The organism is Arthrospiribacter ruber (assembly GCF_019343195.1).
Lineage (GTDB): Bacteria > Bacteroidota > Bacteroidia > Cytophagales > Cyclobacteriaceae > Arthrospiribacter > Arthrospiribacter ruber.
Genome location: NZ_RPHB01000003.1, coordinates 115343 through 230685 on the forward strand (window position 1 = coordinate 115343; position 115343 = coordinate 230685).

Genomic DNA, 115343 nt, shown 5'->3' on the forward strand with positions numbered 1-115343 from the left:
CAGACAATTGCTTCCCAAATTGCACCTGTTTGGAATACTCTTTCAGGACATCTCTTTTGAGTTTTTTGCGGATTTTCTCAAAATGCAGGAAGAAACCTGTGCAGACTTTGGAACGGCTATTCCGACCTACGGCCAAGAACCTGTTACATTGGGTTCTGTAATGTATGATAATGGCCATTTCTGGCATTACGTGTGGAGTAGAGATCCGGATTGGCAAAAACCGATCGGGCCCAATGAAGTCAATGGGCATGGACCAATGTCGGAGATTTATGATAACGGAGGTGAGGGTGACAGTCCTTCCTATTTTTACCTCTTGAGTTCAGTCTTTGGATTGAATGATCCGCTAGACCCCACTCAGGGAAGCTGGGGATCTAGGTTTGAGCAAATGGGTGATGGTTTTCCCGAAAATTACTATTCTACCTGTGGCATCCCTCAGACCGAACTCAGCCGTTGGGATAAAGCCGTCAACAACAGTTTTAAAAACCGCCTGCTGTGGTCAGTAAAAGAGCCCGGCGAAGTCAACCGGGAGCCTCATGCGGTCATCACTGGCCATCCCTCGGGACAGGTCATACACATGTCAGTAAGGCCCGGCGAAGTAATTACCTTAGATGCCAGTGCATCCGCTGACCCTGATGGAGATACGCTTTCCTTTAACTGGTTCAGGTACGACATGGCAGATGGCTATACAGGCAACTTTGAAATCCAGTATCCTTCCCAGGCGAAACAAGAATTCATCATACCCAAGGATATTGGAGAGGACAGTATCCACTTGATATTGGAGGTAAAGGACCATGGAACTCCTTCCCTCACTGCTTACAGAAGAATAATAATCAAATCAATGAAACAAACCCAAAAGCTATGAAAAACCATTTCTTTTTTACACTTATCTGTGCAATTCTGCTTTTCTCCTGCAAAGCGGAGAAGACGGAGTCAGAAGTCGTAGCAGATAAGGAGAAAGCCAAAATCCGGTTGATCTACGATACTGATGCCAATAATGAATTGGATGACCAGTTTGCCCTGATGTACATTTTGGTCAATGGGCCAACATTTGACCTGGAAGGTGTGACAGTAAATGCCACTTGGAGTGGTGGCAATATCGATGAACATTATGAAGAGGCCAAACGAATTCTTCAGCTGGGTAAGCGCTATGGGAAAATACCGCTTTTGAAAGGTGCAGATGGTTCATTTGATGCTATCAGGGATCAAGTTGGCGCGATTGATTTTGACGGAAAGGCAGGTGTTGATTTCATTATTGAGCAGGCAAACCGGGATACCGGGGAGGAATTGATACTGCTTGCAGTAGGCAAACTGACCAATGTGGCACTGGCTTTGGAAAAAGATCCTTCCATCGCTGAAAAGATGCGGGTGGTTTGGCTGGGTTCCAATTATCCAAAGCCCGGAGAATACAATCAGGACAATGACACAGTTTCTATGAATTATGTGCTCAACACCAAGGTGCCATTTGAAATGGTTACAGTTCGGTACGGAGAGCCTAGCGGAACGGATGCAGTGAAGGTAACACAAGCCGAAATCAATGAACGAATTCCCGGCATGGGGCCCAAAATACAGCAGCCCATTACAGGTAGGCATGGAGGTGAGTTTCACACTTTTGGTGATTATGCAGTGAGTCTGTTTGAACATATAGATTATCATGGTGATCCTCCTTCCAGGGCCTTGTTTGACATGGTTGCAGCGGCAATATTAAAGAACCCAAACTGGGGTGAGAAATCTGAGGTTCCAGCCCCGATTTTAATTGACAATCAATGGGAGGAAAGGCCTGAAAACCCAAGAAAGATATGGGTTTGGGAAAACTTTGATAGGGATGGCGTGATGGCCGACTTTTATCAAACGCTGGAAGATTATGAGCTCGTTCAACCCAAAAATCCATAGCCATGTACATTATCGAATCATATTCCTTAGCGGTGATCTTCTGCATTATCACCATGCTTTGCTGGGGCTCTTGGGCCAATACCCAAAAACTGGCCGGTTCAAAATGGCGCTTTGAACTTTTCTACTGGGATTATGTATTCGGAATTGTGATCCTAGCATTGGTCTTTGGGCTGACACTAGGCAGCACAGGGGATGCAGGAAGGAGTTTTTCGGAGGATCTGTTCCAGGCTGATTCCAAAAGCTATACTTTGGCCTTTTTAGGTGGAGTAATTTTTAATTTGGCCAATATACTGATTGTTGCAGCGATTGCATATGCGGGGATGTCTGTGGCTTTTCCTGTCGGCATTGGATTGGCCTTGGTCTTGGGAGTCATCGTCAATTATGTATCCGCTCAAAAAGGAGATCCTTTGCTGTTGTTTTTGGGAGTAGCATTGGTGGTTATGGCCATTGTGATGGATGCTTTTGCGTATAAGAAGCTTGCACAGACCAAGCAAAAAAGTCCAAGAACGGGTTTGATGTTGGCATTGGCAGGAGGATTTTTGATGTCTTTCTTTTATTTCTTTGTGGCACAGTCCATGTCACTGGATTTCAGCAATCCCGAGGGCGGCAAGTTCACCCCTTACGGAGCGGTATTTGTATTTTCCATAGGGATCTTAATGAGCAATTTTGTGTTCAATACTATTCTGATGAGAAAGCCTATAGAAGGTCGGCCTCTAAATGCCACAGATTATTTCAAAGGAAGTCCTTGGGTTCACTTTGTGGGGATTTTGGGAGGAATTATCTGGTGTATTGGAATGTCCTTTAGCATCATTGCAGCGGAAAAGGCAGGTCCTGCGATTTCTTACGGATTGGGTCAGGGGGCGACCATGGTTGCGGCATTTTGGGGAGTGGTTATTTGGAGAGAATTTAAGGAAGCACCCAAGAGCACCAACACCCTACTTGGTGGGATGTTTTTGCTTTTCCTTATTGGATTGACGCTGATTGTCTATGCGGGGAGTTAAAGGAATTGAGTGAAAGTACCAAGTACCAAGTACCAAGTACGAAGTACTAAGAAGGGTTGGAGTGGATATGAGACGGTAGACATGAGATTTGAGATTTGAGAAAGGTACCAGGTACAAAGTACGAAGAAGGGTTTGAGAATGAAAAAGGCTTCTCCTTGTCACCCCGACGAAGGAGGGGTCTATTTATCACAATTAATCATAGATTTTTCACTTCGTTCAAAATGACAAGGTGAAGCCTTCTTGGTGTCTTAGCGCCTCCCGATCTTTGGGACAGGTTCGTGGCTATTAAAAATGGGTTCCCGCCAAGACGCAAAGGCGCGAAGTAGCGCAGAGACAATAAAGGCAGTGCCGGAGTTACAAACTCCTTTACCAACAGTCCGAAGGCACAGCCTCCGGACAACTTGTGAGTATTTGAAACCTTCAAATTAGAATAACCTTGCCATGGAAATTAGGAGGGGAGGAAGGAAAATGGACCGGGCCAGCGTAAGCCTTGCGCGCTGATAGAGCCTGTCCCGATTTTTTCGGGAATTCCATTTTCTTGATCTTTTTGGTTACTTTTTGTATCAAAGCCTGTCCCGAACGTCGGGAACAAAAAGTGACTAAAGAAACTGATCTTAAATTTAGCGTTATGCTGAAGAATCCTTTAATTAATGGATAAATCACCATTAAACATTTTGCTTTTAGCATTTGCGTAGTAGCGAGAAATCAGATGTCTCATTGCATTCGACATGACAAGGTGAAGCATTCTTGGTGTCTTAGCGCCTTAGTGGCAATAAAGGTTCACGCGGAGACACAAAGGCGCTAGACATGAGGTTGGAGAATGAAAAAGGCCTCGTAACTCGTAAATCGAATCTCGTAAATAAAAGATATGAGATTTGCGAAAGGTACCAGGTACAAAGTACGAAGAAGGGTTTGAGAATGAAAAAGGCTTCTCCTTGTCACCCCGACGAAGGAGGGGTCTATTTATCACAATTAATCATAGATTTTTCACTTCGTTCAAAATGACAAGGCGAAGCCTTCTTGGTGCCTTGATGTCTCATTCGTGGCAATAAAGGTTCACGCGAAGGTCCAAAGGCGCTAAACATAAGGTTGGAGAATGAAAAAGGCCTCGTAACTCGTATTTCGTAAATCATTTTAAGACTTAAGATGCTAGACATAAGACACAAGATGGGTTGGAGTGAGTAGAGGGCCTCGTAACTCGTAAATCGTATCTCGTAAATAAAAGATATGAAATTTGAGACATGAGAAAGGTACCAAGTACCAAGTACAATGTACTAAGAAGGGTTGAGGTGAGTAGAGGGCCCCGTAATTCGTCAATCGTACTTCGTAAATTGAAACTAGAGACAGGCCTGTGGCAGTGGACGGTCGACTGTGGACCAATCACCCAATCACCGTCGAATCCAAACTCAAAAAGCTTCCTCCACATCATACTTCCAAAGGTAAAAAAATGCCCTTTCCACCCCTTCAAATGACCTTCCCGGATTGGTTCGGATGGTGACCCTTTTACCTTCATCATCCGCCAATTTTACCATCTGATGGCTTCCAAAATAGGAGATTTTGACGATTTTTCCTGTGAGTTGCTGCCCGTCCCGCTGTACTACTTCCCCGTGTTCGGGGCGGAACATCAGCTTCACTTTGTTTTTGTATTTTTTGGCCTCTGGATCTGAGATGAATCCAAAAGAAGTATGCCATCCCTCCTGAAGTGGAGTAGCCATGATTTCGTTTCTTTTTCCAAAGAAGTTGGCCACATAGGGATTCACCGGGGTTTCATATAGGTGTTTAGGGATATCGATCTGCTGCAAATATCCTTTATGCAAAATTGCTATCCTATCAGCTGTTGACAAAGCATCTTTGGTATCATGGGTCACAAAAATGGCTGTAATCCCTGTTTTTTTGATGATCTGCCGGATTTCTTCCCTTACCTGATCCTTGAGCATGGCGTCAAGGTTGCTGAAAGGCTCATCCATCAATAAGATCTTTGGATTTGGCGCAATAGCCCTGGCCAAAGCTACACGCTGCTGCTGCCCACCGGAAAGCTGATGGGGGTATTTTTGGTAATCTTCATGAAGTCCCACGAGCTTTAAGGTATCCCGTGCAATTTTATCCACATCACCCATACTCTTTTTCAACCCAAACTTGATGTTTTCTAAAATGGTCAAATGGGGGAAAAGTGCATAATCCTGGAAAACCATTCCCACTTTTCTTTCATGGGCAGGAACGGATTTTTTTCCGGACACGATTACCTGCCCTGAGAGGGAGATACTTCCGGAATCAGGATGCTCAAGACCGGCAATCAGACGGAGTACGGTAGTTTTTCCGGATCCGCTTTCTCCCACCAAGGCAAGGATCTCTCCTTCCTCCACTTCAAAGGAAACGTCGCTGACAGCGAAATCCTTGGCATCTTGGTACTTTTTATGAATGTTTTGGAGTGATAAAATCCTCATCCTGTTTCCACCTAGGGTTCTCTTTTTTTGATCAGTTTATTGAGGAATATGATAGGGATGATACCGGTAAGGATAATGATCAGTGCAGCGTTGGCTGATTCTGCAATCATCTCGTTGGTAGCCATATCAAATGCCTTAGTGGCCAATGTCTGGTAGTTGAACGGGCGCAGGATCAAAGTTAAGGGTAATTCTTTCAATACATCCACAAAAACCAACAATATGCCCGAAATGAGGCTGGTTTTGATCAATGGTAGATCGATTTTCCAGAGCGTCTTTGTGCTTCTTGCTCCCAAGAGCCTGCTTGCCTCATTGACATGTATTCCTATTTTTTGGAAACCTGCTTCCACCGGATTGTAGCCTACCGCCATAAACCTGACTATATAAGCAAATACTAGGGCAAATAAAGTTCCCGAGAAGAACAATCCTGCGGCTTTGGCAGAAATAAATGTACTGTAGATCCATTTGTCCAAAGAAAGCAATGGAATCATGATGCCGACAGCAATGACTGCCCCCGGAATGGCATAGCCTAGGGTGGCTACTTTGGTGATGTTTTTTACCCACCTGAATGGACTCAAGCGAAGGGTGTAGAGTAAAATCACTGAAAGCGCTACTATCAATGCCCCGCTCACTGCCGCCAGCCCAAAGCTCCTATAGACCAAAAGCCAAAAGTCAGTATTGATCACTTTATGGTAGGTAAGGCTTACCCAATGGAGCAATTGCAGGAAAGGAAAAAGAAAACTCAAAAAGAATACTGTCCCGCAGATCAGGGTATATAAAACCTGCTTACCTATGATAGGCTTGATCCTTACCAAGGGCTTGTGAATGTCCTTGCCAGAGGCATATTGCCTGTTGCCGCGCTGCAAAGATTCCAGGTATAGGATCACAAACACAAAAACCATCAGGATGGCTGCCAGATATATGGCTGTACCAGCGTCTCCGAGCGAAAACCAAGCCCTGAAAATTCCTGTCGTAAAGGTATTGACCCCAAAATACTTTACCGTTCCATAATCGTTGAGCACTTCCATAGAGGCCAATGCGATACCGGCCACTATTGCCGGTCTAGCCATAGGTAAGGCTACTTTGAAAAAGGTCTGAAACCTGTTTTTTCCCAAAAGAAAAGAGGCTTCCTGTAAGGTCTTGGACTGCTGTACAAATGAAGACCGTGTAATAAGAAAAACATAGGGAAACAAGGTGATCGAAAGAATGAAAATGGCACCGGGCAGGTTCATCAGGTCCAGCAGGCTTCCTTTGACATGAATGTCAAATGTATTTCTTAAAAAAACCTGGATGGGACCTGTATAATCGAGCATTCCCACATAGGTATAAGCCATGATGTAGCCCGGAAATCCCAAAGGAAGAATCAAGAGCCACTCGAAATATTTTCTTCCTGGAAACTCATAATTGGAAACTAGCCAGGCTGTACTTACTCCCAACAAAAAAGTCATAACTGCCACGCCGAGGAGCAGCAAAATGGTATTCTGGAAATAACCGAAAAGGAGATTGTTGGCAATGTGCTGCCAACTATCTCCGGGTCGGTCAAATAGCTTGAAGAATATGGTAAACAGTGGGGTAGCTATCAAAAGCAAGATCAGCAATGAATAGCCTGTCCACTTGTTCCACCAATAATAATTGCTTTTTACTATGCTCAAAACAGCCTTATTTCCACCCTACTTTATCAAAGATGACTACTGCATCACTGTTGTTGTCTCCCAAAACGGATAGATTGAGTTCATCAGACTTAAAGTCTCCCCAACTCTTCAGCAAGTCGGAGAAGTCTACATTTGGGTTTACAGGATACTCAAAGTTGATATTTGCCAAGAACTCCTGAGACTCCTGATTGGACAAAAACTCAAGCAGTTTTACGGCATTGTCTTTATTGGGGGCATATTTGGTTACTCCTGCTCCTGAGATATTGATGTGCGTGCCTCTGTCTCCTTGATTGGGAAAGAAAATGCCTACTTTCTCAGCAGCTTTCCTTTCTTCTTCATTGGAATCATTGAGCATGATGCCGATGTAGTAAGTGTTGACGATAGCCACATCTCCTTCACCTGAGGCAACTGCTTTGACCTGGTCTCTGTCCGATCCTTTTGGATCCCTTGCCATATTGGCCAATAGACCAGCAGCCCACTGTTCTGCTCCTTCTTTGCCATGGTGTGCAATGATAGACGCCAAAAGCGATTGATTATAGATATTTTCGGATGACCTGGTCAAAACCCTTCCTTTCCACTCTTCTTCTGTCAAAGCTTCATAAGTGCTGAGGTCCTCTGGGTTGACGCGGTCTTTGCTGTAGGCAAAAATCCTAGCTCTATAAGTCAGTCCAAACCAATTTCCCTCAGGATCACGATATTTGGAAGGGATGTTGGAATTGAGGGTTTCTGAGCTGACACCCTGCAAAAGATCTTTGGTCTTGGCCCTGTGCAACCTTCCGGCATCCACAGTGATCAATACGTCAGCAGGAGAACTGGCGCCTTCAAGCTCCAGTTTTTGGATAAGTTCGTCAGCAGATGCTGAAACCACATTTACCTTGATCCCGGTCTCTTCGGTAAATTTATCGAAAAGCTGCTGATCTGCTTCGTAGTGTCGATGGGTATAGACGTTGACGACGTCATCCTGAGAGCTTCCTCCGCAAGACAACAGGATGCTTCCGGTCAGGACCAATAATGCTGATTGTAGGATATTCTTGATCATAGTTCACATTAATTTGGTGGCGAAATTAATCATTATTTAAATCAAATCTAAATAAAAAGAAAAAGATTTTTATATTTGCTCCGAATCCAAAAAATGGGTTTTGACATCAGTTTGGGCGTTTTTTTATAATTATTATGACCATTCAGCAATTGGAATATATCATAGCGGTGGACAAGCACCGGCATTTTGGGCATGCTGCGGAATCTTGTTTTGTGACGCAGCCGACCTTGAGTGCACAAGTCAGCAAGTTGGAAAGAGAGTTGGATGTCATCCTTTTTGACCGGTCCAAAATGCCTGTGATTCCTACAGAAATCGGTATTCAGGTCATAGACCAGGCGAAAAGGGTAGTGTCGGAAAGCAAAGGCATCTATGAACTGCTTGCCCAGCTGAAGGGTGATGTAAGTGGAGTCATAAAGCTGGGAATCATTCCCACCCTTGCTCCCTATTTGCTACACAGGTTTATCAAATCTTTTTTGGAAAAATATCCCAACGTAAAGCTTCAGGTAGAAGAAAATATCACAGAGGAAATTCTCAGAAAACTGAAAAATGATGAGCTGGATCTGGGAATTGTGGTCACGCCGCTTTCCGAACCTGGAATTGTGGAAAAGCCTATTTTTTACGAAAAATTCTATGCCTACCTTTCAAAGGACCATGGGTTGCTTCAACAAGAAAAGATTTCCCTTCCGGACTTGGAAAAGGAAGACATGTGGGTATTGCAGCAAGGGCATTGTTTTAGGGATCAAGTACTCAACTTATGCAAGCAAAACAAGTTTGAAAGAATGAATTTCCACTACGAAAGTGGTTCTCTGGAAGGGCTTAAGAACATGGTCAATCAATACACTGGGGTCACCCTGTTACCTGAACTGGCCACGTTTTCCCTGAATGAAGAGGAAAAGAAGCGCTTGAGGAAATTTTATCCTGAAGAACCTACAAGGGAGGTGAGCATAGTCCTGACCAGGAGTTTTCTGAAGAAAAAACTGGTAGAGCTGCTTTACAAAGAAATCTCTGAGACCATTCCACAGGAAATGACTTCCAAAGCACATGGGAAAGTGGTGAAGTTCAAGTAAAGAAAATGAGGTGAATTTTAGCCTAATCCCAACTTTGGAACTACATTTCATGTTTGTAGCATGATATGATCAGATCTCTATGTTTTTCTTTGATTTTTCTAATGGGAAGCGCCGGCTTTCTACAAGGGCAGGATTTTTTTACCCGCTATGTCAATAGCCTGCTCAATGACACCTCCGATATCAGCAGACCGCAGTTTTTGATTTACCCCACTTTGGCCTATGCTCCTGAGACAAGCTGGGAAATTGGGCTTTCTTCCCTATATGTGTATTATGCCAATAGGGACTCAAGCAATAGGCTCAGCGAGGTAAACGGCTTCACCTTTGTCACCTTGGAAAACCAATATGGGCTGTGGTTTGACCATGCGGTATATACGGACAAGGACAAGTGGTTCTTTTTGGGCAGGATCAGGATTCAGAGTTTTCCGCTCAAGTATCACGGTATTGGTATGGACAGTCCAAAAGAATACCTTTCTCTGGTGGATGCCAATCAGATATTGATCAAGGAAAGGGTGCTAAGGGAGCTGAGAAAGAATCTGTACTTTGGATTGGAGGCTGATTTTCAGAGGATGTCCTCAGTGAGTTTCAACGATTCGCCCGAAGCACCTGCATTTGAAATGCCCTTGGGTAATGAAGGTTCCAATAATCTTGGCTTGGGCTTGGGTTTGGTTTATGACGATCGGCACAATGTGCTGAATGTCCGCAAGGGGAATTTTTCTGAATTGGCTTTTCTAAAGTATGCAGGAGCCTTGAGCACCTTTGATTTTTCCACGGTGATATCTGATACGAGGATCTTTCGACCGATAGGACAGTCCAATGTGCTGGCGTTTCAATTTCTTGGACAGTTCAATTTTGGGGATGTTCCTTTCAATCAGATGGCTTTGATGGGGGGAGACAGCATGATGAGGGGATATTATCTGGGTAGATTCAGGGACAGGCATCAGTTGGCCAGTCAGGTGGAATACAGGATGCTTCCCCTTCCTTTGGGGTTTACGGACAGGATCGGTGCGGCAGCATTTGCCGGTGCGGCGACGGTATTTCCTGATTTCTCTTTGGCCTCAATCCATAAGGTGGTGTGGTCTGCGGGAGGAGGCTTGCGTTTTTTGCTTTTTCCGAAAAAGGACATTTATACGAGGTTTGATGTTGCATTTACCCAAGAGGGAACAGGGTTTTATTTGTTTATTGGAGAAGCGTTTTAGAGTGTGGATACTATTGTTTCTCGCAAGGACGCTAAGGGGTTTTGGGTAAGAAGTTAGCTGTGATTTAAGAGGTACGATCTACGATTTACGAGGCCTAATTCATACTCCAACCTTATGCCTAGCGCCTTTGCGTCTCCCGATTCTCGGGACAGGTTAGGCGCGAACCTTTATTCCCCCTAAGAGACCAAGTTGACTTCGCCTTGTCATTTTGAACGAAGTGAAAAATCCATGTTTGTATTTAATAAACAGACCTCTCCTTTGTACCAATGACAGATATGTGGGGATCGTCATTCTGAGATTTTAAAATTTTGCATTTACAGAAAGGCAATGACAGTTGGTGTACGTCATCCTGAATCGGAGCTTGCGGAGATGAAGGATCTCCTCTATTTTGGGAGACTCTTCCTTCGTCAGAGTGACGTACGTTTCTGTCATTGGTGACGTAGTGAAGAATCTCCTACCATGTGGGAGATGCCCCGCAATGCTGCGGGACAGGCTTTCGACTCCGCAAGCTCCGCTCAGCATGACGCGTAATTTTGTCATTTCCTTTCTGTAAATGCCAATTTTAATAACTCTGGGGTGACAAGGAGAAGCCTCTTCCATACTCCAACTCATCTTCGTACTTTATACCCTCTCCTGCCTCTTGTCCTCTTCGCGTGAACCCTTTTAATCTTTATCCCCTTCCCCTGTTATCACCCCAAGCTCTGCAAAAGCTGCCGGCCCCCCGTCTACCGTCTGCATAGCTCTCAACCTGATGTACTTTGCCTTTGTAGTACTGAAACTGACGCGCTGCTCCACAGGGTTGTTTTTGATATTGGAAAATTCTCCCAATGCTACCTCTCTCCATTTTTTCCCATCACTACTTACCGCAAATCCATACCTTGAAATGATCCCTTTCATGTACCTGTTTTGTGGAGGGAGATAAGTAAAGCCTTCCAATGTCAATTCCTCACCCAAATCCACGATGAGTTCATCATTATCGCTTTGCCAAAAGGTGTCTGGGTTCTCGTCTATGGCTTTTTCCGCATCTTGGTTTTCATGGAGAACAAGCCATTCTGCCTTAGGTCTCTCGATTTGAAATCTTAATACCTCACTTTTTCTGCCACTGCTTTGATCTATGGCCAATACCTGAAGGGTCAATGGAGCATCTAAAACCAATGCCTCTTCATACCTTAAGGAAGTGCCATCAGGAGTGGTGTCATCAATGGTATAAAATATATCCACACCGTCTTCGGGAACCTCTAGTGTTATTTCCCCGGATTTTTTCCTTTTGAGAACCGGCTCGGTTACAAGTTTGGGTGCATCAAAGATTCCAACCTCCATGATTAAGGGTTCTGATTTGGCATCCAAAATATTTAGCCTCAGTTTTTTGACCTCTATGTCTTCAAATCTCAGGATTCTTTTGGCCCCGATAGTGGTGCCTTCTGCTATCAGGTTCCAGCCATTGCCGGAATCTCCTTCCAAACTGAATTTTCTGACCCTTTGACCCAGTGGGAAATATTCCCGCACCATAAACCTGTTGATCCAGGTAGGCTGGTCAAATTCAAATGTAAGGTGGCCTTGAATCACTCCCTCTCCAGCTGCCCAATAAGTTTCAGGATTCTTATCTAGGACATTTTTGGCAGCATATTGACCTCCTCTTTCTTTATTGGCTTTTACTTTGGTACCCTTCGCAAGGTCATCACGGAAATCCTCCTTGATTTTTTCTGCCAACTTTAAGATTTGCTGCTCGTCTTTTTCATGGATCAACCCTCTGCGATCTACCGGAAAATTGATCAGCAGGGAGGCATTTCTACCAATGGATTTGTAATAAATGTCTAAAAGTTGCGCCAGGGTTTTGACCTTGTGGTCTTCATACTCATGATAATACCATCCGGGACGGATAGATACATCCGCCTCTGCCGGCACCCAATGAGTACCGTTTTCCTGTCCTGACGCATATACATCAGCATATTCAGGCATTCCGGCATAAACAGAATCCCGCAAAAGGTTTGACCAGGTAGTTTCGTATGCGTACCCATTTTCATTGCCTACCCACCTTACATCCGGTCCTGCATCACCGAAGATTACCGCATTGGGCTGTAACTCCCGAACAAGTGCAAAAGTATTTTCCCAATCGTAATAGGTTTTTTTGTCCACCCTTCTTGTTTCATTTGCCCCTCCGTAATAACCGTCTCCTCCATTTGCTCCATCAAACCACACCTCAAAAATATCCCCGTAATTGCTCAGTAATTCAGTAAGTTGATTACGCATGTATGTGATGTACTCGGGCTTACCATAGTCAGCGTGATTTCTGTCCCATGGTGAATAGTAAATGCCCATTTTCAAGCCATATTCATCACAGGCTTCCTTAAGTTCCTGAATCAGGTCTCCCTTTCCGTCCCTCCAAGGTGAATTTTTTACAGAATGCTCTGTATAAGCCGATGGCCATAGGCAAAAACCATCATGATGCTTCGCGGTAATGATGATTCCCTTCATCCCTGCATCCTTGACTATTCTGGCCCATTGTCGTGTATCCAGTTCACTTGGATCAAACTGGGAGGGTTTTTCGTCTCCCATGCCCCATTCCATATCCGAAAAAGTATTCATATTGAAATGGACAAAGCCATAATACTCCAGCTCATGCCAGGCCAGTTGCCGCTCAGAAGGAATGGGCAAAACAGGCTCAGGGGCTGATGATTCCTTTGCTTGACAGGCAAGCAAGAGAAAAATGGGAAGCAGGTATTTTTTCATAGGAAGGGATTTTATGTGAGTATAAAGATTTTCCTTTTGGCAGAAAACACAAATAGTGCAGAACGGCAATAATGGCACATAATTTTTCAGTGAAAGCAAAAAATGTATACCAAATCATGATGACATTTTTCCAATTCCGCAATGCTGAGGTGTAAAAAGACCAAAACCCTTACCGATATGAAACCATCCTTTTTGAAACTTACACTTTTGCTGCTCAGCTTTTGTATTTGTTTTACTTCCTGTGCCAGCCCAAATGAAAAAGCGTCAAACAGCCATGATCCTAAACCATCAATGACTGAAAATGAAGGGGTCCAAAAGGCTGATTCAGAAGCCAAGGAACTCCCAAAATCATCCAGCATGAAAAAAGTGGAGGTAAAAGACCAGGCCCTGAACATGACCATGATGACCCTTAAGGTACCAGCAGGCTGGGTGCTCCATCAGGATGTGGCTTCCAACCCAAATGGGTCAGGGTACCTGAAATTCCTTTTGGCTATGGAAAGTCCCGAAGGCGAAATCCACGGATTTCTCCCCTTGATGATGAACTACAACGCTTATGTCATGTATGGGCAGCAAAGCGGAGTGTACTTTGATGATTTGGTGAATTATTTGATGCACTACTGCTCAAGACCATTTTTGGAAAAATTCATCATCGGTAGCAGGCAATCGGATAGGGAAGCTTTGGCTTCTGACGAGGGTAGACAATACAGGGAATTCGCCCAAAATTATACCAATATGGTCGGACAGGCAGGAGCTTATGCTACAATGGACTTTGATATTATAAAAATGGATTTTACTGCTTCAAGAAAGAATGTTCCTTATAAAGGTGTTCTGAAAGCAGCCAAAATCGGGGTAATAGACCAAAACCCATACCTCACAAGCAAATATGGGATTGTCCTAGGTGGATTTACTCTTGCTCCGGAAAATCTTTTTGCCCAGGCAGAGAAAAGAGAGATGGACATGGACTTGCAGGTAAACCCTCAGTGGGATGCCAAAAGGTCTCAGATCATCGATATGGAAACCCAGCGCATGTCTCAAGATCATCAGGCAAGAATGGCCCAACAAAGGCAGCAATTCAATGCCCATCAGCAAAACATGGCATCCATGAGACAGACTTTTGACCAGCAAAACCAAGCCTGGTATGAAAGAAATTTTGGAAGTGGAGGTTCCAGCTCTTATTCCGGAAATGCTTCCGTAACAGATGCAATAACGGGATATAGCAGCTTTAGCGATCCATACACAGGACAACAGATCAAAAAAGAAGGCCACTACAATTACTGGTACACTAATGAGTTTGGGGAATACCACGGCACAGATGATCCCAATTTTCAGCCCGGCAATCATTACAGTGGCAATTGGACTCCGGTTCAGCCTCTGAAACCCGATCATTAAAGTAAAAGACCATCAAACAAAAAGCTCCTAATCATGAAAACTATCAGGTATCCATTCATCCTATTTTTTTTGATCGGGCTGATGACATCGAACAATTTTTCCAATGTATAAACAAATCTTCGGTTTAAGTAAAATTTTAATGCTATGAAAAAATCACATTACTTCTCCTTATTCAGTTTAGCCTTGGCCTTGTTGCTCTATAGCTGCCAGGAAACAGAAGAGCCTGACAGGATTGATGACCTTCAATTTTTAGTCGACTACAAATTGGTCCAGCCTGCTGAACTAAGATCAGATGGCTGGTATGTGTCCAATCCGTATTATGAAGCTGCTTTTCAGCATAGGGAAAATGTACAGCAATACGAGTTTCGAAATGTACGAGAGGACGGAAGTAAATCCGATGTATTTGTCAGAAGACCCAATCAACTCACCATACAAGACAACACCGTTCAGCATAGAATCATCATAGGCTCCCCCTATTTGGGCCTTGGAATTTCCGAGGCTGCCAAAAACCAGATGCTCGCAGAATTTCAGCAGATCATTGATCAAAGAGCAGGGCAATACCATAAGCTGGAGGTGACTGTAATTCCGACTCCGGCTCCATAATTTTTTTTGAACCTAAAACTAACAGTTATGAAAAATATCAAATACCTAATTTATCTATTTCTAGGGTTAGTAATCTTCTCCTGCTCGGAAAAGGAAGACGAAAATCCCATCAACCGTCCAGAGCAAGAGGATATTCTCGCCATAGACAATAGGGTTCAGGACATCATGAATGAATTCTTGTTCCCGGGACTTTCAATTGCCATTGCTGAAAACGGCAGATTGGTTTACACCAAAGCTTATGGGCTGTCAGATGTCAACACAGGTTCCAGGGTAAACATCAATAGCGAGTTTCGTTATTCCAGCTTCGCAAAGACCATTACAGGCATTGCCATCATGCAGTTGGTGGAAGAAGGCAAGCTTGCTTTGGATGACCCTGTTTTTGGGGAAGGGGCAATTCTCGGGACAGAATATGGAAGCAAAGCATACTCCAACCGAATCAGAAATATCACAGTCAATCACCTGCTACATCATCTTTCCGGTGGATGGAGAAACTTTGTAGATGACCCAGTTTTTGACTCGCCTTTTAACCTTTCCCAAAATGAAATGATTTCTTGGGGATTGGATAATGTCGCTCAAGCTACCAACCCAGGAACCACCTACCATTATTCCAATTTTGGATATGTCTTATTGGGCAGAGTAATCGAAAAGGCATCAGGGATGTCCTATGAGGCCTATGTCAAATCGGAAATATTAGACCCTGTAGGAGCAAAAAATACGTACCTGGCAAATACATCTGCCAATGATAAAGGGCCTAATGAAGTATCCTATCTTGCTGATGACAGTTTGGATCCTTACACAACATATAATATCGGTAGAGCTGATGCCACAGCCGGTTGGGTAAGTACACCTAGTGATGTGGTAAGAATTCTCAGCGCTGTAGACCAGCAACCTAACCGTCCTACCTTGCTCAGCACTCAGTCCAATCAATTAAGGCGGACGCCTTTGAACAATTCAGGTAACTACGGTAAAGGTGTTTATCGGTTGGCACACCCTGATCTTGGCAATGTCTATTGGCATGACGGATCTTGGCCAGGAACTCAGACATTGTCAGTTTCCATACCTGGGAATATTTCAATCAGTGTTGCAATGAATTCAAGTAATTATGCAGAATACCAACGTTCATTGAATTTCATTGCCGGAAAGCTGTTTGAAATTGTGCAGGATGAATCCATCACTTTCCAGGATATAGACCAATTTTGACAAAATGATTTCAGAAAAGCTGTAAGACAAGGGGATTTTTTTAGTAAGTGAACACACTTCGGTAGACGGAGAAGATCAAGTTGAATCACTGGGTAATCAGGGGTATAATTTGCTTTTCTCCATTTTTTTTGATGACAAAAAGCAGCTTATCCGATGTTTTAAAAAAGACATTTTATTAACATGAGAAAATTAGCATGAATTATTGCCCTTACAATCTTCGCCCTCGCAGGGCATGTATAGGTAGAGAACCTAAATCTGGAGAAAGTGGATGTAATCTCCGAAACCTTGCCATTTCAATTGGTCTAACTTATTTATTTAAAATGTAAAAGTTTGGTGGTAAAAAACACCATTAAATTGGTCTGAAATTCAATAGATTGTATATTTCTGTATTATTTATCGAAATGCAGCAATATACTTTTGAAAAATATAGTCAGGAAGAAATAATAGAAGGAATCAAAAATAATGATTCCAGGATGATTCAGGTATTCTATCAAAGCCAGTACAAAAAGATCGAACAATACATATTGGCAAACAATGGAGATCCTGAAGACGCCAAAGATATCTACCAAGAAGCATTTGTGGTCCTTTGGAGAAACATCAAGCTGGAGAAATTTCATCCTGAAAACGGAACCGCGATAGCGGGATACCTTTATCAGATTGCCAAAAACAAGTGGCTGGATAAGTTGAGAAATGCCAAAAACAAAATTACCGTGGAACTGCAACCAAACCTTCACGAGGCTGAGGAAGAAAATGAACCTGAAACAGAAGCCTACCATCAGTGGGTCGTCAAAGAGTTTGAAAATCTTGGCGAAACCTGCAAGGAAGTTCTGAAAAGGTTTTACTTCCAGAAAGAAAGCATGGAGCAAATAGCCTCAGCCTTTGACTGGACTTCTGCAACTGCACGCAACAACAAGTACCGCTGCATTCAACAGCTGAAAGAAAAGTGGAAAACTAAAACCAAATAAGACTTTGAATAACCCAAATCATATATCACAAGAAGAGTTTGAAAGGATAGAGCAGTATATTCTAGGAAGTATGTCTGCTTCTGAAGCTGATTTATTCCGGGAGGAACTGGAGCAAAGTGAGGACTTGAGAAAAAAGCACGCAGAAGTCAAGGCTTTGATTTCGGCCGTGGAAGAAGGGGCTTTACGAAATAGCTTGGATAAATTCCATCAGGACATGGAAAGCGAATCATCTGGACCAGCTCCTGTCAAAAAACTCACACCTTGGTTTTGGTCTGCTGCAGCGGCCATAGCATTGGTAATAGCAGCGGCTGTATGGACACTTTATCCTCAGCCAACTAGCCATGAAAGGTTGTTTGCCCAATACTTTCAGGAAGACCCAGGTTTGATCACTGCCATGAGCTCAGAGGGACAATATGACTTTGATAGGGCAATGGTGGATTATAAGTCCGGGAATTACAGGGATGCAATACGTAGATGGGAAACAATTCTATTGGAGAAACCTGAAAATGACACCCTGCTTTATTTTATAGGCTCCTCACACCTTGCCCTGAAAGAGACGGAGGCTGCCATCTCCTATTTCGAAAAAGTGCTCTTACTGCCGGAAGGCAGGTTTACTGAAGACAATTATTGGTATCTGGGTTTGGCACACCTGAGAGAGGGAAGAATGGAGGAAGCGAAAGTCAATCTGGCAAATTCCACACATCCCCTCAAAGATCAACTGCTCAAAACTTTAGAGGAAAAATGAAAGCCTTGCTGCTGATCGTGTTGGCCTTGCTTTTGGCAGGCATGCAATCTGACAATCCCGTGGATGCACAATTGGCGGCAATTCAGGCATATTTATCAGATGGACAAACTCAGCAAGCTGAGAAGCTTTTTGAAAAATATACCCAAGAATATCTTGAGCAATCCGACTACCTAAATCTTGCTTATTTTATTCCCTATGCCGGATACATTGCACAACAAAAAGAATCCACCACTGCGGGGATAGAAGCTGCAGAAAACTGGTTGAACCTTATTAGGGAAAAAACCAATGAAGCCAGATCCTTAAGACAGGCATATCTGGAAATACACACCTATTACCTGGAAGCAGGGAAAACGCAGATGGCTTACGATGCCAATCTTAAAGCACTGGAATTTACCTATCAGATGCCGGATTATAGGGGAGAAGAATGGGGCATAATCGAAAAAAACCTTGGCGTCATAGCTTCCTTGTTGGGTTCACCAGAGCTCGCCAAATCACATTCTTTGAAAGCCCATAAGGGTTTTGAGGAAGATCCTCTGACCTCTGCTGTCAGTAAATTCAACTCACTCAATGACCTCGGAGTAAGGTATTGGTATGAAGCCAAATGGGATTCAGCGGAATATTTTTGGCTGGAGGGGATCAAAATGCTAGATCAGATGGAGGCCAATCCTACCAACCAATACTACCGAAAAGCCATGATCGATGGCAACCTGGCTGCAGTTTATGATGTCAAAGGCAATCCTCAGGAAAGTATCAAAAGGGTCAAATCTTCTATTGACCTGATCCAACATTTTTTGGAAAATGCCAAAGATGATCCAAAATGGAACCGTGCACATATTTCCCTCTTTTACAGCACTGCCAATCTCGCAGCTGTTTATAAAAGTGTAGGTAATTATCAAAAGGCACTTCAGCTGCATGAGTACACCCTTAGAGAAAAAGAAAAGCGCTTTGATCCCTTGCACCCTGAGGTAATAGAGACTAAAATCCACCTGGGCCAGGCACATAATTCTCTCAAAAATTTCTCTCAGGCAGAGGGGTTGCTATTGGAGGCTTTGGAGGGAATCAGCCAAAATGAAGGTGAGTTTTTCATTCAGGCAGGAGATGCCCACTATACCCTTGGGATGCTTTATGAATCCACTCAGCACATTGAAAAAGCCAAGTCACATTACCACAAAGCCAATGAATACTTTCTGAAAGGACTCAAAGACAAAGCTGACTATGTATATCTGGGTTTTTTGGGGAATGCCTCCCGTTTTTTTTCATTGCAGGAAGAGTCCAAGACAGCATTGGAAATGGCTCAAAAAGGAGTTGATTATGTCCTCAAAACCGACGGGAAAAATACGGTCACCGGTTTCAACCAGATATTAAATTTGGGAGAAGTACATTTCAATTTAAAAGCATACCAAAGGGCCAAAGTTTTAGCCGATGAAAGTCTGGAAATCTTGGAAAGCCTGATCCGAAATACCAAGGGAAGCTTAGATTCAGTAAGGGTAGAATTTGACAAACCTCAGGCAGTTTTGCTTCAGGTAAAATCCGAATATTACCTCAACCAGGACCCCTCGCAGTATTTTTTGGAATCCAGCTTGGAAAAACTGATGGATGCACAACAGGTTTTGGAAAGGAGAAAAAATACACTCAACAACTCTGAAGACATCTCTGTACTTCAAAGCCAAAGTCAGGAACTCCTCTCTTTTATCAAAAAGATACAGTTGGAACTTTACCAAAAATCAAAAGATGAGGCCTACTTGAAGTCTTTGTTGGCAGTACAGGAATCAGAAGTCTATGCAAAAATCCGTGCTCAGGTCAATCAGGCCGGTCTGGTATCTTTCAAGGATATTCCACAAAAAGTGCTGGACAGAGAGGCGCAAATAAAAGCAAATTTGAGAGATGAACTTGAAGAGGCGAGTTCTTTGTCAGATTTCATAAAGCTCTCAAATGAATGGGATGATTTTCTCCAGATGCTCAGAACTGAATACCCAGACTATTATCAAACCCGCTATGCCAACATCAGCCGGCAGGAAATCCGTCTTCCAATATCCCTTCAGGCTGTAAGGTACATTTTTGTAGAAGACCACCTGTATGCCATTGTCATCAGACAGGGCAAGATGAAGCTTTATCCTCTGGATTTTCAGGCAGACTTGATCTCTAAGTTATCTGAAAACTGGCATGAGACAAAAGTAATCTGTGCCTTTAGCCATGAGTTGTACAAGCAGCTTTGGGAGCCATTTGCGAATGATTTGACAGAAGAAAGGGTGCTGATCATTCCGGATGGCATTTTGTATAACCTGAGCTTTGACATGTTGCTGACCGAAAGTACAGACAGTTTTCGGGATTTTTCCAAAAAAAGTCTCTTGGCCAGGCATGACATTTACTATCATTTTAGCCTCAGCATGACCCAAAAGAAGCCTACTTCAAAAATTTCCTCCAATTACGTTGTTTTTGCTCCCGGATTCATCGACAATATGAAAGAAAAATATATGGCTTTTGTCCAAGACAGTACTTTGGTAGACAAAGCCTATCTCTCATTATTGCCACAACCCTTTACTTTGAGCTTGGCGGAGAATGCGAGCAGGTCTTTTGAAGGAGAACGGTATGTCCTTGAGGAATCCACTCCAGCTGCATTTCGGCAAAAGGCCGGCAACCACAAGATCATCCATATTGGCACCCATGCCGAGTCCGATAATATAAGCCCGGCATTTTCCCGCTTGATTTTTGCCAAATCCAATGGAGGGGGTTTGACAGATGAAGACAACTCACTTTATGCTTACGAAATTTACAATACAGACCTGCGGGCTGAATTGGCAATATTGACTGCATGCGAAACCGGTAAACCCATCTATCAACCAGGTGAAGGAATGATTTCCCTAAGCCATGCTTTTACTTATTCAGGCAGTGAGAGCCTATTGACCAGCCTTTGGAAAATTGATGAAAAGGCCAGCAACCAGATCACAGAATTTTTCCTCCAATATATCAAAGATGGCCAGCCAAAAGACAGGGCACTCCGTCTGGCCAAATTACAATACCTTGAAACGGCACAGGGCAGAACACTCTCTCCTCAGTATTGGGCAGGGCTGATACTGATCGGTGATCCTGGACCTATTTCTGACCTTGGGGCTAAAGATTATAGGTTGTATTGGATAATTGCATTATTTCTGCTTTTTGCCCTTATCATTTTTTTCAAAAGGAAGAGAGCAGAAGCTTAATTTTTTTTGATGATGTTTTCAAGGTTTTACGATGTAAGGATATACCAACCTTAATCATCATGAAACCGAAGATTTACCTCCTCCTGTTTTTTGCCTTTTTTCTGGCAGTAAACTCCTGTAAAGACGTGGAAGAACCTGATCTGCCACCTATCATTGACAACCCGGATCCAGATCCTGACCCAGACCCTGATCCACAACCCACCGATTATCCCACCATGGATATCAATGTGGTATTTCCCGAGAATGTCAGTCCCGACCTGGAAGGTGCCAAGGTGATCGGGGCATTCAAGGAGCATCCGCTACAGGGCAACAGTTCCAAAGTATTCGTGCCACAGGGAAAAAGCCAGCTGGCCTTTCTTCAGGACAAGGATGATAATATACTTTTACTCGGCTTTATCAATGACAAAAACAAAACCCTCAGCATTCAGTCTTCGGCTGAAGCTTTGGCTTTCTTGGGCCTTGGCGGATTTATCCTGCCTTCATCTGTGCAGCAGAAATACCCCGATGAAGCTGCAAGCCTGCCGGGAATGGATGAGTTCAAAAAGAAACTGGCCGAACTATATGTAAGCGACAATAAGCTCTTTGAAACCGAAAAGTACATCCCTGCTCTGGAAGACTTTGCAAGGCCGATTTATGAAAAAGGGGAGGAAATAGACATCCGGGCCAGACAGATCAATGTTGGTCCCACCGGGTACAAAAGCGGTATACAGGTATTTGACAATGACTTTCAGTCCATACTCATCAGGAACCAATACCTGCGTGTGGCCTATGCTTATTTGTACAAACTTTCCTTTAAGGACAAAGAAGGCACAAAAACAGAATTGATCAAATCCAACAGTTTCAATCCCTCCCAGAGTCCTGCCATATTCAGTGAAAAGGCCATAGATGCAGCGAATAAATCCGGAGGTATCATGGGAGTGCTGACAGATCATCTGGCGGGAAATGGGATGGAAGTCTTTATGAAGGAGACCGGTCCTGTTTCCATACCATTAGGAGCCAATGAATCCGAAGCTGAGTATGCAGTAAGGGTAGTAGGTCCTACCTTCAACAACTTTGACCAAAGCAGGATGACCACGACTGAACTGGAAAAGTACAAGGAGCTCGCCCTGGAGACCTTTTTCAAAGAAGCTTTGCTGCCCGCAGTCACATTCATCATCAATAAAAACCTGAAGGTAGAAGGAGATGATGCCTGGCCTATGGATCTTATGAATTCAATAACGACCACATTTTTAAAAGAATACCCTGAAATCCTGGCCAAAGTAGAAGAGGGAAAGTATAGGGATGCCCTGAAGCAGACATTGGAAGAGCTGTTTTTCAATCCGACAAAAGATGCGGTTGCCGGCCAGCTCAGTGGAAAATTGATGGATATGATTTATTCGAAATATGCCAAAGAACCGGAGTTTGGGAATTTCTATGATGATAGGGAGCTGCAGACCAAGAGGAACATTGCCAGGTTTCAGAAAGCCTTTGAACTGATAGAGGCAGCGCTGACAGCGTGGGATGCGGGAAGAATGATAGCCCATCTTACCAATGCCTTGCCCATAGAGCAGTTTTTGGTAACGGCCCGGGAACATGATATCAAACTCTTGCCAGAGGAGACCTCGGTCACGGTCTTCACCAACAAGGACTTTACTGTAGAGACCAGGACAGAGCTGAGTGATGGACAGGCATTCCTTTACAAATGGTCCACCTCAGGTACTTACGGCACGATCCGGGACAATATTGGCAATGATGGGAAGTCATTTGAAAATGGTCAGAAGACGGTTACCTACCGGGCCACGGCATCCAATATTCCGGATGATGCCAAAGAAACGATTACAGTGGTTGCCTATGTCAAACAGGGTCAGAATGAATCGAAAATCGGTGAAGCCACCGCTACGGTTTCGGTCAAGCCGGCAAGGCTGGAAATCAAACCTGATGGAATCACTTTGGTTGGAAAAGAAAAACAGAGCCTTGCCCTATATGTGGAATGGGCCAATGGGGATGCATTTGAAAGCACCAATAGTTTTGAGTACAAGTACGAGTGGTCCACACCGGGCCTATATGGTAAATTTGATGGTAGGATGACTCATGCCACCACTTCTAGGCCAAGGATTATCTATCAGGCCTTGGACGAGGATGTGGAAAAAGGAGAGGAAAATTTAAAAGTGGATATTTACATGAAGGATAAAGACGGGGGCGATTGGTTCAAATACCACACTGCCGAAGGTAAAGTAAAAGTTGAAAATGACGATAATTATTTGATTTATCATGAAGCATTTACTGTGGCAACTTTTAACCACGTTGTAAGAGACAGGATAGGAGGTTTGTCTAATTTTATAAAAGTTGATATACCCAAAAAAGAAGAATATGAAGAATATACCGTACGATTGTATGGCTTTAGAACTAGATTTACTGCTAGAAATGAGGGAGTGGTTTTGAAATGGAAAAGAGATGGAAGTGTTCCAACATTATATGACCTTGCTGGAGCTTTAACCCACCGTGTTTATGACATTGAATACCCGGATGATGTCTTTGCAATCGGTATTAGAATAAATTCAAGAAGTTGCTTTATCGATGATGGTTGTCCTAATGATATTATTGATGCAGCATTAAGCGCTGGAGGAATGGCAGAAATAAAAATCAAGTTGAAATAGTTGGAATACCCTCGTTGAACAGATAATATCCCGGAGAAATTTCTTCGGGATTTTTTAAATAATTGATGACAATTGCCTTCGCTTTCGATGTAAGGTCATATACCCTTAACCTTTACTGTTATGAAAGTCAGATTTAACCTTTTGCTTCTGTTTTCGGTTCTGTTGTTTTTCAATTCCTGCAAAGACGTGGAAGAACCTGATCTGCCACCTATCATTGACAACCCGGATCCAGATCCTGACCCAGACCCGGATCCACAACCCACCGATTATCCCACCATGGATATCAATGTGGTTTTTCCCGAGAATGTCAGTCCCGACCTAGAAGGTGCCAAGGTGATCGGGGCATTCAAGGAGCATCCGCTACAGGGCAACAGTTCCAAAGTATTCGTGCCACAGGGAAAAAGCCAGCTGGCCTTTCTTCAGGACAAGGATGATAATATACTTTTACTCGGCTTTATCAATGACAAAAACAAAACCCTCAGCATTCAGTCTTCGGCTGAAGCTTTGGCTTTCTTGGGCCTTGGCGGATTTATCCTGCCTTCATCTGTGCAGGAAAAATACCCCGATGAAGCAGCAAGCCTGCCAGGAATGGATGAGTTCAAAAAAAAACTGGCCGAACTATATGTAAGCGACAATAAGCTCTTTGAAACCGAAAAGTACATCCCTGCTCTGGAAGACTTTTCAAGGCCTATTTATGAAAAAGGAGAGGAGATAGACATCCGGGCAAGGCAGATCAACGTCGGTCCCACCGGGTACAAGAGCGGTATACAGGTTTTTGACAATGACTTTCAGTCCATACTCATCAGGAACCAATACCTGCGTGTGGCTTATGCTTATTTGTACAAACTTTCCTTTAAGGACAAAGAAGGCACAAAAACAGAATTGATCAAATCCAACAGTTTCAATCCTTCCCAGAGTCCTGCCATATTCAGTGAAAAGGCCATAGATGCAGCGAATAAATCCGGAGGTATCATGGGAGTGCTGACAGATCATCTGGCGGGAAATGGGATGGAAGTGTTTATGAAGGAGACCGGTCCTGTGTCCATACCATTGGGAGCCAATGAATCCGAAGCTGAGTATGCAGTAAGGGTAGTAGGTCCTACCTTCAACAACTTTGACCAAAGCAGGATGACCACGACTGAACTGGAAAAGTACAAGGAGCTCGCCCTGGAGACCTTTTTCAAAGAAGCTTTGCTGCCCGCAGTCACATTCATCATCAATAAAAACCTGAAGGTAGAAGGAGATGATGCCTGGCCTATGGATCTTATGAATTCAATAACGACCACATTTATAAAAGAATACCCTGAAATCCTGGCCAAAGTAGAAGAGGGAAAGTATAGGGATGCCCTGAAGCAGACATTGGAAGAGCTGTTTTTCAATCCGACAAAAGATGCGGTTGCCGGCCAGCTCAGTGGAAAATTGATGGATATGATTTATTCGAAATATGCCAAAGAACCGGAGTTTGGGAATTTCTATGATGATAGGGAGCTGCAGACCAAGAGGAACATTGCCAGGTTTCAGAAAGCCTTTGAACTGATAGAGGCGGCGCTGACAGCGTGGGATGCGGGAAGAATGATAGCCCATCTTACCAATGCCTTGCCCATAGAGCAGTTTTTGGTAACGGCCCGGGAACATGACATCAAACTCTTGCCAGAGGAGACCTCGGTCACGGTCTTCACCAACAAGGACTTTACTGTAGAGACCAAAACAGAGCTGAGCGACGGACAGGCATTCCTTTACAAATGGTCCACTTCAGGTACTTACGGCACGATCCGGGACAATATTGGCAATGATGGGAAGTCATTTGAAAATGGTCAGAAGACGGTTACCTACCGGGCCACGGCATCCAATATTCCGGATGATGCCAAAGAAACGATTACAGTGGTTGCCTATGTCAAACAGGGTCAGAATGAATCGAAAATCGGTGAAGCCACCGCTACGGTTTCGGTCAAGCCGGCAAGGCTGGAAATCAAACCTGATGGAGTGACCCTTCAGGGCAAAGAGAAACAGAGCCTTGCCCTATATGTGGAGTGGGCCAATGGAGATGCTTTTGAGAACGCCAGTACTTTTGATTACAAGTATGAATGGTCTACCCCTGGTAAATATGGAAAATTTGATGGAAGTATGATCAATGCTACGACCAGAAATCCCAGGATCATCTACCAGGCCTTGGATGAGGATGTGGAGGAAGCGGAGGAAGATTTGAAAGTAGACATCTATATGAGGAGAAAAGATGGAGGCGACTGGTTCAAATACCATACAGCTGAAGGCAAAGTCAAAATCGAGAATGATGAAAAACTGAAAATTCTTCACCTTCCGCTTACTGTATTTACCTCTTACCATACAAATAGTCAGCATGGAGGAGGAACAAATTTCCTGCATGCCTCTTTTCCAAGAAGTGATGACTATGAAAGGATTAGCGTGCGATTTTATGGGTATAAGAGAACTACAATACCATCTTCAGAAGGTAGGGCCTTTTCTTGGGATACAGAAGTTGGAGCCCCAATAAGAATTAATTTGAACAACCAAGTCTCAGCTGATCGATATATCGACAAAGTGCCTGATAACCTGATTGCAATTTATTACTTGACTAATAGTGCAGCAAGTGGAACAAGGGTTCCTGAATTAGCAGCAGGCCTTCAGACTTTTGGTGGTCAGGTAGAGGTGAAAATCAGATTGAAATAGACGCTGACTTCATTAATAAGGTTGTGTTTCCCGGAGCTTGATGAGTTCCGGGTTTTTTTTTCAATAATTCAGATGACAAAGCCATGATGGTTACGATGTAAGGATATACCAACCTTAATCATCATGAAACCGAAGATTTACCTCCTCCTGTTTTTTGCCTTTTTTCTGGCAGTAAACTCCTGCAAAGACGTGGAAGAACCTGATCTGCCACCAATCATTGATAATCCGGATCCCGATCCTGACCCAGACCCTGATCCACAACCCACCGATTATCCCACCATGGATATCAATGTGGTTTTTCCCGAGAATGTCAGTCCCGACCTGGAAGGTGCCAAGGTGATCGGAGCATTCAAGGAGCATCCGCTACAGGGCAGCAGTTCCAAAGTATTCGTGCCACAGGGAAAAAGCCAGCTGGCCTTTCTTCAGGACAAGGATGACAATATACTTTTACTCGGCTTTATCAATGACAAAAACAAAACCCTCAGCATTCAGTCTTCGGCAGAAGCTTTAGCTTTCATAGGGCTCGGCGGATTTACCCTGCCTTCTTCTGTGCAGGAAAAATACCCCGATGAAGCTGCAAGTCTTTCGGGAATGGATGAGTTCAAAAAGAAACTGGCCGAACTATATGTAAGCGACAATAAGCTTTTTCAAACTGAAAAATTCATGTCTGCTTTGGGTGAATTTGTTAAACCCTACTATGAAAAAGGGGAGGAAATAGACATCCGGGCCAGACAGGTCAACGTGGATCCCACCGGGTATAAAAGTGGGATCCAGGTTTTCGAGAATGACTTCCAGTCGGTATTGATCAGAAACCAATATCTCCGCGCTGCCCATGCATTTATGTACAAGCTTTCCTTCAAGGATAAAGAAGGGAAAAAGACAGAGCTGTTCAAGTCTGAGAATTTCAACCAGTCCAGCAGTCCTGAAATAATCAGCGAAACCCCCATAGATGCAGCCAACAAGTCCGGAGGAATTATCGGCGTAATTGCCGATCACCTCGCAGGAAACGGGCTTGAGGTATTTATGAAAGAGACAGGCCCTATTTCCATCCCCTTAGGGGCAAATGAATCAGAAGCTGAATATGCGGTTCGATTGGTTGGCCCCACATTTGGGAACAGCGCACAGAACAGGATGACTACCAAAGAACTGGAAAAGTATACCGAGATGGCTATACAGACATTTCTAGTGGAAGCACTGATCCCGGCTATAGGATATTTTATTAACAATAATATCAAAATAGATGGAGACGAGGGATGGCCTTTGGAAATGATGAATTCCGCAACCACTTCGTTTATAAACGGATACCCTGAGATCGCCAAAAAGGTGGAAGAAGGACAGTATAGGGAAGCCCTGAAGGAATCATTGGAGAAGCTTTTTATTGATCCTTTGCAGGATGCAGTAGCTGACAAGGCCAAAAATCAATTACTGGACATGATTTTTTCTAGATATGCCAAAGATCCTGAGTTCGGTAATTTATATGACACCAAAGACCTGCAGACCAAAAGTCGGACTGCTAAATTCTTAAAGGCTTTTGATCTGATTGAGAAAGCATTGGGATTTTGGGATGCTGGCAGATTGATGGCACACCTGACCAATGCAAGGCCCGTAGAGCAGTTTCTGGTGACAGCAAGGGAGCATGATATCAAACTTCTTCCAAAAACCCAGTCAATCACTGCACTTTCCAATCAAGAATTTACTGTGGAGACTAAAACGGAACTCAGCGATGGACAGGCATTTCTATACAAGTGGTCGACTTCAGGCACCTACGGTAATATAAGAGATAATCTGGGCAATACCGGCAAAGAAATCGAAAATGGGCAGAAGACTATAACTTATCGGTCCGACAAGGCAGCTGTACCAAATGATGCCAAGGAAACCATATCAGTGCAGGTATTTGTGAAGCAAGGACCTAATGAAACCAAAATTGGAGAGGCATCCTCTACCTTGACAATCAAACCGGCAAGATTAGTACTTAAACCTGATGGAATCACCTTATCCGGAAAAGAAAAGCAATCGCTAGCATTATATGTGGAATGGTTAAGTGGAACCCCTTTTGAACAGGAAGAGTTTTTTGAATATAGATATGAATGGTCAACACCCGGTCAATACGGTATGTTTGAGGGCAAAACTACCGCAATCACCACCCAAAGACCAAGACTTACTTATCAGGCACTTGATGAGGATGTGGAAAAAGCAGAGGAAAGTTTAAAAGTGGACATCTACATGAGAAGAAAAGATGGAGGTGATTGGTTCAAATACCATACAGCCGAAGGCAAGGTCAACATCGAAAATGATGAAAAACTGAAAATACTTCACCTTCCTATTCAGATATCCACTTACCGCCATGCTTTAGCAAATACTAATGGTTATACCAGTATCATGAATGTTTCTTTCCCAAAAAGTGATGAATATGAAGAATACTCAGTAAGGCTTTATGGTTTTAGGCGGCAATTGAGCCCATCTTTAGAAGGTGTCTCCGGTTCTTGGCAAGAGGGAAAAGACATGCCAAGTAGATTCAACATGGCAGCATTTTTAGGACAAAATCTATTCGGTGTCAGTTATCCATCTGACCGGGTAGGCATCATGGTCTATACTGGAAGCAAAAGCTGTCCATTAAGTCATGGTTGTCCTTCTGATGATACTATTGCCTTTTTGAGTTCACTTGGAGGCATGGTGGAAGTCAAAATCAAGTTGAAATAAAAGCTGCGATACTGTATTTCTCCAAACCCGAAGGAACAATCCTTCGGGTTTTTACCTTTTTATATGTCAGAGAGCAAAATTTTATAATTTTAAAGCATGCAGCATACCTCATATATCGAAATCAGTAAATCTGCTTACGCCAAAAACATAGATTTTTTAAGATCTGAAGTCGGTAAAAAAACAGAAATCTCAATAGTCGTCAAAGGCAATGCCTACGGACATGGCATTGAAAATATTGTGCCCTTGGCAGAGGAAAACGGGATACGGCACTTTAGCACCTTCAGTTCGGATGAAGCCTTTAGGGTGTACAATTCCAGCCTTCACAATTCTCAGGTGATGATCATGGGAATGCTGGAAAATGCTGACCTCGAAGAAATTACCCTTAAAGGAATCAGTTTTTTTGTATTTGAATTTGATAGGCTTGAGGCTGCGATCAGCACCGCTAAAAAGCTAAAGAAAAAAGCCAAGGTCCATATAGAAGTAGAAACAGGGTTTCACCGTACTGGATTTGAATGGGAAGACAGGGAAAAGCTTGCAAAGATCCTCCAGGAAAATCAGGACTGTCTGGACCTAAAGGGCCTCTGTACCCATTACGCCGGGGCAGAAAGCATCAGCAATTACGTGAGGGTAAGAAGGCAGATCAAGGAATACAAAAGGTTTAAAAAATGGTTTTCGGCCCAAAGACTTATATTTGAAAAATACCACACGGCCTGTTCAGCTGCCACGCTTAGTTATCCTGAAACCGTTATGGATATGGTAAGGATAGGAATAGCCTCTTATGGGCTTTGGCCTACCATGGAAACCTATATGTACCGTTTTCAATCACTTCCTGAAAACAACAAAAATCCGCTCAAAAGACTGATATCCTGGAAAAGCTCTGTCATGAACACCAAAAAGGTGGACATGGGTGAATTTATTGGCTATGGTTCCAGCTACATGGCACCTCGTAATATGAGCATTGCCTTGGTTCCCATAGGATATGGCCATGGATATAGCCGCTTGTTGAGCAATCAGGGAAAGGTGTTGGTCAGAGGAAAAATGGTAACGGTGGTAGGAACAGTTACCATGAACAGTATCGCAGTGGATGTAACAGATGTAGAGGATGTGAGCAAAGGAGATGAAGTGGTGATCATTGGCTGTCAGCAGGATAAGGAAATTACAGTGGCCTCCTTTGGGGAATCCACCCAGCAGGTCAATTACGAACTGCTTACTAGACTGCCGCTAGATATACCCAGAAAAGTAGTGGATTGATTTTTCTTATACTGCAACCCTTTCTACCTCATGCTTTGAAAGTGAAATATGAAATGTACTGCCCTCACCCGGAGTACTCTCGGCCCAGATGTCTCCCGCATGTTTTTTGACGAATTCTTTGCACAAGAGCAGTCCTAAACCTGTTCCAAAGTCGCTTTTTTTCCCTTGGCTTTGATCTTCTGATAGATCAAAAAGTCCTTTTAATACCTCTTCTGCCATGCCTCTTCCATAGTCCCTAACAGAAATGACCACATTTCCGGACATTTCCGTAGCAGATATTTCTATTTTAGATCCCTGCCTGGAAAATTTAATGGCATTTGACATCAGGTTCCTGAGAACGGTTAAGATCATATTTTTGTCTGCACAAATGTGAATGTCTTTGGGGCATGATTTTTCCAGCTTGATCTTTTTGTAAAGTGCTTGGGGAGAGGCCATGGACAGTGCCGTATCCAATAGCTTATCCAATTGCACCGGTTCAGCCTTTAGTTCATACATTTTTATTTTTTGGCTGGCCCACAGCAATAAGTTCTCGAGTAAGTTGTGGGTGTTTCTGGACACATTCAGCAAATGCTTGATATACGTGAGTTGTTCGGAATTCTGACTGTTTTCAAACTCTTCCTCCAATATTTCCAAATAGCCGATGATGGAGATGAAAGGATTTCTGAGGTCGTGTCCAATGATAGAAAATAGTTTATCCTTTTCCTGAATATGCTTCTTAAGCTCACTGTTGGTATGCTTAAGCAAAGTGGTCCTTTCCTCCACCTTTTTTTCCAGCTGTTTATTCTGTTTTTTGATAGATTGAACGCGAAGCCTGAACAACCCTAGGATAAGCGCAATAGAGAAGAGGGTGGCCAAAGCTATAAACCAAAGCGTTTTCCAAAATGGCGGAGCGATCTTAATGATCAACGAGGATCCTGTTTCATTCCAAATCCCATCATTATTGGCTGCTTTGACTTTGAAAATATAGGTGCCGGGATCCAAGTTGGTGTAAGTGGCATTTCTCTGGTTTCCCACATAGTTCCATTCCTTTTCAAATCCTTCCAAAATATAGGCATACTGGTTCTGTTCGGGATGGGTAAAATTCAAAGCAATGAAATCGAAACTCAGCACATTTTCTTTGTAACTCAAACTCAATGTGTCTGTCATACCTATGTGCTTTTGCAAGAATGATCCCTGATCTCTAAAGTTGACGGACTTGTTGAAAATTTTCAGGTCGCTCAGATAGACAGGAGGGGCGTATGGGTTGTATTGAAGACTGGATGGATCAAAAAGATTGAAGCCATTCAGCCCTCCAAATAGCAACTCTCCTTTTTTTGTCTTTAATACGGCATACCGGGAAAATTCATTTCCCGAAAGCCCGTCATTTTTGTCAAAATTAACGAACAACTCCCTTTCAGCGTCAAACCTCGAAATTCCTTTGATGGTGCCGATCCAAAGATAGCCTTCATTGTCCTCAACGATGGAATTTATTTCATTGATTGGAAGCCCATCCTTTTCACGGTAAGTCTTAAAATCGTCAGTTCGGGAGTTGTAGCGTGAAAGGCCTCTATCTGTAGCTATCCAAACCCTCTTTTTACTGTCTTCAACAATGTGTCTGATGGTATTTCCAGGAAGACTGTAGGGATGCTGCTCTGAGGCGAAATAGTTTATGAACTTGATATTTCCTTTTTGGCCTTTGTTGATTTTGCTCAAACCTGCCTGAGTACCTACCCAAATGTGGCCCTTGGAATCCTCCATGATCCTAACGGGCATATTGGAGGAGATACTTTCAGGATCGTTTTCATCATGGGAAAAGAGTTCCAGACGTGCATTTTTTCGGTCATAGCGGTACAGTCCCTCATTCAAAGCTGCTATCCAGATGAATTCTGCATCAAAATGTACATCGAAGACATTTTTGATTGGATGGCTTGAGTTTTGAATATATTCGTTGAAGAGCTGGAATTCGCCTTTTTGTTGGTCTTTCAGCACATGAAGTCCTCCTGCCCAAGTGCCGACCCATAACCTTCCCTCTTCATCTTCTTTGAGACAGATCACAGCGTCTGAACCTAGGGATTTGGGGTTTTTGGAATCGTGTCTAAATGCTGTAAATGTACCTTCTTCTCTATTGAAGTAATTGAGACCGCCACCATCCGTAGCAACCCACACATTGCCCTCCTTGGTTTCCAAAAAATCCCTGATGATGTCATTGTTGAGGCTGTTGGGATGAAGTGGGTTTTTGAAATAATGGGCAAATTTAGAGGCATAAGGGTCCGCAAGGTTGATTCCCGAATGTGCCGTACCCACCCAATACCTGCCTTGGGCATCCTGAAAAATATTCCAGACGGAATTGTGGGTGAGGCTATGGGGGTTTTTTGGATCATGGAGATAGCGGACAAAAGAGTCACTTTCTTTTTGGTATAGGTGAAGGCCCCCATTTTCATTGCATGACCAAAAGTTTCCAAGGTTGTCTGGGTAAAGCCTGTAAATGTTATTGTTATAAAGACTTCCCGGATCTTCCTGGCTATGGGTATAGCGGACAAAAACAGTTTTTCCCTCTGCTTTTTGCATCCTGTTGAGTCCGGCATTTCTGGTACCGGCCCATAGTCGACCATCTTGATCAAACGCTACTGTACGTACATCATCCGAACTGATTGACCCTATATCATCCTTAAGGTATCTGTGGAAGTTGATTTCATTCTTTTCAGGATCTAGCTCCACCAATCCTTGATTTGAAGTGGCCAGCCAAAGGGAGCCCTCCGGGCCAAAAGCCATGGACTGTATGTTTGTGATTTTATCGGTGTATTGAGGAACAAAAGTCTGTGTCTTTTCATCCAGCAAAAACAGTCCAGAGCCTATGCTTGAAGCCCAGATCTTTCCTTCACGGTCTTCCAAAATGGTATTGGTCAGGTTGCTTTCTCCAAATTTGATCTTAAAGTCAGAATTCAGCTTATACCTTACAAAATCATCTGTTTCCCTAACATACCTCCCTACTCCATCTCCTGTACCTACCCATAGCCGCTTTTTTTTGTCTTCCATCAAAGCGCCGATAAAGTTGTCATTGATGCTATTGGGGTCTTCGGAAGTGGTATATACCTTGAAATCCAACCCATCATACCTGTGTAAGCCACTGTACGTCGCAATCCACATGTAGCCAAAGCTGTCCTGATAAATGCCTGAAATGCGGTTATTGACCAGACCTTCTGAAATCCTTTGGAACTTCAATTCCGGAATGTTTTTTGGTGATTGGCAAAAAGCAGGGTTTACCAAAATGTGCAGGCATATAGCCAGCAGGAAAATTGCGGGGGAGGTATCTAAGCACAATTTATGGAACAGCTTTCTTTCCATCTTATCACTGGGTTATTTTGGGGTTGTCAGGCGCTTTATTATCCAATTTACTTTAGGGAATTGGCTTGTCTGCCTTATTATTTGGAGGCAATGTATATAATAATTTTTATACTACCTATACCTCTGGATTCGCATTATATACCGCTTTAATTCTTGTTTTTCAGGAATTTATAAAGATTGACACGATAAACTAAATATTGGAAAAATACTATTTTTCAAATTTAACTTTAGGATCAACTTAAAGTTATTTACATGAAGCATTTTTGTATATACCAAGTGAAGCAGGCGTTTTTTTTGCCACTGTTTATTTTTCAAAAATTTCACTTGGATTAGGGATTGAATTAACCCGGTTCCATCAAAAAAAATTAAATAATTTTTTCAATTTTTTAAGCTTTCCTCTATTTCGAATAAATGTTTATGAGTATCCGCTAATTTGAAAAAGTAGGACTAATAACGTGTTGAATTCATCTAACTGCGCTGTGGACAGTCACCATAGACTTTCCATTGGATCATGCTTGATTTTTTCCTCAACAAATACATCCCATTTTTCAACATCGCCCGGAAAAGTCAAAGCATCACTTATAGTGAATCTCCTGGGCAATCTCCCAAAACATGTTTACTCCTGTAGGTATCAACTCATCCGGAAAATCAAAATTTGGTTCATGCAGTTGAGGCTGCTTTTTTCCAGACCCCAATCCAAACAACAGGGTCTTGGTATTAGCTGAAAACAAACCGAAATCCTCTGACCAGCGGAAGGGAATTCTGATATGCTTCACTTTTAGCTTAAGTTTCTTTGCAGCTTCATTGCCATATTCCCAAGCGTCCGGATCATTGTGGGTGGCAGCAAATCTTTCTGTGTATTCAAAGCTTATTTCCAGTCCGTATTCTTTGGCAATCTGGGTGCAGAGTTTTTCTGCATAAGCCACCAAAAGATCTCTTGTTTCATCTTCAAAAGCCCGTAATGTAGCGCAGACAATTGCATCGCCCGGAGTAGTCCCGAATGCCATTTCCCCAAGCTGGGCATGGATCACCGTCACTAGTGTAAATTTTTTCATGGCATCAGGTAGCTTCTCTAGCCCTACGATGCACTTTGACATGGCTTCGGCCGGGGAATTACCGGCCTCTGGATGGGCCGAGTGTGCGTTCCTTCCTTTCAGCTTGATTTTCATCCCCACTGAGGCTGCTGCAAAAGCTCCCTTTTTGATCACAATCTGATGCTTGTCATATCCTGGAAGGTTGTGCAGGGCAAATGCTACATCAGGATGGATCTTGTGAAACTTCTTGTCAGCAAGGACCGCCTGCGCACCTTCCCCCGTTTCTTCTGCTGGCTGAAAAAGCAGCACTACTTTCCCCTTATGTGGCCTTTCTTGTGACAATTTCATCCCCAATCCGCTTATAATGGCCATGTGGCCGTCATGTCCACAGGTGTGGGACTTTCCCTGATTCTTGCTGATATGCTCTATATCGTTGTCTTCCAGGATGGGCAAGCCGTCCAGTTCACAGCGGAACAAGCTGGTAGGCCCCTCTTCTTTTCCTTCAAAAATAAATGCAAGACCAGTCCCCCCCAATCCCTCTAGGACTGTATCAGGTTGAAGTTCACTGAAAAAATCCAGTACCCGTTTGGCCGTCTCCTTTTCTTTGCCGGAGACTTCTGGATACTGATGAAGTGTTTTTCTAAATGCAGTGACTTGCTTAATTTCGGACTTGTTCATGATCTGTAGGTTTTGATTAAAAAGAGGATATGAATCCAAAAACAGTTAAAAATCACCGCAATGATTGTTCCTGAATTCATTTTTTTCATGTTGCTCTATTCTATTTCGGTTGTTTTTTTTAGCCTGAACTTCAGAATACTTACAATTTTGACAGAACTTTTTTATATTCAAAACTGCTAACCTTTAAATCCATTTGAAAATGACAACAGAACAAAAATCAGCGATCGAAAAAGAAATAGAGGGACTCAAAGCTATCCTTACAGGTGACATGTTTCAGGACATGGAGACCCGAGACAAAATACACAACCTTGAAATGCAGCTCAAGGGTGTAAAACCAATGGACAGTCACTTTGATTGTATCGGCTGCGGAAGCTGACCATTCTCCGAATCATGCCTACACCCTGCTTTGTCAAGTCAGGGTTTTTTTATTTTTGCTAATTTGCAGGCCCAACCTATACTGCCCATGAACAGATACTTTGTCATTTACAAGCCATTCGGAATCCTCAGCCAGTTTAGTGGGGAAAAAGATACCCTGAAGGAGCTGTCAGATTTCCCCAAAGAAGTCTATCCTGTAGGTCGGCTTGACAAAGACAGTGAAGGCTTACTTTTGTTGACCGATGACAAGGCCCTCAACCATTATCTTCTCAACCCTCACTTTGCACATAGCCGGACTTATTTGGCACAGGTAGAAGGGCTACCGGACAAAGATGCCCTGAGGCTATTGGAAAAGGGAGTGACTATCAATGTGGAGGGAAAAATGTATCAGACCAAGCCGGCATTGGCCAGGTCATTGGAAAGTGCTCCGGTACTGCCAGAAAGAAATCCCCCCATCAGATACCGAAAGTCCGTGCCTGATTCATGGATCAAGCTGAGTCTGATCGAAGGCAAAAACAGGCAGGTGAGAAAAATGACCGCGGCAGTGGGCTTCCCTACCTTGAGATTGGTAAGGTGGTCCATGGAGTCTCTAAGCATTGAAGGGTATGAAGTGGGAGAAGTGAGGGAGTTTGCTGAAGAAGAAATCTACCGCCTTTTGAATATCAATAAAGAAAAGGTCCAAAAACAAAATTTAACATCTCAGAGGAAATCTTTCCAAAGACCTTCCGTTAAGAGAAGGAAATAATCCAGCCAGCTAAAAAACCATTTATCAATTACAAAAATCAGAAATTGGGATAGAGGGTATTTTGTTTTAATTTAGCCCGCGGGTGAGAAGAGAGACGTGAGATGTGAGACGCTAGACATAAGATGGGTTGGAGTATGGAAAAGACTTTACCTTGTCACCCCGACGAAGGAGGGGTCTGTTTATTACAGGCAAAAATGGATTTTTCACTTCGTTCAAAATGACAAGGGGAAGCATTCTTGGTGTCTTCGTGGCTATTAAAAATGGGTTCACGCCTAACCTGTCCCGAGAATCGGGAGACGCAAAGGCGCGAAGTAGTGCAGAGAAATCAGATGTCTCATTGCATTCGACATGCCGTAGGTGGCCGGTTGAAGATCTTTATAGGTTTTCAGGCCGATCGGGTATAATCCCGTGGGACTATTCATTCAAAATCTTTGCGTCCTTGCGGGAAAAAAAGTGGTTCATGCGAAGACGCTAGACAAAAGACATAAGATGGGTTGGAGTGAGTAATAGGCCTCGTAATTCGTAAATCGTATTTCAACTATATTTCAATTATATATCATTAAAAAGAACATTCCATGCATCAGGAAAAAATCCAGCAGGTCATAGAGGAGGTAAAAAAGATAGTAGTCGGACAGGACAAGATGGTCAACAGACTCTTGATCGGGCTATTTACCAATGGACACATTCTGTTGGAAGGTGTTCCGGGTCTGGCTAAGACCCTAACAGTAAATACCCTGGCCAAGGTCCTGCACCTTGATTTCAAAAGGATTCAGTTTACGCCGGATCTTTTGCCTTCAGATCTGGTAGGTACCATGATTTACAATCAGCAGGAAGCCAGCTTTGAAGTAAAGAAAGGACCTATTTTCGCCAATATCATTTTGGCTGATGAGGTCAACAGGTCCCCGGCCAAAGTACAGTCAGCACTTTTGGAAGCCATGCAGGAAAAGCAGGTCACAATTGGAGAAACCACCTTCCTTTTGGACCGACCGTTTTTGGTGTTGGCAACCCAAAACCCCGTGGATCAGGAAGGAACCTATCCTCTGCCGGAAGCGCAGGTGGACAGGTTTATGATGAAAGTGCATATCGACTACCCGAGCAAGGCAGATGAAATGGAAGTCATGAGAAGAATGGCCAACATGCAGTTTAATTCTGAAGTGAATGCCATCCTTTCCAAAGAGGATATCTTTGCCATCAGGAGCATGATCAACGAGGTGAAGATTGCCGAACCTTTGGAAAACTACATCATCGAATTGGTATTCGCTACCAGGTTCCCTGAAAAATACGGACTTACTGAAGAAGCCAAATACATACAGTTCGGCGTGTCTCCGAGGGCCAGCATCAACCTCAACCTTGCCTCAAGGGCGGCGGCATTTATGCAGGGAAGGGATTTTGTGCTTCCGGAAGATATCAAATCTGTGGCCGAAGATGTGCTTAATCACAGAATTATCCTCAATTATGAAGCAGAGGCGGACAATGTGTCCACCAGAGACCTGATCCGGATATTTTTGGATAAAATCCCCATTAACAAAACGGTAACATTAAAATAACCCGAATTTTAAAACCTAAACAGGAAATCGCCCATAGCGGTAAGATAGGGGCAGTCACAATGTTAAAAAATTGTGACTGCCCCTTTTGCTTTTTGGTACTTCATTTAATGAATTGATAATTTTTCATACCCACTCAATTAATATTAAGTGTGGACTTTTGTGCTGTTCAAAGCTGTACAAAAACCAACACTATGAAAAAACACATTTACCTCACGCTATTGGGGCTTTTTGTAGCGGGATTCTCATTTGCCCAATCCGGTACCATCAGAGGAGTAGTCTCTGATGCAGTCACAGGAGAAACCATCATCGGAGCAAATGTTAGAATCGAAGGCACCATGATGGGTGTCGCTACAGGCCTGGATGGGGATTTTGAAATCTCCAGAGTAGAGCCGGGAATTTACAACATCGTCGTATCATTTATTTCATATAAAAGCCTCAGGTTTGAGGACGTACAAGTGGTCGCAGAAAAGGCTACTGTACTCAATGTAGAACTTGATGAAGACCTTGGAGACTTGGGAGAAGTGGTCGTGGTAGCTTCCAGAGAAACCGGCAACAACATCGCCATCGTCTCTGAAATCAGAAAATCACTGCAAGTAGTCAGTGGAATATCCTCTGAGCAAATCCGCCTTTCCCAAGATGGCAATGCTGCCCAGGTCATGAAAAGGGTTTCCGGTGTCAGTATTGTGGACAACAAATTCGTAAGAGTAAGGGGAGTAGACGACCGCTACAATGTGGTCATGATCAACAATTCCCTCGCGCCTACCACGCAGGTGGACAAAAGGACTTTTTCATTTGACTTGATCCCAAGCGAAAACCTGGACAGGATGCTGATTTACAAGTCTGCTTCTCCTGAAGTGCCTGGCGACTTTGCCGGTGGAATGATCAAGGTATTCACCAAAAATGCTCCTGATGAAGATTTTTTCAGTGTAGGGATGGGAATGGGATTCAGGCAGAATACCACTTTTCAGCCTTACCTTCAGACAGAAGGATCCAAGACCGATTGGTTGGGATTTGACAGCAACAGGGGCTTGCCGGCCAATTTCCCCACCACTACTGAACTGAACAGTTCCGGTACCGGCAACCCTCTTAGGGCAGAAGCCGGAAGAATGCTCCGTGACAACTACAACATGGAAGAAAGTACAGCTTTGCCCAATGGAAGTTTGGGGTTTGCTGTTGGTAAAAACTGGAATATTTGGGGAAAAAGACTTTCCACACTTACCAGTGCTTCTATTGCACAGGATCAGCAATACTTTTTAGCTGAGAGAAACAGATATTTCTTCCCCGTACCAGGTCAGCCTACTGAAAAAAGAGACGAGTATTTTGACAATACTTACATGAAATTCAATGAAGTAGGTATCATGTCCAACTGGATGCTGAGGCTGAATGCAGATAATAAAATTGAATTCAGAAACCTTTTCAACCAAAGCGGTGAAAATGAAACGGTATTCAGGGAAGGAAGGGACTTTATACAACGCCCCAATGGTGCCAGGGACTATTCTTTCAGGTATGAATCCAGAAGGCTGTATTCAGGCCAGCTGGAAGGGACCCACTTATTCAATCAGGAATCAGGTAAAGTCAATTGGGTAGTTGGTTACAATTCCCTTTCTCACGAAGAGCCGGATTTCAGAAGGTTAAGAACTGTTCGCGCTGATGTCGCAGGAGAAGATCAATTTGAAATCATCGCTCCTCCGAGCTCAAGCCCACAGGATTTGGGTAGGTATTATGGTTACATGAATGAACAGGGATTGATCAATGGGGTCAATTTTGAGAAGAAATTCAAAGGTGTAGAAAAAGACAGGCCAAGGATATTGCGTGCTGGATATTTGGTGGATTACAAGTGGAGAGACTTTGATGCAAGGTATATTACTACCTTCTTCCCGGGATTCCATGATCAGGAAAGAGGTCAGGAATTGGTAAGACTGCCGATTTCCGAGGCTTTTGCACCAGAAAATTACAGCCAAGGAAATGGTTGGTTGATCCAGGAAGGTACCCGACCAAATGACCAATACGATGCCTCTACCTTGGTAGGCGCAGGATATGTGGGAGGTGTATATCCAATAGGTAAATTCAACCTTTCCGGTGGGGTAAGGACCGAATACAGCATTCAGTCTCTCAACTCAGCTAATGATGCCGGACCTGTTAATGTGGAAAATATCGAATTGGCCGTGCTTCCTTCAGCCAATGTGGATTACAATTTTTCGGACAGGTCTCTATTGAGATTGGGATATGGAAAGACAGTAAACAGACCCGAATTCAGAGAGCTTGCACCGTTTCTTTACTACAGCTTTGAATTTATCGCTGGCTTCTTCGGTAACCCGGACCTGCAAATGGCCAGGATAGACAACATAGACCTGAGGTACGAATTTTACCCTAATGAAGGAGAGACGATCAGCGTGGGAGCCTTCTACAAGTTTTTCAAAGACCCCATAGAAAGGATTCAGAGAAACATCACAGAAACACTATCCTTTTCTTACGACAATGCAGATGACGCTACAGTATATGGAGTAGAGGTAGAAGCGAGAAAATCATTGAGCACCGTGACTTCTGTCAGGTATTTAAGAAATCTTTCTGTCAACGTCAATGCCTCTCTGATCTATTCAGAGGTATTCTTGGGTGATAATGTATCCTTTGAAGCCAACAGAAGGGCCCTACAGGGACAATCCCCTTATGTGGTAAACGCAGCTTTGTATTACATTGATCCTATTTCTGACTTCCAGGCAAGCTTAGCTTACAACGTACAGGGGCCTAGGATTTTTGTAGCGGGCAATGTCAATAACCCCTCAATCTATGAACTTGAAAGACATGCGGTAGACCTGACTGTATCCAAGACTTTTAGAGAAAGAACCACAGTCAAATTTGGTATCCAGGATCTGCTCAACTTCCAGTACAGGTTTTACCAAGATTCCAATTTTGATAAAAAAATCGATACCAGTATCGATGATCCTATGTACCTGTGGAGAAAGGGAACACTTTTCAGCTTAAGCCTGGGCTACAGAATCAAATAATCACAATTACTAAACTTTATAATTTATCAATCCAAAAATCATGAAACAAATCAATTTCCTTACCAAGCTGAGCTTTATGATGGCCCTTGCTTTGGTTCTCTTCTCTTGTGGAGAAGACACACCTGAACCTAATGTGACATACACTTTGTCCACAGTAGCGCTTCCAAATGCAGGGGGTAGTGTTTCCCCAACCACTACCACTCACGCAGCCAATGCAAGCGTTGAGGTAACCGCTACAGCCAATGAAGGCTGGACATTTGTAAGATGGGAAGGTGACCTTAGCGGATCGACAAACCCTACTACCATTACCATGAATGGAGACAAAGCCATCGTGGCGGTTTTTGAGGAAGGTTCCAACATTGTAGAATTGGAAGGCAACCTGACTACCAGAACCCTTACCAATGATAACCAATATCTGATCAAAGGCCAGGTGTTCGTACCGGACGGAGTTACTGTTACCATTGAAGAGGGAACCATCCTTTACGGACAAAAGAGCTCAAGAGGAACACTTATCGTAGATAGAGGCGGTAGATTGATCGCCAGAGGTACCAAAGAAAACCCAATTGTGATGACTTCTGCGCAAGAGCCAGGAGAAAGAGACAGAGGTGACTGGGGTGGATTGGTGATTTTGGGCAGAGCCAGAACCAACCAAGTTGAACCTGCTATTGAAGGTATTGATCCAGTCAGAATCTTCGGTGGTGACAATGACGATGACGATTCAGGTGTATACGAGTATTTGAGAGTAGAGTATGCCGGTATTGAATTGACTCCTAATAATGAGACCAACTCCATCACCATGGGTGGTGTAGGAAGAGGAACCGTAATGGAAAACCTAGTGGTATCTTACGGTGGTGATGATGGATTCGAGTGGTTTGGCGGTAGCGTAGATGGCAAAAACCTGGTTTCTATTTCCACTTGGGATGATGACCTTGACGTAGATTATGGTTACTCTGGAAATGTTCAGTTTGCTTTGGTAGTAAGAAACCCATTCTTCGCTGACCAGTCCCAATCCAATGCTTTTGAGTGTGACAATGGTCCTAACGACAATGACGTTCAGCCTTATACTACTGGTACATTCTCTAATGTGACTGTATATGGTCCAAGAGACAGAGTGGGCAGATCTATTTCAGGTAACAACGTACAGATGATTGACCTGAGAAGAAGAACTGCGGTTTCCATTTTCAACTCTGTATTTACAGGATTCCCTACAGGCCTAAGGTTCAATACCGCGTCTGTTACTGAGCAATACAAAGCCGAAAGAGGTGTTTTGGCCAACAACATCATGATTTATCCAAACACTGCTTTTGCTGCCGGTGGTGGTGCTGATGTGGCTGATGTAGAGCAAATCTGGAGAGCTTCCAATGAAACGGTACAGCTTCCTGCTGCTGATCAGGATTGGGAAGGTTTCTATAGAGGTTATGGTCTTAACCCTGATAACTTCTTCGCGAGATACACCGTTCAGACTTACCCTAACAACCCTGATTTTACCTTGCTTCCTAACGGTTCATTGGCCAGCGGAGCGGATTTCTCCCACTCCAAATTGGGCAGCTTCTTTGAATCTGTTGAATTCATAGGTGCTTTCGGTGACGAAGACTGGACTGACGGATGGGTAGAATTCAACCCATTGAACATCGACTACAGAAACAAATAATCAATACAATTAAAAGTCTTGTCGGGTCAATTTGCCCGACAGGATTTTTCTTCACTCTTAAAGCAAGGAAATGAGAGTTTATATTACAACGCTGTTATTACTATTGGTGATTTTGGGTGCATGCAAGCCATCCGAAAGTACCTATGCTCCTGAAGAACATCTTTCTGAAAGAGAACAAAAAGAAATTCTGTACACTACCATACGCTACTTGGGTCATTTGCCCAAAAAAGGATCCCACGAAAACAAGTTTGAGGAAAGGTTTGATGAGTATTACAGCAAATTGGCCCTGGATTACACTTTAGAAGCCTACCATCAGGCAGATGGATATGAATATTTTTTGGTCAGCCGGATAGCCCCTTCTTTCAAAGTGAAAAAAGTAGCCACGGGTGTCAAAATGAAAAGAGACTCCAATGGAGAGGTAGTTTTTTACCAGGAAGTGTTCAGAACCTGGAAGTTTGAAGTGCCCGAAATGCTTGAAAAAGGTTTGATGCTGTTTGATAAAATGGTGAAAGGTGAAGACCTGAGCCCTTATTACATTGCCAACTCCGGAGAGGAGGAATACATTGAATTCCCAGATGGAAAAATCCAGTATGATACCATTCAGAGGAGATGGATAGTGAAAAGTGCCCAAGATGCCATTTCACTGAATTAAAAACATTGGCCTGATCCACACACAGGCAAAAAAACTCGGTGGAGGAACATTCATAGTTGAAAATGGGTAATTGTACAGCAAACTTTACCTTCAATGTGCCAACCTCCACCGTTGATTTTTTAATCTTAAATCTTAAATCTTAAATCTTAAATCTACAATCTACAATCTTAAATCTTAAATCCTAAACCTACCCCTAATACCGCATCCCCACTTTTACTCCTCCATAGAAATTCCTGCCAGGAGCAGGTTGATAGAACCTATTGGCAAAGGCATTCAGGTCATTGCCAAGGCTGTAGGTTTCGTCCAGAAGGTTATCCACACCTCCGTATACTTCCACATCCCACCTGCTTCCCAGGGTATTTCTCCAGCCCAGTCTTGACCCCAACAGGTTATAAGATTCCTGGAAAACCGTATTGGCATCATTCAAGGGGATTTCATCCACATATTGATGGGTGACGTTGAGGTAAAGGCCTGTTCTGCTCCTCAAATCCAAGAGGTTGACAAGTGAATTGGGCGCCACTCCGGTAAGCTGGTTTCCTGAAAAATCATTGCCTCCGCTCTGAAATTCCGCAAAAGAAAAATAATGTCCGGTAAAGGCATGGTTCAGCTTCACCTCCTCCAAAAAGCTTCCCTGCCTCCTGTATGGCGCATAGTCTATGCTTATTTCAAGACCTTTTTGATCCGTAGCTCCTGCATTTCTGAAAAGAACCACGCCCTGCTCGTTGGTAAAAGTGGTAATGGTCTCGCTTAATTTGAAGTAAAAGGCCGTAAAGTCCAAGTTGAATATTCCAAACTGACCCCGGTATCCGGCCTCATAGTTGATTCCGCGTTCTGCTTCCAGGTCTAAGTTGATGCTGCCCTCATTGGTCCGGACTTCGGCGATGCTTGGAGGAGAGAATCCCGAGCTTATGCTTCCGTGAATACCTGATTTCTCGTTGACCTTATAGACCAAGGCGATCCTGGGGATGAATATGGGGTCAAACCTTCTTTCATTGTTGGAAGGATCATTGGGGCCTGCATCTATGCTTCTTTTGATATCATACCTGGAAAAATTCTCCGAAAATCCCAAGGTCATAAGCAGTTTGGGTGTCCATTCCAGCTCCAGTTGCTGAAAGAGAAATGCCTGGGTAGTGGCCAGTTCATCCGAAAACCTCACCGTATCTGCCCTTCCGTCTCTGTTGCCGAAGTTTTGGGCAAGGGTCTTTCCATACTGATATTCTCCCCCCAGGACAAGCCGTACAGGCAGGTTCCACCAAGTGTCATTTAGCACAAACTTTGTCCTTCCCCCATAGCTAAAGGCCGTTTCGGTTTTGTAATCCAGGATAAATGGGTTTTCAAAATCTTTGGTATTGGCATAGAGGGAGCTGGTATTTTCCCATTTATCTGTGAGCTGCATCTGATGGCTCAAAGTGGCAATCAATGTTTTTTGGGCGATGGAGCTGTTTTGCTCCACAGAACCAGGCCTTGCCTGCCTTCGGTCTTCCTCAAGCTGTGCAGGGGTAAGGGCTCCGGGGATCTGGTAGTGAAGGTCAGAATAAAGTACCTGGGCTGATAGGGATTGTTTTTCGTTGATATCGGTGTTGAAAGCCAGTTGAAATACCTTTCTGTCCACTGCGCTGTGTTCACGGTAGCCATCAGACTGTTGGCTTACAAAGGATGCACTGACGCTGCCATTTTCCAGTACCTGGTCTACGCCTATCCTGTAACGGAGAAGGCCAAAATCCCCAAACCCCACATCTGAAGAAAGGTAGCTTTCGGTGATTTGTTTTTTACTTTCAAAGCTGATCACGCCTCCGTTTCCAGCTCCGAAAATACTTCCCGCAGGACCTTTGATCACTTCTGAATTTTGGATATTGGAAAGGTCCAGGATATTCAGGTCAGTAGTACCGTCCGGAAAGGTAAATGGAATGTCGTTCCAGTAGATTTTTACATTTCTGACACCAAAGGGAGAGCGCAGCGAACTGCCCCGGATAGAAATCCGGTAGCTGGCAGGGGCCCGTTGCTCTATGCGTATTCCCGGCTTGGTATTGAAGGCACTCAGTATGGAGTTTTCATTGAAGCGGTAGAGTTCATTTTCCAAAACCTTGGAAATGGCACCCGCCTGGTGTACCAGAGGCCGTTCTGATTCAAATCCCGTTACGACCACCTCACCAAGCGAACCGATGGACGGACTGAGGTAGACGATCGTTTCCTGACCGGCTTGGATTTGCATGCTTTGGGTTTCAAAGGCAATATGGGTAAAGACCACCAGGCTGTTTTTGTCCAAATCGGCCACGGCTTTTCCGGCCTCATCTGTGACTTTGTTTTCCTGACCCTGTATTTTGATCAGCACACCTGGAACAGGTTCTTTTGAAGTGTTGTCCAGTACCAAAAAGGTAGTCTGCGCTTGGGTATTGTTCCATATCAGACAGAGGGAAATAAAAAATAAGATTCTGTTCATGTTCGGTTTTTTGTGGAAAGTTAATGTAATCGCATTTAGGATAAAACCTCTTGACCAGATAAGGGTTCAGTTTTTAGTTAGATATTTGAAAAAAGGGTTATTTTGGGTCCGCAGCCCCCCAGCCTATTCTCATGTCTGTCATTTACGATTTACGAAGCCCACTACTCACTCCAACCCATCTTATGTCTTTTGTCTAGCGTCTTAAGTCTTAAAAGATTTACGAAATACGATTTACGATTGACGAGGCTTTGACCATACTCCAACCTTATGTCTAGCGCCTTTGCGTCTTGGCGTGAACCACTTTTTTCCCGCAAGGACGCAAAGATTTTGAATGAATAGTCCCACGGGATTATACCCGATTGGCCTGAAAACCTATAAAGATCTTCAACCGGCCACCTACGTCATGCTGAGTCATTAAAATTGACATTTACAGAAAGGAAATGACATCTGCAGACCCGTCATTCTGAGTTATTAAAATTGACATTTACAGATAATCAAATGACAAAATTACGCGTCATGCTGAGCGGAGCTTGCGGAGTCGAAAGCCTGTCCCGCAGCATTGCGGGGCATCTCCCACATGGTAAGAGATTCTTCACTACGTTCAGAATGACGATCCCTCCATATCTGTCATTGGTAGTGAGGAACGAGCGAAGAATCTCCTGCACTCAAGTCCAAAAGACCCCCCGAAAAAATCGGGGCAGGCTTTCGTTTCACTCAGGGTGACGCGTAATTTTGTCATTAGCCTTTCTGAACATTCCCCTAAATGTTAATTTCTCGGGGTGACAAGGAGAGGCCTTTTCCATACTCAAACCCATCTTATGTCTTTTGTCTAGCGTCTTATGTCTTAAAAGATTTACGAGGCTTTGACCATACTCTAACCTTATGTCTAGCGCCTTAGCGTCTTCCCGTGAACCTTTATTGCCACTAAGGCACTAAGACACCAAGAAGGCTTCGCCTTGTCATTTTGAACGAAGTGAAAAATCCATTTTTGCCTGTAATAAACAGACCCCTCCTTCGTCGGGGTGACAAGGAGAAGCCTTTTCCATACTCCAACCCATCTTGGTTCTTCGTACTTGGTACTTAGTACCTTTCTCATATCTCAAGTCTGTTATTAACGATGTACGAAGTACGATTTACGAATTACGAGGCTTTGACCATACTCCAACCTTATGTCTAGCGCCTTTGCGTCTTGGCGTGAACCTTTATTGCCACTAAGGCACTAAGACACCAAGATGACTTATCCTTGTCATTTTGAACGAAGTGAAAAATCCATTTTTGCCTGTAATAAACAGACCCCTCCTTCGTCGGGGTGACAAGATGAAGCCTTGACCATACTCCAACCCATCTTATGTCTTTTGTCTAGCGTCTTATGTCTTAAAAGATTTACGAGGCTTTGACCATACTCCAACCTTATGTCTAGCGCCTTTGCGTCTTGGCGTGAACCACTTTTTTCCCGCAAGGACGCAAAGATTTTGAATGAATAGTCCCACGGGATTATACCCGATTAGCCTGAAAACCTATAAAGGTCTTCAATCGGCCACCTACGTAATGCTGAGTCATTAAAATTGACATTTACAGAAAGGAAATGACATCTGCAGACCCGTCATTCTGAGATTTTAAAATTTTGCATTTACAGAAAGGGAATGACAGTTGGTGTACGTCATCCTGAGATTTTAACATTCCCCTAAATGTTAATTTCTCGGGGTGACAAGGAGAGGCCTTTTCCATACTCCAACCCATCTTGTGTCTTTTGTCTTGCGTCTTAAGTCTTAAAAGATTTACGAGGCTTTGACCATACTCCAACCCATCTTGGTTCATCGTACTTTGTACTTGGTACCTTTCTCACATCTCAAGCCAATGAGTCCTTTTCCCTTACCAACACTTCCTTGCTTATTCGGCTATTTGCTGCATTCATTTGCTTTTTTCCCTGACTCATTGGAATCCTGGAGGAGATGGAAAACATCAGGCATAATTTTATCCAAGAATTAAAAACAAAAAGGCAAAAATTATGAACAGAGAATTAGTAGTACTCAGAAGTTTTTCGACCGCAATGGCCCTAGGGCTGGTTTTACTCGCTACCCTGGCATTCAAGAACAACGGCAACCACCATTTCGAAGAGATCGATGTGCAGCGCATCAATATCGTAGAAGCCGACGGTACGGTCAAAATGATCATCACCAATGTGGACAAATTTCCTACAGGCGATACGCAGATCAATGACAGACCTACCAACGCGGAAAGAAAAAAGCGCTCCGGTATGATTTTCTTCAATGAAGAAGGGATTGAATGTGGAGGCTTTATATATGATGGTGCCTTGACGGAAAACGGGCACAGCTCAGGTCTTTCTCTGACTTTTGACCAATTTGATGGGGATCAGGTGATGCAATTGCTGACAACTGATTCCAAGCAAGGGGATCGTAGAAGGGTGAGCAGTAGCTTGGTATTTATGGATAGACCGGAAAAGGAATCCCAGCTTAGAACTATGGAAATCATGGCCGAAATACAGGAGTTGAGAAAAACCGATCCTTCTGCCGCCCGTGCCAAAATGATGGAATATCAAGAAGAAGGACTGATAGGAGGAGCCCCCAGGGTGATGCTGGGCAAGTCAGGCAGTCAAAACAATGGCTTGTTCCTTTTTGATGATCAGGGAATGCCAAGAGCCATGTTTTATGTAGATCAGGAGAATCAGGCCAAGCTGGACTTTTTCAGCGAAACAGGTGAGGTTCTGTACTCCTTTCCTCCGACAGAGGAAAACTAATTGCCCTACTTTTAGCCCATTTCCAGGAATGGGCTATTTTTACACATTCAATTCCTGCTATGAAAAAGTTTTTTGCGTCGCTTTACCTCAACAAATACTTTTTGGCATTTATCATTGTCTTCGCCTATCTGGAGTCTGTTCAGATCAGGTACTTGTTTTTGCGTGAGGTCAAATGGTTTCTTTTTACTCCAGAAGCGGCCATTGGTCAGCTGATCAATGCCCTGATTTTATTTGTGATCATCGGCTTTGTCATTCATCGCTTTGACAGCAAAACCTCCCTATCCAGGGCGGTTTCCGTATTCTTGATCTCCCTTGTCATCTATGTATTGGTCAATAACCTGCTTTCTTACCTGGTGGCGCTGGCATTTGGCACAGTGGAGCGGAATTTCAAGGCCGGACCCTTAACCAGCTCCAACATCAAATATACCATGGATGTATTTGTGTACGGGGGCTTCTTTTTGGCGCATTACTATTTTCAGAAAAATCAGGAAGACAAGACCAAATTGGCCAAACTGGAGAAAAGCCAGATGCAAAGCCAATTGAGCCAGCTCAAAGCACAGCTTGACCCACACTTTCTATTCAACAACCTGAATGTGCTTGACCAGCTGATCGAGGAGGATCAAGTTCAGGCTTCGGCCTTTTTGCACGATTTTTCGGATATTTACCGGTACGTATTGCTGTCTTCGGACAAGCCTCTGGTGGAGCTCAGGGATGAACTTGCTTTTGCCAATCGATACTTTAGTCTGATGCAACATAAATATGGGGAAGCTTATCTTTTCTCGATCAAAGGGAATACTCCTGAAAATGCCCTATTGCCTGCCCTGAGCATTCAGTTGCTTTTGGAAAATGCCATCGAACACAACCTGGGCACAGCTCAGGCCCCTGTGGAGATCAGCTTGAGAATAGAAGAAAATTCCCTAATTATGACCAATACCCTAAAACCCAAGAAGCAGGGCAAGAATGGTGGTGGTAGGGCTTTGCAGAATTTAAAGACACAGTTTGAATTGTTGGGTAAGTCAACTGTAGTCATACAGCAGAGTGCAGGTACATTTGAAGTTAGCTTACCTTTAATATTCAAAGATGGACATTGAGATTTTGATCATTGAAGACGAGTTGCCGGCGCGAAGGAAATTGAAGCGCTACCTGGACCAATTGGATGAGAGTACCCGGGTGCTTGCAGAATGTGCTACCGTGGAGGAAGCCATAGTCTTTTTTGAAAAGGGAGGCAAAGCAGATCTGATCTTGTCTGATATTGCCTTGCAGGACGGAAACGCCTTTGAGATTTATGAGGAGATAGCCTTAAAGTCCCCTGTAATTTTCACTACTGCCTACGAAGCACATATGATGCAGGCTTTTGAGAGTTATGGCATAGACTACCTTTTGAAGCCCTTTACCTTTGAGCGCTTCCAAAAGGCCTGGAAAAAATTCATGCTGTTGCATAAGGGACCTGTATCCAATTCGGAAAAACCGGCTTACAGAAGCAGGATAGTGGTACATACCGCTAGGGACAGTTATTTTCTTCCTGTGGAATCTATCTCTTACTTTCTGGCAGAAGGGGGAATTGTGAAAGCCATTGACCGGGAAGGGAAAAGCCATCTTTTGGGACTTGGCAGCTTGAAGGACCTTGCAGCCGATTTGGATCCTGATGTTTTTTTCCGCCTCAACCGCTCAGAACTGGTCTCCAAGGCTGCGATTCTGCGCATGGAGCGATACGGAAAAAACAGTCTTGCGATACAGGTGGTAGGCTCTGAGAAAAAGTTGATAAGTAGTCAGGGAAATACTTCTGACTTTAGGGAATGGGTAGAAAGGTAGGGTTATTGGGAGATGGATCCACTGCCACGGCCCTGCCTCTGATTTCAATTTACGAAGTACGATTTACGATTTACGAGGCCTAATTCATACTCCAACCTTATGTCTAGCGCCTTAGCGCCTCCGCGTGAACTTTTAATGCCACGAAGACACCAAGGCACCAAGAAGGCTTTACCTTGTCATGTCGAATGCAATGAGACATCTGATTTCTTTGCGGCCCTTAGCGCCTTTGTGTCTTCGCGTGAACCTTTAATGCCACCAAGGCACTAAGACAACAAGAAGGCTTCACCTTGTCATGTCGAATGCAATGAGACATCTATTTCCTCCGCGACCCTTAGCGCCTCCGCGTGAACCATTTTTACTTCGTTGTGAGCACTGCGTTACCGTCGCGAGCGCCGCGAGAAACTATTATTTTCTTGGTTCATCGTACTTTGTACTTGGTACCTCTTTCCCCTCCGCGTGAACTTTTAATGCCACGAAGACACCAAGGCACCAAGAAGGCTTCACCTTGTCATTTTGAACGAAGTGAAAAATCTATGTTTAATTGTGATAAATAGACCCCTCCTTCGTCGGGGTGACAAGGAGAGGCCTTTTCCATACTCCAACCTTATGTCTAGCGCCTTTGCGTCTTGGCGTGAACCACTTTTTTCCCGCAAGGACGCAAAGATTTTGAATGAATAGTCCCACGGGATTATACCCGATTAGCCTGAAAACCTATAAAGGTCTTCAATCGGCCACCTACGTAATGCTGAGTCATTAAAATTGACATTTACAGAAAGGAAATGACATCTGCAGACCCGTCATTCTGAGTTATTAAAATTGACATTTACAGATAATCAAATGACAAAATTACGCGTCATGCTGAGCGGAGCTTGCGGAGTCGAAGCATCTCCCACATGGTAAGAGATTCTTCACTACGTTCAGAATGACGATCCCTCCATATCTGTCATTGGTATCGGAGCTTGCGGAGATGAAAGCCTGTCCCGCAGCATTGCGGGAGATCTCCTCTATTTTGGGAGACTCTTCCTTCGTCAGAGTGACGTACGTTTCTGTCAATGGTAGAGAGGAACGAACGAAGAATCTCCTGCACTCAAGTCCAAAAGACCCCCCGAAAAAATCGGGGCAGGCTTTCTTTTCACTCAGGATGACGTGCCGCTCCGATTTATGTCAATGGTAATCGGAGCTTACGGAGATGAAAGCCTGTCCCGCAGGATTGCGGGAGATATCCTCTCTTTAAAAGTTGGAGATTCTTCAGAATGACGATCCCTCCATACCTTGTTGTCCGGAGGCTGTGCCTTCGGACTGCTGGTAAAGGAGTTTGTAACTCCGATCCTGCCTTTATTGTCTCTGCGCTACTTCGCGCCTTTGCGTCTTGGCGCGAACGCTCTCTCCCCTCCGCATGAACCCCCACCCTCAAAAAAAAAGCTACTCCAAAAGAAGCAGCTTTTCCATCAGTAGTAATTAACATTCAATCGCAATTGGTGCCTGCACGGGTTCAGGAGAACAGGATAACCACTATTTAATTGCAGGACTTAAAAGTAGAATTTTACCATATTATGGATATAAACTGGAAGGAGAACATGGAAGTTGTCGGTAATTAAAGGTTTAATTATAAAATGATTTTATGGGATAGATAAGTGGATTTTAAACCTCCCCCAAATACACCGAATCGGACAGTATTACTTTTCCTTTATACTTTTCCTGGCTGAATGCCAGATAGACATGCCAGGACTTGGCATGCGCCTGTTCGGAAAGTGGGATAAGGTGCTGTTTGGCTGAGCGAATGCTTCCCTGGAAATCCCAGACCACTTGCTTAGTGCCGGGATGATGAAGTACCAGAAAAGACCTGTCTGATGGTTTGGCGCTGGATTGCCAGGAATTATCCTCCCAGGATATCAAAATACCCTCGGATGTTCTTTCTGCTTTGGGCTCAATGGCCGGCATGAGTGAACCCCTGCTCATTTTGACCAAGGCTGGATCTATGAAATAGCCTTCACCTTCATAACTGAAGCAATGGGTTTTGGTGTAGGATACACAGGCATGGTAGGGCCTTTTGGCTCCTTCGGCGAATTCCTGGTACCCAAATGCGATGACCTTGGTCAGGCCTTTGAGGTATTGCTGGGTCAGGCCCATTTTGTCCTGAGACATTTTTTTCAGGGGGCTGACTTTCCGCTTTTTGGCTTTGGACTGTTTGCCCGGTGCGGAGCGGACATAGGTCACTCCGTCCACTTTATAAAAAATCAGGTTGCCAACCCTGCCTTCAATGGCTGATGCAAGTGTGCCTCTTACTCTTCCCATATCAGTGTTTGCTTAAAGTGAACTATGAAGATAAGGATAAATTCCGAAATATCAATTGTATATGTAGTTGATTTTAAAAGCAATCTAAGAGCATTATAATAATCAATAAAAAATGCTGTAGAGATGCATTTGGATTGGTAAAGGAATAGTGATACTGCTGAGAATGGGTAAGAAAAAGTGAAAGCTTTGTTTGTTATGTATCGGGAGAGAGGGAGGGATTTACGAAGTACGAAGTACGATTTACGAAGCCTAATTCAAACTCCAACCCTTATTAAGCCTAGCGTATTGGCATGAACCAATTTTTTCCCGCAAGGACGCAAAGATTTTGAATGAATAGTCCCACGGGATTATACCCGATTGGCCTGAAAACCTATAAAGATCTTCAACCGGCCACCTACGTCATGCTGAGTCATTAAAATTGACATTTACAGAAAGGAAATGACAAAATTACGCGTCATGCTGAGCGGAGCTTGCGGAGTCGAAAGCCTGTCCCGCAGCATTGCGGGGCATCTCCCACATGGTAAGAGATCCTTCACTACATTCAGAATGACGGTCCCTTTAATCTGTCAATGGTAATCGGAGCTTGCGGAGATGAAAGCCTGTCCCGCAGCATTGCGGGGCATCTCCCACATGGTAAGAGATTCTTCACTACGTTCAGAATGACGATCCCTCCATATCTGTCATTGGTAGTGAGGAACGAGCGAAGAATCTCCTGCGCTCAAGTCCAAAAGACCCCCCGAAAAAATCGGGGCAGGCTTTCGTTTCACTCAGGGTGACGAGCCGCCCCGATTTATGTCAATGGTAATGCAGTGAGACATCTGATTTCTTTGCGGCCCTTAGCGCCTTAGCGCCTCCGCGTGAACCATTTTTCCTCGCCCGCGAGCGCTGCGTTACCGTCCCGACCGCCGCGAGAAACTATTATTACCAATTTTTATAGCAAAATTAAGGTTAAAGTAAAGCTGAAAATCTGGGTTGGGCCACAAATTTTCCGTATTGAAAGCCTTAGCGTCTGGGTTGGACGAATTTTTTTTGAATAGAGTGTCAAAGTCCTTTGTTTAGTATTACAATCTAAAGACTTGATAAAGTGATGACCACAGATTCAAACACATGTATAAAAATTGTTATTTCCAAGTGAAAAACATTAATTAGTATTAACTGATATAAAAAAGGTTCTAAATGGGACTTTTTTTCTGGAAAACAGTAAAATGTACATTTTTGGACATTGGATTAATTTTAATATTGTTAAATTTATTTTAACAAAATGAAATATGGACACAAAATACAGATTTCAAAACAATTCCTTGGCTGAAATACATCTTGTATGAGCAGGTTTAAGTTACGCTTTTCATAGAAAAAGAAAGGAAAAAATAACACAGAAAGTAAGTTCACCAGGTGACAGGCTTTCACCAGCAGGGGTAAGTAAAACCGGCCATTCCTCTCAGAAGATCGTTAGGCATGACATCAGATCGAAACAGCCGGCATTCATTAACTTTAATAAAATTAATTATGTCAAAGTTAGTAAAAAATCTGCTACGGGCGAGCGTTTTCGCAGTAGCAGTGGTATTTGCTTTCGCATTTACCCAACCTATGGACTCATCAACCGTCAGATTCGCTCCGATTCTTGATGGGTCAGGTCAAATTGTGGGCGGCACTCCGGTTCAGCCAGGTTATAGTTGTGACACTGCTCCAACTCAAATCTGTACTGCGCTTTTCTTGAATGATGATCCCAAAGAGGAAAATCTAATTCAAGAAAGTATTGAACCAGGTGTTTATCAGCCACCAATGTAAAGTTAGAACCCCGGTCCACCCGGGGTTCTTTTTTTTCATCCTTATCTTGGATTCTGTATCATGTCACTTCTATCGATCTCGTGAGGTGGAATCTGAAATACATAGGACTGGCTATTTGGGCTCAGCGTATGTGTGATTTCACCAAAATCCCTCACCAAGGTTGTTTCAAGCCCCTCATAATTCAGCCTTTTTAAGTCCATCCATCTTAATCCACGGAACAACAGTTCTTTTCTTCTTTCCGATAAAACCAATTCCAATGCCTGCTGCTGACCAGTGAAACTGATTCCATCAAAATCTCTGATCCTCAATTCAAGGAATGAATTCATAAGCTCTTCAGCGGTATTCAGGTCTCCTGATCGTATGAGACATTCTATATACATCAGAAGGACTTCATTGGTGCCTATTCCTCCAAACCAGAATTGCCTCCCGGTATGGAAGGCTTTGAAATTCAATCCCCCGTTACCCCGATCTATAAAAAACACTTCCTTTCTGGTATCATTGTCACCATATAAGGATAGAAGGTTAAGGTCAACAAAGGTCAATGGAGAGCTGTAAAATTCATAAAGCATCAACTGACTGTGAAATATCACTTCATCATTGAATATTCCAAATGGGTTGGCTGTAGTAAGAGGCAACTGGGTATAATCAATAAGTGATAAACCATTTGCGTGGATTACCTGTCCAAGTTCTAATGCGGCATTGTAATTTCCTTCCATAAAATGAACGCGCATGAGGAGTGCCCGGGCGGATTGTTTTGAAGGCAAAGTTTTTAATGGCTCGATTTCAGGAAGTAGTTCAACGGCACTTGAAAGATCTGATTTTATAAATGCTTTAACTTCTGAAACTTTCGCTCTATCAGAATTTGGGGTAACATTGGAGCTTCTTCGTAATGGCAAACCAAAATCTGAATCTTCTCCATCAAACCTTGTATAGGGAGTAAACAGCTCCAACAATTGATGATAGGCAAATGCACGGAAAAACAATGCTGTGCCTTTCAATTTATCCGCACGCTCCTGCTCACTTGAAGAGATTTCCAGATCAGACAAGCCATCCAGGACTATATTGGCATAAAACACCTGTTCAAATGGCCTGGACCAATCAGGAAGTTCCCCGTTTTGGTTTACATCTTCTGCCCAGATATAAGCCTGCCTCTCCCATTCAAGCCTTAAACTCTGCCAGTGCTGCAGTGGAATGAAATAGTCACCTGATGCAATTTCTCCAATGGCCGGAGTATGGTTGAAAATCTGGTGGTCATTGTTGAGTATTGCCTCAAAATCATTCAGGTTGGAAGGTACAACCAGCCCTAAACTGGGTTTTTCTGACAGGAAGTCCTGACAGGAAACAAGTACAAACCCTATCAGGAAAAGTAAGTAGATTGTATTTTTCATTTCTGTTTCATTTTGGTTTGGAAAGATTTTACAGTGTTATGTTCAGGCCTGTGGAGAAATTTCTCAGTTGTCTGGTAGTTCTGAAGTCAGGATCCAATGGGTCACTGGTGGCTTTCCATAACAATCCCAGATTGTCACCATAAAGGAAAATCTCAGCATCGCGGAAAGGTAATTTTCTCTTACTTGCGGTATTGATCCTGTAGCTCAATCTGATATCTCTTAGGCGGATGTTATCCCCTCTTTCAACCAGAATTTCTGAAAACCTGTAAATGTTGTCCCTGTTGGCACTTCCCACTTCTGGGACTGAAGGCACTTGGGTCGAAAGCTCATCCCCGGGCTGTTGCCACCTGTCTATGTAATCCAGATGTCCTCCTAGCCCCCTGTTGGTACCGTACAAAATCGACTCTCTTCTGAAATAGTAACCTCCGCTGTAAGAAATATTAAAAGAAAGGTTAAAACCTTTATATCCGAAATCATTTCTTATTGCTCCAAAAAATGTAGGCCTTGAAGAACCCATGAACAAAAGATCTTCAGGATTGGCAGAGGACAAAATAGCATTGTAGTTTTCGCTTGGTTCACCATCGAGAATTCCCATTGGATTGCCGTTATCCGGATTCAGACCTCCCCAAGGGAGCGCATACACTGCAAAAAGCGGATTGCCTTCCAGAGGAAGTGTCATTGTGCCGACGGCTGAGAAGTTCAGGTATTGTTGTGCTGTCGCTTTTAATTCGTAAGAAGTGACTTTCTCATTGATGGTACTTAAGAAAAAGTTTGTGTTCCAGCTGAATTTCCCCCTGATATTTTCAGTAGTCAGCACCAGATCCATTCCTGAAGCCCTGGTTTCGGCAATGTTCCCTTTAAAAAGGGTAATCCCTGTTGATGGAGGGTAAGGCTCTTCTCCTATAAGGTCGGTTCCGTTTTTGATAAAATATTCCACGGAGCCATATACCCTGCCATTCTTTCCTTCAAAGTCAAGAGCCAGGTTTGATATGGAAATCCTTTCCCATCTAAGGTTTGGGTTTGGAGGGTTTTGAACTCTGGCAAAAGGCCTTCCGGTCAAGAAACTGTTTCCGAAAATTTCTGCTGTTGTAAATGCAGATAAACTTCTGTCCACATTACCGTTATACCCTTGGGTAAACCTCAGTTTTAAATGGGGCAGATAATCAAACCCATAAAAATCCTCGTTGGAAATGATCCAACCCAGACCTGCTGACCAAAGCGGAACCCCTCTTTGGTTGGTTTCTACGCCAAAAATATTGGAAGCATCTTTTCTGGCGCTGAAAGAAAGCAGGTATTTGTTATTGAAAGTATAACCTGCATTGGCAAATACCGAGGTAAACCTTTCTGCATTTCCGCTAAATCCCTGCATAAAAGGGATTCTGGTAACAGAAAGCGGGAAGTGGAATGTACTGAAAAAAGAGGTATAATCCACAGCAGAAGTTCTTCCGATTTCAGAATCAAATCCATAGAACCTATTGTTGTTGTTCAGTCCCTGAAGATCCTTGACTTCTGCTCCGGCTATTACCGACAAATCATGCTTGTCCTTCCAGGTATTGTTATAGCTCAACATTCCCCTCAGTTGATGGCTGAATGAACTGGAGTTGTTGATATCGAGAATATCACCATGAGGAATAGGAAAGCTCAGGGAGCCGTCAGGGCCCACCTGAGTAAGCCTGTTGATCAAGTTACGTGTAAAATAAGTGCTTTCCGGATTGAGCTGGTTTCTGCTGCTCTTATTCTGCCAAAACTGATAGGCAGCACTTACCCTGAAGTTTTTATGGATATCGTAGTCCAGACCCAGATTCAATCTCAGATCAATGGCACTGGTGCGGTAATCTCTGGCCTGTATTTCTTCCAGAGGCCTGTATTGCCAGTCCAGCAGACCCTGGTTCTCTGCGTCCAAAACAAAACCTTTTCTGTATTCATGGGTTATGGGAAGCGGATTACCTTCCCGATCAGCCAACTGGGCGTAGGGATACAGCCTTTCATTTCCAGCGGATTGCATAGATAAAACGATCGGATTGATACCGTTATTAGTGCCTTCAGACTTGACCGCATAGAGTCCTGTACTGAGGTTAAGTTTCCCGTCCAGAAACCTGTTGTCATTCTGAAATGAAACAGTAAACCTTTCCCCTTCATTTCCTACCAGCTCAGCTGCTGTCCTGTCATAACCTGCGGAAATACCATATCTTGAGGCTTTCCCACCTCCCTGAATGTTGACGGCCTGTTGGATCAGAGTGCTGGGCCTGTAGATGTAATCATTTATATCATTTCTTACATCCATCATAGAAAAGCCTTCAATGATATTGTCAGCTTGCTGTTGAGTGATCCTGCCATCACGGGCATCTATGAGGGTTTCTATCACAGGGCTCAAAGGTGCTCTTACAATGGAGTTTTCAGTTCCTGCATAGAATCCCCTGTTGAACAGGTCCCTCTCAATACCAATATAGTCTTGGGTGCCCATCAGAGGCCTGTAAAATGCATCCTGTCTGTCTGTGGTACTTATATTTGAGGTAATGGAAACGGTGACCGGAGTGTTGAATCCTCCACGCTTGGTATTGATCACAATTACACCATTACCTGCTCTGGCACCCCATATGGAAGCTGCCGCAGCATCCCTCAGAACGGTAATGCTTTCCACATCATTGGGATTGATGTTTTCAAGTGGACCGTCATAAGGAAAGTTATCGATAATCACCAAAGGCCTGTTGTTGGCAAACAAGGTGCCCCGACCCCTGATATTTATAGGGTCGGTTCCGGTCCGGTTAAACCTCAATCCCGGAGTGACATCTTCTAGCCTGTCAATCAGGTTGGTGGTAATCCTTCTGGAAATCAATTCATTGTCCACTTGGACAAATGATCCTGTTGCCCTTTCCTTTGGTAGCTGTTGGTATCCTGTAGATACTATTTCCACCTCTGAAAGTGAGAGATCCTCAGCTCGTAACTTGATCAAAAGAGGCTCTCCTTCGGGAGCGCTCACCGTTATTTTTTCAGTTTCATATCCAATAAAAGAGCAGGACAACTCATACTCCCCTTCTGTCAGTCTGATGACAAACTCCCCTGAAGCATTTGCCACTACGGCCTGCTGGGAGTCCGAAACTTTAATCAGGGTGCCAGGCAATACTTCATCTGTTGCGATATCCAGTACTTTTCCTCTGATAGGGAAAAGCTGTTGGCCTATTGCCTGACTTCCCATCAGGCAAAGCAGCATGATCATTATGGTAAACTTTTTTTTCATAGTATATTGATTATGGGTTGGTGTCGGTTGCGTCAATTATTCTCAGGATTGTGATTTCATCCATTTCTTCCTTCAGTTCAAGGTCATATGGAGCCAATGCCTCGTTGATTGCATCTAGACTGGTCAAATCTGCAATGATTGAAAGTGTCACAAAATCGGAGATGCCGGTTTTATTTTGGATGGGTCCATCCAGGTGCTGAAGGTATTTAATGCTTAGGTGGGCTATAATGTGGCCGATAGAGGCATTTTTGACTGAAAAACCGGTAAAGTCAAATTCAGAAAATGAATCTCCACCATCTCCAAGAAATGAAGGTTCATCTCCTTTGAAATAAAGATTGTAAACCTTTCCCGGTACTTTGTCATACACCGCCTTGGCGTATGGAAACATCTTTAGTACTTCTTGTTGGAAGATGTCATGCTCTTTTCCCTTTAGATAAGGAGGGAAGTCTATTTGTAGACATTTCCCATATTGCATCTCCCACTTTACAGCATCACTACCTACGCTTTCAGTAGTGAAAACTTCAGGGTCGGAAAGCTCCACTTTTATTTGGCTATTGGGTAAAATCCTATTTGTCTGAGGATCTTTAAAAGCTATGCGGAAATACATGTATGGAGCCATGTTCGAAACAATAATCCTTGATCCCCCATTTTCTGTTTCAGGGAAAAAATTATAGATCCCTTTTCTGCCTGGCTGATAATCTGTCATCAGGGATTTGTAGAAAGCCTGATCAGGATCCAGGGGTGTTTCCACTGGGATAGTCACCAAATCGACTTCCCTCTGATTGGGTAAGCTGCCTTTATTAAGGAAATCCAAAATCTTCTCTTCAGAGATTTCCTCGCTGCCTGTCACGGTAAGGAATTCGCCTTTAGGGCTGATCCAGACATAATGTGGAAGTTGTTGGTGGGGGAACAAATGCCTAAGGGTATTGTCCTTGTACAGCATGGGCATTTCTATGTCCTTCAGCCTTGGGAGTCTTCCAAAGAGTTTTTCTACTTCTTCTTTGGACTGATAGGTGACCGGGAGTATGGTGAGGTTTTCCAGTTCTTTGCTGAGCCGGTTGTTTTTGGGAAAGGCGGCTATACAGGGAGAGCACCAGGTAGCCCAAAAGTCCAGGATCAGCAACTGGCCCTTATACTTGGATAATGATATTTCATTTCCGGCATTGAACAGGGAGTTTTCAAAGCTGAGTCCGGGTATTACATCTCCCTGTTTAAGGGGAATAATTCCCGTAGCTGTTTCATCAAGGGAGTCATTCAGGGGCAGCCCCTGCCCGAATGCCAAATGAATGCTGCACAGAAAGACTGCTGTGATCAACTTTTTTGGCTTTATGTATGAGGGTACACAAACATGTCGGCTTCCATCTTTTAGGGAGAGCTTCTTGTAAGCAAGACCATGGACCTGAATATCGGCAGAACGAAGAGAAACTAAAGAGAACCGCTCCTGGGCCTTTTCCAAGGCAACTTTAGTGGTAATTGCCAGAGTGGCCAGCCACAGTAAATTATTCAAGGTTTTGGGATAATTGGCCCCCAGATAGCTTAAGCCCTGTAATCGTACAAATGCAGGGCAGCTGCCTTTGGGGTAGAGGTATCTATGAAGTATGTTGGAACACAGGTTCCGCAAACCCAGATATGGAGCGGGAGGAGTGTTTCCTGCCCGTCTCCACTGAGGGTGATCCACAACTTCATTTCTGATATTTTGATATTTGCTTCGGTACAGGCATAGGAATGCCAGGAAGCATGAGTATATAAATTTTTTCATGCTGTCAGGTTTAGGACCGAGGCGGTGAGTGGTGTCTGATAGCTTAAATGGCCCTGGGACAGTTCACAGCGCTTGGGTCAGTGGAAAACTGAAATGGAATTTCTGATTAAGAAGATGAAAGAAGAGGGAGGCCGGAAGATATCAACTACACCCAATCCGGCCCGGAAGCGGGGCTTCCCTCCCGGGGTAGTACCGTCACCTTCTGTGAATCCGCTAGCTACATTTGGGTCTTTAAATCAAATCACCTTATGAGGAGTGAAAACCGGGAGCCTTTATCATTAGATAGGACCTTTAAGGAGGAATACCATGAATATGGATTTGGAGGTAAAGTGCCATGGTAGATTGAAGATTGAAGATTGGACCTTTGATACCGTAGGTACGGTATCGAAGGTCTTTACAAATACATTTTGATTGTAGATTTAAGATTGAGAGACAAAGCCTGCCCCGATTACGGGGAGACAAGAGCCGAGATGCGAGAGCCGAGAAGGTCCACGGTAGGAGAGTAGACATTGGAATGCCCCTACAACAGGCCAATCCTTTATGGTCTAAGAGCTATTGTCCATTATCTAAAATATAGACTACAGCATCTCAAACCTGTCTCAAATCTCATGTTCCCGATATTCGGGACAGGCTTCACGACTTACTCCAAGACTTCTGTAAATCGCCTATCAACTAGTACAATAGACTCACAGACCAGTCTTTTGTCTTGTGTCTATTGTCTTTTATAAAGTTGCTTCCGGTACCTTCCGACTGGATCAAACCCATACAACAGGTCAATCCATTATGGTTTAAGTGCTATCGCCTCGTATTTAGAATATAGACTTCAGTATCTCATACCTGTCTTGTTTCTTGTCTCTTGATTCTTGTATCTCATACGTGGGCCTAAAAGAGTATCTATAGCTTGTGGAGGTTTCGTATGCCCACCTGGAAGGAAAATAGGTTCAAATAGGGTTTTTGGGCTTGAGGGGGAAGAGCCTGTCAAATGCAGTCAGTGTCCAAGCCAAGCTCAAGCCAAGTACAGTAAGGTCATTGTTTACAGACCCGATCACTGCTTTTCTGGCCAGGAAAGGCAATACAAATCTGCTTCTTCCGGAAAGAAGCTTTCCGGTATCTAGAATATAAAGCTGTATGGTTTTGCTCGTTTCCATGGTTTTGAAAAGTTGTATAACGAGTCTTTAGGTTAAAAAGGAGTTATGGAGGGCTCCTTACAACCAAGCTGCTGGCTTCTGACGGCCTACGGATTGGAATTACGATAAGGAACCCATAACATAACTATACAAATATAGTTAGCTATGGGTATTTCCCTATCGTCTCGTCCGTTGAAAGTGTCAGAATTTGCAGCCGAGACTCTTTAGAAATACCTTTTGTTTATTCTTTATTTAGAACAAGTAACTCAACTCATAGAGGTTAAATTTTTCAGTTATAATTAAGATTAACAGCCACTAATATATTAATGTATCTTTACTTATCAAAATATAAATTCCTATTATAATAGGTTTTTCTCAATTTTTTTTGTTTATTCATTTGGGGATGTCCAAAAAAGTCATTCCAAACCTTGAAAATGAAAAAGAAAGAAACCTTGAAAAGCTTAAAAAAGAACTAGGCGATTTTTTTAAAGCGACTAGGGAGGAGCTAGGTTATAAGACCAAGGATGATTTTTCAGATGCTAAAAATCTTACCAGATCGCAGTATGCCCTATATGAAAGCGGTAAGGCTAACCCAACAATAGAAACTATTTTTAACCTTTTATGGGAATTTGGTTTAGACTACCAAGAATTGTTTAATCTACCTCATAGTAATAATAAATACGGGAGTGTAATTATTAAAGAAGTTGCTCCCATGAGAAAAATAGAACAAGTAAAAGAACAAGTATATTTATTAAAAGAGGAGGGTTTAGACAAAAGACTTTCAGATTTAATGGTTCTTAGAATATTAAGGACTTTGGCATTTTGTATCAAACCAAAATCGAAAGGTGAAATTCTTGAAAATCTTGGATTAAAAAATACCACAAATAATTTTCAAAGGTCTATTGGACTGGCCTTAGAGTTAGAGTGGCTTGTAATGACAGATCCCTTTACTCCAAATAGTCCTCAACAAAAGTATTTTACAAGTGAGGAGGGTAGGAAGTTTATTTGATTTATGAATACTGGATATAGGTTTATATTCAAATGATTCATTAGTTGAATTAATAAGAAAATTGGAGTTTTTAGGTAAAATTACCCTGTACAGGGTAATTTTGGGAGTGAGGAAATGGGTAGGTTTGGTAATTGGGAAATATCAACAATCTTGTTGATAGCATTCCATTTAGGGATGCTTTTCGCTATTGCGAAAAGTAATTGTTGTAATGCACTAAAAAAAACTTGAAATGAACATATACGAGATAGATTTTGATGAAGTGATTAACGCTGTTGTCATTAGTGGCTCAATAACCTATAGAGAAGCAGTTGAAAAGCTGGTTCCTCTGATTAGTAAAACCGAATTTCAAAGAAAACTTCAAGACAAAAAGTTCTATGAAAAACTAGAACGTGACATTGTAGACGGTTGTATAATGCCTTCATTGACCATTGCCTTTGTGGATAAGACAATTTCTAAAGGTTCAAAAAAAGATGAAATCACCGAATACTTCGAAAAATATCATAAAAAATCATTTGTACTTGACGGAATTCAACGGTTAAATACTTTGTCGAGAGTGAGCGCCTCTAAGGAAATAGATCTAGAGAGAAAATTGTATCTAAACATTGTTTTCAGTGATTCAGTAGACAAACTGCTTTATCGAATGATAACTTTAAATAACGGTCAAAAACCAATGACACCTCGACATCAAGTTGAAGTGATGATGGCAAATGCTTTCGATTTTAAAAAGCTAGGGATTGAAGTTCAAACTGAAAAAGAAAGGGCTGTTAAAATAAAAATGAATTCATTCAATAAATCAGACTTGGTTCAAGCATACCTCGCATACATGGCTGACAGCCCCATGGTTGATAACAAGAAGATTATACAAGACAAGATGGACGAACTTATTGTCAGTAAGATCGTTTCTGCTGAAAAAGTCGATAGGGATTCTACATTTGAAAATGTAATAAAAGCAATAGCCAGATTTCAAGAAAGTCCGACTTCTTTAAAATGGCTGAAGCAAGCCAACAACTTAGTCGGATTTGCTGTAGGGATGAAGACTTCTTTTAAAATTATACAAGAATTGTCAGTAGAGGAATTTGAGAATTCAATTAAAACATTCGACCAGGCCTTTTCAGATTTTAATCCGTCAAAAATTAAATTAGGAAAACTAAGAAGAGAACTTTCATATGATTACTTCAAGAACTACTCTAAACTGAGAGAGTTGGATAGTTTAGAGTTATTGGAATATTTCAGCGAGTTGACCAATGATTAATCGCTATACATATGAAGACCCAATTTTTAAATCAACGACTAAAAATCAGCATTTAAGAATTGAAAGTGCCAATAAGATATTAAATATCTTCCGTTTAATTTCAGGCACAATTAATTGCACAGACTCCTATGATAATAGGGTGTATAAGTTTAGAGTGAACTACTCTAACTTTCCATTCTCAACTAACGACAAGATAAACCAGTCGGTGGCGCTAAATAACTTTCCAGATGAGGTTAAATTAAGAGATTTGAACGAGTACTTTAAGCGTTCTCGATTCAACTCAAAATTCTATGGCTCAATTGAGCCAGAAATCATTAAATGTCTCATTGCTGTTGAAAAAAACAATCACTTGGAGGCATTTTTTTACCTCTACAGAGTGATTGAGGGGATTTCATACTCTATTCCCTTAATATATGTATCAAAGAATAAAAATTATGATAAAACATACAAACAACTGCAATCATTCTTTAACAATGAACAAGATGGAGAATTAGCTTTTTTTAAACGGTTTTTATCTGAAACGTTTAAAGAAGAAGATTTTTTTAAGTCAACTATTGATATTGATTTTAATACGATTGATAAGATAGACCTGAGAGAAGCTTACTATAAAATTTATATCGATAAAATCAGCGGAAAACCTATGTCTGGAAAAGGACTCAAAGGTCACACTTTGAATCAAGAAATAAAGTTGTCTTTTATCGGATTCTATGATTTTATGATTTTGATAAGAAATCGATTTTTCCACCTCACAAAAGGAACTTGGCAAGAAAATCTTAGTTCGACTGAAATTCTATATCCCGATTACTTTTTTAAGCCGATTATCAATCATGGTCTAAACTGGATTGCAATAGTAATATTTGAAATAATTAAAGTTGACTTTGAGAAAGGAATAAAATAAAAACGCATTACAAAAAAGCCTATAAGTAATAGCGCCCTGCGGGACGCTACTGCTCATAGCCAAACCGTTGGGATAAAGCTATAAAATGAACCAAATACTAAAATACGGACGGATTACAATTTCAATTTTGATAATTGGGATATTTGTTTCATATGGAATTTTTGTAAATAATTTTGACATGTTCGGAGAACCTGAGAAAGAGATTTTGAATACAAAATATGACAATCTAGGCGTAAGACAGGCGACAACTTTCGAATACGGTGGAAATGCAGTGACCAATGCAGCAATATTAGTTTCAATTGACCTAGGATGCTCTGACAATCCAGACGATTCGAAAAAGAAAATAGTCTTTTCTGCTGAGAACAAAGGAGGAACGGCACTGCAAACGGAATGGAAATCGTTTGAAACTCTTAAAATAATCTTTTCGGATAGGCTTGAACCAGTTTCCCAAATTGACTTATATTGATTCGACTTTAAACGTTACAATTATTTATGAAATAACACCTGAAAAGGATATTCAAAACTCAACCGACCGAACCGACTATAATAGTCAAGATTTGAGTTATGAATTCAAAAACGCAACCATATTTAAACTGACGGACACAATAACCGCAGACTTTAATTGAGACGGTGTTTTCGGTAAATAGAACTACACCAATTTCGGTAAATAAGAATGTACCATATTTGGCAACAAGAATGCACCACCAATAATCCTAAGGGGCATGCTGCGGAATATCAAGATGGTCGTATTGATATGGTTTTCTTAGGTTTTTTTCGCGGCAGATGCTTTCGAGAGTTTACTTTAGCTTTCCAGTACCATTCTAGACTTTTACTTTTTCTGGATTTAAAATGCCCCCAACGAGTGTCTAAAGCTCCGGATTCCGGGGCTATTTTTGGTTTTTATTGGTGAAATTACCCTGTACAGGGTATTTTATGGGAGTGGGGAAATGGGTAGGTTTGGTAATTGGTGAGTTTAGATAATATTATTCAAAAGCATGCCAACTTGTAATGCTATCCGGTATTGAAGAAAGTGATTGTTGGGCACAATACAACCAAAATGGAAATAGGGGACTTAAAAAACTTTTCAAATTTTAAAAGAGACGCTCTCGGAATATTAATTAACCATTTAGAAGATTTTATATCTGCTGAGATTACATGTTATTTGTACCCAATCAAGCAACTAAAAAAGCAATATAATATTGTTATTGAGGAAAACCCTAAAAGAGGAGTTTATCAATTAGATGAAAATAATGTAATCATTATTCCCAAAGTTTATCATAATAAAGATATAATCGCAAGAATTGCTTTCTCTATTAAAAAGCCGAATGTTTCTATTGACAAAAAGATATTTAATGTCCTTGAAGGAGCCATTTCAAAAAATCTATCTCGTGCCTACATATTTGGTTTTAGGGAAACCATTCAATATTTTGATGATGGGCTCATAGAAAAGGTAATTGCAAACTACTTTAGCAAAGGGTATTACAATCCCAGTCGTATAATCTATTTGCTTAATTATTTTCACAAACTGAGAACTACTTCATTTGAAGGACAATTCTTTTCAACAGGAATGATCCTAACAAGGGCAGGTCATGCTTTCGGCGAAAAACATAATCAAAATAGATCTGGAAAAGCTCATGCACTAATATCACAACAAGAATTAGAAGGTCATTCTATAGAAAGACGTTTTTGGTTTATGGTTGATGGTAAACAGTCATATTTTCTTTGTAATAGAAGCATGACAATTACTCATTTATTCAATTTGACTGCCGAAAAGGAATCAGAATTTAACTATATCAACAGCTTAACATTATCAAAAACACTCAAAGGAGGTGACGTTCTACTTAGAATAGAAAGTGAAAAAGAACTTTCAGTTATTACTTCAGAAGGAATAGAATTCATTTATCAAGAAAACAAATGGAAGTACAGGAATTATAATTATATAGAAAAATTAATTAAATCCAATATATCATTCAATGAAAGCTCATATAATCACCTCATATTTTATATACTATACTGCTCCAAGCATGGTATAAGTTCGATAATTTGGATTCCCGAAGACTTGCAGGACGTTAATATCATATTGAAAACAAAGAACCGGCTTTTTAGAAATGATATTAATGTCGATAACCGTGATTATTCTAATCTAATTATTAGATTTCTATCAAGTGATGGTGCAACAATTATTGATTCGAATGGTAATATTTGCTATTATGGTTGTATTGCTGATCTGAGTAAAACTAAAATAAAAGGAGTACAAGGTACAGGTGAAAATGCTGCTGGTGCTTTATCATGTAATGGAATTTCAATAAAAATATCACAGGATGGGACAATAAAATTATATTTAAGTCCATCATGTAAAATAATAATCTAAGTACTGTGGCTAATGAGTAGACGGCCTTGCCAACCTTTAAATTGATGAGGTGCTCCTCTCACATCACCGAGCGTACGGGTCTTCCCGCACGTGCGGGAGCGGTCCATCAAGTATAGGATAGCCGCTCTTTTCACCGACTATCCTTTTCCGCTACTTTTAAGAAAGGGCTACAAGGTGGCTCCCCATCGTATATATACAATGAAGGTTTATATTTTTTTTAGCTGTCTACCAGCTTTTGTCTCGGTGGATAGTTAATAGCCAACAATCCTGCACTGTATATATACGAGAAACATTTTGTACTTTATGCGAGCAGATAGATACGACTATTGGAAAATACAATGATATAAAGTAAATTTGTTATATAAAAAGAGGATGATCCAGCTTTGGACACTGGATCTAAATTTTAATTTTCGGATTTCTGACCAAGTTTGGACCTTAGTCAGTTTGGACAATCAAAAAATAAAATTTCCTCTTCCATGCAAGAAGGTGGCCTGGGTTTGGAAGCCAAGCCCATTAATAAAATTCTGAATCCATGGGTTTTGGATGCCCATGGATTTTACCAGTTTTTAATTAACTTTTATCCTCCTCATTTTTTGTTGTGACTCACATAAAGTTCTATAACTGTCATTTGAGCCTTAATAATTTCAATATCCTTTTCATTCAAATTCTTTGGGATATGAAGTGTGGCAGATTTATCATTTGTTAAATAAATCGGAATAACTCGAATGTCATTATTAGATGGAGGTTGTGAGTTTGTCACTTGTTTATCAACTTTAGGAGCATTTTGTGTTTTTGTTACATTATCAAATCCATTTGTGTTATCGATTAATTCCTTATCACTTTCTTCCTCTCGATTTTCAGATGCATTTTCTAATTTCAAGATATTATTTTCAAGTATATTTAAATCATCTATGTTCTTCAAGAAAACATCAGCGGCCTTATCCGCTGCTTTATCGGCTATGCTATAATCTCTGGTTAGTAAATTTGCTAAAGCCTTTTTCTGCGGTAGGTGATTACCAGCAAATTTGCTAATTAGCTTCTTATAAAGTTTGGGACTACTAAAAGCCTCTGCTTTAGATTCAATTACTTCTTCTTCATGTAAAGGTTTATGTATTTTTTTGAATAGCTCAGTTGGTTTATATCCTTCTTTAACTTTTACATCAAGAAGGTTATACTGAGCGCAAGAACTTACTCTGATATTAACAGAAGGTGTTGATAAGCCTAGAATATCTGCAATATCTTCTCTCGTAAGATATGTAGAATCACCATATTGAGCATAAATCTGTTTTACCATAATTATGCATTCATTTATAGTATATGCTGGATAAGAACTGCTACGTTTTGTCATAGTATTTTAATTATGTTTCAAATATAATCACAAAAAACATATTGCACAACATAGACACAAATAAAAAACAAATAATTTAACATAATATTAACAAAGATCGATGGAAGTCAACCTACAGCATATACTCGGTGTAGCGCGACCTGAGACAATTGGCTCAAGTTTAAGCTTTTAAATCACTGCCTGTAACAGCATACGGATCTCCCCGAAACAAGCCTGCCAGCTGTCAAACGCAGGTTAGACGCAGGCTGTATACGGTGGTTCAGTAGATTATAGGTTATGTTTTGAGGTGATAAGAATGTTATATTCATACTATTTTCTTCTCATTCTTATCAGCGAAAAGACCTCTGCACAAAAGTCCAGCATTTTTTTGGATAATTTAGATATTCCGGAGCATGCTGATCCTCTCTGAACGAAAATCTTTTTGAGTTGTGTATTTGGCTGGGTTTGACTGACAATCTGGATGATATTGACTCCTTTAGCATAAATTAAATATAAAGATTCAGGAAGTATCTACTGACTAGGTTCGGTATTACACTAACTAAAATTTATTAATACTCCCTACCCCTGTCCTTCCTATCCTATGGCAAAACCATACTAAAGTATTATCAAAGCTGAGGATACTGGGACTTTTGGTAAAAATGATATCATTTGAAAAACATATTCTCTGACATTATGTGTCTAAACCTATTGCATCTAGAGGAATTTTGCCATTTTAATGGTAAAATTGCCATGTACTTGAGCTATATATTAAAGGATGGGTATTATATGTTTATAAGAAATTAATGAAAAGGAATTAAGAATAGCAGGCAGGTGGTCTGATAATGGGGTATATTATATAATGCCCTAAATAGATAGGTTTGTGATGTTTATTGCTATAATTATTTTAGTAGTCAATTACCAAGACACAGCTACTCTTTCCTTTATAAAAGACGCATAAGACTACTAGTCTTAAGAAGAAAACTGATGGCGGAAAGAGTGATAATTAGAACCATAATTTCAAATAACTATGCTTTTTATTCAAAAATATGATGAGACTGTTTTACCTGAAGAGTTTCATTTTATCAACAATGTTTGTGCAATTCTGTATGATCAGATTGTAGATCTTTATAGGTTTAAAGATTATGAAAATTTTAATATTCATAAGATATATTTTGACAACAACTTTAATAAAGAAGAAATTAGTTCATTTAAATCAACTGAGGAATTACTCCAATACCTATTAAGCAACAAAATGCATGATAAGTTAACTGACGCCTTAACAAAGCATGTAGCCACAGCAGTAATATCGGATTTAAGTAATTTTATTTACGAGGCGATTTCAGCAGCTTCAAAATGTAAAGTTACAGTTGCTTTCTCCTTATTAAGGAAACCTTTCACTGACGAACTAACACTGTTAGAGAGATTATTTATTGAACCAAAAACTTTTATTGAAAACTTTTATATTGAAGGGGATATAAAGAAATATGACCCATCAAATAATTTTACTTCAAACAAACTTGATCATTTTCAATTAACTAAAAAGTGTGTTTCCAAATTGAAATTCAATTCTTTTCTATACCCCACTCTTGTTCACGATCTTCGATACGACAAATCCTTTCCTGGAGCCATTCAAGAATTGACCAATAAATCAATTCATATTGTTACAAATCATAAGGACTATAAGACAGAAGCAAAAAGCTTAAATTACATTTTCGACGCTGTCACTAACATAGATCAATATCTTGGTACGTTTTACATAAATACCCATTACTTATTACTTTATTCTGCCGCAGTAATTGATGAACTTTATTTTAGATATTTAACAGATCAGGAGCACCATGCATTGAGAAAATCCAAAGCATTAAGACGGTTTTTTAGTTTAATGTTAGTAAGATTGACCCATGAAGAAGACCCAGACACCTCAATTCTAAAGACGGTCCTTACAATATTTGAAAACAATAAAATGAAGTGCTCTAACTGCAAATTTGAATTTATACCCACTGGAATTGATCTAGAATTTTACTTCTTCGAAGAGAACATTAAATGCCCAGATTGCCTTCAATTTGCAATTAATTCTGATGAAGAATTTGAGTCTTTTGTATCAAGATTTGATGATATACTAAATAATTCTGAAGCATGCTAACCACTTTAATTGCTTCATAAAGTCACCATTCTATAAGGTAAATAGATTCATCTTCATCCAATTCAATTTCCAAAGGATCGCATTGAAACTCCTTTGCTGACTTTAGTAATGACCTTTTTATTGATTTAAAAAGTTCCGTTCCTTTAACCCCTGAAGCTAAAAGTTTCGGTAATTGGTTAAACCCATTTTTTCCTCCTCCCAAAGCAAAATAATCAGCATTGACCAATCTCATATAATAGTAGATGTATGGGTTTCCGCCGAATAAGGTATTGCCTACAAATGGGATTAACATTTTTCCGGTTTTTATGTCGAAGGACTCCAGTGATTTTTCTGTCCAATATTCAATTTGGAGCATTATTCCATCAAGTAGTTTGTTTCTAGAAGAGGATGATTTTTTGTGGTTTATATAAGCAATAAGGAAAAGAAGCTGAACCCATGAAATCTGAAAACCATAATGTGCAACAGGATCATGCCCAAAGTGACTTGACTCTCTATTTAACCGATCTCCTTGATACGCATGTCGAATTTCATAACATATACTACTTATTAAACTTTCCCTATTTGGTTCATAAAAATCAACTTCCCAAAAAGAGTAAAGTACCTCATAAATTGTCCTCAAATCGTCATAAGAACCCCAAAATTCAACTCCTAGACCTCTTTTAGTGGGAAGTAAATAAAACATTACCTTTTATTTTTTTGTCTTGATCTATGGAAGTCCTTGCTAAATTTACTTTGCCGGTATGCTGATGTAACCTCATCACACAACATCCACATAAGCAAAAGACTGAGGCGGCGCAATTCCAAAGGTTTCACGTATGCCAAGGGGGGCCTCGTACTTCCTTACCTTTTTCACTTCTATGGCATAGCCTGAATCTTTTCCATTGAAATATTCCCGGTAGAAAGCTTCTGATATTCCCGCAAACTCATAGGTAGAATCCCAAAGTGAATCTAACTCATCATGGTGAACGGTCTCAATTTCGAACTCCCCGATCACTTTGCTAATTGGGGCTGAGGCATAGACAACCACCGATTTCACATTCTCATTTTTGTAAATTCTTCTTCTGAACTCAAATTTTTTGGAGCCATCAAAAATCCTTTCTGCAAATTCAGGTTTGATTGATAATAGTACTTTCATATTCCTGCTAGAGTTATAAGTGTTTTAAATTCTTCCCTTCCCATTTTACATATGGTTTTAATTGAGTCCATACTAGGCAAAATCTTTTTATCAAGCATTTCTTTTAAATTAATCCGCTTCTTAAACGAGAATGCGTACAGGAAATTGAACACAAAAGGTCTGTTTTTTGGGAACCTATTCCAGTATTCTGCTAACTCCTCTTCAGTCAAAACAGACCGTTTTTTACAAATTTGGATTAACTCTTGGAGGCTTTTTAATCCGTCAATCGTCCCTTCTACTATCCCAATAGTAGTTGCAACACCTTTATAAATTCCTCCAGAACGGTAAAAAACCACAATATCTCCAGATTTGAGCCCTCTATTCCATGAATGAGAAATATACGATTTTGAAATCGAATTCCGATGAGGTTTGTTTTCCACAAATGTTAAAGGACTCTCTGTCTTTAATATAGAATCAGGAAATAATTCTGTGTGGTACTCCGGTTTTATAGGAACTATGTAAACAGAGCTCGTTGATGAGAGCCAGGGAAAGGTCTTAGAGGGGTATCTTTCATTAAACCTAATTGTAAAGTCTCTCACAAATACTTTTTCTGTACCTGAAGAAGTGGTTTTTGTTCCAAATTCTTCAAAACCAAATTTCTCTAATAGGTGGATTAAACCCAGCAATTCCGGTCTCCCGTCAAAAATAGTTACATAAATTTCATCTACTTTGTATTGTCTGGCATTATCAAATACAATCTTCAAAAATCTCTCCCCGATTCTAAGTCCTGTACTGACCACCTTAAAGGTACCTATCTTGAGCCGTTTCTTTGGGCTAAATGTCGGTGCCATATTGGAATAGTTTTCTTTTTCATCCTCCAATTTCATGTAAAGAAATGCTTTTATGTCACCTGCCTCATAACAAACATAAGCCATGGCATTGTCTCCGGCTTTTCCATTGTACCATCTGTCAAAGCCAACATAGTCATTTCTAAAACTGTCAAAGAACTTATTTTCCAAGGCTATGTTTCCAAAGAATTCTTTTTTGACAGAAAGGACTGAATAATCTACCAGTTCGGGGTTTTCAGAAATTACCATTTCCAAAAACCCATCTATTCCAAAAACCCGATCTAAAAGATTTAGGTCTTTGGCCTTTAATCTGATTTTCCGGTCTTCTGTAATTAAGTAATCGACCCGGCCAACAAAAACCTCGTTTAACAGTTTCGTGTCTTCAAAATCATTTGGCTTTGTATCATACTTTTCGCTTATGGTTTGGACTTCTGTTTTTAAAGGTGCCGGGGTTTGTAATAATTGGTAGTTATCGAGTTTGATAGATATGGATTTAACTACTTGCTGATCTGCATATTTTTTTAACTCATTTAGGGTCAATGGATGAACACATTTAGTAATATGGAGTTTGTCAAGCCAATAAAATAGCACACCAATATTTTGGTTGGTAACTCTGTCCGTCTCTCTGTGGATGACGATATTTGTATCCAATAAAACTTTCATTTATGCTTGGTTTATCGATTGTAAAAGAGGGGAAAGATCCCTTTCAACTAACACAAAGGGTATATTCAGCTTATTTGCCACCTCCTTACCATATTCAATTTCTCTTTTTTGCATATTATCAATTAGTTTCAGATCATAATTCCTTTTATCTCGATTACTAAGTCTTTTTACAATTAATTTAGGGTCAGAAACTACTACGGAGATAATTATTGGGTCTATCTTGGTAAATGTATCCATCGGAATATTTTCTACACAACCATTGGAATCAAACAAACAAAAATGTCCATCCAACAAGTATATTTTATCTGGTAAAATCCTTTTCTTTAATCCATCGATAAGCCGGTCTTGTGTGAACGAAATGTCAGTCACCAATTTATTTCCAACCTCTGGGCTTATATCTGACCAATTTAAAATATCACTAGCAGTCATATGTTCAATATTCAAATTCTTTCTAAGATTTGAACACATGGAACCTTTGCCTGAACCATGAATTCCTCCTATAAATATGATATTGTTAAACATAGGCGAAAATGTATTTATAGAAAGATGATTCAACCAATTTTAATATGCCACTTTCCTACCGGGATCTAAATGACTAAGTACACTAAACTATAACAATAGAAAGATTTCTGACAATAACGATTGACAGTTATTTCCTTTTCCAAGAAAAGGAATTTTTAGTTGGGAAAAAATACCCTGTACAGGGTATTTTTCCACTAGGATAAATTGTTTAGACTTGTTTTTCAAACATTTAAGCCATGGACAACCACTATTTTGCGATTGATGTTGAAACGGCCAATGCGGATTACAGCAGTATCTGTCAGGTCGGAGTTGCTGAATTTGAAAATGGCAGCATCCTAAGAACATGGAAAACTCTTGTTAATCCCGACCAGTATTTCGATCAGTTTTTTGTGAATATTCACGGGATTGATCAGGAAACTGTCAAGTTCTTATTTAGAATATTTAGGATTTATTAATATTTTTCACTTTTTTAGGATTAAATACGTATAAAAACTATGAGCTGGTCAAAAAGAAATATTACACTTAGACATTCTGACTCCCCACTTACCAGTAAGCGGGTAAAAGTTATTTTGAGTGATCCTGAGGATTCGGCCAAACTTGCTGCCGCGGTAAGGGCTCGTCGGAAAAATAAAAGTAAACCATTTAAAGTCAGCGAAGCAACAGCTGATTTATTGAAAAATAAGGGTTCTTAGACAATTGAAATGAATATTGCTTTTTCGACTTTCCTGATTTTGATTTTTTTACTCCCTGGGATTTTTTTTAGGAGATATTATTATGCCGAAGAATTTTCTAAGGAGTATGTCAAAGAGTCTTTTTTTGAGATTCTGTTTTCAGCTTTTGTACCCAGCCTGATTTTTCACTCGATTTGGTTCTATTTATCTAAACTCCTTGGGTTTCCAGTTGATCTTGAAGTAATCGGGAATCTTTTGGCTGTAAATCCATTACCATCTTCATTTCAAAATGTTTCTGAAAGTTCTGCCCAAATTATTTTTTATCATTTCAGTATCATGATTGCGGCCTCTTTCGCTGGCCACTATTTTAAACAAGGAGTGAGGCTAAAAAAGTGGGACAGAAGATTTAAGGATTTGCGATTTCAGAATTCGTGGCACTATGTTTTGAAGGGTGAATTTTTTGATTTCCCAAGATCATCTTATGATCTTGAATTGGATAATGTAGAAGATATAGAGTTAATTTTTGTTGACGCTTTGGTCAAGACTCAAGAAGGGACTGTGATTTATGATGGGATATTGGTTGATTATGAGCTTTCTAAAGATGGAGGGTTGGAATATATCAGCCTTAAAGAAGTGCAAAGGAGGTTTATGAAAGATGACTTCAAGGAAGAAAACAAATGGGAGTCTAAATCAAAATATTATCAAATTCCAGGACATATACTTGTCATTAAGTATTCAGAAATTATCAACTTAAATTTTTCTTATTATAAGATGATCTATGATGAAAAAGAATCCAAATATGATATAGAATTGGTGAAATAAAAAAAGGAGCATAAAGCTCCTTTGGATTAAGTTAGGATAATTGATTTGGCAGATATTCCTGATTTTGACTCTTTTATCTGGAATTCCCGCCTCATTTCTTCAAGTTCTAAATTCATGGCATTTATTGTTGCCATTCCCATAGTCGTGTTGACAACTTGCACTTTCTGATCATCTCTCATTTTTTTGAGGATTTCTTGAGTTTTGCTGTTGTTTCGATTTACCATAATTGTTAAAATCCGCCTAGGTTGTTTTTGTATATGCAAAAATCATTCAATTCCATTGGGAAATTCACCAATTCGTTATTGTTTTCGTCCCAAAGTAACATCTTTTTTTGATATACTGATAATATCAGGGGCTTGTTGTTATAAATATTTGCTTCAGTGGCATCCAGGATTATCAACCCTTCAGCCATGTGCTTTTTGATTTTTTCTTGGGTGGAAAATTCAGCAACCCATATAAATTTGGGCATTAAGCTTTCCAAGACTATTTCCTTGATATCTTTGTTCCATGTTTTGTTTATCGCAATTTCATTTTTAAAGGAACGGCTCGATGTTAGGAAAATGCGGATAAATACGGCGTCACCGACTTCTTTGATTTCATCTTCATAAAAGAAATTCAGAAATTTTATGATAAAGTTCTTGGCTTCATAGGCTTCAAGGTAAACTTTCGAGTATAATGGAACTATGAAGTGAGAAATCTGGCAATCCTCCCAATCTGGCTTTTTGTAATGATTAAATGGTTTTTTTAAATCAGCAAGTTGGTAAGGAGGGTGATTGTCATCGATAAATACATATTTTCTTTCTAGATGGCTGTTGAATATTATAGGGGTTCCGTGTACTTGGATGATTTCTGAAGGTTCAAATATTAAATTGTCAAAATCATTTGCTTCTCTGCCTATGCAAACCACGGCATGTCCGATTTTTTCAGAAGAGACACTAAGGATAATCGGAATACCACTTTCCATATAAATAGCCAGAAGATTTAAAAATTGATCTCCAAATTGATCTTTAGAATATATTCTGGTCCCAAACCCAAATTCCTTTAACGCGAATGACAATTGAAGTATATCCAACCCATTAGATGGTATCTGTCTTTCAAAAGAAACCTTTTTCAGGGTATCATGAATTTTGGAGGGTAATGTCGGTTTGTATTCCGGATATTTGATTCCAAAGTATTCCATTACTGCCCATAAGGTTGTTTCAGCACAAGAAATGGTTTCGGCATCTTGTGAAGAGTATGGGAATGCTTCAACGGTCATTTTTATTCCATTGATAGCACAGGGGATAGGGGCTTTACAGATTAATAGATTATTGTTTTTATATGCTTTTGGTGAAATGGCTGTTCTTCCTAAAAGCTGAGGAGTAATAGGTCTGATGACGAAAAATCCAAGGAAGTTTGACTTTACCTTTTCAATTTGCTCACTATCCCTAAAGTCTTCTTCAGAAACCTTATCTGAAAACAATGAAACCCTAATGCAATCTCTATAATAAGGATAAAGCTTGGAGGAAAAATAATTATAAAAACTGTCTCTAAAAACCTTATCAGTGTAGGGGTATTCAATTAACAAAACAATGTTTTCAATAAGTTGGTCCAAAAGTGGGGTTAATTGTTTCTTGAGACAGTTTTGGGCTGTTTCATTATCAATTTGATATTCTGTAGAAAGGTAAATTGAGAGTAGTTCCAGTATATTTTCCTTGCGGGTAAAATTTTTCTCTATGTACATGAAACAAATTTTTTGTGATCAAAAATTATTTGAATATAAAAAAAATCCCAATTGACGCCACTTGGCAGACTTAATTCTTTCATTATAGTATTCTCCAGTTGGCGTTTTTCAGCACTCCCTAACTATAGCGATAAGAGGGCTCCAGGTATTAATAACTGAAGCAATATCTTCAATCTGGAGGAGGATGTTTTTTTGTTGAAAGTGGCTTGATTGGAAAGTTTCTATTTTTACCACGGATAATCACAGTTGATTTTAGGTTTTAGAATTCAGGTTACACTGCTATTTATAGAGGACTAGTATCTTGTTGTTTCTAGTTAGTTGGCTGTATATTTATTTTCAGAAAAAACAAAAGTGTGATGGACTTAGAAGAACTGAATCGGCAGATAGCCAAGTTAATGGAAGAACAAAACAGGTGCGCTGTTCCTGAATTTGAGGGATATTCTCCTTATGAGATGAATACCATCTTGCATGATACATTTGGCATAAATAGTCCTATTCAATTACAAAAGCTGAGCTCTGAGGATTATGATCAGATTCCGATGCTTCAGCAGGTCAAATACTTGTGCAATATCATTGACAAGTCAGGTTCCCTAAAACTCACAGCTAAGGGATTTTTGCCTACAAAAATTGTGGCTGAGCTTTATGCACAAGGGTTTATCAAAGATGATTTTATTGATGATGCCCATTATAAACTCTACAAGGAGACAGATTCTGATTCCATTCACTTGACGAGGATATTGATTGAGTTGACGGGGATTGCCAAGAAGCGTTTGGGAAAATTATCGCTTACAAAAAATGGTCAGAAGGTATTGAAAGACGACTTTGAGTTATTCAAACTTCTGTTTGATACTTTTAGGAATAAGTTCAATTGGGGTTATTTTGATGGATATGATGAAAGGCCGATTGGTCCTTTGGGGTTTGGATTTACTTTGATTCTATTGTCCAAGTATGGAGAGAAGCCACGTTCTGATATTTTCTATGCGGAAAAATATCTGAAAGCTTTTCCCTCTTTGCTCGATGGAATAAATCCCGGTTATACAACTGTGGAAGATTATGCTGCAAGTTGTTATTCGATCAGAACCTTTGATCGCTTTATGAATTATTTTGGTTTGGTAGCGCTCGAAAAGGAAGGTGCCATCATCAAGAGGATCGCCACTGTCCAAAAAACCCCACTGCTGGATAAGTTGTTTAAGATTAAGACGCCGGATGGGGGGAAGTAAGTGAGTATGAATAAGCAAGAAAAAATCACCTGCCTGAAGGCTTATTTGGATAAGCCTGAAGAATCGTATGCTGATAGTTTTAAATGGGAAATAGGGATCATCCTTGGAGATTTTGACGAATCCAATGCCAACTTAAGATTTCTGGAAAACTTATCGGACGAAGCTGCCATTTATGCATTTGTAGATCGGCTGACATCTCGAATTGTGATGAAATACGATCCAGAATGGGAAAGCTTGGGAGATTTTGTCTGGGATTATGTGGGGAATGGGTAAGCCGAAGCTATCTTTTCAAACTCTTCAATAAGGGCTTCTTTTGCTTTTTGTATAGCTTCTTTTTTGAATGGAACTCCTACCATAACAACCCTATTTGAAAAATTCATTTGAGAGAAAGAATAATCAATATGCGATACTTCTAATTTATTGGAAGGATAACACAAAAACCCAACTTTCTGATTTACATTATTAAATGAACTGTATGCAAGAATCTGATGAAGGTCTTTTCTATGCTCTTCTTTCAAATTTTCATTTTGGTCAAATTTATTATAGAGATGTGACTTGTATTTCGCATCTATAAACATCACTTGGTCATCCTTTAACAACACTCCATCTGGCTCTAAGTTATTTAAGCTCCACTGGAATCTCTTCTTAGTATTAGAGTAGATCTTTAGGTTAGGATTAAATTTACCTCCTATCGATTTGGCTACTTCTTTAAAGATATACTGAATAAACTTTTCAAAAACATCAGCAAAGTCTACCCTCCATGCAGTTCCATCGATTAAATTGAAATTTAGAATTCTATTTGCAATTTGCTTTGCTTCCTTTATCGTTACTCCATCAGCATTCTTTATTTGAATTTTTGAGGTGATTTTAGGCTTGTGGAAATATAATCTTTCATCTAAAAATGAAATTCTTTTTGAAATTGGAGTCCTAATACTTATTGGTGTATTGGAGCTTAATAATTCTGATTTGCACAAATCGTAGACATATCTGATTTCACTAAATTCGGAGTGGAATTCGCTTAAAAGATTCTTTCTTGTCGGGTAAACTAGTCTCTGTTCAACTTTAAAACTATGGTTTGCATATTTATTCCAGTTTACTTGACCACTTGGTTGGTATGATTGAATTTCCTTATTGTCAAATTTTCTCCAGTGCTGTTTAGCTAGTTTTTCTAAAGCTGATATAAATTTTATAGCTTCTAAATATAGTGGTGGTCTAAAAGCTCTTTTAGAAGCCAATGGCAGACTTTCTATGAATTCAGGACTAATTTCATCACCCAGTAAGTCCAAAATTTCGACATACTCCTCAAATCGGTTAGTTCCCGTAAACCTAGGGGAAACAACAAAATCACCTATTTGTTTTCCTGTATCTGGGGCTCTAAGTGGGATAGTACCAATGAATTCAGATGTTTTAAAAAAAATAGATGCATTTAGATCCGATCCTTCGATTTTAGCTTCTATTCCCAAAAAGCTGAATAATTCTGAATTGTATTGTATAAATTTTTGCAAATAAAGGCCAATGATCCTTTTATCGGCTCCTTTAAAAACCTTTTTCTGTAATTCCTTACCGCTGATAGTTGAAGATCTTTCAGTTAAACAAGGAATTTCATGAAATAGCCCTTGGTCTTTTGTCATTCGAAAAGTGGTTGATCAATTCTCTTAATAAAATAACTATTGAATTCTTCAACTGCTGAAGTAAGCAACCCTTCTTGTAAATACTCTCTGATTAAAGGGAAAATTTCATACCGGATTCTATTTTCCATTTCTTCATCAGAATCAGCAAGAAAATACCCTTGGCCTGGCTGAAGATTCAGCTCATTTGATGTAGCATGCCAGTCAAAAATTTCAGCAATTATATTAAAGTCATCTTTATAAAAATTTGAAGCTGAAATAGGTTTCGGTTTTACAGTATACCATGCAAAACGTCTCCTTAGAGCAAAATCAACCACTGCTAAGCTTCTGTCAGCAGTATTCATCGTAGCAATCACACAGAAATTTGAGGGTAGCTCTTTTATTTCTAATTCAGGTGTAATCTGAATAGATACATCTGCATTTTTCATTTTATGTTCAAAGAGATAAAAAACGGGACCTAAAACATTGGAGAGGTTTGCCCTATTTATTTCATCGATGATAAGAACTACTTTTTCACTGGGGTTTTCTCTTGAGTACAATACCGCCTCAGCCAGATTTCCCATCCTACCTTCATAAGTTAGATCATCGCTGTTAAGGCTAGGTCTTATGCCATAAATGAAATCAGAATATGTGGTTTCAGCATGAAATTGGGTGAAGAAACTCTTTGCCGATGATTTGGTCGCTATTTCTTTGGCAATTGTGGTCTTGCCTGTTCCGGGAGGGCCTTGAAGGATTACAAATCTTCTTTCTTTCAATAATTCGAAAATTAAATCTCGGTCATCCTCTAACATTTCATTTTGAAATGGTTTTAGAGCCTTTGAAACAGCACTTCTGTGTTGAGGGTTTGTCGGCCATTCTCTTATTTTTGCATACGCTGCTAAAAATGCTTTAATAAATTTTTTACCCTCTTCATCTAGAGGGTTATCAATGATTTGGCAACAGTTAATTACCTGAGTATATTTTTTAATAGTTTTCGACAGATGCTGTATTTTTGGGTTTTTTGTAAAAGCAGGTGGAAGTGATAAATTAATATTAGTAAAGTCTGTTGAGCAGTGCCCATTTTCGTTTACTAATTTTGAAAATAACCTTCTTAACCCAGGACGACTTGCCAATTCTAAATCCCTTTGAAAATTGCTTGAACCGACACAAAAAGAAACTACCCAAGCTTTTTCCTGTGTTGTAGGAAAAACAACAAATGAATAATCATGATATGCTCCTGATGTTTCCTCATCTGGATGAATTAACCCAAAATATGCCCCATTATCATTTAAAGCATTTTCATCAATTAATTTTCGCTCGATATAAGAATTGTTAAATTCGTTGTCATTTTTTGCGCCAAATTCAGCTGCCCATTCTTTTACTAAATCTCTAACTTCTTGAATCATGTCATCTTTAATTTTAAAAATTTAAAACTCAAAAAAACTTATCATTGGCTTATCCAGCGCTTTGGCGATTTTGAAGACTGTTTCTATTGAAACATTCCTTTTACCATTTTCTATATCAGAAATGTAGGTCCGGTCCAACTCAGCCAGTTCAGCGAGCTTTTCCTGAGAAACATTCTGACTTTTTCTGATGGCCTTTACTTTTTCGCCGTAGGCAACTTTAATGTCCATCATGCAATCTGAAAAAATGTCGTCTATTGTACCACGGACTATAGTCTACAAAAACTAATTTTTCTGTATATTTACGCTTGAAATTTTAAGTAACGTGAACAAAATCATTCCCATCACCACCGAATACATAACCCCATCAAGGACCATCGAAATTTTCAACTTGCTAAGGTTTGAGGAAAGCAAACAAGTCTATGTTTACAATTTTGAAGGAAAGCATTTTAGGGTTTTTGAAAGCCTGGTTGATTTGATCCGGTTTTTTGAAGTTGGCAAGGAACCCAGAGCTTCATTTGATTCAGAAAGTGATTTGGATGAATTCTTGGATCGATTACCCCTAGGTGATGATGTTAGAAAGCTTAATCTTAAATTTAACTACATGTACCGGGACGGAGCGAATTACAAGCAGTTTGGTTCGGTTGTTTTTAATAACTCATCAGGGTTGAGTATAGACGAGGTCTCAGAGGTAATTAGAAAAAAATTGATTTCAGAAGAATTTTTTGTTCCTAAGGAATGGGGAATTCCGACACTTTATGCAGCACCTTACAACCCAGAATATGATCATGAATGGCATGAGTTTGAAGGATTGGAAGAAACCATTGAAGCGCCAAGCCACCCAAGGGACATACTGGAAATTCTAAAAGATTAAAAATAGAGTGCTGTGAAGATTGGGGACTAGAAGGGGAAACAAAATTTAAAGAGGCCAATACCTTGGTTAAGAGGACCATTGCTTTTGCTCTGAAAGAAAGATTATTGCAAATGGAGACAGCTTAAAAATCAAATCCCTGATCAAACATTTGAAGGATGTCAAGAAAAGAGGAGGAAAATTCGTTCACTATGAGGGTACGCTGATTGTCTTAGAGACAGGTAATGAAATCATTATTTCCACGGAACCTCAGATGTGAAGAGGGTATTAAAGCTTTCCAGATTCCATTGACATATATAGTGTCAACCGTCATTCTGAGATTTTAAAATTTGGCATTTATAGAAAGGCAATGACAGTTGGTGTACGTCATCCTGAGATTTTAACATTTAGGGAATGTTCAGAAAGGGTAATGACAAAATTACGCGTCATGCTGAGCGGAGCTTGCGGAGTCGAAGCATCTCCTAAACAATGGGAGACTCTTCCTTCGTCAGAGTGACGTATATTTCTGTCAATGGTAATCGGAGCTTGCGGAGATGAAAGCCTGTCCCGCAGCATTGCGGGAGATCTCTTTCCCTTAATCGTGGGAGATTCTTCACTGCGTTCAGAATGACGGTCCCTTTAATCTGTCAATGGTAGTGAGAAACGAACGAAGAATCTCCTGCACTCAAGTCAAAGAGACCCCCCGAAAAAATCGGGGCAGGCTTTCGTTTCACTCAGAGGGACGACCCCTCCATATCTGTCATTGGTCTGAATGAAGCATCTCCAAGGGGTCTATAAATGATAGAATTATCATAAATAGGATTTCCTGAGATCCCTCGTACCTACCATTGACATAAATCTACTTCAGGTTTAGTTCAACCCCTTTAGGGTTGGGTCTTAACTCTATTTCGTGAATTCCCCGGGTTGCTACCCGGGGCTATTTATAGTTTAACCCCTTCGGGGTATTATTTAATAGTCATACGCTTTCTGTAAATGCCAAATTCTCAGGGTGAAAATATGAGAAATCCTTTTGATTTATAGCGTATTGGGTTTTTCAGGATTTCAAATCCTCTTCATCTGGGTTCGGGATTACAAATCCCGAACAGCGGGAGGCTTCGCTTTGTCATGCCGAAAGCAATGAAACATCTGTTTCCATCCAAAAAGCGAAGCTTTATCTGCGGGATCAGCGAAATCTGCGGGAGAAAAAAGGAGGAAGAACAGAAATATAGTGGATATATGGTAGAAATACGAGGTAATGAGCATTTGAGGCTTCAAGAAAATTTTTGGGATGAGGTATTAATAGCCTCAGGGAAACTGTCCCGAGAATACGAAAAGATCAATTTAATTCATCCACCACCCTCTTCACACACATCCCCAACTCCTTCTTGACCTCAAAATCCCAAAACCTCAGCACAGTCCAGCCCTTGGATTGGTAGTGGTAATTTATCTCACGGTCTCGTTGCATATTGCGTTCGATCTTGGGAATCCAGAAGTCGCGGTTGGATTTGATGGTTTCCTTTCTGTTTTCCCAGTCATGCCCATGCCAGAAGGAACCGTCCACAAATATCACCAGCCTGTATTTGATCAGACTGATGTCGGGCTTGCCAGGGAGCTTTTGCTTGTTGCTCTTGTAGCGTATGCCAGCATGCCAAAGGGCTTTTTTTAGCAGTTTTTCAGGTTTGGTGTCTTTGCCCTTGATCCTGGACATGTTGAAAGAGCGCTTCTTGGTAGTATAAAACCCTGCTTCCTCCGAAAATCTGGGCACCTTGATTTTTGGTTCGGGATAAGGTTTTGCTATAGAGGGCTTGGACTTTTTGGGCATGGATTTGATGAAAGTGAATTTAAGAAAAAAGTAGCTTTTACAACCATAAGGTTCTTAACTTTGACCAGATGCGATAAATTATTGGAGGAACTTTGAACTGATAAATGAATACCATGCAAAGAGCAGTCATATTCGATATGGATGGCGTGATTGTAGATTCAGAGGATTTTTGGAAAAGGGCAGAAAAGGAAGTCTTTACCTCATTGGGTGTACATGTAACTGAGGAACATTCCGCATTGACAAAATCCATGACTACCCTTGAAGTCACAAAATTTTGGTTTGATAGATTTCCATGGCAGGGAACGGCGCTGGAAGTGGTTGAACAAATGGTGATCGATAGGGTCATTGACCTTATTAACAAGGAAGACTGCAGGATCAAGGGGGTAAAAGCATTTATCGAAAATCTAAAGTCCAACAACTTCAAGATCGGGCTGGCTACAAATTCTCCGAATAAAATAATTCCGGCAGTGTTAAAAAAAATGGAAATCGGGCACTTGTTTGATACGGTTTCATCGGCCGAATTTGAAGAGAATGGAAAACCTGACCCTGCTATCTACCTGACAACGGCCGCCAAACTCAATATTAGGGTAGCCAATTGCATTGCCATAGAAGATTCATATTCGGGGATGTTGGCAGCAAAAAGGGCAGGAATGAAAGTTGTTGCGTTTACTAACGGTAACAGCAATATCGATTTTGAAATTGCAGATTTTAAAATAGACCATTTTGATTACTTTAACATTGACACGCTAAACTGACCTTTTTCAACCAAACCAAAAGTGAAGTAATGGAAGAAATATTGAATGATGTATCCCACAGACCTTTTGAAATTCCAAATGGGTCTTGGGTATATTATCAAGAATGGAACAGGGCTTTGTTTCTACATTGGGAAGTTCCATTTGACCTTCTTAGAAAGTGTGTGCCTTCTAATTTTAACATAGATACATTTGAAGGAAAATGCTACATATCTTTGGTTGCCTTTACCATGGAAAAAATCAGGCCCAAATTTTTACCTTCTGTAGGATTTGTATCTGATTTTGATGAAATCAATGTTAGAACTTATATTGATAATGACCACAAAAAGGGAGTTTACTTTCTAAACATAGAAGCGGGTAAAACCATCTCTGCTTTTGTTGCAAAGGCAATTTCCGGACTGCCTTACGAAAAGGCTGACATTAGCAGAAGCGACCTGGTGTACATCTCCGAAAACCCGGAAAAAGGCTTTAGCCTGAATGCCGAATTTGAGATTGAAGAAAAAATAACCGAAAAAACAGTATTGGACAGGTGGTTGACAGAACGGTATTGTTTGTATCTTGACCAAGGCGAAAAGCGTTTTCGCTATGACATCCACCACAAAGAATGGGAGCTCAGAAAAGTAGATGCACAGCGTACAGAAGTGAATTACCAAGTTGGTGAAATTGATTTAAAGGACAGGCAACCCAATCTGGCACATTATTCCGAAGGTGTAAAAGTATTGGCTTGGAAAAGGCAGAAAATATGAAAGACGAGGTCACTCAAGGGATTCCCCAAACTTACATGGACATTGATAAGGCAACCAAAGCAAGTGGCTTTACCATGGCTTCAGATATAAAGACTTGCTCCTTGCTGAAAACACTCGCAAGTACAAAGCCATCGGGGAGATTCCTTGAACTGGGTACCGGCACAGGCCTGTCAACAGCTTGGATACTTGATGGAATGGACAGCAATTCAAGTTTAATTTCGTTCGATAATGATGTAAAGTTTTTGAACATAGCCCGCAAATTTTTGGGTGGAGATCAGCGCTTAAGCTTAGTGTTTTCGGATGGGGAAGATTGGGTGAACAATAACCTGGAGCTAAAGTTTGACTATATTTTTGCTGATACTTGGCATGGCAAGTACCTTCTATTGGACGAAGTATTGGAGATGTTGGAAAAAGGAGGGATTTACATAGTAGATGATATGTTGCCGCAGGAGAATTGGCCTGAAGGTCACCAGGAAAAAGCGAACAATTTTGTGGACTATCTGGAAAGCAGAAGTGATTTGGTCCTGACAAAACAGAATTGGGCAAGCGGATTGATCATAGCGGTAAAAAAATAGCCCCTCATACCTGAGAGGCCATTTTTCCTTATCAGCCAAATAAAATTATTCATTAGGCCACTTCATACCTTCGATATAAGGGGCACCTGCATTTTTCATTTCTGACGCCATATCTGCCAGCGACTGATTGAGCTTTTTCAGCTCTTCTGTTGCTCTTTGGATTTGCTTATTGGCAATCTGCAGGGTTTGTTTGGAAGTCTCGGTAGGCCCGTAGAGAGAAGTAGAAATACCACGGTTTACTGCGAAAAGCCGCTCGCCAATGGTAGGCGGGGTTTTTTCACCGACCTGTAGTTTGGCAGGATTGCCATAGACCTCCATGTGTAAGTTGTAGAGTTCGGTTCGTAAGTCATGGAGTTTCGCATCTAATGTGCCTGGTTTGGCCGAAGAATGCTGCAAGGCCTTGCGCATGGCATCCACTGTTTTTATACTTCGGTCTATATTGATGTCAAGGGCAGAAGCATCTTTTGCTGCTGCTTCGTACGAACGCCAAAAAGCCGCCACCTCATTTTCCGGAGCTCCTTCCAGGGCTCCCTTATACATTCGCTCAACTTCAAAGGTGATCGGATCATCCAAAGCCGTGGTGACGCCATCTTCACTTTTGTAAAGGGTAGCTGTGTAAGTTCCGGGAGCCACCATCAGTCCTTTGTCATTGGGTTGCCCTCCACTGATGGTCAAAGCCTGCGGTGCGGGATACCGCAAGTCCCATGAAATCCTATGAAAACCCTTTTTCGTTGGGCCTTCTACACGCCTGATTACATTTCCTGAGGCATCCTGTACCAAGATGAAAATTCCGGGCTTTTGCTGAATCTCTTCTGCTGCTCTTTCCTCCCAACTTGGCATCGGCACATCACGCTCTGCTGCTGTAAGGGATTTTTCTGCAGCTTGCCTTATTTCTGCTTTGGTTTGCAGACCATCTTTCAGGTGGTAGGTAAAAACCGCACCAAAGTCCGGGTTTGGCGCTACATAATAGGAAGAACCCTGCGAGCCTTTTTGGCTGTCAAAATTCAAATGTGACCGGGGGATATACCACCAGGCTTTACGGGTAGAATAAAGTGAGCCTTCTTTTTGAAGGGAAGCAGTACTGACTTCTCTAAGGACACTGTAATCATCGAATATGAAAAATCCCCGGCCAAAGGATGCTCCTACCAGGTCATTTTCTCTCTTTTGGATTGCCAAATCACGGAAAGAGATCGTAGGAACGCCTCCTTCAAGCTTGGTCCACTGTCCACCACCATTGATGCTAAAGTACAGGCCATACTCAGTAGCGATAAAGAGCAGTTCAGGTTTTACATGATCCTGTACCAATCTCCAAACCATCAGCTTGTCCGGTAGGTTTCCTTTAATCATTTTCCAGGTACGTCCACGGTCTGTACTTTTTACAACGAAAGGACGGTAGTCGCCGTATTTGTGATTGTCCAAAGAAACATATACTGTATTGGGATCATGTAAATCTGCTTTAATGTCATTGATAAAGGCCCTTTCAGGAACTCCCATACTGCTCACTTCTACTGCACGCCAGTTTTTGCCGTCATCTTCTGTGACCTGAAGCAGCCCATCGTCTGTACCTGCGTAGATAAGTCCTTCTACCAAAGGTGACTCGGACAAACTTGTAATGGTTCCGTAATTGGACATGGCAAAAACATCCCATGGGGAGTCCCAGCTTTGGGTGGCCCCCATAATCGGCAGACTCAGGCGGTCTTCACCCCGGGTAAGGTCATCACTGATTGCCTCCCAGCTATCGCCACGGTTGTCTGACTTCCAAACACGGTAGGATGCAAAATACAAGCGGCTGGGAGAATGCGGACTCACGTGAATGGGTGCATCCCAGTTGTACCGCTCATGGGGATCATCTTCACCGGCCTGCGGCTGAATATCCACTACTTCCCCGGTAGACATGTCCAATCTGCTGAGTGTTCCCTGTTGGCGTTCGGCATAGACTATATCGGGATTGCCCGGCTCAGTGGCGGTAGCATGACCGTCCCAGTTGAGCACAAGTTTCCAGTCATAATTTTGGATTCCCTGCACATTGTCTGTGCGGGAAGGGCCTCCGTGTGTTCCATTATCCTGAGTCCCGGCGTAGATATTGTAAAATGGCTCTGCATCATCAAGAGAAACTTTGTAGTACTGCGTGACGGGTAAATTGGGCATATAGCGCCAATTTTTGGTGAGGTCAAAGCTTTCATAAAGACCGCCGTCAGTTGCTACCATCACATAGTTGGGGTCGCTTTTCTTGAAAGCCATGCCATGGAAATCGCCGTGGATATGCTCTCTGTTGACAATGTGCCAGTTTTTCCCTCCATCTGAAGAGTATTTCATGCTGGCATCCATCATATAGATCAGGTCAAATTGATGAGGAGAGGCAAACAGCTCCATGTAGTAGTGTGGACCTGTGGCACTGGCCACCACATCCGATGTTTTCTCCCAATTCATGCCCCGATCAGCAGACCGCCAGGTACCACCCGTTCTTCGATCGAGTTCTATGGCAGCGTAGACCACATCCGGTTGCTGCGGAGAGATGGTCAGCCCTATTTTTCCCATTTTACCGGAGGGAAGACCATTGGTCAGTTGCGTCCATGTTTCTCCTCCATCTTCACTTCTGAAAATACCGTTTTTGACCCCTCCGTCCATCATGGCCGCAACTGTCCGCTGCCGCTGCCAGGTGACTGCGTAGATTCTGTCCGGATTTCTTGGGTCTATGGCGATATCCCCTACACCTGTGAACTGATCGTCACCTAGGGTTCTTTTCCAGTTTTTGCCACCATCGGTACTTTTGTAAAAGCCTCTTTCGCCACCTGCACTCCACAAGGGGCCTTGAGCCGCCACAAAAATCACATCGCTGTTGTCCGGATGGACGATGATTTTCCCGATGTGCTCGGAATCTGGTAAGCCACGTTTTTCCCATGTGGTGCCACCATCTTCTGAGCGATAAATGCCGTCACCAAATCCGAAGTGACGTCCTCCACCTTCTTCTCCCGTACCTACCCAAATGACCATCGGGTCCGACGGATCAATGGTTACACAGCCAATTGAGTATGAGCCCTGTTCATCAAAGATCGGGGTAAAAGTCACCCCTGCATTGGTGGTTTTCCAAACGCCTCCGGAGCCGACAGCGACATACCAAGTGCTTTCGTTGGTTGGGTCAATAGCCACATCTGCTATCCTTCCTGACATGAATGCCGGCCCGATGCCACGGAGCTTCAGTCCGCGAAAAGTTGTTTCGGAAAACAGTTCATCTACAGCAGCAGGAGCAGCGCTTTCTCTTCTCTGGGCAAACAACAAAGTGCTTAGCCCACAAAGTATTAAGGTCATGAGCCAAGAAAAATGTTTTGTAGCGTATCTCATAGATTGTTGATTTTGGTAAGACTTATAGTACACTTCTATTAATCTATATCAATTGGTTCAAAAAGTCGCCTAATTTGTGGTAAGCGGTTTGGTGACATGTTTGGTGTTAAAAATTATGAGTATCCGGATCCTTGCACTTTAAACCTTAAGAGCCAAACCGTCAACTTTACATTTAACAGTAAATTGGGATATTGGAGGGTGGGATGAATTTCGACCGGGCCAGCGCAGGCCTTGAGCGTGGATAGGATTCGAAATTCTTGATTTTTTGGCTACTTTTTCATCAAAGCCTGTCCCGAAAATCGGGAGAAAAAGTAGCTTCATAATCAAATTTTGATTAGAATTTATCAGAAAGAACTGGTTCAAAACAATCAATGGCTATGTCCGAAGAAGCGGATAATCATGTAAAAAATTATCCAAACCTGACTTTGTATGCATATGGGTATTTTATTTTGAGGGAAAGCCATATTGAAGCAGTGACAAAAAACAATATAAAGAGTGTCAAGCAAATTCAGGACGTGACATATTGCTTTTTCCTGTTTTTTTCTAAATTACTTGGTAATCGTATCAAACCCGTACACTTATGAAGTTTAACCTAATTTTATTAGCCTTTTTGGCACTTTCGCTGGTGGCCTGTGAGACCTCGAAGGACAATGGGGAACAGGTCACTGAATCTTTCGACATTGAAGCAGTCTCCCGTCTGAAGGTCAGTGGTATTTTCAACCTCCATCTCTCTCAGGGAGATCAAGAGTCATTGAGCATAGAGGGTCACCCGGATTTGATTGCACGCTTTCAGGTCAAGCAAAGGGGAGACTTGTTGGAGCTGCATATTTCAGAAAAAGACAGCAGGACATTCAATAAAAGAGGGGCCAAGGTCAACCTGACCGTTTCAGACCTCTCTGAGTTGGAGTTTGAGGGGGCGGGAAACATTACCACGGTCTCTGGGCTTGAGCTGAATGATTTCCGCTTGATAGGAAGGGGAGTGGGAAAGGTCAGTCTTGAGCTTGAAGCCGACCACTTGGACGCGGACCTTAATTTTGTGGGAAGTCTTACCCTAAAAGGGGCAGCCAGGGAAATGACGCTGCTGAATGAAGGGATAGGAAATATAGATGCTTCTAAGCTAATTGCCCAAAAGGTGGATTTGATCAGTAAGGGCATAGGAAAAGTAGACGTTCACTGTGAGGATGAGCTTTCAATAGAGGTAGATGGAATAGGCTCGGTGGGCTATACTGGCAATCCTACTGTGGTCCATGAAGACATCAAGGGAATCGGTAAGGTGAATAGGAATTAGAATAGATGCTAGATTTGAGACGTGAGATATGAGAATTGAGAAAGGTACCAAGTATAAAGTACAATGTACCAAGAAGGGTTGGAGTGAGTAATAGGCCTCGTAAATCTTTTAAGACTTAAGACGCAAGACAAAAGACACAAGATGGGTTGGAGTATGGAAGAGGCTTCTCCTTGTCACCCCGACGAAGGAGGGGTCTATTCATGATAGGCAAACATGGATTTTTCACTTCGTTCAAAATGACAAGGTGAAGCATTCTTGGTGTCTTAGCGCCTTCGTGGCAATAAATGTTCACGCCTAACCTGTCCCGAAGATCGGGAGACGCAAAGGCGCTAGGCATAAGGTTGGAGTATGAATTAGGCCTTGTCAATCGTAATAAATATATATGAGACATGAGATACGAGACGTGAGAAGCTCTGAGTAAGTTGAGGGCCTCGTCATTCGTAAATAATAGATATGAGAAGTGAGACGTGAGATATGAGAAAGGTATCAAGTACCAAGAAAGGTTGGAGTATGGAAGAGGCTTCACCTTGTCACCCCGACGAAGGAGGGGTCTGTTCATGAAAGGCAAACATGGATTTTTCACTTCGTTCAAAATGACAAGGTGAAGCATTCTTGGTGTCTTAGCGCCTTCGTGGCAATAAATGTTCACGCCTAACCTGTCCCGAAGATCGGGAGACGCAAAGGCGCTAGGCATCAGAAGTCCGAAGGCACAGCCTCCTGACAACATGAATGAAAAGAGCAAAAGACCCCGTCCTTTGCTCCTTTTACTTTTAAGCTCAAAATTTACTTTCTATTCTTCACATACTTCTCCAACCACTCATGCTGTTCCCAAAGGGTATGTAGGGTGGACTCTTTGGCAGCATAACCATGACTTTCATGAGGAAGGAACACCAAACGTGTAGTGGCCCCATGACCTTTCAAGGCATTGTAATACCTTTCTGACTGGATAGGGAAAGTACCGGAGTTGTTGTCCGCCTCACCGTGAATCAATAGGATGGGGGTTTTTACCTTTTCGGCATTCATAAAGGGCGACATGGTGTTGTACACATCAGGGGCTTCCCAATAGGTCCTTTGCTCATACTGAAATCCAAATGGTGTTAGGGTCCTGTTGTAGGCACCGCTCCGTGCAATCCCCGCTGCGAATAGGTCAGAATGTGACAACAGGTTGGCGGTCATAAAGGCACCATAAGAATGACCTCCCACTCCAATCCTGTTCCGGTCTCCTATACCGGCATCTACGATAAAGTCTATCGCCGCTTCGGCATTGGCCACCAACTGCTCCACGAAGAAATCATTGGGCTCTTCGTCTCCTTCACCTACAATAGGCATTTCGGTCTGGTCCATGATGGCATAGCCTTGGGTGACCCAGAAAATCGGTGAACCCCAACTGATACGGGTGAAGGTATATTTGGAACCACGAACCTGTGAGGCCACGGCAGCAGATTTATATTCTCTTGGATAGGCCCACATCAGTACTGGCAAGCTACCGTCTTTTTCAGGATCATATCCTTCCGGGGTATATACTGTTGCAGACAGGTCCAAGCCGTCATTTCTTTTGTATTTGACCAGCTCCTTTTTGATGCCTTTCAGCGCTTCATAAGGGTGCTCAAACTCGGTCAGTTGTCTTGGAGCAATCCTTCTTCTGGTATTTACTACCCAATAGTTGGGTTGCAGGTCTGTACTTTCCTTAAGGGTGACAAATTCAGTAGCATCTGCATTCAGCACTTTTACTACCCTTTCGTAATAAGGGGCTTCAGACCTCCAAAGTATGCGTTCTGATTTCTTTTTGGTATCAAAAGCAGATAAATAAGGCATGCTTCCTTCCGGAGATCCGCCTTCTGAAGTCATGTAAACCTCATCTCCTTTTCTTTGCAGTACACTTCTGCCATATTGGTTGGAAGTGAAAACAGGAGTTCCCGGGTCATTGTAGATATCATCTGAGGACCTTTCGATGATTACTGTTGCTTTTTCATCCGGTTTGGAAGGGTTGATTCTGCTTACCTTTTGCTGTCTGCTGGCAAACCAACCCTCATTAAGTAGGGCAAAATTGTCATCTGACCAATAAATTCCCCTGTACCTGTAAGCCAAGCTGGCCAGCTTACTTGGTGTAGCCGAAAAAGGCGCATCCAGGGTATAGACGATTTCCCTTTCTTCCATTTCCACCTTGGGATCACCACCGTCCTGAGCTTCTACCCAATAGAGGGTGGCCGGCTTGTCAGCCCTCCAGGAAATGGATCTAGGGCCTGTAACGGTTGCGTCAAAGCCTGTTGGCCTTACCTCGTCCAAAGGTATTTCTGCCATTGTTTTGATTTTGCTGCCGCTTTGGTCCCAGATTTCTACATTGTAGGGGAACCTAGAGGCAGGCACCAAGTAGGAAAATGGTTTTTGGATAAGGTCTACCATGATGTACTGGTCATCCGGAGAAAGGCTGATAGACTTGATCAGTCCAGCTTCACCGACGGGACTAACATTACCATTCAGGTCGGCTTTCATCACTTGAGAATTCATCAAGAAGGCAAAAACCTCCTCGTCGTATGGGTTTACCAAAAGGTCTTGGTAGGTTCTGGAAGGTGCTGCATTGCCTACCGTTTCCTGTACCGTAGGTCCGGATGGGGCCAAAGGAGCTTCTGGCATATTTCCTCTTTGGGGATTGATGCCTTTGAAAATGATGCTGTGGTCAGCAGTCCAGGAAATGTCTGTGCCGTATACTCCGTTGACGATTTCATCGGTGATTTTTTTGGCTTCAAGGCTTTCCATGTCCACGATCCAGAGGCTGATACCCGTATTGCTGGTATTGGTCAGGGCCAGGTATTTCTCATCTTTGGATAGGGAGAAGTTTCCCAGTCTTGGGTTTTCGGGCAGGTTTTTTACCTGGCTTTCTTCACCGGAGCGAACATTTTTGACTTTTACATTTTGTATAAAACCACTTCTGCTGGGGCCATTGGTAGCGGGATTGATCCTGATTCCGGCCAATCGAAGCTCAGGTTGTGCCAGTTCCTCAATGGAAGGGCTTCCTGGCCGCTCTAGAAGGAGCATTTTATCACCTGATCTGGTGAAGTTGACAAAAGGGGTTAGGGGAGCATTTGCCAGTTCTTCAATCACTTTTGGAGGTGTTTGGTAGGTCAGGGGTTCTTGTGCCCGAGCCTTTCCAAATACCAAAAGAAGAAGCAAAACTGCGGCATACCGTGTTCTAAAGATATTATTCATTTGGGTTGTAATTTTGATAAGAAAGCTGAAAATAACTTTTAGTCTTGTAAATCACAATTTAAAAGATTTGAGATGGGAGATTTGAGAAAAATATCAAGTACCAAGTACAATGTACCAAGAAGGGTTTGAGTACGAATTAGGTCTCGTAAATCTTTTAAGACATAAGACGCTAGACATAAGATATAAGATGGGTTGGAGTATGGAAGAGGCTTCTCCTTGTCATCCTTAGTATTTAACATTTCGGGGAATGTTCAGAAATGGTAATGACTCAGCATGACGTAGGTGGCCGGTTGAAGATCTTTATAGGTTTTCAGGCCAATCGGGTATTATCCCGTGGGACTATTCATTTAAAATCTTTGCGTCCTTGCGGGAAAAAAAGTGGTTCGCGCCAAGGCGCGACGGCGCTAGGCATAAGGTAGGAGTATGTTGAAGGCCTCGTAAATCGTAATAAATAGATATGAGACATGAGATACGAGACGTGAGAAGCTCTGAGTAAGTTGAGGGCCTCGTAAATCGTAAATCGTATTTCGTAAATCATTTTAAGACTTAAGACGCTAGACAAAAGACATAAGATGGGTTGGAGTATGGTGAAGGCCTCGTAAATCGTACTTCGTAAATCCCCAATTAGAGGTTATGCGCTGTAAAGGACTTGGTCATGCCCAGCCATTTTTCCTTATATATTGATGCATTTGGAAAAAGCTTTTTCATTTCCTTTTCATTGATCAGCCTGATTTCATCCAGGTATTGCTGCGCATCTCTTTCGGACCATTTCCTCAATCGGCTGATTTTGGTTTTGGTCAGCACCATATAGGTGAGCTTCTTAGGAGCATACTGAATCAAAGGAATGGCATAATGGGCCTCTACAGGAAAGTGTTTGTTCGGTGTTTGGATAAAATATTTTTTCCCTACACGCATGCATTCCTTGGCCATCTGCTTCTGGTTTTTCCATGTGTATAGGTGTTCTATCACCGAGTTGGAAAAAACGAGGTCAAAATGTGCATCTTCAAACTGACTTAGATCCGTGGCGTCACCAGCGATGCTTTTGATGCCATAAGGAAGGTTAGATTCAGCTTCCAGGTTGAGCAGGGTAACTTTTACCCTACCTTCCAAAAGTATATTTTTATCTTCCCAAAAATAGGCTGTGCCACCGACATCGAGAATGTGCACGGTCATGCCTGCCGGGAAATTCTTATTGATAAGATCTTCAAAGATCTGGAACCTCTTGTGTCTGAGGTTGTATCCCAGAGAATCCGGTTGATCCGAAGAAGCCATTAAGGCTTTAAAATTATTCATAGCTGAATTTTCTTCCTTTGTTCACGCAATCTGCAACTTGCAGCCAAATTATTCTTGCAAAAGTAATACCGCTATTGGATTCTTTCTTAATTTTACCATCAAATTGAGAAAAAATAAGTAATATCCTGTTGAATTCGGAAATAGTGATAAACTGTAAGCCCATTTCATCCGTATTTTCCGAATAGTAAATGATTTTTATGAAAAAACGTTTCGATAGATTCTTTCCCTGGCTTTTTGTAATCGGAGATGTTGCTATTTTGTCCCTTTCCTTTTTTGTAGCCTCTTTGTTTCTCAAGGACTTTGGTGATTTTATTCCACCTGATTCCTCCATGCTGCTGATATTTATTCTGGTATGGCTGGTGATCACCTTGTTGAGAAAAGATTACAGGTGGGGAAGGACCATAAAGCCTGAAAAAATCATTGAAAAACAGCTGGGTTCCTTGGTCTGGTTTTTGGCTATTGTGGCCATAATATGGATGCCTGTGGCCTTGGACAGCCTCAGGCTGACTTATTTTATAGCGCTAAGTGCATCTTTGTTTTTCCTCTTGGGCTTTTACAGGGTGTCGGTTCACTTGGTACTGCGGAAATACAGGGCCAAAGGCTTCAACTTCAGAAATGCGGTGATCTTGGGAAAAGGAAAAGAAAGTGCCCAATTGGAGCACATCATAAGGATGAGGAAGGATTTTGGAATCCGGTTTTTGGGGTATTATGATGATGCTGTCATTGGCCCATCGGCCAAAGGAAATATATCAAAGTTTTTTGAAGATGCACTGGAAAATGAGATTGACCTCATTTATATCAATGAACACCTGGATGAGAAGCTTATCAAAAAGGTAATCCACTTTGCCGATGAGCATTACATCAAAGTCAAAATCATTCCGGGAACTACCTTGCAGATGGAAAAGAAGCTTTCTTTTTCCAAGTACGGTGATTTCTTTGTGATCAATGTCAACGAGATACCTTTGGATTTTGCTTACAACAAGATCCTGAAAAGGAGTTTTGATGTGGTTTTTTCCTTATTCGTCACCGTTTTTATCCTAAGCTGGCTCATACCATTGGTAGGTCTTTTGATCAAGTTGGAATCAAAAGGGCCGGTTTTCTTTATTCAGGAAAGAAATGGGGAAAACAATCAGGTCTTTAAGTGTTTGAAGTTCAGGTCTATGACCCCGAATGATTATGCTGATACCCATCAGGCAGTAAAAAATGACCCTAGGGTGACCAGAATAGGGGCTTTTTTGAGACAGACTTCTTTGGATGAAATGCCACAGTTTTTGAATGTACTCATAGGTGATATGTCGATTGTGGGCCCTAGGCCCCATACAGTCCCTATGAACAAGCTCTTTCAGACCCAGATTGATAAGTACAATTCCCGTCACAAGATCAAGCCCGGTATTACCGGATTGGCCCAGGTGAAAGGATTCAGAGGGGAGATCGAAAATGGTTTTCAGATCCGTTCAAGAGTGAGGTTGGACTTTTTCTACATCCAAAAATGGTCGATATGGATGGACCTGAGCATTTGTGTAAGGACTGTATACGAACTTTTACTCAATAGAGAGAATGCCTATTGAGAATTTTTCATGTCCTTATTGTGGTTCCGGACACTTACATGAAATTCATCAGGTAAGTGAAATGATGTTTGGTACCGGAGAGCTTTTCAAGTATGCGGAGTGTCAGAACTGTGGTTCTCTTGCCCTGACAGAGGTCCCTCAAGATCTTGCAGCCTATTATCCTGCTTCTTACTACTCCCTTCAGCCTTTGGTAGAATCTTCATTTGGAAAAAATCTATTGAAGAAGATCCGATATGATGTTTTCAGGATTTCAGGAAAAGAGAAAATCAAGCCAGTTTTTGGAGATTGGTTTTCAAGGATAAAGCCTTCCAAATCTGCGAAAATTGCGGATATAGGATGTGGCAATGGTCAGTTGCTGTATGAACTGTATGCTGCCGGATTTTGCTATTTAAGGGGCTATGACCCATTTATGGAAAAGGAACAGCATTTTGGCAAAAAGCTTGTGCTTAGCAAAAAGGATGTTTTTGAGATTCAGGAGAAATTTGACCTGATTATGATGCACCATGCTTTAGAGCATATGGAATCACCGAAGAAAATATTGGAGCAATGCAGCAAACTTCTTAATCCTCAAGGTTGGCTGCTTGTCAGGCTTCCCGTGGCTGATGCCAAGGTATGGGCAGATGAGGGAGTGAACTGGGTGCAGCTGGATCCTCCCAGGCATTTGCATATTCCATCGACCAAAGGCCTGAAGCAGCTTGGAACTGAGTCTGGCTTAGTGTGTAAAGAAGTGGTCTTTGACAGTTCTACATTTCAGTTTTGGGGTACCGAATTGGTCAAAAACAAAAGGCCCCTTCATGGAGTCATCCCTGAAGAGGCTTTTAGTAGGCAGGATTTGGCGATGTGGAGGAAGAAAGCGCTACTCTACAACAAAAAGTCTGTTGGTGACCAAGCCTGCTTTTATTTTTATAAGGCTTAAAGCTTCTTTAAGGCATCCATAAATGTCATGGTTTCGCCTTTTTTCTTGAATATCAGCATAGGGACGGAATTGTTGATATTGACCAGCTTTTCTGCCACACTTCCCAACAATACAGCTGCTGATGCGGTACGTCCCCGGCTTCCCATCAGGATCATATCGGCCTTTTCTTCCAGAGATACTCTGATGATAAATCTTCCTTCGTTGCCATCATCTTTGCACTTGTAGAGGCAGTCAATGGTTTCTAGGTTATGCTTTTCAAAAAACTTCTTAAAGTCATTTTTAGCATGCCCTTCCATGATGTCAGCAAATTCCTCATAGGATTTGCCTGTTTTGTAATAGCCTGAAGGAACTGAGTAAACGTGAAGCCCTACAAGTTTGGCATTTGTTTTTTTGGCCAGCTGTTGGGCAAATTCCAAGCTCAATAAAGAGTGCTCCGAAAAATCCATTGGGATAAGTATTTTTTCCGGGATTTTTGGGGCTGCCTTTTCGGTGAGGAACAAAACGGGGCAAGGAGCTCTATGGGCCATGTTTTTGGCCAAGGATCCACTTCCTTCCAAGCTTTCTTTCCGGCCCATGATGATCAGGTCCACATCCTTGATCTTGGCCCACCTCAGGACAGTATCCATGGGCTTTCCCTCTTCTACCACAATTTCGATTTCCAGACCTTTAGGAAAGGAATGTTCTTTTACAATGCCATTGATATCAGCCTTGATACTTTCATCCGCTGGAGCTACCAGATCAGGAAAGTTTTTGGTGATTTCTTCCGGCAAGGATAAATCTTTGGCTACATGTATCAAATACAGTTTTTCAATGCCTAAAATATCAGAGAGCAAGGCAGTCTTCTGTACCAGAATGTCATCCATTTTGGACAGGTCCAATCCTACCATTGCCTTTGCAAAATTCTTCATAAGTTAATTGGCTCTAAAGATGTTCAATTTACGCTATTAATCGATTCTTAGGAAAAATACCTTGCCTAATTTACATGAAAGCAACGTCAAAAAAAGCCCTGAGGCATTCAAAATCCATATATTTGTGTTAAATGGCAAAGAAGCTGGCAAAATATTTCATTGCATTGGTCCCGGAGGGGAAGCTGCAGGAGAAAGCTACGGCAATCAAGCTTGACCTGAGAGAAAAATTCAACATCAAGTATGCGCTTAAATCACCCGCTCACATTACGGTAAAAATGCCTTTTTTATGGAATGAGCACAAAGAAGAAAAGCTTATCCGTGATTTGTCTTCTTTTGCTTCATCTTGGGACTGTTTGGAACTGAGGCTCCGGGGGTTTTGGAAGTTTGGCAACAGGGTGATTTTCATTGATGTGGTCCCCAACCCTTTGCTCATGGTCTTACAGTCCGAACTGGTTGCTTATTGCAAAACCAGCCTGAACCTTGTCCAAGAGTTGAGCGACCGGAATTACACCCCCCACATGACGCTGGCATTCAAAGATATCAAAGCCCAAAACTTCGATACCTATTGGGCATATGTGAAGCGTCTTTCTTTTGATGAAAGGTTTCCTGTGGACAATCTTGCTTTACTGAAAAAGATATCCGGTAAATGGGAGGTCTTGGCAAAAGTTTCTTTGAGAAAAAATCAGGATTTAGAAGATTTGAGTTCCAAAAACAACTTAAGGTAAGCTTCTGCCACATTGTCCCAATTGTACATATCCGTCAGACCGGATCTGGCGGTTTTTCTCAAAGCTTCCATTTCTTCCGGCAGTTGTTCCACACGGTGAATGGTTTCTGTGACCTGTTCGGTTTCTTTTTCAAAGAAGACACCATGTTTTCCATTCTGAAGCATTTCCCTGTTGAAGACCGTGTCCAGGGCCAAAATAGCGCATCCGTATCCCAAAGCTTTAAGCATGGCCGGGTTGGTACCCCCGTATTCATGTCCATGAAAATAGGCATAACTCAAATTATAGAGGGTTTTGAGTTCCTCGGGATCCTTGACATAGCCTGTGAAAAGTACCCTTTCGTCCTTTATATTTTTCAATTTGTTGGCAAATTCATCTTCGAAAGGAACATCACCTACGATTACCAGTTTTCTTTTTGTTTTGGATTGCAGAAATCCTCCTAAAATCAAATCGGCATTGTTGTCCGGTACCAGCCTTCCGACAATAAGGAAGTAGTCGTAGGGCTTAAGGTTCCATTTTTTCAGCAGTTCCGGGTTGGAGTGGTTGGCAGGATTGGCCCCATAAGCAATGACTGTAGAGTCAGTTTTGAACTTTTCCTTATAGATCCTGTGCATTTCGAAAGAGTCGGTTACGATCCGGTCGTAAAACTTAGTGGCCAGTCTGGAGGCAAACTTAAAATACCTGGATCCCAGGCCCCTCCATTTTGGACGTAACCACTCCAGTCCATCAACATTAATGGCGGTAGGTTTTCTGAAAATCTTGGAAAGTAAACCGTAAGGGCCATTGCCGCTGTTGACCACAAAAATCACATCCACATCTGAAAGGCAGGCGTGCATCATGGATATAAAGGAGTGGGAAAGCTGCGTAAGCGTCTTCGTCTCGATAGCTGGGGTATAAAAAAGCTTAATTCCATTTACCATAGGAGGTTTTTCAGGAAAAAGCGCCCTATGGCAATATACCCGTACTTCCACACCTTTGGCCACCAGTCTTTCTCCCAGTTCTCTTACCAGTGTATCATATCCTCCATAAACGTAGGGGTAACCTTTAGCTCCCAAGATGGCTACCTTAAGCGGGGTTTTTAAGGTAGTATCTGACATATATATTCTTTCATTTTCTCTACAAAGTGCTCAAAGCTGTATTCTTCCAAAATTTTTTGCTGTCCAGCCTGTCCCATAGCTTGAGCCAATTGGGGGTCCTTACACAGTTGGAGGACTTTTTCACTTGCCTCGCTGACATCCCCTATATTGACCAAAAAACCGGTTTTTCCTTGGGAAACCATTTCCGATGCTCCACCTGAACGGGTAGCGACTACGGGTTTTCCTGAGGCCATTGCTTCCAAGACCACCGTAGGTAAGGAATCCGGTAATATGGATGGGAGCACAAAAATATCAGTTGTTTTTAAAATTTGCGGAATATCTTCACGAAATCCGAGATTTATCACATGATTGTCAAGATTTTCTGCGGAAATCTTCAAATTTATCCCGTTTTCAATGCTTTCATATCCCGGATAAGGATCTCCGACCATCAAGAATACCGTGTCCGGTTCTTGGGAAATGACAGTTTTTGCAATTTCAAGAAAAAACAGCTGCCCTTTTCCGGGATTGATCCTGCCGATCATGGTGATGACTTTGGTGTTTTCCGCAATACCCAAACTCTTCCTGAGGTCTTGGTGTCCATTCACAAAAGGGCTGTAATCTATGCCATTGTGTATGACGGTAGGCTTGGCAATGTCCAGGTAATGTTTCCAATGTTTGGCTACAGCCTGTGACACTACGATAGGTTTCGGGGTGCTTTTGTCTACCTGTGTGGCCAGAAACCTTACCAAAAAGCGGGGGCTTTGAATGATTTCATGTATATGCCATACATGGGGAATATCCCTTCTTCTGGCAAAAGTAGCACCCACTATCACAGCAAGGGTGTTGGAATAAATCAGTGAAATAGGCTCCTTTTGGTGAATTTCATCCAAAAAACGATAGGCCTTGTACATTTTTTTTCCTCGGTCCAGAATACCCTTCGGATGAAAGTGTTTTCTCCTGAGAATTCCTAGGTTGATGATTTTGTAATCAAATCCAAGGCGCTCCAGTTCAGGCCTGAGAGGTCCATCCCCAGGGAATATGATCAGGGGGCTGTATCCCATATCCCTGAAAATCTGCATGACATACAGCAGGATTTTGGAAGCCCCATACAATTCCGAAGAGCTATGCAAAAAAATTACCTTGCCTTTTCTACCCATTCTTTTTAAAATATATTCTCATGACTCCTCCTTTGCCCAATAGCGTTGACAGCATCTCCAAAAGAAATGCCAATGGCATGAGAAGGGCAATTTTAAAGAGAAGTGCCTGACTTCTTCTGTTTTTCAAATCAAATATAATGTTGCCCCGGTATCCTATTTTTCCCAACAGCGACCTTAGCATTCCCAAAACACCAAGGTGTATGGAGAAATATTGGGAGGTAATTTTCCTGAATCCCAGTTTTTCTACTTCGCTCACCAGTAGGTCTTCGTCCCAATGGCTGAGGTGCTTTGGAATGTCCAGGTGCATCCAGTCTTTTCCCGCCATTTTGGCCTGCCAGCTTGCCAGATTGGGGACTTCGATCAGGAGTAATCCGTCTTTCTTGAGATTTTCCTTGCAAAGCTTATCCAGCAAGGGGATAGGTTCAGGAAGATGTTCCAATACATGGAACAGGCTTATAAAATCATATTCTCCCCCTTCAATTTTTCCGCCCTCATAGTAAGATTGGTGGATGTTCAGCCCGTACATATTTCTGGCAAACTCAGCGCGGGGGATGGATGTTTCCACTCCCACTCCTTTCCATCCTGCATGCTTGGCCTGAAGGAGAAACTGCCCTTTTCCAGATCCAAAGTCCAGGCATTTTATAGCATTAGATTTACTATGTTTTCTTACAGTTTGGATTACTTTTTTTGCTTCACGGAAGATTATTTTCTCAAATACCGAATTTCTGTTGTCCACTACAGCATATACCTCATCCTGATAGAGTGCTTCCGGATCAAATTCTGTGGGCAGGAATGTCCAGTTGAGTTGACAGGCAGCACACTTTACCAAAGATCCGTCTTCAGTGGCCAAGGAGGGAGGAGTATGACAAAGGGGGCATTCGGTTTGCCTCATAAAATACCGGCGCTTTGAGGTGCAAAATTAGGGAAATAACTTTTCCAAAGCGCAAAGGTATTAAAATCCTGATTGTATATACTTATTTAGTGAATAATAGCATTTTTCTAAATCAGGAAATGCTTCTCTTAAACCGGTCTTGTCCTGAATATGCTCCATTTTTTCAGACTTTTCGGCCATTCGGTGAAGCTTGAGGCTGAGGGCCATTCCTTTGATTTTATGGAGTAAGCTTTCTATTTCTGCTTTATCATATTTGGATAAGGCCAATTTGAGCAGATTGAGGTTTTCCCTTAACTCCTGCACTCCTTCTGTTAGTATTTGTTTTAAAAGCTCTACATCACCGCCCAATACCTTTAAAAGTCCCTCTTTGTCAAATACCTCATCATTGATTTCTTCCTCTTCCTGGTTGAGATTAAAAATCAATTCGGTGACTTCGAGGAGCTTATCTTTTTCTATGGGCTTGGTAAGGAAGTGATCCATACCCGCATTCATGCAGTTTTCCTTTTCACTTTGCAATGCTCCAGCAGTCAGTGCCACGATCGGTACTCTGGATTTTCCGTCTTTTTCTATTTCCCGGATTGCCTGTGTAGCCTCAAAGCCATCCATTACCGGCATCTGTACATCCATAAATATCAGGTCCGGGCTTTCTCTTTTATATAAATTGACTGCTTCTTTTCCGTGTTGGGCCTCTATGATTTTGGCCTCAGGATAATAATTTTTGATAACTGTCTTGAGCAGGAGCATGTTGAGAGAAACGTCCTCGGCGATCAAAATCTTCAATTCAGAATTGCTATTGCCTCCTTTTCCTTCTTTGGTTTTGGAAGTATCCGGTGAGAGAGAGCCGGAAATCTGATTGTTGCTCAGCTTGTTGAGACTGTAAAAGAGCTCGGAGATTTTGGCAGGTTTGATCAGTTTTACATCTATCTCCAGTTCCTTGATATGTTGGTCAAGCTGTGCATCGTCTGCCGAGCTGTACAGGATGATTTTGGGTTGTTTGTCAGGGTATTTGCTTGCCAGTAATTTTTTCATCTCCCTCACGGTGCTGATCCCATCCATAAAAGGCATGTGGTAATCCACAATAAACACGTCGTAATCTGCCCCTTTGTCCAGCAAGGTCAGGGCCGCGATACCATTGTCCACCGTTTCTGACTGTATATTCCAATGTGCCAGTATATCTTTCAGGATAATCCTGTTGTTTTTATTGTCATCGATGATCAGGACATTTTTGATGCTGGTAATAGTTGAAATTTGGTTTTCAGACTCAATACTGTAGGGTTTTCTGATAGAAAATGAGAAGACAGAACCTTTGCCTACTTCAGAATCCAATATGATCTGGGAATCCATTTTTTCGGCAAGCATCTGGGAGATTACCAAGCCCAGGCCTGTTCCTCCAAATTTTCTGGTGGTAGAGGAGTCTGCTTGGGAAAAGGATTTGAACAATTTACTCTTTTGTTCTTCTGAGATACCTATACCGGTGTCCCGGATGGCAAAAGTGAAAATTCCCTCTTCACCATCCTCCTGAAAACTTATGCTGAGTTCGACTTCTCCTTTTTCGGTAAATTTGATGGCATTGCTCAGCAAATTGACCAGAATCTGCTTCAAGCGGATCTGGTCTACTGTGACAAAACGGGGAATATCCACCTGAATATTAAGGAGAAATTCAATGTTCTTTTTGGCGGTATTGTATTTGACAATATCTGCAGTCTGCTCTGCCAGCTCTACTATATCGGTTTCCACCTCTTCCAAATCCAGCTTCCCTGCTTCTATTTTCGAAAAGTCGAGTATGTCATTGATGATACCCAAAAGGGAATGGGCAGAAGTATTGGCACTGGTGACATACTGGAGCTGCTCATTGTTGAGTTCAGTATTGATCAGCAGGTCAGTGAAACCGATGACACCATTAAGGGGAGTTCTGATCTCATGGCTCATATTGGCCAAAAATTCCGACTTGGACCTGTTGGCTGCTTCGGCCTCTTCTTTTGCTTTGATCAAGCTGCGCTCCAACTCTGTTCTTTTTTTGACGTTGACCAACATCTCGGCATATACCAGCAATATCTGTTGCTCCACTTCAGAGTATTGATGCTTTTCCTTTACCCAGTCAAAACCCACAAAACCCATTAGGTCGCTTCCATAAAGCATAGGAAAGGTGATCATGGTTTTGATTCCTTGAGGTTCAATGATTTCCCTGAGCACCTCATCATCTAGAGTGTCAATATCAGGAACTCCGAAAATTTCCCTGTTGAGGTGTTTTTCCACCCAATGAGGCATAAACTCCATTGGCACCTCCTGCAGGTTTTCTATCTCCGGAGAAATTCCTTCCGCACACCATTCATAGGTATTGACACCTATCTGGTTTTCATGGTCATAAATGAAAATATAAGCCCTGTCCGCCTCTACAAATCTTGCCAGCTGCTCAAGAGAGTGCTGTATGTTCTTTTCGAGGTCCTTTATATCCATGTTGATATAGGTAGAAGATATATCAATCATGATCTGCTGAAGTTTCAGCTGCTTTTCTATGGTCATTTGTGCGGCCTCCTGCAAGCTGATGTCTTGGATCAGACCTATAAGTCGCACAGTTCTCCCTTCTTCTACTATAGGGTTGATGGAAATTTTGACTGTTTTTTCTTTTCCAGTAGGGGTAATCAATAAGGCTGTCACCTCATTTTTCCTTTGTTCTTCTATAGACTCCTGAACGGCTTTTTCAAGCCTAGGCTTGTCTGTGTCTTTGAGAAATTCCAGGTTTTTGTTAGGCTCTGGTTTATAGCTTTTGTCCACCTCATATATGGCAAAGACCTCATCGGTCCATTTCATTTCTTTGGTGACCAAATCCCATTCCCAGCCACCCAGGTTAGCCATTTTCTGGGCGTCATTGAGGAGCTTGCTGTCCCTTTCCAATGCTACAGCATTTTTTTTCCGCACAGAGATATCTCTTGAACTGGCGATGATGAATCCGTCTCCATTGATCTGAATGTATTTGACGGTAACCTCTACAGGAATGGTTTTACCTGTATTTATGTTTTTGTTGACTCCCTCCAAAGTGAGAAATTCCACCTTTTTCAATTCATCAACATGCTGATGCCAAGCTTGGGGGTCTTGGAAGATTTTTTCAAAATCACTGACATGGTACTTTTCCACGTCCTCCATGCTGATGCCCAGTCGCTCACTGGAGGTTTTGTTGATATAAAAAAGCTGTCCGGAAGCCAAAGAGATCTGCACTCCGTCTGTGGAGTTTTCGATCAGGTGTTGCATCAGTTTTATTTTTTCTTCTTTGGGATCTAGGTGAGACATCTGAGGAGTAAAAGTTTAGAGAGATAAGTAGGTATTAAGCTTCTTTGGGATTGCGCACATAAATTTTCGTTAATTTGCTTTTCTATACAATATTCATATAAGTTTTTTCTATTCCAAAAATACCAGAGATAATCCTAAGGCAATTTTTTGATTTGTAAATAACTGAGCTATAGATAGGTTTTAGTGGATCAATTTCTTAAATGAAAGTAAAAATTCTTCCCTGCCAAACTGCTTCCAGCGGAGAAGGCCTTTTTGGACCAATTCGTATTGAAGTGCAGGGTTTTTCTCCAAAAGACTGAGTTTCTCACTGAGGCTTTCAGCATTGCCCATCTCATGGACCAAAGCCGCTTCTCCGGCGATTTCTACCAAAGCTTCCTGATCGGAAATGATCACCGGCACTCCACTTCGCATGGCTTCTATCACCGGAATGCCAAAGCCTTCATTGGATGAAGGGAAGACGTAAGCAAAGGCATGGTCATATAGGCACTTTACGTCCTGATCAGTTAAAAAGCCAGTGACTTTGACCCTTTGTCCTAGTTTTTTCTTTTGGATCAGGTCAATTACCTTATCATGGTCATCCACGGTTTTGCTCAGGCCTTTTTCACCTACCAGAACCAATTCCAAATCTGAGCCGCTATTTTCCAAAAAGGAATGAAATGCCTCCACCAATACAGGAAGGTTTTTTCTCCTGTCAAAACTCCCCACATGTAGCAGAAACTTACGAGGGCGTAAGTGCCATTTTTCCATAATACCGGGCTCAGGATTGTCAGGCAGGAGCTTGGGACATTGGTATATTACCTCAATAGGAGCGGTAATACCTGCATGCTTTTCCAATGCCCTTTTGGAATACTGGCTTGTAGTCACCACCGTGGTGTTTCCATTTATTCCGGAATGGATCATCTGTATGAAATACTCCCTCCAAAGTGACTGGTAGTTTTGTGGCATTTGCCAAAAGAAAGCATCATGGACGACGGTAATTTTGTGGCAGGACTTTGTTAAAGCTGGAGCTACAAAGTCAAAACAGATTAAAGCATCCGGTTTTTCTATCCATACTTTCACGGGCAACAGCAGCTGTTTGTAGATGAAATAGTAAAGGTGATACCAAAGTGTGCGCCATTTGGGGACATTACCCCGGAAGAATGTCTTTTGGGATTGACGGAGTGGGTGATGGGTAAATATCCACCTGATATCTTCCTGAGGAAATTGCTTGGCTGCTTCGGAAAACTCCAGCATGTAGGTTTTGATGCCCGTGAGAGCAGTGTTCAGGTAAAAAGTATCTACCAATATTTTCTTTTGGGTTTTCATGCCAAAGCGGGTTTTTTGTATTTGATGGCTTGGTAAGCATTGATAGAATAGCCAAGCATCCACCAGGTCATCCAAGAGACATAGGTATATACTTCTGCGTTGGCGGTAAACAGCGGAAGCAACAAGCCAACCCTGACTGAGGCCGCCACAAAGGCGATCCTTGCGGTCATGGTGTTCTCTGTACGGTTAAACACCTTTAGGGAGGTAAGGATGGCATAGGCCAACAAAAGCATGTACAAAAGCATACCAATCCAACCCAACTGTACACCATAGATCAAGAATTGATTTTCACCCCCTACCCGTAGTTCATCTTCTACGGAGCCTACATTGCCACTCATGGCCAGCCCTATGCCAAATGGGTTGGCAATCATGGAGTCCAGAGCCAACAGCCATTCCACCAAATGTCCTACCGAGGAAGTATTTTCGAAAGTGATGGTGTCTACTACAAAATAATAAAATTCCTCTGAAGCGAAGAATAGGACATAAACCACAAATAGAAGTGCGAGTCCAAATCCGGAAAGTATCAGTTTGTACAACCTGAAAATAATCGCCACAAAGAATATCATGACGAAAAATGCCAGAAAGGCCGCCCTGGAGGCAGCAAAAAACAAGCTTCCCAAGGAGCATAACATGACTACGGTGGGAATGAGCCAATTTTCTCTTTTGCTGGTCAAAAACCAAATCAGGCCGGCAGAAAAGCCCAATAGCACGGAGCTTGCCAACTCCAAAGGGTCAGAAAAGAAGGATGCCAACCTTTTTGTGACAGCCTGGGTTTCAAAAGTCCAGGTGAGGTCAAAGTGCCCTGTAGGCTCTATATCATTGATAGCGAGATTAAACAGCGCATATCCGGTCAAAGACTGCAAGTGGGTATCAATGGCCTTTTCAAATAAATTGACCAGAAATGCCCCTACCGCAATGGCAAAAATGCCCCGGAAAATTAACCTGATTTCTTTGTCATCGAATACAGTATTGCGCCCCATAAAATACACCAGAGCAGGGATAAGCATATTTTTGAAGTAAAGCGCTTTGTTCACTGTACTGGCAGCACCCAAGGGCAAGACGAGGTAAATGAATGCCAACCCAATAAATCCAATATAGAGATAATCCACCTTATGCAGGCGGAAGGGATAGTCAAAAATATTTCTGTTGAACAGTAAAAACCCTGCCAATGCACCCAAGACCACAATTTCTTTCAGAAACTGAAAGATATTGACGATCAGAGGGGAGTTGGTGGCCAGGTACACTACACTGAGTGTAGTAATGTAAAATGGAAGAAAGAAAAGTAGAAAATACACCCCATATTCCCATTTGCTGTGCATCAGGACCTGATTCAGCACCCAAAAGAGCAGAACAGTGGTCAGGATCGCTATCAGGAAAAAGAAAATCAGGGACATAAGGGTTCTCTGCTTCTGTGGTCTAAAAACATGCCGTCACGGATTCCTCTTGCCACGGCTTTCATCTTGGTAAATCTTCCTCGCAGGCAAAAATAGGACATCCAGGCCGAATACTTCAACAGTTGATAAGGCCAGGCCAATATTGCCTCCAGTCCTTTGTGGTGCCTTCTCAGTTGGAAAAGCTGGTTTCTGGAATGCAAGTAAAATACAGTAGGACTGAGGGTCCCTTCTTCGGACTCCTGCTTGGAAGAGGCACTGCCTTCATGGTAAATGATACTTTGCTCTGCCAAAAGAATATCATATCCTGCTTTTCTAATCCTTAAGGACCAGTCCACATCTTCAAAATAGGCAAAGAAACTGTTGGCGAGGCCTCCTGTGGCATTCAGTACTTCTTTGGAAAAAAGAACACAACAGCCAGTAGCCCAGTCCAAGTGGATTCTGTGCAAAGGATAACCCTTAAGGGTAGCCCTGTCACCAAGTGTCTTGGAGATGCCGAGGAGTTTGCTGTAACTCCCACCGGCACTCCAGATGATATCCGGAGAATCCTGAAATAAAATCAAGGGCTGTACGAGACCGGTTTTACTGTCATTGGTCAAACAGTCCATAAGTTTGTCAAGGAAATCTACTTCTACGCTGGTGTCATTGTTCAATAGCAAGAAGTATTCGTAGCCTATTTTTACAGCCTGTTCTATTCCGGCAAGATTGCCTCCCGTGAAGCCCAGGTTTTTGTGGTTGAAAATGAAATGAACTTCAGGGAATTCTTCCTGAAGGCGGAGACCGGAGCCATCATGTGAGCCATTGTCCACCACAAATACCCCATAATCCGGATAGCTGATTTTTTCCAGGGAAAGCAGACAGCTCCGGGTATGTGCGTAGCCATTCCAGTTAAGGATGATGACTGCTACCGAAGAGCGCTTTTTGGAAGCCATAGTAAAGGTCTTTGTTTTTTTTGTATATCAGGATAGTGCAGATCAGGAATATCACCACTTCTGTGGACAGGAGTGCAATGCAAAGACCAATGCCTCCAAACTGTGAGGTCAGACCCACTGAGGCAATAAGCATATAAATACACATTTGCCAGGATGCTTTGAAGAGTTGGTCTTTTTGATCCGTCACCAGTAGCATGGTCACATTGATGATGTTCAGACAAGCTAGGAAAGGAACGAAGGCCAATATTTTCAGGAAAAGGATGGCTTCTTCCAGACGTTCTTTGGCGAGGATTTCCACTATAAACCCAGCAGTGAAGAAGGTGAACACGGAAAGCCCTGCCCCCAAAAGCAATGCGATAAGGTAAGTTTTTTTCAGGAAGTTAAAAAAACGGGGAAGGTTGTCCTGGTAAAGCTTTGAGGCATTGGGATAAATGGCCTGAATGATCAAAGCGGGTAGCATCCTGAGTACCATGGTGATTCTTTCTGCCAGACTGAACATTCCTAGGGTAGCAGCTGCAGAAAAAAAGCTCAACACGATAAGCCCACCATTGATGGATATATGTGAAGCCAGGTTGGACAAAAAAAGTAGGGTATTTTCTTTGAGGGATTTGAATACCTGCACAAACCGGGGTTTATAAAACCTGATTTCCATTTCGTAGTGCACGTACAGAAGCAAAAGTGAATTGATTGCAAATCCTGAACCACCCAAGAGAAAATTCACCCATTTGGCCTGTTCGGGTTGATGGATAAAAAGCACAATTCCCATCAAAAAAAGTAATTTCGAAAATACATTGGCAATGGAGATCAGCTTCATTTTTTCCATTCCCTGAAAAAACCACAGTGGCAAAGTAGCTTCTGAAAACAATAAGAGACAGGAAAAGACAAGTATGGTCTGGTACTCTTTGAAAAGGTCCAGCACATATACCCCTATCAGGATAAGCAAGGAGGCGCATGCCGCCATCAATATTTTGCTGGAAATGATATTGGAAAACAAGTGGGAGAGCTGCTCCTTATTCCCTTGTTGGATGGCCACTTCTCTAGGTCCACTGAGGTTGTAGCCAAAGCCCACCAGTATGTTCAAAAGTATAATGACGGAAAGAGCCAAGTTGACCAGGCCAAACTGATCCACCCCAATGGACTGAATTAATAAGGGCATGGAAATCAATGAAATCAGGATGTTAGAAGCCTGTATGATAACCAAAAAAATAAAGTTCTGAATGGATTTGTTCCGGATCAGGTGGCTAAATGGAAAAGAGGATATTTTTTCAAGCATTTCAAATCTCCTGTCCTTGTTTTTCTTCTACATGTATCCTGTACAATTCTCCGAAATAAAGGAAAAGCAAAGCGATAAAACCCACTGCAATAGCTCCCAAAACCATTCCCTTCACTAATTTTATTTCTGACCTTTTGAGCGGAAGTACCGGGGTGTCGATGATCTGGATAAGGGGGGAGTTATTGCGATGGTTTACTTTGGCAATCTCCAGATTTTTGACGATTTCGGTATATACGGCTGTAGAGGCCTGCACATCTACCTGTTTCTTTCTTGCGTCGACTGTGGCTGCCTGCAGAAGGGGGTTGGGGTTGGGCACCCTATCTGTACTGCTGGCAAAAGCTGCCAGGCTTTGGTCGAGAATTTTTCTAACACTGTCAGCTTGGGATTGGAGAATTTCCAGGTTTTCGGCAGTCTTTTTGGTCTTGGTCTCAAAGTAGAAGCTGTTGACCTTATCTACCAGCGTCTCATTGAATACTTTGGCAAACTTTTCGTCTTTAGAGGAGACATTGACCTGAATGATTGTAAGTTTTCGGTTGGGTTTTTCTACAGAAAGCTGCTTTTCCCTGATCAGTTTGGAGATTTCTTTTAGGACAGAATCCTGGCTTACGGTGAAGTTTTCCCTTGGCTTGGAAAAGTCCATTGCTGTAAGGTCGACTTTTCTTTTCCACTTTTTATCCAACTCCTGAAAGCTGATGTACCTGTCAATTAATAGGGATTGATCATCAAAAGGACTCAGTAGTGTTTTTCCCAGCATATTGTCCGAGCGGTACAGTTCCATGATATTGTCTCCCTGAAAAAGCCCGCTGGAAGATCCCAGTGAACCCAAGTTGACCCCTACCAAGGAAGCCAGCCCTGACATCTGTCCCAAGCCCGACATGTCCGATTCTTCCAACACAAAAGTGGTTTCGGCGTGGTACACTGGTTTTTTTAGGACCGAAGCCAAGGCTCCCAGTCCCAGTCCTATCAGACCCGCGAGGAACAATAACTTCCATTTTCCCAAGAAAAAAGCAATCCAATACCTGAATCTCAGGACTACTTCCCTGAGGGTGATTTTATCGTCTACAATATGTCTTTGATCCGCCATTTGTCAAGGTGTAATTTGGGTGATGACCAATACCAAAGTAGCCAGACCGGTGGCGATGCCTACCAACTCACCCGGTCTTACAGGAACTCTAGGTCCTTTGGTAGGTACAATGATTTCAGATCCCGGAGAAACGGAAGGATAGGCCCTGATTCCCAGGAAGCTTTTGGTTCTTCTTACCTCGCCATTGGCATAGACGATGTAGGTTCTTTTCCTGTTTGCCCGGTTGTCAAAACCACCCGCCCTGTTGATGTAATATTTCATTCCCCTTTCCCTTTCAAATCTTACCGTAGCAGGATAGACTACATCACCACGGAGGCGTACGGTCTGAAGCTGCTTTGGTACGGAAATGATATCTCCTTCTTCCAGAATCAGGTCAAGGTCTGAGCCGGGATTTCTCATGATTGCTTCCAGGTCTATGGCCACAGCTTCAGTCTCCCTGATTCTAATTGGGGCGAGGTCAGGACGTCTTTCTGCGATGCCTGTGATCAAGTCTCTTCTGGATTCCGCCACTGCTTCCCCTTCTCTTCTGTTTTCAGGTGTGTTTTCCAGATTTCTGAAGAGTCTTTCTACTAGCAGTTCCTGTGCCTCGGTATTGTTGGGGTCCATCAAAAGCCTCTGCTGAAGGTCAAGAAGGTTTCTTTGCCTTCTGATCTGCTCGGATTCTGTATCAAAAAATTCAGTCCTTCTGATCAATGTGGCCCCTTTTGGGAATGCAAAACGGGTCAGGCCACCTGCACGTGCTATTACATCAGAAATACGTTCTTCAGCAGACCTTACAGAAAATATTCCCGGGGAATTGACCTGTCCTTCCACTTGTACCAATTTGTCCAAAACAAAATTCGGCTTTCTACGGATGATCACCATATCGAAGGGTTGCAATGGAGTCGGGTCAGCCTGAGGGCTCAGGTTTTCATTCAATTGTACCGTAAGCAGTTCGGAAAATGCTCCGGCATCTGCATTCTTTGACCTTCTTGCGATTTCCACATCCTTGACATTGGCAGCTTCCCTCAAGCCTCCGGCCATCAGCACCAACTCTTCCACAGACATATTTTTGGAAAAAGGATAGGTGCCGGGATTGCGGACTTCACCGTTGATCTGTACATAAAATTCCTCGGTCAAGTCATAAATGCTGGAAATGCGGATGACGTCTTCCCTTTTGAGAGGGATATCGGCTGTACTGCCACTGAGTACATCTCTTAGATTGACGGTAATAAGCTCTGTGCTAAGGTCGTCATAGGTTCTCAGGATACTGGCCCTATCCAGGAAGGCATCTCCTCTTACTCCATCTGCATTTTTGATCAGTTGGCCAAGGGTAAGTCCTTCTGTGAGGGCAAAATTCCCCTCTCTGAAAACTGCGCCTTTGATCTGAACCCTGTTTGCAAATCTATCCAAGACTTTTCCGATATAGTATTCGTCTCCTCCTTTTACCAAAAAGAGACCAAACTGGCTGTTGAAAATATCAGATACGGCCCGCTCACCACCACTGATCCTAGTGACATTGACCCTGTCTTTGAAAGCTTCATCTGTAAATCCGCCCGCATATCTGAGCAGGTCTTCAAATGAATCTCCTTCTTTTACCTCAAATATTTTGGGTCTTTTGACCTCTCCCCTCAAGCTGGTCCTCGCGATGAATGGATCTACCAACACCACATCCTGATCCTGAAGCTGGAAGTCCAGGTTGGTTTTTCCGTTGACCAAAAAGTCGTAAATGTCTATGCTAGCTACTTGGTTTCCGTTCCTTATTACCCTGATGCTTCTCATGGAGCCGTTTTCATTGGGTCCTCCTGCCGCATAAAGCGCATTGAAGACTGTGCTGAAAGCACTAAGCGTAAATGTGCCGGGCAGTCTCAGTTCTCCGACCAGGTGCACCTGAATGGTACGTACATTGCCCAGTGTGACCTGTACAAAAGTGCTTGGATTGCTTCCCCGAATTCCAGTATAGTAGTTGGCCAGCCTGTTTCTGATGATTCCGGTGGCTTCTTCTATGGTTTTTCCGGAAACAGAGACCGGGCCAATATTGTCCAAAATCATAAAGCCGTCAGGGTTGACGGTAGCTTCGTAGTATTGCTCAGATTCACCATAGATATCCACATAGACCATGTCACCAGGTCCCAAGACGTAGTTTTTCGGCGTGGCAATATTCAGGTTAGGCTCAAAGCTGAGCCTTCTGTTTTTATTATAAAAAAGGTCTGATCCAAAGATTTCATTAGGTCTGTCCTCCAAATCGGCCAAACCATCTCTTTGGTATTGGAATAAATTGCGGCTGATTTCCGATAGGTCCACCTGTCTTCTAGGCTCTCTTTTGGAAGCGGTGGCCCTGCTTCTGGAAGACGTGCTGCTGAGCTGCAGGTCTTGGATCCTTCTTTCAAGTTTTTCGGCCTCTGCCTCCGGCAAGCCCCTAAGCTTTGCCATCTGCACCAGCTCGACATCTGAAATACCCGACTCTTCGGCCCTTTTAACCAACTCTCTGATCTGGCTGTCGCTGAGCTCATCTACCTTTACAGAAGCAATATCCGCCATGCTTTGGGCAGTGGATTTCTGAGGCAGCGCCAACACCAGAAAGCAGGCAACAATGCAGAAAATCAGGTATTGGGGGATATTATAGGCCAATTTGGGATTGAATGATTGGATTGCTGTCATATACATAAAGCCTGTTTCTAAACGCACCTTAGGTCATATCCTGATGCATAAAATGGCATTTTTTCTTATTAAAATAGAAGAAAATCAGCGTAAAGATAATTATTCCGAGCTGTAAAGAAATAGGAGCAGAACTAAATATCGGTGGGCAAGCTTACTCGGTACAGTTTTTACAGATGTCAATCTGTTTGCGGTCGGTCAATAGTTGCTTTCGGAATTCCTGGTATTTCCTGCTTTTCCAGATCATTGCCAGGGGCTTGTCCTGTAGATTTCCCATGCTGTGGCTGGCATCCTTGTCAAAGCAACAGGGTACCAGTTTGCCATCCCAAGTCAATACCGCACCTTGCCACATCCTCCAGCATTTGTTTTCCTGCTTCTTTTTCAGTTTCCACTTACCTTCTTTTGTCCTCACATACCGGGAGTGTTTTTCATCATTTGGAATGAGTGGGGATCCATTTTCAAAATTGTAAATCTGTGTAGTTTTGAGCTCCACTTCGTCCACTCCGATTTCTTCTGCCCATTGATGTAGCTCTGGTATTTGATGCTCGTTTTGTCCTGTCACCAAAAACTGAAGTGTGATTCTGGGATATGCTTGCCCGGAATCCTGCCTCTTTTGAAGCAAGAGACTTAAGCCTTTTTGGACTTTCTGCAAAGAGCCACCGATGCGGTATTGTTGATAGACATCCTGCGAAATTCCGTCCATGGAGACTATCAGCTGTT

The 115343-nt window shown here is 42.0% G+C and carries 83 protein-coding genes (2 of these 83 running past the window's edge); 44 read left to right on the forward strand and 39 right to left on the reverse strand.

The features are described 5' to 3' along the window. The 3 genes in view from EGN73_RS06440 to EGN73_RS06450 are tightly spaced (at most 2 nt apart) and all read left to right on the forward strand, a layout consistent with a single transcriptional unit that may run on beyond the window. On the forward strand, positions 1-862 hold the 3' portion of the coding sequence (locus tag EGN73_RS06440) for a nucleoside hydrolase-like domain-containing protein (RefSeq protein ID WP_219287725.1). Its footprint begins 641 nt before the window's first position; only the last 862 of its 1503 coding nucleotides appear in the window; its start codon lies beyond the left edge, outside the window; it ends in the stop codon at positions 860-862. Further along, positions 859-1890 carry a nucleoside hydrolase gene (locus tag EGN73_RS06445; RefSeq protein WP_219287726.1) on the forward strand — a complete coding sequence of 344 codons (1032 nt, stop codon included), beginning with the start codon at positions 859-861 and terminating at the stop codon, positions 1888-1890. The genes EGN73_RS06440 and EGN73_RS06445 overlap by 4 nt, the downstream gene beginning before the upstream one ends. A gap of 2 nt (positions 1891-1892) precedes the next feature. Continuing rightward, positions 1893-2891, forward strand: coding sequence for a GRP family sugar transporter (locus EGN73_RS06450; RefSeq protein ID WP_219287727.1), 999 nt, complete (start codon positions 1893-1895; stop codon positions 2889-2891). Positions 2892-4297: 1406 nt separating this feature from the next. Here the strand turns inward: EGN73_RS06450 and EGN73_RS06455 are convergent. From EGN73_RS06455 to EGN73_RS06465, 3 genes are read right to left on the reverse strand one after another with little or no spacing between them, the layout of a single operon-like run. After that, positions 4298-5335: an ABC transporter ATP-binding protein gene (locus EGN73_RS06455; protein ID WP_219287728.1), complete on the reverse strand. Its 1038-nt coding sequence runs from the start codon at positions 5333-5335 to the stop codon at positions 4298-4300. Between the two features lie 11 nt (positions 5336-5346). Next, a complete protein-coding gene (locus tag EGN73_RS06460; RefSeq protein ID WP_219287729.1) occupies positions 5347-6984 on the reverse strand; it encodes an ABC transporter permease in 1638 nt (545 codons plus the stop codon). Positions 6985-6991: 7 nt separating this feature from the next. Continuing rightward, positions 6992-8023: a Fe(3+) ABC transporter substrate-binding protein gene (locus EGN73_RS06465; RefSeq protein WP_246611494.1), complete on the reverse strand. Its 1032-nt coding sequence runs from the start codon at positions 8021-8023 to the stop codon at positions 6992-6994. Positions 8024-8157: 134 nt separating this feature from the next. On the opposite strand from EGN73_RS06465, the gene EGN73_RS06470 reads away from it, so the two are divergent. Both EGN73_RS06470 and EGN73_RS06475 read left to right on the forward strand, forming a co-directional pair. Next, on the forward strand, positions 8158-9090 hold the full coding sequence (locus EGN73_RS06470) for a hydrogen peroxide-inducible genes activator (RefSeq protein ID WP_219287730.1): 933 nt from the start codon (positions 8158-8160) through the stop codon (positions 9088-9090). Between the two features lie 65 nt (positions 9091-9155). Then, positions 9156-10286 (forward strand): BamA/TamA family outer membrane protein, encoded by a 1131-nt coding sequence (locus EGN73_RS06475; RefSeq protein WP_219287731.1) that lies wholly within the window; start codon positions 9156-9158, stop codon positions 10284-10286. Between the two features lie 663 nt (positions 10287-10949). On the opposite strand, the gene EGN73_RS06480 is transcribed toward EGN73_RS06475, so the two are convergent. Next, complete coding sequence (locus tag EGN73_RS06480) at positions 10950-13016, reverse strand: alpha-L-fucosidase (RefSeq protein ID WP_219287732.1); 2067 nt, start codon at positions 13014-13016, stop codon at positions 10950-10952. A gap of 177 nt (positions 13017-13193) precedes the next feature. Between EGN73_RS06480 and EGN73_RS06485 the strand changes: the two genes are divergently transcribed. From EGN73_RS06485 to alr, 10 genes are all read left to right on the forward strand, one after another. Beyond that, entirely contained in the window at positions 13194-14405 is a 1212-nt protein-coding gene (locus tag EGN73_RS06485; RefSeq protein ID WP_219287733.1) for a hypothetical protein, read from the forward strand. Positions 14406-14549: 144 nt separating this feature from the next. Beyond that, positions 14550-15008, forward strand: coding sequence for a hypothetical protein (locus tag EGN73_RS06490; RefSeq protein WP_219287734.1), 459 nt, complete (start codon positions 14550-14552; stop codon positions 15006-15008). Between the two features lie 27 nt (positions 15009-15035). Further along, complete coding sequence (locus EGN73_RS06495; RefSeq protein WP_219287735.1) at positions 15036-16208, forward strand: serine hydrolase domain-containing protein; 1173 nt, start codon at positions 15036-15038, stop codon at positions 16206-16208. A gap of 401 nt (positions 16209-16609) precedes the next feature. Beyond that, the gene (locus tag EGN73_RS06500; RefSeq protein ID WP_219287736.1) at positions 16610-17173 is read left to right on the forward strand and encodes an RNA polymerase sigma factor; all 564 of its coding nucleotides are present in this window, start codon (positions 16610-16612) and stop codon (positions 17171-17173) included. 4 nt (positions 17174-17177) lie between these two features. Continuing rightward, positions 17178-17918 (forward strand): tetratricopeptide repeat protein, encoded by a 741-nt coding sequence (locus tag EGN73_RS06505; RefSeq protein ID WP_219287737.1) that lies wholly within the window; start codon positions 17178-17180, stop codon positions 17916-17918. Further along, positions 17915-21118, forward strand: a complete 3204-nt coding sequence (locus EGN73_RS06510) for a CHAT domain-containing protein (RefSeq protein WP_219287738.1) — start codon at positions 17915-17917, stop codon at positions 21116-21118. The genes EGN73_RS06505 and EGN73_RS06510 overlap by 4 nt, the downstream gene beginning before the upstream one ends. A gap of 59 nt (positions 21119-21177) precedes the next feature. After that, positions 21178-23754 (forward strand): hypothetical protein, encoded by a 2577-nt coding sequence (locus EGN73_RS06515; RefSeq protein WP_219287739.1) that lies wholly within the window; start codon positions 21178-21180, stop codon positions 23752-23754. 120 nt (positions 23755-23874) lie between these two features. After that, the gene (locus tag EGN73_RS06520) at positions 23875-26439 is read left to right on the forward strand and encodes a hypothetical protein (RefSeq protein WP_219287740.1); all 2565 of its coding nucleotides are present in this window, start codon (positions 23875-23877) and stop codon (positions 26437-26439) included. Positions 26440-26562: 123 nt separating this feature from the next. Continuing rightward, positions 26563-29139 carry a hypothetical protein gene (locus EGN73_RS06525; RefSeq protein ID WP_219287741.1) on the forward strand — a complete coding sequence of 859 codons (2577 nt, stop codon included), beginning with the start codon at positions 26563-26565 and terminating at the stop codon, positions 29137-29139. A 96-nt stretch (positions 29140-29235) separates the two neighbouring features. Then, complete coding sequence (gene alr / locus EGN73_RS06530; protein ID WP_219287742.1) at positions 29236-30390, forward strand: alanine racemase; 1155 nt, start codon at positions 29236-29238, stop codon at positions 30388-30390. A gap of 6 nt (positions 30391-30396) precedes the next feature. Here the strand turns inward: alr and EGN73_RS06535 are convergent, their stop codons facing one another. After that, positions 30397-33591 (reverse strand): sensor histidine kinase, encoded by a 3195-nt coding sequence (locus tag EGN73_RS06535; protein ID WP_219287743.1) that lies wholly within the window; start codon positions 33589-33591, stop codon positions 30397-30399. Between the two features lie 698 nt (positions 33592-34289). Further along, on the reverse strand, positions 34290-35426 hold the full coding sequence (locus EGN73_RS06540) for an amidohydrolase (RefSeq protein WP_219287744.1): 1137 nt from the start codon (positions 35424-35426) through the stop codon (positions 34290-34292). A gap of 199 nt (positions 35427-35625) precedes the next feature. On the opposite strand from EGN73_RS06540, the gene EGN73_RS06545 reads away from it, so the two are divergent. From EGN73_RS06545 to EGN73_RS06570, 6 genes are all read left to right on the forward strand, one after another. Beyond that, the gene (locus EGN73_RS06545; protein WP_219287745.1) at positions 35626-35802 is read left to right on the forward strand and encodes a hypothetical protein; all 177 of its coding nucleotides are present in this window, start codon (positions 35626-35628) and stop codon (positions 35800-35802) included. Between the two features lie 87 nt (positions 35803-35889). After that, positions 35890-36546, forward strand: a complete 657-nt coding sequence (locus EGN73_RS06550; protein WP_219287746.1) for a pseudouridine synthase — start codon at positions 35890-35892, stop codon at positions 36544-36546. A gap of 575 nt (positions 36547-37121) precedes the next feature. Further along, on the forward strand, positions 37122-38093 hold the full coding sequence (locus EGN73_RS06555) for an AAA family ATPase (protein WP_219287747.1): 972 nt from the start codon (positions 37122-37124) through the stop codon (positions 38091-38093). A 191-nt stretch (positions 38094-38284) separates the two neighbouring features. Further along, positions 38285-41098 (forward strand): TonB-dependent receptor, encoded by a 2814-nt coding sequence (locus EGN73_RS06560; protein ID WP_219287748.1) that lies wholly within the window; start codon positions 38285-38287, stop codon positions 41096-41098. Positions 41099-41138: 40 nt separating this feature from the next. After that, positions 41139-42749: an InlB B-repeat-containing protein gene (locus EGN73_RS06565; RefSeq protein WP_219287749.1), complete on the forward strand. Its 1611-nt coding sequence runs from the start codon at positions 41139-41141 to the stop codon at positions 42747-42749. 70 nt (positions 42750-42819) lie between these two features. Further along, complete coding sequence (locus EGN73_RS06570) at positions 42820-43401, forward strand: hypothetical protein (protein ID WP_219287750.1); 582 nt, start codon at positions 42820-42822, stop codon at positions 43399-43401. A 193-nt stretch (positions 43402-43594) separates the two neighbouring features. Here the strand turns inward: EGN73_RS06570 and EGN73_RS06575 are convergent, their stop codons facing one another. Continuing rightward, positions 43595-45841 carry a TonB-dependent receptor domain-containing protein gene (locus EGN73_RS06575; RefSeq protein WP_219287751.1) on the reverse strand — a complete coding sequence of 749 codons (2247 nt, stop codon included), beginning with the start codon at positions 45839-45841 and terminating at the stop codon, positions 43595-43597. A gap of 2008 nt (positions 45842-47849) precedes the next feature. Between EGN73_RS06575 and EGN73_RS06580 the strand changes: the two genes are divergently transcribed. From EGN73_RS06580 to EGN73_RS06590, 3 genes are read left to right on the forward strand one after another with little or no spacing between them, the layout of a single operon-like run. Beyond that, entirely contained in the window at positions 47850-48599 is a 750-nt protein-coding gene (locus EGN73_RS06580) for a hypothetical protein (RefSeq protein WP_219287752.1), read from the forward strand. Positions 48600-48658: 59 nt separating this feature from the next. Further along, positions 48659-49690: a sensor histidine kinase gene (locus EGN73_RS06585; RefSeq protein WP_219287753.1), complete on the forward strand. Its 1032-nt coding sequence runs from the start codon at positions 48659-48661 to the stop codon at positions 49688-49690. Continuing rightward, the gene (locus tag EGN73_RS06590) at positions 49680-50411 is read left to right on the forward strand and encodes a LytR/AlgR family response regulator transcription factor (protein WP_219287754.1); all 732 of its coding nucleotides are present in this window, start codon (positions 49680-49682) and stop codon (positions 50409-50411) included. Before EGN73_RS06585 ends, EGN73_RS06590 begins: the two co-directional genes overlap by 11 nt. 1641 nt (positions 50412-52052) lie before the next feature. Here EGN73_RS06590 and EGN73_RS06595 read toward each other — a convergent pair. Then, entirely contained in the window at positions 52053-52706 is a 654-nt protein-coding gene (locus EGN73_RS06595; RefSeq protein WP_219287755.1) for a DUF6266 family protein, read from the reverse strand. Between the two features lie 1506 nt (positions 52707-54212). Here EGN73_RS06595 and EGN73_RS06600 point away from each other — a divergent pair. Next, positions 54213-54494, forward strand: coding sequence for a DUF6520 family protein (locus tag EGN73_RS06600; protein ID WP_219287756.1), 282 nt, complete (start codon positions 54213-54215; stop codon positions 54492-54494). Positions 54495-54535: 41 nt separating this feature from the next. On the opposite strand, the gene EGN73_RS06605 is transcribed toward EGN73_RS06600, so the two are convergent. The 4 genes from EGN73_RS06605 to EGN73_RS06620 form a co-directional block, all read right to left on the reverse strand. After that, positions 54536-55882, reverse strand: coding sequence for a RagB/SusD family nutrient uptake outer membrane protein (locus tag EGN73_RS06605; protein ID WP_219287757.1), 1347 nt, complete (start codon positions 55880-55882; stop codon positions 54536-54538). 28 nt (positions 55883-55910) lie between these two features. Further along, a complete protein-coding gene (locus EGN73_RS06610; RefSeq protein ID WP_219287758.1) occupies positions 55911-59120 on the reverse strand; it encodes a SusC/RagA family TonB-linked outer membrane protein in 3210 nt (1069 codons plus the stop codon). Between the two features lie 10 nt (positions 59121-59130). Next, the gene (locus EGN73_RS06615) at positions 59131-60879 is read right to left on the reverse strand and encodes a TlpA family protein disulfide reductase (RefSeq protein WP_219287759.1); all 1749 of its coding nucleotides are present in this window, start codon (positions 60877-60879) and stop codon (positions 59131-59133) included. A 941-nt stretch (positions 60880-61820) separates the two neighbouring features. After that, complete coding sequence (locus EGN73_RS06620; RefSeq protein WP_219287760.1) at positions 61821-62027, reverse strand: hypothetical protein; 207 nt, start codon at positions 62025-62027, stop codon at positions 61821-61823. Between the two features lie 382 nt (positions 62028-62409). On the opposite strand from EGN73_RS06620, the gene EGN73_RS06625 reads away from it, so the two are divergent. The 5 genes from EGN73_RS06625 (at position 62410) to EGN73_RS06645 (ending at position 67536) form a co-directional block, all read left to right on the forward strand. Beyond that, entirely contained in the window at positions 62410-63015 is a 606-nt protein-coding gene (locus EGN73_RS06625) for a helix-turn-helix transcriptional regulator (RefSeq protein ID WP_219287761.1), read from the forward strand. Between the two features lie 229 nt (positions 63016-63244). After that, the gene (locus EGN73_RS06630; RefSeq protein WP_219287762.1) at positions 63245-64267 is read left to right on the forward strand and encodes a hypothetical protein; all 1023 of its coding nucleotides are present in this window, start codon (positions 63245-63247) and stop codon (positions 64265-64267) included. Then, positions 64260-65165 (forward strand): hypothetical protein, encoded by a 906-nt coding sequence (locus EGN73_RS06635; protein ID WP_219287763.1) that lies wholly within the window; start codon positions 64260-64262, stop codon positions 65163-65165. The genes EGN73_RS06630 and EGN73_RS06635 overlap by 8 nt, the downstream gene beginning before the upstream one ends. A gap of 85 nt (positions 65166-65250) precedes the next feature. Further along, a complete protein-coding gene (locus tag EGN73_RS06640; protein ID WP_219287764.1) occupies positions 65251-65631 on the forward strand; it encodes a hypothetical protein in 381 nt (126 codons plus the stop codon). A gap of 555 nt (positions 65632-66186) precedes the next feature. Next, positions 66187-67536, forward strand: coding sequence for a hypothetical protein (locus EGN73_RS06645; RefSeq protein ID WP_219287765.1), 1350 nt, complete (start codon positions 66187-66189; stop codon positions 67534-67536). Between the two features lie 586 nt (positions 67537-68122). Here EGN73_RS06645 and EGN73_RS06650 read toward each other — a convergent pair. After that, a complete protein-coding gene (locus EGN73_RS06650; protein ID WP_219287766.1) occupies positions 68123-68884 on the reverse strand; it encodes a hypothetical protein in 762 nt (253 codons plus the stop codon). A gap of 1006 nt (positions 68885-69890) precedes the next feature. Here EGN73_RS06650 and EGN73_RS06655 point away from each other — a divergent pair. Further along, on the forward strand, positions 69891-71006 hold the full coding sequence (locus tag EGN73_RS06655) for a hypothetical protein (protein ID WP_219287767.1): 1116 nt from the start codon (positions 69891-69893) through the stop codon (positions 71004-71006). 22 nt (positions 71007-71028) lie between these two features. Here the strand turns inward: EGN73_RS06655 and EGN73_RS06660 are convergent, their stop codons facing one another. The 4 genes from EGN73_RS06660 to EGN73_RS06675 form a co-directional block, all read right to left on the reverse strand. Next, positions 71029-71688 carry a DUF6904 family protein gene (locus tag EGN73_RS06660; RefSeq protein ID WP_219287768.1) on the reverse strand — a complete coding sequence of 220 codons (660 nt, stop codon included), beginning with the start codon at positions 71686-71688 and terminating at the stop codon, positions 71029-71031. A gap of 75 nt (positions 71689-71763) precedes the next feature. Continuing rightward, complete coding sequence (locus EGN73_RS06665; protein ID WP_219287769.1) at positions 71764-72141, reverse strand: ASCH domain-containing protein; 378 nt, start codon at positions 72139-72141, stop codon at positions 71764-71766. Next, positions 72138-73631 carry a PIN domain-containing protein gene (locus EGN73_RS06670; RefSeq protein ID WP_219287770.1) on the reverse strand — a complete coding sequence of 498 codons (1494 nt, stop codon included), beginning with the start codon at positions 73629-73631 and terminating at the stop codon, positions 72138-72140. Before EGN73_RS06670 ends, EGN73_RS06665 begins: the two co-directional genes overlap by 4 nt. Continuing rightward, on the reverse strand, positions 73632-74153 hold the full coding sequence (locus tag EGN73_RS06675; protein ID WP_219287771.1) for an ATP-binding protein: 522 nt from the start codon (positions 74151-74153) through the stop codon (positions 73632-73634). 236 nt (positions 74154-74389) lie between these two features. Between EGN73_RS06675 and EGN73_RS06680 the strand changes: the two genes are divergently transcribed. From EGN73_RS06680 to EGN73_RS06690, 3 genes are read left to right on the forward strand one after another with little or no spacing between them, the layout of a single operon-like run. Further along, on the forward strand, positions 74390-74608 hold the full coding sequence (locus EGN73_RS06680; RefSeq protein ID WP_219287772.1) for an exonuclease domain-containing protein: 219 nt from the start codon (positions 74390-74392) through the stop codon (positions 74606-74608). A 39-nt stretch (positions 74609-74647) separates the two neighbouring features. Beyond that, positions 74648-74845, forward strand: a complete 198-nt coding sequence (locus EGN73_RS06685) for a hypothetical protein (protein ID WP_219287773.1) — start codon at positions 74648-74650, stop codon at positions 74843-74845. Positions 74846-74854: 9 nt separating this feature from the next. After that, positions 74855-75646, forward strand: a complete 792-nt coding sequence (locus EGN73_RS06690; RefSeq protein WP_219287774.1) for a hypothetical protein — start codon at positions 74855-74857, stop codon at positions 75644-75646. 26 nt (positions 75647-75672) lie between these two features. Here EGN73_RS06690 and EGN73_RS06695 read toward each other — a convergent pair whose 3' ends face one another. Then, the gene (locus EGN73_RS06695; protein WP_219287775.1) at positions 75673-75870 is read right to left on the reverse strand and encodes a hypothetical protein; all 198 of its coding nucleotides are present in this window, start codon (positions 75868-75870) and stop codon (positions 75673-75675) included. A 5-nt stretch (positions 75871-75875) separates the two neighbouring features. Continuing rightward, a complete protein-coding gene (locus EGN73_RS06700) occupies positions 75876-77369 on the reverse strand; it encodes a C39 family peptidase (RefSeq protein WP_219287776.1) in 1494 nt (497 codons plus the stop codon). A 356-nt stretch (positions 77370-77725) separates the two neighbouring features. Here EGN73_RS06700 and EGN73_RS06705 point away from each other — a divergent pair, with 356 nt between their 5' ends. Then, positions 77726-78589 carry a hypothetical protein gene (locus tag EGN73_RS06705; RefSeq protein ID WP_219287777.1) on the forward strand — a complete coding sequence of 288 codons (864 nt, stop codon included), beginning with the start codon at positions 77726-77728 and terminating at the stop codon, positions 78587-78589. A gap of 6 nt (positions 78590-78595) precedes the next feature. Then, on the forward strand, positions 78596-78862 hold the full coding sequence (locus tag EGN73_RS06710) for a hypothetical protein (protein ID WP_219287778.1): 267 nt from the start codon (positions 78596-78598) through the stop codon (positions 78860-78862). On the opposite strand, the gene EGN73_RS06715 is transcribed toward EGN73_RS06710, so the two are convergent. Genes EGN73_RS06715 through EGN73_RS06725 form a run of 3 tightly spaced genes read right to left on the reverse strand, consistent with a single transcriptional unit; the run spans position 78844 to position 81833 of the window. Further along, the gene (locus EGN73_RS06715) at positions 78844-80220 is read right to left on the reverse strand and encodes an McrC family protein (protein ID WP_219287779.1); all 1377 of its coding nucleotides are present in this window, start codon (positions 80218-80220) and stop codon (positions 78844-78846) included. The two genes, EGN73_RS06710 and EGN73_RS06715, sit on opposite strands and share 19 nt — an antisense overlap. Then, positions 80217-81602: an McrB family protein gene (locus EGN73_RS06720; protein ID WP_219287780.1), complete on the reverse strand. Its 1386-nt coding sequence runs from the start codon at positions 81600-81602 to the stop codon at positions 80217-80219. The genes EGN73_RS06715 and EGN73_RS06720 overlap by 4 nt, the downstream gene beginning before the upstream one ends. A 21-nt stretch (positions 81603-81623) precedes the next feature. Continuing rightward, a complete protein-coding gene (locus EGN73_RS06725; protein WP_343207094.1) occupies positions 81624-81833 on the reverse strand; it encodes a helix-turn-helix domain-containing protein in 210 nt (69 codons plus the stop codon). Between the two features lie 91 nt (positions 81834-81924). Between EGN73_RS06725 and EGN73_RS22495 the strand changes: the two genes are divergently transcribed. Then, positions 81925-82473, forward strand: a complete 549-nt coding sequence (locus tag EGN73_RS22495) for a hypothetical protein (RefSeq protein WP_246611495.1) — start codon at positions 81925-81927, stop codon at positions 82471-82473. 363 nt (positions 82474-82836) lie between these two features. Here EGN73_RS22495 and EGN73_RS06735 read toward each other — a convergent pair whose 3' ends face one another. Beyond that, positions 82837-83025, reverse strand: coding sequence for a hypothetical protein (locus EGN73_RS06735; protein ID WP_219287781.1), 189 nt, complete (start codon positions 83023-83025; stop codon positions 82837-82839). Positions 83026-83785: 760 nt separating this feature from the next. Beyond that, positions 83786-84271, reverse strand: a complete 486-nt coding sequence (locus tag EGN73_RS06740) for a very short patch repair endonuclease (protein WP_219287782.1) — start codon at positions 84269-84271, stop codon at positions 83786-83788. A 113-nt stretch (positions 84272-84384) separates the two neighbouring features. Between EGN73_RS06740 and hxpB the strand changes: the two genes are divergently transcribed. From hxpB to EGN73_RS06755, 3 genes are read left to right on the forward strand one after another with little or no spacing between them, the layout of a single operon-like run. Beyond that, the gene (gene hxpB / locus EGN73_RS06745) at positions 84385-85026 is read left to right on the forward strand and encodes a hexitol phosphatase HxpB (RefSeq protein ID WP_219287783.1); all 642 of its coding nucleotides are present in this window, start codon (positions 84385-84387) and stop codon (positions 85024-85026) included. 29 nt (positions 85027-85055) lie between these two features. Then, positions 85056-85769, forward strand: a complete 714-nt coding sequence (locus tag EGN73_RS06750) for a YqjF family protein (RefSeq protein WP_219287784.1) — start codon at positions 85056-85058, stop codon at positions 85767-85769. Beyond that, complete coding sequence (locus tag EGN73_RS06755) at positions 85748-86344, forward strand: O-methyltransferase (protein WP_343207095.1); 597 nt, start codon at positions 85748-85750, stop codon at positions 86342-86344. The genes EGN73_RS06750 and EGN73_RS06755 overlap by 22 nt, the downstream gene beginning before the upstream one ends. Positions 86345-86389: 45 nt before the next feature. On the opposite strand, the gene EGN73_RS06760 is transcribed toward EGN73_RS06755, so the two are convergent. Further along, positions 86390-89653 carry a VPS10 domain-containing protein gene (locus tag EGN73_RS06760; protein WP_246611496.1) on the reverse strand — a complete coding sequence of 1088 codons (3264 nt, stop codon included), beginning with the start codon at positions 89651-89653 and terminating at the stop codon, positions 86390-86392. Between the two features lie 613 nt (positions 89654-90266). On the opposite strand from EGN73_RS06760, the gene EGN73_RS06765 reads away from it, so the two are divergent. Then, positions 90267-90974, forward strand: coding sequence for a head GIN domain-containing protein (locus tag EGN73_RS06765; protein WP_219287786.1), 708 nt, complete (start codon positions 90267-90269; stop codon positions 90972-90974). Between the two features lie 783 nt (positions 90975-91757). Here EGN73_RS06765 and EGN73_RS06770 read toward each other — a convergent pair. Together EGN73_RS06770 and EGN73_RS06775 are read right to left on the reverse strand one after the other, a co-directional pair. Next, positions 91758-94181: an alpha/beta hydrolase family protein gene (locus EGN73_RS06770; RefSeq protein ID WP_219287787.1), complete on the reverse strand. Its 2424-nt coding sequence runs from the start codon at positions 94179-94181 to the stop codon at positions 91758-91760. 624 nt (positions 94182-94805) lie between these two features. Then, entirely contained in the window at positions 94806-95474 is a 669-nt protein-coding gene (locus tag EGN73_RS06775) for a class I SAM-dependent methyltransferase (RefSeq protein ID WP_219287788.1), read from the reverse strand. A 197-nt stretch (positions 95475-95671) separates the two neighbouring features. On the opposite strand from EGN73_RS06775, the gene EGN73_RS06780 reads away from it, so the two are divergent. Together EGN73_RS06780 and EGN73_RS06785 are read left to right on the forward strand one after the other, a co-directional pair. Then, the gene (locus tag EGN73_RS06780) at positions 95672-97042 is read left to right on the forward strand and encodes an exopolysaccharide biosynthesis polyprenyl glycosylphosphotransferase (RefSeq protein WP_219287789.1); all 1371 of its coding nucleotides are present in this window, start codon (positions 95672-95674) and stop codon (positions 97040-97042) included. Next, the gene (locus EGN73_RS06785; protein WP_219287790.1) at positions 97032-97958 is read left to right on the forward strand and encodes a class I SAM-dependent methyltransferase; all 927 of its coding nucleotides are present in this window, start codon (positions 97032-97034) and stop codon (positions 97956-97958) included. Before EGN73_RS06780 ends, EGN73_RS06785 begins: the two co-directional genes overlap by 11 nt. On the opposite strand, the gene EGN73_RS06790 is transcribed toward EGN73_RS06785, so the two are convergent. Beyond that, positions 97955-98866 (reverse strand): universal stress protein, encoded by a 912-nt coding sequence (locus EGN73_RS06790; protein ID WP_219287791.1) that lies wholly within the window; start codon positions 98864-98866, stop codon positions 97955-97957. The two genes, EGN73_RS06785 and EGN73_RS06790, sit on opposite strands and share 4 nt — an antisense overlap. Positions 98867-98997: 131 nt before the next feature. Here EGN73_RS06790 and EGN73_RS06795 point away from each other — a divergent pair, with 131 nt between their 5' ends. Further along, positions 98998-99591 carry a 2'-5' RNA ligase family protein gene (locus tag EGN73_RS06795; protein ID WP_219287792.1) on the forward strand — a complete coding sequence of 198 codons (594 nt, stop codon included), beginning with the start codon at positions 98998-99000 and terminating at the stop codon, positions 99589-99591. On the opposite strand, the gene EGN73_RS06800 is transcribed toward EGN73_RS06795, so the two are convergent. The 11 genes from EGN73_RS06800 to EGN73_RS06850 all read right to left on the reverse strand — a co-directional run. Then, on the reverse strand, positions 99549-100685 hold the full coding sequence (locus EGN73_RS06800; RefSeq protein WP_219287793.1) for a glycosyltransferase: 1137 nt from the start codon (positions 100683-100685) through the stop codon (positions 99549-99551). The genes EGN73_RS06795 and EGN73_RS06800 overlap by 43 nt on opposite strands. Continuing rightward, positions 100667-101821, reverse strand: coding sequence for a glycosyltransferase family 4 protein (locus EGN73_RS06805; protein ID WP_219287794.1), 1155 nt, complete (start codon positions 101819-101821; stop codon positions 100667-100669). The genes EGN73_RS06800 and EGN73_RS06805 overlap by 19 nt, the downstream gene beginning before the upstream one ends. Continuing rightward, positions 101814-102713 (reverse strand): class I SAM-dependent methyltransferase, encoded by a 900-nt coding sequence (locus EGN73_RS06810; protein WP_219287795.1) that lies wholly within the window; start codon positions 102711-102713, stop codon positions 101814-101816. Before EGN73_RS06810 ends, EGN73_RS06805 begins: the two co-directional genes overlap by 8 nt. Before the next feature lie 60 nt (positions 102714-102773). Further along, positions 102774-106001 carry a response regulator gene (locus EGN73_RS06815; RefSeq protein ID WP_219287796.1) on the reverse strand — a complete coding sequence of 1076 codons (3228 nt, stop codon included), beginning with the start codon at positions 105999-106001 and terminating at the stop codon, positions 102774-102776. A gap of 180 nt (positions 106002-106181) precedes the next feature. Beyond that, positions 106182-107306, reverse strand: a complete 1125-nt coding sequence (locus tag EGN73_RS06820) for a glycosyltransferase family 4 protein (protein ID WP_219287797.1) — start codon at positions 107304-107306, stop codon at positions 106182-106184. Then, positions 107303-108700, reverse strand: coding sequence for an O-antigen ligase family protein (locus EGN73_RS06825; protein ID WP_219287798.1), 1398 nt, complete (start codon positions 108698-108700; stop codon positions 107303-107305). The genes EGN73_RS06820 and EGN73_RS06825 overlap by 4 nt, the downstream gene beginning before the upstream one ends. Further along, positions 108691-109629, reverse strand: coding sequence for a glycosyltransferase family 2 protein (locus tag EGN73_RS06830; protein ID WP_219287799.1), 939 nt, complete (start codon positions 109627-109629; stop codon positions 108691-108693). The genes EGN73_RS06825 and EGN73_RS06830 overlap by 10 nt, the downstream gene beginning before the upstream one ends. Next, positions 109586-110902, reverse strand: a complete 1317-nt coding sequence (locus tag EGN73_RS06835; protein ID WP_219287800.1) for an oligosaccharide flippase family protein — start codon at positions 110900-110902, stop codon at positions 109586-109588. Before EGN73_RS06835 ends, EGN73_RS06830 begins: the two co-directional genes overlap by 44 nt. Position 110903: 1 nt before the next feature. Then, positions 110904-111986, reverse strand: a complete 1083-nt coding sequence (locus tag EGN73_RS06840) for an exopolysaccharide biosynthesis protein (RefSeq protein ID WP_219287801.1) — start codon at positions 111984-111986, stop codon at positions 110904-110906. Between the two features lie 3 nt (positions 111987-111989). Further along, a complete protein-coding gene (locus EGN73_RS06845) occupies positions 111990-114626 on the reverse strand; it encodes an SLBB domain-containing protein (RefSeq protein ID WP_425515020.1) in 2637 nt (878 codons plus the stop codon). Positions 114627-114777: 151 nt separating this feature from the next. After that, positions 114778-115343: the 3' portion of a radical SAM/SPASM domain-containing protein gene (locus EGN73_RS06850; RefSeq protein ID WP_219287802.1), read on the reverse strand. Its footprint extends 442 nt past the window's final position; the window shows 566 of its 1008 coding nt (coding positions 443-1008); the start codon falls outside the window, past its right edge; the stop codon is at positions 114778-114780.

Bases quoted from the DNA above. Each gene is read 5' to 3' on its own strand.
- EGN73_RS06815 (WP_219287796.1), bottom strand. From the start codon at position 106,001: ATGTCTCACCTAGATCCCAAAGAAGAAAAAATAAAACTGATGCAACAC.
- EGN73_RS06845 (WP_425515020.1), bottom strand. From the start codon at position 114,626: ATGACAGCAATCCAATCATTCAATCCCAAATTGGCCTATAATATCCCC.
- EGN73_RS06485 (WP_219287733.1), top strand. From the start codon at position 13,194: ATGAAACCATCCTTTTTGAAACTTACACTTTTGCTGCTCAGCTTTTGT.
- EGN73_RS06545 (WP_219287745.1), top strand. From the start codon at position 35,626: ATGACAACAGAACAAAAATCAGCGATCGAAAAAGAAATAGAGGGACTC.
- EGN73_RS06480 (WP_219287732.1), bottom strand. From the start codon at position 13,016: ATGAAAAAATACCTGCTTCCCATTTTTCTCTTGCTTGCCTGTCAAGCA.
- EGN73_RS06830 (WP_219287799.1), bottom strand. From the start codon at position 109,629: ATGGCTTCCAAAAAGCGCTCTTCGGTAGCAGTCATCATCCTTAACTGG.
- EGN73_RS06510 (WP_219287738.1), top strand. From the start codon at position 17,915: ATGAAAGCCTTGCTGCTGATCGTGTTGGCCTTGCTTTTGGCAGGCATG.
- EGN73_RS06810 (WP_219287795.1), bottom strand. From the start codon at position 102,713: ATGAGGCAAACCGAATGCCCCCTTTGTCATACTCCTCCCTCCTTGGCC.
- EGN73_RS06560 (WP_219287748.1), top strand. From the start codon at position 38,285: ATGAAAAAACACATTTACCTCACGCTATTGGGGCTTTTTGTAGCGGGA.
- EGN73_RS06465 (WP_246611494.1), bottom strand. From the start codon at position 8,023: ATGATCAAGAATATCCTACAATCAGCATTATTGGTCCTGACCGGAAGC.
- EGN73_RS06565 (WP_219287749.1), top strand. From the start codon at position 41,139: ATGAAACAAATCAATTTCCTTACCAAGCTGAGCTTTATGATGGCCCTT.
- EGN73_RS06785 (WP_219287790.1), top strand. From the start codon at position 97,032: ATGCCTATTGAGAATTTTTCATGTCCTTATTGTGGTTCCGGACACTTA.
- EGN73_RS06500 (WP_219287736.1), top strand. From the start codon at position 16,610: ATGCAGCAATATACTTTTGAAAAATATAGTCAGGAAGAAATAATAGAA.
- EGN73_RS06625 (WP_219287761.1), top strand. From the start codon at position 62,410: ATGTCCAAAAAAGTCATTCCAAACCTTGAAAATGAAAAAGAAAGAAAC.
- EGN73_RS06675 (WP_219287771.1), bottom strand. From the start codon at position 74,153: ATGTTTAACAATATCATATTTATAGGAGGAATTCATGGTTCAGGCAAA.
- EGN73_RS06550 (WP_219287746.1), top strand. From the start codon at position 35,890: ATGAACAGATACTTTGTCATTTACAAGCCATTCGGAATCCTCAGCCAG.
- EGN73_RS06710 (WP_219287778.1), top strand. From the start codon at position 78,596: ATGAATAAGCAAGAAAAAATCACCTGCCTGAAGGCTTATTTGGATAAG.
- EGN73_RS06770 (WP_219287787.1), bottom strand. From the start codon at position 94,181: ATGAATAATATCTTTAGAACACGGTATGCCGCAGTTTTGCTTCTTCTT.
- EGN73_RS06630 (WP_219287762.1), top strand. From the start codon at position 63,245: ATGAACATATACGAGATAGATTTTGATGAAGTGATTAACGCTGTTGTC.
- EGN73_RS06705 (WP_219287777.1), top strand. From the start codon at position 77,726: ATGGACTTAGAAGAACTGAATCGGCAGATAGCCAAGTTAATGGAAGAA.
- EGN73_RS06615 (WP_219287759.1), bottom strand. From the start codon at position 60,879: ATGAAAAAATTTATATACTCATGCTTCCTGGCATTCCTATGCCTGTAC.
- EGN73_RS06700 (WP_219287776.1), bottom strand. From the start codon at position 77,369: ATGTACATAGAGAAAAATTTTACCCGCAAGGAAAATATACTGGAACTA.
- EGN73_RS06555 (WP_219287747.1), top strand. From the start codon at position 37,122: ATGCATCAGGAAAAAATCCAGCAGGTCATAGAGGAGGTAAAAAAGATA.
- EGN73_RS06620 (WP_219287760.1), bottom strand. From the start codon at position 62,027: ATGGAAACGAGCAAAACCATACAGCTTTATATTCTAGATACCGGAAAG.
- EGN73_RS06685 (WP_219287773.1), top strand. From the start codon at position 74,648: ATGAGCTGGTCAAAAAGAAATATTACACTTAGACATTCTGACTCCCCA.
- EGN73_RS06445 (WP_219287726.1), top strand. From the start codon at position 859: ATGAAAAACCATTTCTTTTTTACACTTATCTGTGCAATTCTGCTTTTC.
- EGN73_RS06820 (WP_219287797.1), bottom strand. From the start codon at position 107,306: ATGAAAACCCAAAAGAAAATATTGGTAGATACTTTTTACCTGAACACT.
- EGN73_RS06715 (WP_219287779.1), bottom strand. From the start codon at position 80,220: ATGACAAAAGACCAAGGGCTATTTCATGAAATTCCTTGTTTAACTGAA.
- EGN73_RS06635 (WP_219287763.1), top strand. From the start codon at position 64,260: ATGATTAATCGCTATACATATGAAGACCCAATTTTTAAATCAACGACT.
- EGN73_RS06670 (WP_219287770.1), bottom strand. From the start codon at position 73,631: ATGAAAGTTTTATTGGATACAAATATCGTCATCCACAGAGAGACGGAC.
- EGN73_RS06690 (WP_219287774.1), top strand. From the start codon at position 74,855: ATGAATATTGCTTTTTCGACTTTCCTGATTTTGATTTTTTTACTCCCT.
- EGN73_RS06650 (WP_219287766.1), bottom strand. From the start codon at position 68,884: ATGACAAAACGTAGCAGTTCTTATCCAGCATATACTATAAATGAATGC.
- EGN73_RS06600 (WP_219287756.1), top strand. From the start codon at position 54,213: ATGTCAAAGTTAGTAAAAAATCTGCTACGGGCGAGCGTTTTCGCAGTA.
- hxpB (WP_219287783.1), top strand. From the start codon at position 84,385: ATGCAAAGAGCAGTCATATTCGATATGGATGGCGTGATTGTAGATTCA.
- EGN73_RS06495 (WP_219287735.1), top strand. From the start codon at position 15,036: ATGAAAAATATCAAATACCTAATTTATCTATTTCTAGGGTTAGTAATC.
- EGN73_RS06680 (WP_219287772.1), top strand. From the start codon at position 74,390: ATGGACAACCACTATTTTGCGATTGATGTTGAAACGGCCAATGCGGAT.
- EGN73_RS06695 (WP_219287775.1), bottom strand. From the start codon at position 75,870: ATGGTAAATCGAAACAACAGCAAAACTCAAGAAATCCTCAAAAAAATG.
- EGN73_RS06540 (WP_219287744.1), bottom strand. From the start codon at position 35,426: ATGAACAAGTCCGAAATTAAGCAAGTCACTGCATTTAGAAAAACACTT.
- EGN73_RS06525 (WP_219287741.1), top strand. From the start codon at position 26,563: ATGAAACCGAAGATTTACCTCCTCCTGTTTTTTGCCTTTTTTCTGGCA.
- EGN73_RS06765 (WP_219287786.1), top strand. From the start codon at position 90,267: ATGAAGTTTAACCTAATTTTATTAGCCTTTTTGGCACTTTCGCTGGTG.
- EGN73_RS06840 (WP_219287801.1), bottom strand. From the start codon at position 111,986: ATGGCGGATCAAAGACATATTGTAGACGATAAAATCACCCTCAGGGAA.
- EGN73_RS06520 (WP_219287740.1), top strand. From the start codon at position 23,875: ATGAAAGTCAGATTTAACCTTTTGCTTCTGTTTTCGGTTCTGTTGTTT.
- EGN73_RS06660 (WP_219287768.1), bottom strand. From the start codon at position 71,688: ATGTTTTATTTACTTCCCACTAAAAGAGGTCTAGGAGTTGAATTTTGG.
- EGN73_RS06580 (WP_219287752.1), top strand. From the start codon at position 47,850: ATGAACAGAGAATTAGTAGTACTCAGAAGTTTTTCGACCGCAATGGCC.
- EGN73_RS06590 (WP_219287754.1), top strand. From the start codon at position 49,680: ATGGACATTGAGATTTTGATCATTGAAGACGAGTTGCCGGCGCGAAGG.
- EGN73_RS06835 (WP_219287800.1), bottom strand. From the start codon at position 110,902: ATGCTTGAAAAAATATCCTCTTTTCCATTTAGCCACCTGATCCGGAAC.
- EGN73_RS06775 (WP_219287788.1), bottom strand. From the start codon at position 95,474: ATGAATAATTTTAAAGCCTTAATGGCTTCTTCGGATCAACCGGATTCT.
- EGN73_RS06825 (WP_219287798.1), bottom strand. From the start codon at position 108,700: ATGTCCCTGATTTTCTTTTTCCTGATAGCGATCCTGACCACTGTTCTG.
- EGN73_RS06475 (WP_219287731.1), top strand. From the start codon at position 9,156: ATGATCAGATCTCTATGTTTTTCTTTGATTTTTCTAATGGGAAGCGCC.
- EGN73_RS06735 (WP_219287781.1), bottom strand. From the start codon at position 83,025: ATGCTGCGGGACAGGCTTTCATCTCCGCAAGCTCCGATTACCATTGAC.
- EGN73_RS06750 (WP_219287784.1), top strand. From the start codon at position 85,056: ATGGAAGAAATATTGAATGATGTATCCCACAGACCTTTTGAAATTCCA.
- EGN73_RS06585 (WP_219287753.1), top strand. From the start codon at position 48,659: ATGAAAAAGTTTTTTGCGTCGCTTTACCTCAACAAATACTTTTTGGCA.
- EGN73_RS06720 (WP_219287780.1), bottom strand. From the start codon at position 81,602: ATGATTCAAGAAGTTAGAGATTTAGTAAAAGAATGGGCAGCTGAATTT.
- EGN73_RS06595 (WP_219287755.1), bottom strand. From the start codon at position 52,706: ATGGGAAGAGTAAGAGGCACACTTGCATCAGCCATTGAAGGCAGGGTT.
- EGN73_RS06800 (WP_219287793.1), bottom strand. From the start codon at position 100,685: ATGTCAGATACTACCTTAAAAACCCCGCTTAAGGTAGCCATCTTGGGA.
- EGN73_RS06455 (WP_219287728.1), bottom strand. From the start codon at position 5,335: ATGAGGATTTTATCACTCCAAAACATTCATAAAAAGTACCAAGATGCC.
- EGN73_RS06790 (WP_219287791.1), bottom strand. From the start codon at position 98,866: ATGAAGAATTTTGCAAAGGCAATGGTAGGATTGGACCTGTCCAAAATG.
- EGN73_RS06575 (WP_219287751.1), bottom strand. From the start codon at position 45,841: ATGAACAGAATCTTATTTTTTATTTCCCTCTGTCTGATATGGAACAAT.
- alr (WP_219287742.1), top strand. From the start codon at position 29,236: ATGCAGCATACCTCATATATCGAAATCAGTAAATCTGCTTACGCCAAA.
- EGN73_RS06605 (WP_219287757.1), bottom strand. From the start codon at position 55,882: ATGAAAAATACAATCTACTTACTTTTCCTGATAGGGTTTGTACTTGTT.
- EGN73_RS06570 (WP_219287750.1), top strand. From the start codon at position 42,820: ATGAGAGTTTATATTACAACGCTGTTATTACTATTGGTGATTTTGGGT.
- EGN73_RS06780 (WP_219287789.1), top strand. From the start codon at position 95,672: ATGAAAAAACGTTTCGATAGATTCTTTCCCTGGCTTTTTGTAATCGGA.
- EGN73_RS06640 (WP_219287764.1), top strand. From the start codon at position 65,251: ATGAACCAAATACTAAAATACGGACGGATTACAATTTCAATTTTGATA.
- EGN73_RS06515 (WP_219287739.1), top strand. From the start codon at position 21,178: ATGAAACCGAAGATTTACCTCCTCCTGTTTTTTGCCTTTTTTCTGGCA.
- EGN73_RS06795 (WP_219287792.1), top strand. From the start codon at position 98,998: ATGGCAAAGAAGCTGGCAAAATATTTCATTGCATTGGTCCCGGAGGGG.
- EGN73_RS06760 (WP_246611496.1), bottom strand. From the start codon at position 89,653: ATGACCTTAATACTTTGTGGGCTAAGCACTTTGTTGTTTGCCCAGAGA.
- EGN73_RS06610 (WP_219287758.1), bottom strand. From the start codon at position 59,120: ATGAAAAAAAAGTTTACCATAATGATCATGCTGCTTTGCCTGATGGGA.
- EGN73_RS06470 (WP_219287730.1), top strand. From the start codon at position 8,158: ATGACCATTCAGCAATTGGAATATATCATAGCGGTGGACAAGCACCGG.
- EGN73_RS06490 (WP_219287734.1), top strand. From the start codon at position 14,550: ATGAAAAAATCACATTACTTCTCCTTATTCAGTTTAGCCTTGGCCTTG.
- EGN73_RS06725 (WP_343207094.1), bottom strand. From the start codon at position 81,833: ATGATGGACATTAAAGTTGCCTACGGCGAAAAAGTAAAGGCCATCAGA.
- EGN73_RS06655 (WP_219287767.1), top strand. From the start codon at position 69,891: ATGCTTTTTATTCAAAAATATGATGAGACTGTTTTACCTGAAGAGTTT.
- EGN73_RS06805 (WP_219287794.1), bottom strand. From the start codon at position 101,821: ATGGGTAGAAAAGGCAAGGTAATTTTTTTGCATAGCTCTTCGGAATTG.
- EGN73_RS06450 (WP_219287727.1), top strand. From the start codon at position 1,893: ATGTACATTATCGAATCATATTCCTTAGCGGTGATCTTCTGCATTATC.
- EGN73_RS06665 (WP_219287769.1), bottom strand. From the start codon at position 72,141: ATGAAAGTACTATTATCAATCAAACCTGAATTTGCAGAAAGGATTTTT.
- EGN73_RS06740 (WP_219287782.1), bottom strand. From the start codon at position 84,271: ATGCCCAAAAAGTCCAAGCCCTCTATAGCAAAACCTTATCCCGAACCA.